This is a genomic window from Agromyces sp. ISL-38 (genome assembly GCF_018613935.1).
GTDB lineage: Bacteria > Actinomycetota > Actinomycetes > Actinomycetales > Microbacteriaceae > Agromyces.
Window position 1 is genome coordinate 344,284 of sequence record NZ_JAGGPF010000010.1, and the last position, 113,537, is coordinate 457,820.

109 protein-coding genes, 6 tRNA genes and 2 pseudogenes (2 of these 117 only partly in view) are annotated in these 113,537 nt (G+C 69.0%); 70 read left to right on the plus strand and 47 right to left on the minus strand.

What is annotated here, in order from left to right:
* A protein-coding gene (gene nadE / locus J7E25_RS11815; protein ID WP_214870330.1) for an ammonia-dependent NAD(+) synthetase crosses the window boundary here: on the plus strand, positions 1-139 show its 3' end. The gene continues 683 nt to the left of window position 1, outside the view; 139 of the gene's 822 nt are visible here — the last part of the coding sequence; its start codon lies beyond the left edge, outside the window; its stop codon occupies positions 137-139.
* A 33-nt stretch (positions 140-172) separates the two neighbouring features.
* Here nadE and J7E25_RS11820 read toward each other — a convergent pair whose 3' ends face one another.
* From J7E25_RS11820 to J7E25_RS11830, 3 genes are all read right to left on the minus strand, one after another.
* Positions 173-817, minus strand: coding sequence for a hypothetical protein (locus J7E25_RS11820; RefSeq protein ID WP_214870331.1), 645 nt, complete (start codon positions 815-817; stop codon positions 173-175).
* A gap of 74 nt (positions 818-891) precedes the next feature.
* Positions 892-1,146: a hypothetical protein gene (locus J7E25_RS11825; RefSeq protein ID WP_214870332.1), complete on the minus strand. Its 255-nt coding sequence runs from the start codon at positions 1,144-1,146 to the stop codon at positions 892-894.
* Positions 1,147-1,280: 134 nt separating this feature from the next.
* A complete protein-coding gene (locus tag J7E25_RS11830) occupies positions 1,281-2,288 on the minus strand; it encodes an aldo/keto reductase (RefSeq protein ID WP_214870333.1) in 1,008 nt (335 codons plus the stop codon).
* A 17-nt stretch (positions 2,289-2,305) separates the two neighbouring features.
* Here J7E25_RS11830 and msrA point away from each other — a divergent pair.
* The 3 genes and pseudogenes from msrA to J7E25_RS11845 all read left to right on the plus strand — a co-directional run bounded on the left by msrA (position 2,306) and on the right by J7E25_RS11845 (position 4,161).
* Positions 2,306-2,831: pseudogene (gene msrA / locus J7E25_RS11835) on the plus strand (peptide-methionine (S)-S-oxide reductase MsrA).
* A gap of 183 nt (positions 2,832-3,014) precedes the next feature.
* Positions 3,015-3,575 (plus strand): single-stranded DNA-binding protein, encoded by a 561-nt coding sequence (ssb, locus tag J7E25_RS11840; protein ID WP_214870334.1) that lies wholly within the window; start codon positions 3,015-3,017, stop codon positions 3,573-3,575.
* Positions 3,576-3,663: 88 nt separating this feature from the next.
* Entirely contained in the window at positions 3,664-4,161 is a 498-nt protein-coding gene (locus J7E25_RS11845; protein WP_214870335.1) for a hypothetical protein, read from the plus strand.
* A gap of 146 nt (positions 4,162-4,307) precedes the next feature.
* Here the strand turns inward: J7E25_RS11845 and J7E25_RS11850 are convergent, their stop codons facing one another.
* The 4 genes from J7E25_RS11850 to J7E25_RS11865 form a co-directional block, all read right to left on the minus strand.
* Positions 4,308-4,580: a hypothetical protein gene (locus tag J7E25_RS11850; RefSeq protein ID WP_214870336.1), complete on the minus strand. Its 273-nt coding sequence runs from the start codon at positions 4,578-4,580 to the stop codon at positions 4,308-4,310.
* A gap of 446 nt (positions 4,581-5,026) precedes the next feature.
* Entirely contained in the window at positions 5,027-5,365 is a 339-nt protein-coding gene (locus J7E25_RS11855) for a hypothetical protein (RefSeq protein ID WP_214870337.1), read from the minus strand.
* A gap of 111 nt (positions 5,366-5,476) precedes the next feature.
* The gene (locus J7E25_RS11860) at positions 5,477-5,869 is read right to left on the minus strand and encodes a hypothetical protein (RefSeq protein ID WP_214870338.1); all 393 of its coding nucleotides are present in this window, start codon (positions 5,867-5,869) and stop codon (positions 5,477-5,479) included.
* Entirely contained in the window at positions 5,869-6,225 is a 357-nt protein-coding gene (locus J7E25_RS11865) for a hypothetical protein (RefSeq protein ID WP_214870339.1), read from the minus strand. Before J7E25_RS11865 ends, J7E25_RS11860 begins: the two co-directional genes overlap by 1 nt.
* 192 nt (positions 6,226-6,417) lie before the next feature.
* Here J7E25_RS11865 and J7E25_RS11870 point away from each other — a divergent pair, with 192 nt between their 5' ends.
* Together J7E25_RS11870 and J7E25_RS11875 are read left to right on the plus strand one after the other, a co-directional pair.
* Positions 6,418-7,146: a hypothetical protein gene (locus J7E25_RS11870; RefSeq protein ID WP_214870340.1), complete on the plus strand. Its 729-nt coding sequence runs from the start codon at positions 6,418-6,420 to the stop codon at positions 7,144-7,146.
* Positions 7,139-7,282 (plus strand): hypothetical protein, encoded by a 144-nt coding sequence (locus tag J7E25_RS11875; protein ID WP_214870341.1) that lies wholly within the window; start codon positions 7,139-7,141, stop codon positions 7,280-7,282. Before J7E25_RS11870 ends, J7E25_RS11875 begins: the two co-directional genes overlap by 8 nt.
* Here J7E25_RS11875 and J7E25_RS11880 read toward each other — a convergent pair.
* The 7 genes from J7E25_RS11880 to J7E25_RS11910 form a co-directional block, all read right to left on the minus strand.
* Positions 7,279-7,704, minus strand: a complete 426-nt coding sequence (locus tag J7E25_RS11880; protein WP_214870342.1) for a hypothetical protein — start codon at positions 7,702-7,704, stop codon at positions 7,279-7,281. The genes J7E25_RS11875 and J7E25_RS11880 overlap by 4 nt on opposite strands.
* A gap of 25 nt (positions 7,705-7,729) precedes the next feature.
* Positions 7,730-8,155: a hypothetical protein gene (locus J7E25_RS11885; RefSeq protein ID WP_214870343.1), complete on the minus strand. Its 426-nt coding sequence runs from the start codon at positions 8,153-8,155 to the stop codon at positions 7,730-7,732.
* 153 nt (positions 8,156-8,308) lie between these two features.
* A complete protein-coding gene (locus tag J7E25_RS11890) occupies positions 8,309-8,647 on the minus strand; it encodes a hypothetical protein (RefSeq protein WP_214870344.1) in 339 nt (112 codons plus the stop codon).
* 90 nt (positions 8,648-8,737) lie between these two features.
* Entirely contained in the window at positions 8,738-9,421 is a 684-nt protein-coding gene (locus J7E25_RS11895; RefSeq protein ID WP_214870345.1) for a hypothetical protein, read from the minus strand.
* A 344-nt stretch (positions 9,422-9,765) separates the two neighbouring features.
* Complete coding sequence (locus tag J7E25_RS11900) at positions 9,766-9,984, minus strand: hypothetical protein (RefSeq protein WP_214870346.1); 219 nt, start codon at positions 9,982-9,984, stop codon at positions 9,766-9,768.
* Between the two features lie 96 nt (positions 9,985-10,080).
* A complete protein-coding gene (locus J7E25_RS11905; protein ID WP_214870347.1) occupies positions 10,081-10,971 on the minus strand; it encodes a P22 phage major capsid protein family protein in 891 nt (296 codons plus the stop codon).
* Positions 10,972-11,589: 618 nt separating this feature from the next.
* Positions 11,590-13,164 carry a recombinase family protein gene (locus J7E25_RS11910; protein ID WP_214870348.1) on the minus strand — a complete coding sequence of 525 codons (1,575 nt, stop codon included), beginning with the start codon at positions 13,162-13,164 and terminating at the stop codon, positions 11,590-11,592.
* A gap of 22 nt (positions 13,165-13,186) precedes the next feature.
* Between J7E25_RS11910 and ettA the strand changes: the two genes are divergently transcribed.
* The gene (gene ettA / locus J7E25_RS11915; protein ID WP_214870349.1) at positions 13,187-14,869 is read left to right on the plus strand and encodes an energy-dependent translational throttle protein EttA; all 1,683 of its coding nucleotides are present in this window, start codon (positions 13,187-13,189) and stop codon (positions 14,867-14,869) included.
* Between the two features lies 1 nt (position 14,870).
* Positions 14,871-15,347 (plus strand): thioesterase family protein, encoded by a 477-nt coding sequence (locus J7E25_RS11920; RefSeq protein ID WP_214870350.1) that lies wholly within the window; start codon positions 14,871-14,873, stop codon positions 15,345-15,347.
* A gap of 3 nt (positions 15,348-15,350) precedes the next feature.
* Here the strand turns inward: J7E25_RS11920 and J7E25_RS11925 are convergent, their stop codons facing one another.
* From J7E25_RS11925 to J7E25_RS11935, 3 genes are all read right to left on the minus strand, one after another.
* Complete coding sequence (locus J7E25_RS11925; RefSeq protein ID WP_214870351.1) at positions 15,351-15,881, minus strand: hypothetical protein; 531 nt, start codon at positions 15,879-15,881, stop codon at positions 15,351-15,353.
* Between the two features lie 2 nt (positions 15,882-15,883).
* Entirely contained in the window at positions 15,884-16,381 is a 498-nt protein-coding gene (locus J7E25_RS11930) for a Rieske (2Fe-2S) protein (RefSeq protein WP_214870352.1), read from the minus strand.
* A 101-nt stretch (positions 16,382-16,482) separates the two neighbouring features.
* Complete coding sequence (locus J7E25_RS11935) at positions 16,483-17,364, minus strand: acyl-CoA thioesterase II (protein WP_214870353.1); 882 nt, start codon at positions 17,362-17,364, stop codon at positions 16,483-16,485.
* 93 nt (positions 17,365-17,457) lie between these two features.
* On the opposite strand from J7E25_RS11935, the gene J7E25_RS11940 reads away from it, so the two are divergent.
* Positions 17,458-18,138 carry a hypothetical protein gene (locus J7E25_RS11940; protein ID WP_214870354.1) on the plus strand — a complete coding sequence of 227 codons (681 nt, stop codon included), beginning with the start codon at positions 17,458-17,460 and terminating at the stop codon, positions 18,136-18,138.
* Here J7E25_RS11940 and J7E25_RS11945 read toward each other — a convergent pair.
* The 5 genes from J7E25_RS11945 to pepN (J7E25_RS11965) form a co-directional block, all read right to left on the minus strand.
* Positions 18,135-19,865: an FAD-binding dehydrogenase gene (locus J7E25_RS11945; RefSeq protein ID WP_308164533.1), complete on the minus strand. Its 1,731-nt coding sequence runs from the start codon at positions 19,863-19,865 to the stop codon at positions 18,135-18,137. The genes J7E25_RS11940 and J7E25_RS11945 overlap by 4 nt on opposite strands.
* A gap of 45 nt (positions 19,866-19,910) precedes the next feature.
* Positions 19,911-20,381 (minus strand): globin, encoded by a 471-nt coding sequence (locus J7E25_RS11950; RefSeq protein ID WP_214870355.1) that lies wholly within the window; start codon positions 20,379-20,381, stop codon positions 19,911-19,913.
* Positions 20,378-21,484, minus strand: coding sequence for a mechanosensitive ion channel family protein (locus tag J7E25_RS11955; RefSeq protein ID WP_214870356.1), 1,107 nt, complete (start codon positions 21,482-21,484; stop codon positions 20,378-20,380). Before J7E25_RS11955 ends, J7E25_RS11950 begins: the two co-directional genes overlap by 4 nt.
* 11 nt (positions 21,485-21,495) lie before the next feature.
* Positions 21,496-24,075, minus strand: coding sequence for an aminopeptidase N (gene pepN, locus J7E25_RS11960; RefSeq protein ID WP_214870357.1), 2,580 nt, complete (start codon positions 24,073-24,075; stop codon positions 21,496-21,498).
* Positions 24,076-24,248: 173 nt separating this feature from the next.
* Entirely contained in the window at positions 24,249-26,792 is a 2,544-nt protein-coding gene (pepN, locus tag J7E25_RS11965) for an aminopeptidase N (protein WP_214870358.1), read from the minus strand.
* A gap of 128 nt (positions 26,793-26,920) precedes the next feature.
* Here pepN (J7E25_RS11965) and J7E25_RS11970 point away from each other — a divergent pair, with 128 nt between their 5' ends.
* From J7E25_RS11970 to J7E25_RS12005, 8 genes are all read left to right on the plus strand, one after another.
* Positions 26,921-27,907: a DUF2332 domain-containing protein gene (locus J7E25_RS11970; protein WP_214870359.1), complete on the plus strand. Its 987-nt coding sequence runs from the start codon at positions 26,921-26,923 to the stop codon at positions 27,905-27,907.
* Between the two features lie 9 nt (positions 27,908-27,916).
* Positions 27,917-28,432, plus strand: a complete 516-nt coding sequence (locus J7E25_RS11975) for a ribose-5-phosphate isomerase (protein WP_214870360.1) — start codon at positions 27,917-27,919, stop codon at positions 28,430-28,432.
* A 9-nt stretch (positions 28,433-28,441) separates the two neighbouring features.
* Positions 28,442-29,446 (plus strand): Fpg/Nei family DNA glycosylase, encoded by a 1,005-nt coding sequence (locus tag J7E25_RS11980; protein ID WP_214870361.1) that lies wholly within the window; start codon positions 28,442-28,444, stop codon positions 29,444-29,446.
* A 10-nt stretch (positions 29,447-29,456) separates the two neighbouring features.
* A complete protein-coding gene (locus J7E25_RS11985) occupies positions 29,457-30,101 on the plus strand; it encodes an FMN-binding negative transcriptional regulator (protein ID WP_214870362.1) in 645 nt (214 codons plus the stop codon).
* Positions 30,098-31,603: an amidohydrolase gene (locus J7E25_RS11990; RefSeq protein ID WP_214870363.1), complete on the plus strand. Its 1,506-nt coding sequence runs from the start codon at positions 30,098-30,100 to the stop codon at positions 31,601-31,603. Before J7E25_RS11985 ends, J7E25_RS11990 begins: the two co-directional genes overlap by 4 nt.
* Positions 31,604-31,687: 84 nt before the next feature.
* The gene (locus J7E25_RS11995) at positions 31,688-33,232 is read left to right on the plus strand and encodes a multicopper oxidase family protein (RefSeq protein WP_214870364.1); all 1,545 of its coding nucleotides are present in this window, start codon (positions 31,688-31,690) and stop codon (positions 33,230-33,232) included.
* Positions 33,222-34,613, plus strand: coding sequence for a sensor domain-containing protein (locus J7E25_RS12000; RefSeq protein ID WP_251039000.1), 1,392 nt, complete (start codon positions 33,222-33,224; stop codon positions 34,611-34,613). Before J7E25_RS11995 ends, J7E25_RS12000 begins: the two co-directional genes overlap by 11 nt.
* Positions 34,614-34,689: 76 nt before the next feature.
* On the plus strand, positions 34,690-35,352 hold the full coding sequence (locus tag J7E25_RS12005) for a response regulator transcription factor (RefSeq protein ID WP_214870365.1): 663 nt from the start codon (positions 34,690-34,692) through the stop codon (positions 35,350-35,352).
* 7 nt (positions 35,353-35,359) lie between these two features.
* On the opposite strand, the gene J7E25_RS12010 is transcribed toward J7E25_RS12005, so the two are convergent.
* Together J7E25_RS12010 and J7E25_RS12015 are read right to left on the minus strand one after the other, a co-directional pair.
* Positions 35,360-36,061 (minus strand): hypothetical protein, encoded by a 702-nt coding sequence (locus J7E25_RS12010; protein ID WP_214870366.1) that lies wholly within the window; start codon positions 36,059-36,061, stop codon positions 35,360-35,362.
* Positions 36,062-36,103: 42 nt separating this feature from the next.
* On the minus strand, positions 36,104-36,601 hold the full coding sequence (locus tag J7E25_RS12015) for a Dps family protein (protein ID WP_214870367.1): 498 nt from the start codon (positions 36,599-36,601) through the stop codon (positions 36,104-36,106).
* Between the two features lie 150 nt (positions 36,602-36,751).
* Here J7E25_RS12015 and J7E25_RS12020 point away from each other — a divergent pair, with 150 nt between their 5' ends.
* Positions 36,752-37,411, plus strand: coding sequence for a cation transporter (locus tag J7E25_RS12020; protein ID WP_214870618.1), 660 nt, complete (start codon positions 36,752-36,754; stop codon positions 37,409-37,411).
* 29 nt (positions 37,412-37,440) lie between these two features.
* On the opposite strand, the gene J7E25_RS12025 is transcribed toward J7E25_RS12020, so the two are convergent.
* Both J7E25_RS12025 and J7E25_RS12030 read right to left on the minus strand, forming a co-directional pair.
* Positions 37,441-37,514 (minus strand) — tRNA-Gly (locus tag J7E25_RS12025).
* A 76-nt stretch (positions 37,515-37,590) separates the two neighbouring features.
* Complete coding sequence (locus tag J7E25_RS12030; RefSeq protein WP_214870368.1) at positions 37,591-41,355, minus strand: SCO7613 C-terminal domain-containing membrane protein; 3,765 nt, start codon at positions 41,353-41,355, stop codon at positions 37,591-37,593.
* Between the two features lie 203 nt (positions 41,356-41,558).
* Here J7E25_RS12030 and J7E25_RS12035 point away from each other — a divergent pair.
* The 8 genes and pseudogenes from J7E25_RS12035 to clpX all read left to right on the plus strand — a co-directional run bounded on the left by J7E25_RS12035 (position 41,559) and on the right by clpX (position 46,815).
* Positions 41,559-41,632, plus strand: a tRNA-Pro gene (locus J7E25_RS12035).
* A gap of 48 nt (positions 41,633-41,680) precedes the next feature.
* Positions 41,681-43,105, plus strand: a complete 1,425-nt coding sequence (tig, locus tag J7E25_RS12040) for a trigger factor (RefSeq protein WP_214870369.1) — start codon at positions 41,681-41,683, stop codon at positions 43,103-43,105.
* Between the two features lie 72 nt (positions 43,106-43,177).
* On the plus strand, positions 43,178-43,660 hold the full coding sequence (locus tag J7E25_RS12045; RefSeq protein WP_214870370.1) for a tetratricopeptide repeat protein: 483 nt from the start codon (positions 43,178-43,180) through the stop codon (positions 43,658-43,660).
* Between the two features lie 73 nt (positions 43,661-43,733).
* Positions 43,734-44,321: an ATP-dependent Clp protease proteolytic subunit gene (locus J7E25_RS12050; RefSeq protein ID WP_129521121.1), complete on the plus strand. Its 588-nt coding sequence runs from the start codon at positions 43,734-43,736 to the stop codon at positions 44,319-44,321.
* 26 nt (positions 44,322-44,347) lie between these two features.
* Positions 44,348-45,016 carry an ATP-dependent Clp protease proteolytic subunit gene (locus tag J7E25_RS12055; protein WP_214870371.1) on the plus strand — a complete coding sequence of 223 codons (669 nt, stop codon included), beginning with the start codon at positions 44,348-44,350 and terminating at the stop codon, positions 45,014-45,016.
* A 178-nt stretch (positions 45,017-45,194) separates the two neighbouring features.
* Positions 45,195-45,293, plus strand: a pseudogene (locus J7E25_RS17920) (hypothetical protein); the annotation flags it as partial.
* Positions 45,289-45,423, plus strand: a complete 135-nt coding sequence (locus J7E25_RS18215; protein WP_285289855.1) for a hypothetical protein — start codon at positions 45,289-45,291, stop codon at positions 45,421-45,423. The pseudogene J7E25_RS17920 and the gene J7E25_RS18215, both read left to right, overlap by 5 nt.
* A 114-nt stretch (positions 45,424-45,537) precedes the next feature.
* Positions 45,538-46,815 (plus strand): ATP-dependent Clp protease ATP-binding subunit ClpX, encoded by a 1,278-nt coding sequence (clpX, locus tag J7E25_RS12060; protein WP_214870372.1) that lies wholly within the window; start codon positions 45,538-45,540, stop codon positions 46,813-46,815.
* Positions 46,816-46,857: 42 nt separating this feature from the next.
* On the opposite strand, the gene J7E25_RS12065 is transcribed toward clpX, so the two are convergent.
* Together J7E25_RS12065 and sepH are read right to left on the minus strand one after the other, a co-directional pair.
* Positions 46,858-47,142 (minus strand): hypothetical protein, encoded by a 285-nt coding sequence (locus J7E25_RS12065; RefSeq protein ID WP_214870373.1) that lies wholly within the window; start codon positions 47,140-47,142, stop codon positions 46,858-46,860.
* Between the two features lie 166 nt (positions 47,143-47,308).
* A complete protein-coding gene (gene sepH, locus J7E25_RS12070; RefSeq protein WP_214870374.1) occupies positions 47,309-48,382 on the minus strand; it encodes a septation protein SepH in 1,074 nt (357 codons plus the stop codon).
* 195 nt (positions 48,383-48,577) lie between these two features.
* Here sepH and J7E25_RS12075 point away from each other — a divergent pair, with 195 nt between their 5' ends.
* On the plus strand, positions 48,578-48,871 hold the full coding sequence (locus tag J7E25_RS12075; RefSeq protein WP_214870375.1) for a DUF4193 domain-containing protein: 294 nt from the start codon (positions 48,578-48,580) through the stop codon (positions 48,869-48,871).
* On the opposite strand, the gene J7E25_RS12080 is transcribed toward J7E25_RS12075, so the two are convergent.
* On the minus strand, positions 48,868-49,332 hold the full coding sequence (locus J7E25_RS12080; RefSeq protein ID WP_214870376.1) for a DUF3093 domain-containing protein: 465 nt from the start codon (positions 49,330-49,332) through the stop codon (positions 48,868-48,870). The genes J7E25_RS12075 and J7E25_RS12080 overlap by 4 nt on opposite strands.
* 38 nt (positions 49,333-49,370) lie before the next feature.
* Between J7E25_RS12080 and dut the strand changes: the two genes are divergently transcribed.
* The 4 genes from dut (at position 49,371) to acnA (ending at position 54,231) form a co-directional block, all read left to right on the plus strand.
* Complete coding sequence (gene dut / locus J7E25_RS12085; RefSeq protein ID WP_214870377.1) at positions 49,371-49,829, plus strand: dUTP diphosphatase; 459 nt, start codon at positions 49,371-49,373, stop codon at positions 49,827-49,829.
* Positions 49,826-50,455 (plus strand): DUF3710 domain-containing protein, encoded by a 630-nt coding sequence (locus tag J7E25_RS12090; protein WP_214870378.1) that lies wholly within the window; start codon positions 49,826-49,828, stop codon positions 50,453-50,455. Before dut ends, J7E25_RS12090 begins: the two co-directional genes overlap by 4 nt.
* Before the next feature lie 8 nt (positions 50,456-50,463).
* A complete protein-coding gene (locus J7E25_RS12095) occupies positions 50,464-51,264 on the plus strand; it encodes a DUF3159 domain-containing protein (RefSeq protein ID WP_214870379.1) in 801 nt (266 codons plus the stop codon).
* A 156-nt stretch (positions 51,265-51,420) separates the two neighbouring features.
* Positions 51,421-54,231 (plus strand): aconitate hydratase AcnA, encoded by a 2,811-nt coding sequence (acnA, locus tag J7E25_RS12100; protein ID WP_308164564.1) that lies wholly within the window; start codon positions 51,421-51,423, stop codon positions 54,229-54,231.
* Between the two features lie 57 nt (positions 54,232-54,288).
* Here acnA and J7E25_RS12105 read toward each other — a convergent pair whose 3' ends face one another.
* The gene (locus J7E25_RS12105; RefSeq protein ID WP_214870381.1) at positions 54,289-55,473 is read right to left on the minus strand and encodes a pyridoxal phosphate-dependent aminotransferase; all 1,185 of its coding nucleotides are present in this window, start codon (positions 55,471-55,473) and stop codon (positions 54,289-54,291) included.
* A 156-nt stretch (positions 55,474-55,629) separates the two neighbouring features.
* On the opposite strand from J7E25_RS12105, the gene dxs reads away from it, so the two are divergent.
* A complete protein-coding gene (dxs, locus tag J7E25_RS12110; RefSeq protein WP_214870382.1) occupies positions 55,630-57,576 on the plus strand; it encodes a 1-deoxy-D-xylulose-5-phosphate synthase in 1,947 nt (648 codons plus the stop codon).
* A 100-nt stretch (positions 57,577-57,676) separates the two neighbouring features.
* Here the strand turns inward: dxs and J7E25_RS12115 are convergent, their stop codons facing one another.
* From J7E25_RS12115 to J7E25_RS12130, 4 genes are all read right to left on the minus strand, one after another.
* Positions 57,677-59,815 carry a 3-hydroxyacyl-CoA dehydrogenase NAD-binding domain-containing protein gene (locus J7E25_RS12115; protein ID WP_214870383.1) on the minus strand — a complete coding sequence of 713 codons (2,139 nt, stop codon included), beginning with the start codon at positions 59,813-59,815 and terminating at the stop codon, positions 57,677-57,679.
* Positions 59,812-61,023, minus strand: coding sequence for a thiolase family protein (locus tag J7E25_RS12120; protein WP_214870384.1), 1,212 nt, complete (start codon positions 61,021-61,023; stop codon positions 59,812-59,814). The genes J7E25_RS12115 and J7E25_RS12120 overlap by 4 nt, the downstream gene beginning before the upstream one ends.
* Before the next feature lie 75 nt (positions 61,024-61,098).
* Entirely contained in the window at positions 61,099-62,295 is a 1,197-nt protein-coding gene (locus J7E25_RS12125) for an HRDC domain-containing protein (protein ID WP_214870385.1), read from the minus strand.
* Positions 62,288-62,878 carry a DUF3000 domain-containing protein gene (locus J7E25_RS12130; RefSeq protein WP_214870386.1) on the minus strand — a complete coding sequence of 197 codons (591 nt, stop codon included), beginning with the start codon at positions 62,876-62,878 and terminating at the stop codon, positions 62,288-62,290. Before J7E25_RS12130 ends, J7E25_RS12125 begins: the two co-directional genes overlap by 8 nt.
* A 118-nt stretch (positions 62,879-62,996) precedes the next feature.
* Between J7E25_RS12130 and J7E25_RS12135 the strand changes: the two genes are divergently transcribed.
* On the plus strand, positions 62,997-64,184 hold the full coding sequence (locus tag J7E25_RS12135; protein ID WP_214870387.1) for a S9 family peptidase: 1,188 nt from the start codon (positions 62,997-62,999) through the stop codon (positions 64,182-64,184).
* A 3-nt stretch (positions 64,185-64,187) separates the two neighbouring features.
* On the opposite strand, the gene J7E25_RS12140 is transcribed toward J7E25_RS12135, so the two are convergent.
* Together J7E25_RS12140 and J7E25_RS12145 are read right to left on the minus strand one after the other, a co-directional pair.
* Positions 64,188-64,625 carry a SufE family protein gene (locus J7E25_RS12140; protein WP_214870388.1) on the minus strand — a complete coding sequence of 146 codons (438 nt, stop codon included), beginning with the start codon at positions 64,623-64,625 and terminating at the stop codon, positions 64,188-64,190.
* 47 nt (positions 64,626-64,672) lie between these two features.
* Positions 64,673-65,572 carry a sulfurtransferase gene (locus J7E25_RS12145; RefSeq protein ID WP_214870389.1) on the minus strand — a complete coding sequence of 300 codons (900 nt, stop codon included), beginning with the start codon at positions 65,570-65,572 and terminating at the stop codon, positions 64,673-64,675.
* 141 nt (positions 65,573-65,713) lie between these two features.
* On the opposite strand from J7E25_RS12145, the gene zapE reads away from it, so the two are divergent.
* From zapE to J7E25_RS18355, 3 genes are all read left to right on the plus strand, one after another.
* Positions 65,714-66,766 carry a cell division protein ZapE gene (gene zapE, locus J7E25_RS12150; protein WP_214870390.1) on the plus strand — a complete coding sequence of 351 codons (1,053 nt, stop codon included), beginning with the start codon at positions 65,714-65,716 and terminating at the stop codon, positions 66,764-66,766.
* Positions 66,767-66,928: 162 nt separating this feature from the next.
* Positions 66,929-68,191 carry an ammonium transporter gene (locus tag J7E25_RS12155; protein ID WP_214870391.1) on the plus strand — a complete coding sequence of 421 codons (1,263 nt, stop codon included), beginning with the start codon at positions 66,929-66,931 and terminating at the stop codon, positions 68,189-68,191.
* 52 nt (positions 68,192-68,243) lie between these two features.
* Positions 68,244-68,792 (plus strand): type II toxin-antitoxin system PemK/MazF family toxin, encoded by a 549-nt coding sequence (locus J7E25_RS18355; RefSeq protein ID WP_308164537.1) that lies wholly within the window; start codon positions 68,244-68,246, stop codon positions 68,790-68,792.
* A 25-nt stretch (positions 68,793-68,817) separates the two neighbouring features.
* Here the strand turns inward: J7E25_RS18355 and J7E25_RS12165 are convergent, their stop codons facing one another.
* Positions 68,818-69,177, minus strand: a complete 360-nt coding sequence (locus J7E25_RS12165) for a VOC family protein (protein ID WP_214870392.1) — start codon at positions 69,175-69,177, stop codon at positions 68,818-68,820.
* A gap of 132 nt (positions 69,178-69,309) precedes the next feature.
* Positions 69,310-69,382 (minus strand) — tRNA-Val (locus tag J7E25_RS12170).
* Between the two features lie 227 nt (positions 69,383-69,609).
* Here J7E25_RS12170 and J7E25_RS12175 point away from each other — a divergent pair.
* The 3 genes from J7E25_RS12175 (at position 69,610) to J7E25_RS12185 (ending at position 69,910) form a co-directional block, all read left to right on the plus strand.
* Positions 69,610-69,681, plus strand: a tRNA-Gly gene (locus J7E25_RS12175).
* A gap of 57 nt (positions 69,682-69,738) precedes the next feature.
* A tRNA-Cys gene (locus tag J7E25_RS12180) sits at positions 69,739-69,812 on the plus strand.
* Positions 69,813-69,835: 23 nt separating this feature from the next.
* Positions 69,836-69,910: transfer RNA gene (locus J7E25_RS12185), tRNA-Val, on the plus strand.
* A 41-nt stretch (positions 69,911-69,951) separates the two neighbouring features.
* Here J7E25_RS12185 and J7E25_RS12190 read toward each other — a convergent pair.
* Entirely contained in the window at positions 69,952-70,551 is a 600-nt protein-coding gene (locus J7E25_RS12190; protein ID WP_214870393.1) for a hypothetical protein, read from the minus strand.
* Between the two features lie 168 nt (positions 70,552-70,719).
* Here J7E25_RS12190 and thrS point away from each other — a divergent pair, with 168 nt between their 5' ends.
* From thrS to pdxT, 4 genes are all read left to right on the plus strand, one after another.
* Positions 70,720-72,660, plus strand: a complete 1,941-nt coding sequence (thrS, locus tag J7E25_RS12195) for a threonine--tRNA ligase (protein WP_251039043.1) — start codon at positions 70,720-70,722, stop codon at positions 72,658-72,660.
* A gap of 1 nt (position 72,661) precedes the next feature.
* Positions 72,662-73,225, plus strand: a complete 564-nt coding sequence (locus J7E25_RS12200; RefSeq protein WP_214870395.1) for an HIT domain-containing protein — start codon at positions 72,662-72,664, stop codon at positions 73,223-73,225.
* 100 nt (positions 73,226-73,325) lie between these two features.
* On the plus strand, positions 73,326-74,243 hold the full coding sequence (gene pdxS, locus J7E25_RS12205; RefSeq protein WP_214870396.1) for a pyridoxal 5'-phosphate synthase lyase subunit PdxS: 918 nt from the start codon (positions 73,326-73,328) through the stop codon (positions 74,241-74,243).
* Entirely contained in the window at positions 74,240-74,890 is a 651-nt protein-coding gene (pdxT, locus tag J7E25_RS12210; protein WP_214870397.1) for a pyridoxal 5'-phosphate synthase glutaminase subunit PdxT, read from the plus strand. Before pdxS ends, pdxT begins: the two co-directional genes overlap by 4 nt.
* Here the strand turns inward: pdxT and J7E25_RS12215 are convergent.
* A complete protein-coding gene (locus tag J7E25_RS12215) occupies positions 74,877-75,305 on the minus strand; it encodes a VOC family protein (protein WP_214870398.1) in 429 nt (142 codons plus the stop codon). The genes pdxT and J7E25_RS12215 overlap by 14 nt on opposite strands.
* Positions 75,306-75,328: 23 nt before the next feature.
* On the opposite strand from J7E25_RS12215, the gene J7E25_RS12220 reads away from it, so the two are divergent.
* The 9 genes from J7E25_RS12220 (at position 75,329) to J7E25_RS12260 (ending at position 84,578) form a co-directional block, all read left to right on the plus strand.
* A complete protein-coding gene (locus tag J7E25_RS12220) occupies positions 75,329-75,862 on the plus strand; it encodes a DUF1697 domain-containing protein (protein WP_214870399.1) in 534 nt (177 codons plus the stop codon).
* Between the two features lie 81 nt (positions 75,863-75,943).
* Entirely contained in the window at positions 75,944-76,702 is a 759-nt protein-coding gene (locus J7E25_RS12225; RefSeq protein WP_214870400.1) for a YebC/PmpR family DNA-binding transcriptional regulator, read from the plus strand.
* A 9-nt stretch (positions 76,703-76,711) separates the two neighbouring features.
* Positions 76,712-77,320 (plus strand): crossover junction endodeoxyribonuclease RuvC, encoded by a 609-nt coding sequence (gene ruvC, locus J7E25_RS12230; RefSeq protein ID WP_214870401.1) that lies wholly within the window; start codon positions 76,712-76,714, stop codon positions 77,318-77,320.
* Positions 77,317-77,934, plus strand: a complete 618-nt coding sequence (gene ruvA, locus J7E25_RS12235) for a Holliday junction branch migration protein RuvA (protein ID WP_214870402.1) — start codon at positions 77,317-77,319, stop codon at positions 77,932-77,934. Before ruvC ends, ruvA begins: the two co-directional genes overlap by 4 nt.
* On the plus strand, positions 77,931-78,962 hold the full coding sequence (gene ruvB / locus J7E25_RS12240; RefSeq protein WP_214870403.1) for a Holliday junction branch migration DNA helicase RuvB: 1,032 nt from the start codon (positions 77,931-77,933) through the stop codon (positions 78,960-78,962). Before ruvA ends, ruvB begins: the two co-directional genes overlap by 4 nt.
* A 70-nt stretch (positions 78,963-79,032) precedes the next feature.
* A complete protein-coding gene (yajC, locus tag J7E25_RS12245) occupies positions 79,033-79,413 on the plus strand; it encodes a preprotein translocase subunit YajC (RefSeq protein WP_214870404.1) in 381 nt (126 codons plus the stop codon).
* Positions 79,414-79,476: 63 nt separating this feature from the next.
* On the plus strand, positions 79,477-81,222 hold the full coding sequence (gene secD / locus J7E25_RS12250; protein ID WP_215004901.1) for a protein translocase subunit SecD: 1,746 nt from the start codon (positions 79,477-79,479) through the stop codon (positions 81,220-81,222).
* The gene (secF, locus tag J7E25_RS12255) at positions 81,222-82,241 is read left to right on the plus strand and encodes a protein translocase subunit SecF (RefSeq protein ID WP_214870405.1); all 1,020 of its coding nucleotides are present in this window, start codon (positions 81,222-81,224) and stop codon (positions 82,239-82,241) included. The genes secD and secF overlap by 1 nt, the downstream gene beginning before the upstream one ends.
* A 78-nt stretch (positions 82,242-82,319) precedes the next feature.
* On the plus strand, positions 82,320-84,578 hold the full coding sequence (locus J7E25_RS12260; protein WP_214870406.1) for a bifunctional (p)ppGpp synthetase/guanosine-3',5'-bis(diphosphate) 3'-pyrophosphohydrolase: 2,259 nt from the start codon (positions 82,320-82,322) through the stop codon (positions 84,576-84,578).
* Here J7E25_RS12260 and J7E25_RS12265 read toward each other — a convergent pair.
* From J7E25_RS12265 to J7E25_RS12275, 3 genes are all read right to left on the minus strand, one after another.
* Positions 84,557-85,141 carry a hypothetical protein gene (locus J7E25_RS12265; RefSeq protein ID WP_214870407.1) on the minus strand — a complete coding sequence of 195 codons (585 nt, stop codon included), beginning with the start codon at positions 85,139-85,141 and terminating at the stop codon, positions 84,557-84,559. The two genes, J7E25_RS12260 and J7E25_RS12265, sit on opposite strands and share 22 nt — an antisense overlap.
* Before the next feature lie 165 nt (positions 85,142-85,306).
* A complete protein-coding gene (locus J7E25_RS12270; RefSeq protein WP_214870408.1) occupies positions 85,307-86,539 on the minus strand; it encodes a DUF349 domain-containing protein in 1,233 nt (410 codons plus the stop codon).
* 87 nt (positions 86,540-86,626) lie between these two features.
* Positions 86,627-87,406, minus strand: a complete 780-nt coding sequence (locus J7E25_RS12275; RefSeq protein WP_214870409.1) for a peptidylprolyl isomerase — start codon at positions 87,404-87,406, stop codon at positions 86,627-86,629.
* Between the two features lie 150 nt (positions 87,407-87,556).
* Between J7E25_RS12275 and J7E25_RS12280 the strand changes: the two genes are divergently transcribed.
* The 10 genes from J7E25_RS12280 to aroB all read left to right on the plus strand — a co-directional run bounded on the left by J7E25_RS12280 (position 87,557) and on the right by aroB (position 98,562).
* Complete coding sequence (locus tag J7E25_RS12280; protein ID WP_214870410.1) at positions 87,557-88,945, plus strand: replication-associated recombination protein A; 1,389 nt, start codon at positions 87,557-87,559, stop codon at positions 88,943-88,945.
* A 207-nt stretch (positions 88,946-89,152) separates the two neighbouring features.
* Positions 89,153-89,776 carry a 30S ribosomal protein S4 gene (rpsD, locus tag J7E25_RS12285; protein WP_214870411.1) on the plus strand — a complete coding sequence of 208 codons (624 nt, stop codon included), beginning with the start codon at positions 89,153-89,155 and terminating at the stop codon, positions 89,774-89,776.
* Between the two features lie 140 nt (positions 89,777-89,916).
* Positions 89,917-90,120 (plus strand): hypothetical protein, encoded by a 204-nt coding sequence (locus J7E25_RS12290; protein WP_214870412.1) that lies wholly within the window; start codon positions 89,917-89,919, stop codon positions 90,118-90,120.
* A 53-nt stretch (positions 90,121-90,173) separates the two neighbouring features.
* Positions 90,174-92,831, plus strand: a complete 2,658-nt coding sequence (gene alaS / locus J7E25_RS12295) for an alanine--tRNA ligase (RefSeq protein WP_214870413.1) — start codon at positions 90,174-90,176, stop codon at positions 92,829-92,831.
* A 5-nt stretch (positions 92,832-92,836) separates the two neighbouring features.
* On the plus strand, positions 92,837-93,313 hold the full coding sequence (ruvX, locus tag J7E25_RS12300) for a Holliday junction resolvase RuvX (protein WP_214870414.1): 477 nt from the start codon (positions 92,837-92,839) through the stop codon (positions 93,311-93,313).
* A 47-nt stretch (positions 93,314-93,360) separates the two neighbouring features.
* A complete protein-coding gene (gene mltG, locus J7E25_RS12305) occupies positions 93,361-94,902 on the plus strand; it encodes an endolytic transglycosylase MltG (protein WP_214870415.1) in 1,542 nt (513 codons plus the stop codon).
* 3 nt (positions 94,903-94,905) lie between these two features.
* Positions 94,906-95,724, plus strand: a complete 819-nt coding sequence (locus J7E25_RS12310) for a shikimate dehydrogenase (protein WP_214870416.1) — start codon at positions 94,906-94,908, stop codon at positions 95,722-95,724.
* A gap of 24 nt (positions 95,725-95,748) precedes the next feature.
* Positions 95,749-96,969, plus strand: coding sequence for a chorismate synthase (gene aroC, locus J7E25_RS12315; RefSeq protein ID WP_214870417.1), 1,221 nt, complete (start codon positions 95,749-95,751; stop codon positions 96,967-96,969).
* The gene (locus J7E25_RS12320; protein ID WP_308164539.1) at positions 96,962-97,480 is read left to right on the plus strand and encodes a shikimate kinase; all 519 of its coding nucleotides are present in this window, start codon (positions 96,962-96,964) and stop codon (positions 97,478-97,480) included. Before aroC ends, J7E25_RS12320 begins: the two co-directional genes overlap by 8 nt.
* A complete protein-coding gene (aroB, locus tag J7E25_RS12325) occupies positions 97,477-98,562 on the plus strand; it encodes a 3-dehydroquinate synthase (protein WP_251039002.1) in 1,086 nt (361 codons plus the stop codon). Before J7E25_RS12320 ends, aroB begins: the two co-directional genes overlap by 4 nt.
* 58 nt (positions 98,563-98,620) lie before the next feature.
* On the opposite strand, the gene J7E25_RS12330 is transcribed toward aroB, so the two are convergent.
* Positions 98,621-100,873 carry an esterase-like activity of phytase family protein gene (locus J7E25_RS12330; protein WP_214870418.1) on the minus strand — a complete coding sequence of 751 codons (2,253 nt, stop codon included), beginning with the start codon at positions 100,871-100,873 and terminating at the stop codon, positions 98,621-98,623.
* Positions 100,874-101,017: 144 nt separating this feature from the next.
* Between J7E25_RS12330 and J7E25_RS12335 the strand changes: the two genes are divergently transcribed.
* The 3 genes from J7E25_RS12335 to nusB all read left to right on the plus strand — a co-directional run bounded on the left by J7E25_RS12335 (position 101,018) and on the right by nusB (position 102,573).
* On the plus strand, positions 101,018-101,458 hold the full coding sequence (locus tag J7E25_RS12335; protein ID WP_129521071.1) for a type II 3-dehydroquinate dehydratase: 441 nt from the start codon (positions 101,018-101,020) through the stop codon (positions 101,456-101,458).
* 138 nt (positions 101,459-101,596) lie between these two features.
* Positions 101,597-102,160, plus strand: coding sequence for an elongation factor P (gene efp / locus J7E25_RS12340; RefSeq protein WP_129521070.1), 564 nt, complete (start codon positions 101,597-101,599; stop codon positions 102,158-102,160).
* Positions 102,160-102,573 carry a transcription antitermination factor NusB gene (gene nusB / locus J7E25_RS12345; protein ID WP_214870419.1) on the plus strand — a complete coding sequence of 138 codons (414 nt, stop codon included), beginning with the start codon at positions 102,160-102,162 and terminating at the stop codon, positions 102,571-102,573. The genes efp and nusB overlap by 1 nt, the downstream gene beginning before the upstream one ends.
* A gap of 55 nt (positions 102,574-102,628) precedes the next feature.
* On the opposite strand, the gene J7E25_RS12350 is transcribed toward nusB, so the two are convergent.
* Positions 102,629-103,507: an AraC family transcriptional regulator gene (locus J7E25_RS12350; protein ID WP_214870420.1), complete on the minus strand. Its 879-nt coding sequence runs from the start codon at positions 103,505-103,507 to the stop codon at positions 102,629-102,631.
* Positions 103,508-103,621: 114 nt separating this feature from the next.
* Here J7E25_RS12350 and J7E25_RS12355 point away from each other — a divergent pair, with 114 nt between their 5' ends.
* The 5 genes from J7E25_RS12355 to J7E25_RS12375 all read left to right on the plus strand — a co-directional run bounded on the left by J7E25_RS12355 (position 103,622) and on the right by J7E25_RS12375 (position 110,258).
* Positions 103,622-104,944 (plus strand): cellulase-like family protein, encoded by a 1,323-nt coding sequence (locus J7E25_RS12355; protein ID WP_214870421.1) that lies wholly within the window; start codon positions 103,622-103,624, stop codon positions 104,942-104,944.
* Between the two features lie 37 nt (positions 104,945-104,981).
* The gene (locus J7E25_RS12360; protein ID WP_251039003.1) at positions 104,982-106,313 is read left to right on the plus strand and encodes an ABC transporter substrate-binding protein; all 1,332 of its coding nucleotides are present in this window, start codon (positions 104,982-104,984) and stop codon (positions 106,311-106,313) included.
* A 95-nt stretch (positions 106,314-106,408) separates the two neighbouring features.
* A complete protein-coding gene (locus J7E25_RS12365) occupies positions 106,409-107,260 on the plus strand; it encodes a sugar ABC transporter permease (protein ID WP_308164541.1) in 852 nt (283 codons plus the stop codon).
* Between the two features lie 2 nt (positions 107,261-107,262).
* On the plus strand, positions 107,263-108,156 hold the full coding sequence (locus J7E25_RS12370; protein WP_214870422.1) for a carbohydrate ABC transporter permease: 894 nt from the start codon (positions 107,263-107,265) through the stop codon (positions 108,154-108,156).
* Complete coding sequence (locus J7E25_RS12375) at positions 108,153-110,258, plus strand: alpha-galactosidase (RefSeq protein WP_214870423.1); 2,106 nt, start codon at positions 108,153-108,155, stop codon at positions 110,256-110,258. The genes J7E25_RS12370 and J7E25_RS12375 overlap by 4 nt, the downstream gene beginning before the upstream one ends.
* A 42-nt stretch (positions 110,259-110,300) precedes the next feature.
* Here J7E25_RS12375 and J7E25_RS12380 read toward each other — a convergent pair whose 3' ends face one another.
* Positions 110,301-113,225 (minus strand): DUF5107 domain-containing protein, encoded by a 2,925-nt coding sequence (locus J7E25_RS12380; protein ID WP_214870424.1) that lies wholly within the window; start codon positions 113,223-113,225, stop codon positions 110,301-110,303.
* A 149-nt stretch (positions 113,226-113,374) separates the two neighbouring features.
* A protein-coding gene (locus tag J7E25_RS12385; protein WP_214870425.1) for a DUF4380 domain-containing protein crosses the window boundary here: on the minus strand, positions 113,375-113,537 show its 3' end. The gene runs 812 nt beyond the window's last position; only the last 163 of its 975 coding nucleotides appear in the window; its start codon lies off the right edge, out of view; it ends in the stop codon at positions 113,375-113,377.

Below are 113,537 nucleotides of genomic sequence, written 5' to 3' on the forward strand. Positions count from 1 at the left end.
CACGTATCAGGAGATCGATGCGTTCCTCGAGGGACGCGAGATCGACCCCGACGTGGCCGAGCTCATCGAGGCGAGGTACCTGCAGACGCGCCACAAGCGCGCGGTTCCCGTGTCGATGTTCGACGACTGGTGGATCTGAGGCAGACGACCCTTCGGTCTCGCCGCGCTCTCGTCAGCGCGGCGACTCGGTCTCGAGTGTGCGTGTGGGCGCCGTCGCCGAACTCGCCTTCTCGGCGACGCTCACGGGCGCGCGATAGCGATCGTGGTGCTGCTCGGCGACCCAGGCATCCTGCTGCTCGATGGCGGCCTGCTCGGGCTCGGGCCGCTGTGAACGCCAGCGGGTGAGGTCGTTCTGGAATTGGCGGCGTGTGCGAGACGGATGCCGTTGCCATTCGATGAGTCGGTCGCGGAACTCCACGACTGCCGGATCGAGCTGGTAGCCGAACGTCGCGGAGGCGCGCTTCAACTCGTGGAGCTGGTGCGCCGCCCAGTTCGCCGCGACATCCGAGCCGCGAAGCGGCAGCAGTCGCACCAGGATGTCGGCTTGGCCGACGCTCCGGTCGGCGAGCACTTGCTCTTGGGGTGTCAGCGAATTCCACACCGAGGCCTCGGTCGCGGCATCGACGAGCGCCGAGATCGCAGCGGTCTTGACCTCGCGGTCACGCTGGGCGACGACGCGCCTGATCGCGATGCTCGCGATCCAGGCGGCGAGGAGTCCGGCGGCAACAACCGCGATGAACAGCACCACCGCCGCGAAGACCGTCGGACGGGCCGCGCTCGAGTCGAGCCAGGAGAGAATGTCGTTCCACCACTGCATGGCCGTAGGTTATCCCGCGCTCGGCGTGGGCGCCTCGAGCCGCCGCGGCGTGCCCCGTTTCGAGTGCACCGCCGTCACCGGAAGCACTCGGCGGCGTCGAGCGGAGACCAGAATTCGCCGAGATCCATCGAGCGGATGCCGCCGGGCAGCAGGCGTCTCGCGCGGTATCGCTCGACACCACCGCCCGAATCTCGGCGCTCTATGTGCCCGAGCACCGTTCCGGCCGGCTTGGCGACGCGCCAGAGCTCGGGGCCGGCAGGTGAGATCAGGAGTCCGGGCAGGTCGATGGGGAACGGCTCGCGGGGTGGCGCGAGGGTGATGACGGACATGTCGCTCCTCTCGTCGCAGCCGGCCCTGCGGGTGTGCCACGAGAGTATGGGTCCCCACCGACATCCGCTCGCCACCTTTCGTGACCGAGCCGCTCACGCCGAAGCGCAGCGTCGCCGGTGAGGTGCAGGCCCGTTCAGCCGATCGCCGTGCCGTGCACGGCGTGAGGCTCGATGCGGGCGATCTCCTCTTCGGTGAGCGGCGGGGAGTCGAGGGCCGCGACGTTCTGCTCGAGCTGGGCGACGCTCGAGGCGCCGATGATCGCGCTCGCGACGAGCGGCTGCCGGAGCACCCACGAGAGGGCGAGTTGAGCGAGGGTCTGCCCCCGCTCGCGCGCGACGCCGTCGAGCGCTCGAGCGGCCTCGAGGTACTCCGGGCTGATGCGGTCGGCCGAGAGAAATCGGCTCGTCGCCGCCCGTGAGCCGGAGGGCACGTCGCCCGCGAGGTACCGATCGGTGAGGAGCCCCTGCGCGAGCGGTGAGAACACGATGCTGGCCGCACCGACCTCCTCGAGTGCCGGGAAGAGGCCGTCTTCGACGTGCCGGTCGAACATCGAGTAGCGCGGCTGGTGGATGAGCAGCGGAACCCCTTCGGCCTGGAGGGCCGCCGCCGCCGCACGGGTCTGGTCGGGGGAGTAGTTCGAGATGCCGACGTAGAGGGCCTTGCCCTGGCGCACCGCGGTCGCGAGCGCGCCCATGGTCTCCTCGATGGGCGTCTCGGGATCGGGACGGTGCGAGTAGAAGATGTCGACGTACTCGAGCCCGAGCCGGCCGAGGCTCTGGTCGAGCGACGAGAGCAGGTACTTGCGCGATCCGAAGTCGCCGTAGGGCCCCGGCCACATGTCGTACCCGGCCTTCGACGAGATGATGAGCTCGTCGCGGTAGGGCGCGAGGTCGCTCGCGAGGATGCGCCCGAAGTTCTCCTCGGCGCTTCCGGCGGGCGGCCCGTAGTTGTTCGCGAGGTCGAAATGCGTGATGCCGAGATCGAAGGCCCGCTGCACGATGGCGCGCTGCGTGTCGAGCGGGCGGTCGTGGCCGAAGTTGTGCCACAACCCGAGTGAGAGTGCCGGCAGCTTCAGGCCGCTTCGTCCGACGCGGTTGTACCGCATCCGTTCATACCGTTCGGGGGTGGCGACATAGCTCATCCCGATACTCTAGAGCGATGGAAAGCTACGTTCTCGCCGGCGGTTGCTTCTGGTGTCTCGACGCCGTCTACCGCACGCTTCGGGGCGTCCATGATGTGGTGTCGGGCTACACGGGCGGGCAGACCCGGCACCCCGACTACGAGGCTGTCTGCACCGGCACGACCGGCCACGCCGAGGCAGTGCGGGTCGAGTTCGACCCCGGCCGTCATCCCGCGCGACGTGATCCTCGACGTGTTCTTCTCGCTGCACGACCCGACCCAGTTGAACCGCCAGGGGGCCGACGTGGGCACCCAGTATCGTTCGGCGATGTTCCCGGCCAACGACGAGCAGCGCGAGCTCTTCGAGCAGGCTCGCACGCGGGCGGCCGAGTGGTGGCCGGGCGAGATCGTCACGACGATCGAGCCGCTCGGCGACTTCCACGACGCCGAGGAGTACCACCAGGACTTCTTCGCCAAGAGTCCCGGCCAAGGCTACTGCCTCGCCGTGGCGCTGCCGAAGATCAACAAGATCCGTCGCTCCTACGCCGAATACGTACTGGCGTAGCCGCACTTCTCCTCGACAGCGGTCTCGACTGGCCGACTCTGCACAAGAGCTTTCCATGGCGCCCGGATGCCACGGCACACGCGTGATGCTGGTGCGACGCGGGTCCGGGGCGTCGTCCGGCACGAGGGCGCCCCGGATGCCGCGAGCCGCCGATTCGCGGCGGTGTCGAACCGAGGAGTGCACATGACCGACAACATCACCGTCACCGGAGTCGTGGGAAGCGACCCGAAGCACCACGTCACGAGCCAAGGGCTCGCGATCACGTCCTTCCGCCTCGCGTCCACCCGGCGCTACTTCGACCGCAGCAAGGGCACGTGGGAAGACGGCGAGACCAACTGGTACACGGTCTCGGCATTCCGCCAGCTCGCCTTCAACGCGAGCACGTCGATCGTTCGCGGCGAGCGCGTGGTCGTGCACGGGCGCTTGCGGCTGCGCGCATGGGAGACGGGCGAGAAGTCCGGAACCGCCGTCGAGATCGAAGCCGACGCGATCGGTCACGACCTCACATGGGGTGTGTCGACGTTCACCAAGGTGAGACTGGCGCGTACCACGGGCGGCAGCGGCGACGAGCCGGTCGCCGCGGAGGCGGGCGAGGCAGCCGGATGGCCCGATGTCGCCGAGGCCACGTCGGCCGCCGGCGCCGCCGTGGGCGATGAGCCCGAGGCCGCGGCCGACGACGCATCCGACGGCCTTGACGGATTCGAACCCGGCGGTGACCGGGAGCGCGTCGGAGCCGTCGCCTGATCGGGCCCGGCGCGGCCGCCCGGGCAGTGTCGAACGCACCGAATAGACTCTGCTGGGGCGGTCGCCACCACCGCCGGACAGGGGAACGATGGCTCGGCGAATCCGTTCAGCGGCGGCCCTGGCGTTCGCCGGGGTCGCGATCATCATCGGCGTGGCCGGGTGCACCGGGGGTGCCCCCGATCCGACCGTCCCGCCGACGACGACGGCGGCGGTGCCGCTGTCGACGGACCGCCCCGAGCCGACGAGCCTGCCTCCGTCGCTGCGGCCCGAGCTGTCGGCATCCGAGAACCTCGCCTACTTCGACACCGTGGGCATCGCCGTTGCCACGGCGAATCCCGCAGCGGGAGGCCGTGACTTCATCGACGCCCTGGTCGCCGCCGGGTTCGACAAGTCGCAGATGCAGGTGACCGCCGACCGAACCACCGTCGACCTCCAGGCCGACTCGGTGCAGTTCTCGGTGCTCTTCCAAGGCGAATGCCTCGTCGGCCAGTACGGGCCGAAATCGGGCGGCTACCACGGCGCGGTGCGCCCGCCGCTCGGCACCGGCACCTGTCTCGTAGGCCAGACGCGCCCCATAGACTGGTAGGCGATATGGCGGATTACAATCCGCCACGCTAGTTACTAACTGTCGGTCGTCGAGTCGAATTCTCATGGAGTGCACCCGGCAGGCAAGGCCGGGCGGGGCCTTGCGTGAACGCGGTCGCCGACCTCGCGCGACCGAGAGCCAGCGCGCTACGGGTCGACGCCCTCGGCGAGCGCCGCGAACGCGCCGTCGAGCTCGCCGAGCTGGAGCACGAGTACCCGCCGCTCTGAACCGCGGACCGCGACGACGTCGTAGAGCTTCGGGCCCGCGACGAGGACGGCCGTCACGTCGCGCCGGGTGAAGACGCGCACACGGCGGATGCCCGGTTCGGCGAGCTCCTCCCAACCGTCGAAAGCGTCCGGCGCGGCGGCGGCGAGGTCGAGCGGCGGAGCGGCGGCGAGCTCGGCGAGCGGGTCCATCATGGCGGCATCCTTCCGACGGGCAGCCGCTCAGGATACACGCGCCGTTCGGCGGCGGGCAGCCGTCGCGAAGGGCGTCTTTCGTGAAGCGTTACTCGTGGTCTGAAGGGCGATCGCGACGTGTTTAACTGGTGCCCGGTCGGCGTTACGGAGACGCCGAGGAGAGGCAGGAATGCACGTATACGAGGACGAGCTCGGCGAGTTCGACGGGAGCTTCGAGGTCACGCCGGACGGGTGGACGGTGTTCGCCGATGGGAGCCGCGTCCGGGGCTGGACTCCGGCGGAGTGAGGAGCGGCCGGAGACGAGGTAAGCGCCTCCGGTCGCCCGGCTCCATCGTAGGGCGGCGCGCTGAGCGCCCCTCAGGCGAAACGAAAGAAGCCCCCTCCCGTGATATCGGGAGGGGGCTTCCTAACGCCTGAACAAATCGCACACGGCGGCGCGTCGAGGGTCAGGCGGCCTCGCGGGCGAGTGTGGGCTCGCCCTGCCAGCGTCGGAGGGCCTCGTCGAGCTCAGCGCGCGCGGCCTTCATCGCCGAGACGGACTCTTCGAGTCGGAGCTCGGCGGCGACGACCGCGACGCGGAGGGCGAGGCGGCGGGGATCTACTGCAGTGTGTCCAGTCGGGTCCTTGCTCAGACCGTCTAGCGCCGGGTCGGTCGAGCGGTAGCTCCCGAGCTGCGGGGCCTCCCATTGCAGCGGGTGGGCGTCGTGCAGCCGGGACGCGAGGGCGAGGGCCTCTCCGGCGACGTCTTCGACGATTGTCGGGAGTGGGCGGGCGGGTGCTGGCATGGTGGCTTCCTTCGAGGGTAGGGCTGGGAATTCTTGTGCGATTTGTTGACGGGCTTTCACGCCCTCGGCGGGTTCCCGGAGGGATGAACCGGGAGCGAGGCGCTCAGGGCGTCAGAAGGGCGCGGGCTCGTCGAGGTCGTCCTCCGGAGCGGGCACCGCGGGAGAGAGGATCGCCGCGAAGTCGATCCGCCGGACGCCGAGCGGGTGGCCGCCGTGCTCGGGGAGGCCCCACAGCGACAACCACAGCGAGCCGCGGGAGAGCTCGCGCGGGACCTGACGAGCGAGCGTGCGATAGACCGCGGCGGCGACCTTCGCGGGCTCGACGTCGAGGTTGTCGGCGTGCTCGTGCGCGGCGTCGATCGCGGCGTCGATCAGAGAGTCGACCGAGGCACGGCGAGGCATGGCGACCGAGATCGGCCCGAGACGCTCCGCGCCGACGGAGACGAAGACCTCGACCGCAGCGGCCTTCGCGGCGGGCTGTGCCGCGATACGCGCCGGGCGCATCAGCGGGCGCTCCATCGGATTTTGGCGGCTTCGCGGGCGCGCTGCGTGTTCGTCTTCGCTCCGGCCGTCGGGGCGACGAGGCGGGCGAGAATCGTCGCCGCAGCCGAGCGGGCGAGGCGGGCCTCGACGACGAGCGGCGAGACGACGAGTTGACCCTGAGAGCCGGTCGAGGTCACGCCGCGCTCGCGGGCAGCGGCGTCGAGGGCGTCGGCCGAGGCGATCAGCTCGGCGGCCTGCTCCAGCGCCGCGAAGTCTGCGCCTGAGAGGTCGGGGCGCTGATCGATCACGGTCGAGAAGGCGTCGCGGGCTCCGGCGGACCAGTGTTCGGGGAGGGGGAGGGCGTCAGATTCAGACATGAGACAGGGTCCTTTCGGGGTGGTTGGGGCCGTGGTGGCCTTCGGGGGAAACTGGAGCGATGCCCGCATGCATCGGCTGTTGCTAAGCCGCACCGATGGGCAAACGGAGGGGGGAGGGGGAGAGGTACCCCACGGCCTACCCGCCGAGAGCGGCGAAGCCCCCTACTCTGAGATCATCAAGTGAGGAGCAGCATGGAAACGGTGAGCGCTTGGACCGCCGACGACTGGGCCGCCCTCTGGACGGGCTGCGGCGTTGCAGTTACGGCGATCGCGGCGATCCTCGCTCTCGTGCAGCTCCGGACGTACACGCGCGAGAGCCTCGATCGGGCTCGCCCCTTCGTGATCGTTGACTTCGTCTTCGTCGGCGATTTGCTTCAATTCCATATCTGGAACTCCTCGCCGAGCGCGGCATCGCGGGTGCGCATCAAGAGCGATAAGCCGATCCGAAGCTCCGATGACAGCGGATTCCGTAACGCTGGGCTGGAGGAGTTACTCGCAGGGCGGGTGATTCCTCACCTGCCGCCGGGCCGCATGATCGCGTGGACGTTCGACATGTCGGTCCATGCCTTCCACCCGGAGGTACTTGACGACTACCTCGTGACCGTGACTTACGAGGACCCGAGGCTGAAGAGGCGGCGCGCCGCATGGCGGCTCTGGGAGCCGAAGGTCCCTGTCGAGTACAGCGAGGAGTACGCACTGAGCATCCGGCACTACAACGAGGCTTCCGTACCGCGCGACGACGCGACGCGTATCGTCGAGGTCCTCCGCGAGATTAGGACCGCCGTGCAGCCGAAGCGGCCTAGCTTCAGAGTGCCTCGGTCGGATGGTCTGCAAGGCACAGCCGAGGGGATCAAGCTCGACGCCGAGCTCAGCGCTCGCGAGCGCGAGGCGTCCGTCGAAGCGCCGGGTCTGAATGATTGAGCTCACCGAGGACGATCGGTTCGCGTTCCTCGCACGTCAGTATCCGGCCGCGACGCCGGGCGAGCGGGCCGAGCTCCGTGTCCGCGAGTGGCTCGGGGACTGGGAGCTCGACGCCGCCGTCCGGGACGGCTTCTAAGCCTTCGGGCAGCCGCCCGCGCACCGGGCGAGCACCGGGCGCGGGCAGCGCGCCGGAAGCCACGCGCCGCAGCCGCGCGAGCACGGAACGACGTAGCCCGCGACGAGCGGCGGGCGCTTCGTCGGCGCGACCGGTTCGGCGGAAGCGAAGCGGGCCGCGTACTCCTCACGGGCGACCTCTGCCTCGGCGTGCTCCTTCGCGAGCATCGCGAGCGTGAGCTCGACGGCTCGCTCGTGGATGTGTGCGCCGCGCTCGTCGGCCGTCATCCGAAGCCACGCCGCGAGGCCGTGAGGATGCCGGACGGCTTGCGGCGTCGCTGAGGCGAGCTCGTCCGCCGCGAAGCGGGACAGCGCCCGGCGCTTCTGATCGAGACGGCGACGCTGACGGCTGGAGAGCTCGGCGAGAGTGGTCGGGACAGGCATAGCGGATGATCCTTTCGAGGACGGGTCAGAGGAGGGACAGGACGTCCGGGACGGGCTCGGCGTCGCGGTACGCGGAGGGCGTCCGGATCGAGCCGACGAAGCCCGCGGGACGTCCCAGCGCCGCACGCCGGACAGCGGCGATCTCACGCCGAGTCAGGTAGACGCCGGAGCTCTCGGAGAGGCCGATCGTGTGATCGCCCTGTGTCTCCTGAGCGATCCCGCGAGGGTTCTCGAATTCGCGCCGAGCTGCCTTCAGAGCGACGAGCCGGGCGACCTTCGGGGCGTCGGTCTGCCAGCGGTCAGAGACGGATGCCGGGGCCTCCGTAAGGACGAGGGTCGTCGCGTCTTCGAGTGCGTCCTCGGCGCGAGCGAGCTCGGGACCTTCGAGGGCCCCTTCCGGGACGCCGAGGCGGCGCTCCAGCGCCGAGACGGGGAGCGGGAGTGTCGTCATGTGGATGCCCTCCGAGCCTCGCGCTCGGCGGCGCGGCGAGCGGCGCGGGACGAAGGGGCGGCCGGGACGCCGGACGCCGTCGGGACGCCGGACGGGACGCTCGGCCGAAGGTGGTCGGCTCCAGCCGAGCGCAGCATCTGACGCTTGCGGTTGTTAGGCACGAGTCGCGGCTCCGTTCTGGCGGGCGGCCTGCGCGGCACGCTGACCGGAGCGGAGGAGCGCGAGCGCCGCCGTCGGCGTGATCCGGTGACGCGAGGCGAGGGCGTCGACTCTCGCGCGGGCCTCGCCGTCGAGGTCGGCGAGCTCCGCGGGGAGCGGGCCCGACGGGAGCGCCGAGCGAGTGCGGATGCCGTCTACGAGACGATCGAGAGCACGAGCTTCGGCGACCGTCGCGAGCTGGCCGTTACGGGCCGCCGGGTCGAGGGTGGAGTCCTCGCGGATGGTCGACTCGACGACGTCGAGGATGCGGGCGCGGTTACGGAGAGTGGTCATTTCTATGTGCCTTTCGAGGGTGGAGGGTCGTGCAGGAAAGGGGGACGCCGGGCGTCAGCGACTCCGCCAAGAGGCCGACGCCCGACGAGCTCAGGGCGTCGCCGAGGGGACGCGGTAACGGCGGACGCCGCGACGGACCGCGACCGGCCAGCCGAGTGCGTCGGCGGCGGCGTAGAGAGTGCGGGGGCCGACAGTCAGGCCCGCGGCCAGCGCGGCGGCGTGCAGCTCGGGACGGGCGATCGGGCCCGGCGGAAGGGACAGGAGGAAGGCGTCGAGCTCCGCGGAGGACGCGGTCGCGCCGGACGCGGGCGCGGGGATCACGGAGCGAAAGCGGCGCAGGGCCTCGCGCCGGACGGCCTCGACGCCGCGGACGGAACGAGCGGTCGCCGCGAGGGACCCCCGAGCTAGGACGAGCTGAGCGCGGGAGATCGGGAGGCTAGCCTCGGCGGCCTCGATCCGGGAGGCGATGACCGAGCGAGCTCGGGCGCGATCGGCGTCCCGGTCCCGGTAGGGCAGCGCGAGGAGCGCGGCCTCGTCGGCGGCGATCGCGAGCATGACTGGATCAGTGTCGAGGTAGTAGCGGAGCCCGGCGGCGGCCTCCGCGAAGATGCCCTCGATCACGTCGCCCGCGCGGTAGGAGTCGATGTGTACGCCGCGGAGGCGATAGCCGTGACCGCGGCCGGGCGAAAAGGTCAGGCCCGACGCGGCGAGGTCGTCGGCGATCGCTGCGGGCAGGATCGCGCCGACGCGGTAGGCGGGATTGGAAGCGTTCACGACGTCAGTCGACAGAGGGATAGGCGGCGGTGCGCTGAGAGGGGCGGAGGCCCAGGATGTGAGGAGCACTGGCGGATGCTGCTTTCTGAGGGGTGCAGGAAGGCCGGAAAGGTCGGGGGCGAGGGAGCGATTCCGGCGGAAAGGGGCTGAAAGGGGGGTGCAGGAAGGGACCGGGAAGCTTCCTGCACCCCCCTTCCTGCACCCCCATAGCGGCGAGAAGAGCCGCGGAATGACGGGGCAGAACAGGGCAGGGGGTGCAGGAAGAGCGAAAAGGGTCGGTAGCTATAGAGGACTGGTAAGTCGACTCGGCGGGTTCGTCACTCCGTCACTGCGTCACTGCGACGTCAGTCGAGGAGGGCGTCGAGGTAGCCGGGTGCCTTCGGGTCGCCGGGATCGTAGGCGTCGGCCTGCGAGTCGGCGAGGAGGAGCTCGACCGCGAGGGCATGGAGGGCGGCGTGCGCCGCTCGGGCGCGTGCCTGTCGGCAACGGGCCGAGCACGTCACCGCGTGGGCGTTAACTGCCGTGAAGGCACCGCCACAGTGGCGGCATTCGAGGTTGTGCACGGGGCTCCTTGTGTGTGACCGACAGACGAAATGTGAAAGAGAGGCGGGCCGCTTCTCGCCCGGAGAAGGGGAGAAGCGGCCCGCAGGTTGCGACGGTTACGCCGCGGTGTCGACCCGCACAGCGTTGCCGTGCGGGACGAGCGTCACGGTCCCGTCCTCGTTGTCCTTTGCCTGAGGCATCGGGACGACGGCGACGAGCGCCTCGACGATCGAGCGGTCCGAGCCGGTCGCGACGTCGAACGCTTGCAGGTGGGTCAGCGCGAAGGGCGAGTCGCCTTCGGCGCGGATGCTCGCCCCGTAAGGCGCACCGGCCGGAGGCTCGGGCGCGCGGACCACGAGGCTGAACGCCTCGCGGACGAAGGCGATCACGTTATCGGCCGGGACACGGCTCGACTCGTGAATCTCGATCCCGCGCACGGTCGAGCCGTTCGCGTCCCACGTACCGACCGGGCCGTCGAGGAGATCGGCATAGACCGAGCTACCGACGACCGCGACGATCTTCGACTCAGCGCTGACGCCGCGGTCGCGGAGGGTCTTCCGGATCGCGGTGAAGAGCTTCGCCGGAGTGGCCGCAGCATAGGTGAGGGCGGTCGCCGGGGTCGCGAGGAGCGCTGCGGCGGCTTCGGCCTCAACCTTGCGAGTGATCGAACGAGCCTGCGGGTCGAGGACCTGCGAGCCGAAGTCGATCAGGTTGAGCTCAGTGTCCGCGACCGAGAGGGCCACGTTTGAGTAGGCCAGCGTGTCGAGGGTGACCGGGACGGACTGCTCCGAGATCGTGTCGACGGCGAGCGCCGTGGTCGTGTCGTTCGCGGCGCGCTCGCGCGACGGCACAGCGCCGGGGACGCGGACGCGGATCGTCTCGCCAGTGCCGCCGCCGAAGTCGGCGGCAACGTCAGAGCTGAAGAGCTTCGAGATTCCGAGATCGCCGCCGACGAGCTTCGCGGCGGTGGAGGCGATCTCGTCAGCGGTGAGGATGGTGTTTGGCATGGTGGATGACTCCTAAGTCAGGGGTTGGGTTGGGTTGGAGGAGCCGCGCTGCGGGGCGTCGCGATCGCTGGGGCCTGCCCGGCGGCGTCTCGCCTAGTTGTGGCGCTGGGTGCGCCGAAGGGTGCTCGTCGAGGACCTGCCTCGGCGTGCGAGCCGTCGTCGGCGGGCGGGTGCCCGAGACGCCGGAAGCTGGAAGGGGGCGCTGACTGCGACGGGGTAACCAGTCCCGGAGCCAGCGCCCGCGCCGCACGCCGACGAGAGGAGCGGCGGGCGGCGATCGTCGCGCGGGTGAAAGGAATCCGGAAGGAAAGCTCCGCGCGACGAGGTCTGTTCTAGGTCTGCCTGTTCGTCACAGACCTAGGGGGGTGCATAGGAGTAGGCGGCCGCGGGGTGGCGACAAACTGGCCCGTTTCGCGTCGAATCGCCCTCATTCGATTTGATCCGTTGTCTAAGAGTCCGCACTCGACGGATTCATGCGGAAACTGGCGCAAGATCGACGGAATCGTGCGTGCATTCCGGGCGTGTCGCAAAGCGCGGACGCACGGGATATGCCAAAGGCCGCCCGCGGCGCGTCGTGTAAACGCGGCCGGGGCGGCCTTCGGGGCCCGCTCCGACGTCCTAGGCGTTCAGCCGGGCCTCGTCGCGGGCGATGTCGGCTAGAGCCTCCGCTTCCGGCGTGGCGGCCGGATGGAGGACGAAACGCTCGGGGTCCTTCGCCCGGTAGACGTCGATCCGCCGGTAGGCGTCCGCGAGGTAGCCGCGCTGGAGCTCGACCGACTCCGTCTCGATGAAGAGCTGGCCCCATGTCTTGCCGAGATCGACACGCCTTGAGACGGGCTCCTGTGCGACCGCGCGGAGCTCTTCGAGGCGGGCGACATGGACGGCCCGCTCTGCGACGAGGGCGGGGACGTCGGCCGAGGGTTCCGCGAAGGCCCGGCCGATCGACTCGACCTTCTCGACGAGGCGGGCGATCTGCTCGACGACCTCGGGGGCTCCGCGGTCCTCGACGATCTCGACGGCCGGGCGGTCGCCGAAGGTTGCGAGGTAGTCCTCGACGACGAGGGCCTCCAGATTGTCGGCTCGCATCTTCGCGCCGGGGCAGTCGATCCCCTTCGAGGGCGCGGCACAGCGATAGTAGGCATAGTGGCGGACCTTCGTCACGTACATTTTCTGTCCGCAGAGGCCGCAGAAGGCCCAGCCTGAGAGGAGGCGGGCGGCTCGGCGCTTGCGAGGCTGCCCACGGCCCATGCTCGACGCGAAGCGGCTCCGGATCGTGAGCATCGTCGCGAGGTCGAGGATCGGCTCGTAGGCCTGAAGAGGGAAGCCCGTCGCCGGGTCGAGGAGGACCTCGCCCTCGCGCTTGGCTGTCCCGTTCGCGCTCCGGTTCGTGCGGACAGTGACGCGGCCGAGAAGGTGCTCGGAGGTCCAGAGCTGGGACACTCTGGACGAACTCCACGTCCCGGCGTCGAGTCCCGTCGGGTCCTCGCCCCTCAGGATCGCGAGACGGGCCGCCGAGCGGGGCATCGGGACGCGGCGGGCCGTGAGCTCCTTCGCGAGCGACGTCGTCGACTCGCCGCGGACAAGGCGGGACGCAACGTCGCAAATCAGATCGGCCTCGACCTCGTCCGGGACGAAGCGCCGTCCGGGACGGCCGTCGGCGAACGGGGCCGACCGGTAGCCAAAGGGGGCGGGGCCATTGCCGGGGTTCCGGCCCTCAGCGCGCATGCGAGCAATGGCCGCCGTCCGGCGCGCGACCATGCGATCGCGCTCCTTCTGTGCTACGTCGGCCGCGAAGGCGACGCGAATCTCCCAGCCCTCCTGATCGGAGCGGATTCCCTCGCGGGCGGCGTAGAAAAGCGGCGGGGGCGTCTGCCCCTTGCGGGCGGCCTCCTGACGGGCGTAAATCGCCTTGATTACCTCGGCCGAGTCGGCGATCCCCATACGGCTCCAGCGGTCGTAGGCGTAGACCGCGAGGACGTCTGCCTCGGCGTCGCGGAGCATGTCGAGCGCGGCGCGGGCGTTCTCTCGCTGCCTGCCCCCGCCCTTGCCGTTATCCTCGAAGGTGGCGACGATCTCCCAGCCCTCGCGATCGGCGAGCATATAGAGATCGGCGTTCTGCCCCGCGATCGACGTCGAGACGTCCGAGTCCCGCGAGAGTCGGACATACAACACAGCGCGAGGCTTCGAAGTCATAGCAGGGAGTTTAGTAACTAACGTGGCTGAATACATTTACTCGATGGTGCGCGCCCGCAAAGCGGTCGGCGACAAGGTCATTCTCGACGACGTGACGATGGCGTTCCTGCCCGGAGCGAAGATCGGCGTCCTCGGCCCGAACGGGGCCGGCAAGTCCACGATCCTGAAGATCATGGCGGGCCTCGACCAGCCGTCCAACGGCGAGGCGAAGCTCACCCCCGGCTACTCGGTGGGCATCCTCATGCAGGAGCCCGTGCTCGACGAGACGAAGACGGTGCTCGAGAACGTGCAGGAGGGCGTCGCTCCAATCAAGGCGAAGCTCGACCGGTTCAACGAGATCTCGCTCGCGATGGCCGACCCCGACGCCGACTTCGACGCGCTGCTCGCCGAGATGGGGATCCTCCAGGAGGCCATCGACCACGCCGACGCGTGGGATCTCGACTCGCAGCTCGAGCAGGCGATGGACGCGCTCCGCTGCCCCCCGGGCGACGAGCTCGTCGCCGTGCTCTCCGGCGGCGAGAAGCGCCGCGTCGCGCTCTGCCAGCTCCTGTTGCAGAAGCCCGACCTCCTGCTCCTCGACGAGCCCACCAACCACCTCGACGCCGAGAGCGTGCTCTGGCTCGAGCAGCACCTCGCGAAGTACTCCGGCGCCGTGCTCGCCGTCACCCACGACCGGTACTTCCTCGACCACGTGGCCGAGTGGATCTGCGAGGTCGACCGCGGTCGCCTCTACCCCTACGAGGGCAACTACTCCACCTACCTCGAGAAGAAGCACGAGCGCCTCGAGGTCCAGGGCAAGAAAGACGCGAAGCTCGCCAAGCGACTCGCCAACGAACTCGACTGGGTGCGCTCCAACGCCAAGGGCCGCCAGGCCAAGTCCAAGGCACGCCTCGCACGATACGAGGAGATGGCGGCCGAGGCCGATCGCACGAAGAAGCTCGACTTCGAAGAGATCCAGATTCCGCCGGGCCCGCGTCTGGGCGACATCGTGCTCGAAGCGAAGAACCTCGAGAAGGGCTTCGGTGAGCGAGTGCTCATCGACAACCTGAGCTTCACCCTGCCGCGCAACGGCATCGTCGGCATCATCGGCCCAAACGGTGTCGGCAAGACCACGCTCTTCAAGACGATCGTCGGTCTCGAGCCACTCGACGACGGCAAGCTCAAAGTCGGCGAGACCGTGAAGATCTCGTACGTCGATCAGAGCCGCGGCGGCATCGATCCGAAGAAGACCCTGTGGGAGGTCGTCTCCGACGGCCTCGACTACATCCAGGTCGGCAAGACCGAGGTGCCGTCGCGCGCCTACGTGTCGACGTTCGGCTTCAAGGGCCCCGACCAGCAGAAGCCGGCCGGCGTGCTCTCGGGCGGCGAGCGCAACCGGTTGAACCTCGCCCTCACCCTGAAGCAGGGCGGCAACCTGCTGCTCCTCGACGAGCCCACGAACGACCTCGACGTCGAAACGCTGTCGAGCCTCGAGAATGCACTGCTCGAGTTCCCCGGCTGCGCCGTGGTCATCACCCACGACCGGTGGTTCCTCGACCGCATCGCGACGCACATCCTCTCCTACGAGGGCACCGACGACGACCCGTCGAACTGGTACTGGTTCGAGGGCAACTTCGAGTCGTACGAGGCGAACAAGATCGAGCGTCTCGGGCCCGACGCGGCGAAGCCGCACCGGTCGGCGTACCGCAAGCTCACCAGGGACTGACATGCGCCTGCACGTGCCCACGCCACTGCGGTGGTCCGATCTCGACGCGTACGGGCACGTGAACAATGCGCGCATGCTGAGCCTCCTCGAGGAGGCCCGCATCCAGGCCTTCTGGATCAGCGACGACACGTCGGAACACGCCGTCGGCGCGAGCACCGCCGTGCTCGACGCGACGCCGGGCGCGAACACGATCACGCTCATCGCCCGGCAGGAGGTCGAATACCTCGCGCCGATTCCGTACCAGCGCCAACCGGTCGACATCGAGCTCTGGATCGGCCACATGGGTGGTGCGAGCCTCGACGTCTGCTACGAGGTGTACTCGCCTGACGGCAACTCGCCCCGGGTGCTCTACACGAGGGCCGTCACGACGATCGTGCTCGTCGACGCCGCCACCGAACGCCCGCGCCGCATCGACGACCGTGAGCGCGCGGCGTGGCAGCCCTACCTCGGCGAACCGATCGCGTTCCGCCGGCGCTGAGCGTCACCGCTCGAGCGGCTCGTCACTGAACGACCCCTCCCAGACGGCCCGGCTTCCGGCGTCGCCGATCCTCACGAGCGTCCACGTCGAGCCGACCGCCACCGCGATCGCTGCAACCGTGAGCAGAGCGCCGATCGCGATCCGGAGGCCTCTGCCCAGCACCACACGCTCCGGTTGCGTCGTGCGCCGGGCGACGACCAGCTCGACCACCGCCCACGCGGCGATCACCCCGGCGAGCACGAGCAGTGTGATGAGCCACGGCACGATGTCCTCACCCTGCGCCGTGTGCTCCTGGATCAGCGGCGCCGGCGGCACTCGCTGCTCGAGCCACTTGCCCGCCTCGATCGTGAAGAGGCCGAAGGGGAGGAGCAGTGCCGCAGCCAGGAGCATCGGAAGCCAGAGCACGCGTCGCGCCGCCGGCCACGCCGCGATGAGCACGAGGGCGAGCCCGACGAGCGGCGTCGCAACGATGACGACATGCACGAGGAGCACGTGCAGCGGCAAGCCCGCGAAGGTGTAATCGAAGTCATCCATGATCAAGACGCCGCCACGATCTTGTCGCCGACGACGGCGACAGGGATGGGCGCGAGCGGTTCCAGAGCGGGGCCGCGGATCACCTCGCCCGTCGCCGCGTCGAACTTCGAACCGTGGCATGGGCAATGGAACTCGGGCCCTGCCGCGGCCACCACGCACTTCTGGTGTGTGCAGATCGCGCTGAACGCGACGACCTGGCCTGCCGTCGGCTGCGCGAGGAGCGCCGGCTCGCCGTCGATGCTCGCATCGATGCTGCCGCCGACGGGCACGTCGGCGAGTGCCGCAATGTCGCCGTCGGCAGGCGGTGCGTCGGGCGCAGCAGTCGGCTCCTCGGGCGCCTCGTCGGTGACCGAGGGCGGGGGAGTCGGTGTCGTCGTCGCGTTGGGGCCGCGGCCGGAGTCATCCGTCGAACATGCAGCGAGTGCGAGTGCGCCCCCGATCGCGCCGACCGACCCGATGGCCAGCGCTGTGCGTCTCGTGACATCGATGGGATCGGTCATCGCAAGAGCTCCTTCGCCGGAGTCGCTCGCATCGTATGCGCGCCCGATGCACCAATTGTGGACTATTCCAGCGTCGACGTGCGGAATCCCACAGGATTCATTCAGTCGAGTGCATCGAATCCCGGCACGCGCACCATGCCCTCTTGGGCGACGCTCGCGACCAGGATGCCCTGCTGCGTGTAGATGCGGCCGAGGGAGAGCCCGCGCCCGCCACTGGCCGAGGGCGATTCCTGCACGAACAGCAGCCACTCGTCGACGCGCGCGTCGCGGTGCCACCACATCGCGTGGTCGAGGCTCGCGACCTTGAGCCCCGGAGTCGCCCACGGCACGCCGTGCGCACGCAGCACGGGCTCGAGGATCGAGTAGTCGCTCGCGTAGGCGAGCGCGGCGCGATGCTGCTTCGGATCGTCGGAGAGACGACCGAACGCCTTCATCCACACGGCCTGCCGCGGCATCCGCTCGCCCTCGACCGAGAGATAGATCGGCGACGGGATGTGCCGCACGTCGAACGCGCGATCGTTCGACCAGTAGCGCGCGGCATCGTGATCGATGCCGCCGAGCACGTCGGCCGTCGACGGCAGGCTCTCGGGGTCGGGAATGTCGTTTGGCATGTCGACCTGATGCTCGATGCCCTCGTCGCCGTCTTGGAACGAGGCGATGAGCGAGAGGATGGGCACGCCGTGCTGGAAGGCCTGCGTGCGACGAGTTGAGAAGGACCGCCCATCGTGGATGCGATCGACCGAGAAGGTGATCGGATGCTGCACATCGCCGGGTCGCAGGAAGTACCCGTGCATCGAGTGGATCGCCCGGTCGGTGGGCACCGTGTGCATGGCGGCGACGAGCGACTGCGCGAGCACCTGTCCGCCGAAGACACGCCCGAGCGGCATCCATTGCGATGGACCGGTGAAGATGTCTTCGGTGGTGCGAGCGCCCGTGTCGGTGAGGTGCAGGGTGCTCAGCAGGCCGTCGATGGGGCTGGTCATCGTTCCTCCGTGTCGGTTGGCAGGGGCCGCCCGATCGCCGGCGGAGCGCGGGCCGCCGGGGGCGGCGGCGCACCTTGGTAGTTTAGACAGGAGATGGTTCAACAACTCACGCTCGCGGACAGCCTTTCACTCGGCGACCTGCACACCTATCTTCAACGCGCAGGCCGCGTCGAAGACGGTTCAGTGCGCCTCATCGCCGGTTCCGGCATCCTCGCGGTGTACACCGCGATCCTCTATCCGCGCGGGATCCTCGACGAGAGTCCCACGGTGCTCGGCCTGCGCACCTTCGCGCTCGCCGACGACGAGGAGTTCGACTCGGTCGTGCCGATGCGCTCCCTCGTCGACCGCATCGTGCGTGCGCGTGCCGAGATCGGCGAAGACGACGAGTCGCGTCCGGTGTCGATGTCGCGACCGCCCGAGGTGAACACGGTCACGTGGGCGGGCATCTCCCCGCCACGAGGCGGCTGGCGGCCTCTTGGCGAGACGGATGCCGCGAAACTCGAGGCGGCGGCCCGCCGCGGCATCGACGAGGTCGCCCAGGCGATCCCTGCGGGCACGGGAGAGCAGCTCGTGCAGCGCGTGCGCTCCGAGGTCTGGGGGCGCGGCGTCGAGGGGCTCGAGTACGTGCCGACCGGCGCGGCCTTCGCCGCGTACAGCCTGGGGTTCCTCGGCGATGACACGATCAAGCTCTTCGAGACGGGCCCGTGGACCCGGCTCTCCTCGCGACGCGGCCATGTGCTCGTTCGGCGCAAGCCGTGGACGCTGAAGGCCTAGGCGCTCGCAATCGACCGCCCGGCGGCCCGGCCCGTGAAGAGGCATCCGCCGAGGAAGGTGCCCTCGAGCGCGCGATACCCGTGCACGCCGCCGCCGCCGAACCCGGCGGCCTCGCCGACCGCGTAGAGGCCGGGCACGGGCGCGCCGTCGGCGCCGAGGGCACGCGATTCGAGGTCGGTCTGGATGCCGCCGAGGCTCTTGCGCGTCAGCAGGTGGAGCTTCACGGCGATCAGCGGACCGGCTTTGGGGTCGAGGATCTTGTGCGGCGTCGCCACGCGGATGAGCTTGTCGCCGCGGTATTTGCGGGCGCCGCGAACGGCGATGAGCTGGAGGTCCTTCGAGAACTCGTTGTCGAGCTCACGGTCGCGTGCGACGATCTCGCGCTCGATGTTCGCGGTGTCGAGCTCGGTGGTGGGGGAGAGTACGCGCATGCCCTCGAGGAGCTCGGGCAGGGTCTCGGCGACGACGAAGTCGACGCCGTGCTGCTTGAACGCCTCGACGGGTGCCGGGGCTCCCGGTCGCACGCGTTGCGCGAGCAGGCGCACATCTTTTCCCGTCAGGTCGGGGTTCTGCTCGCTGCCGGAGAGCGCGAACTCCTTCTCGATGATCTTCTGCGTGAGCACGAACCACGAATGCGCGTGCCCGGTGGCGAGGATGTGCTCGAGCGTGCCGAGCGTGTCGAAGCCGGGGAAGAGCGGCACCGGCATCCGCTTGCCGTTCGCGTCGAACCAGAGCGATGACGGGCCGGGCAGGATGCGGATGCCGTGCAGCGGCCACACGGGCTGCCAGTTCGTGATGCCCTCCGTGTAGTGCCACATGCGGTCGCCATTGACGAGTCGCGCGCCGGCGGTTTCGGTGATCGACAGCATACGGCCGTCGACGTGCGCGGGCACCCCCGAGAGCATCGCAGCGGGCGGCTCGCCCATGCGCTTCGGCCAGAACTGGCGCACGAGCTCATGGTTGCCGCCGATGCCGCCCGACGCGACCACGACGGCCGGCGCGCGCAGCTCGAAGTCGCCGGTGACCTCGCGGTTGCTCGGCTCACCACGCTCGGCAGGGTCGTCCGCGAGCACCGCGCCGCGAACGCCCACGACCGCGCCGCTCTCGACGATGAGCTCGTCGACTCGGTGGCGGTGGCGGATCTCGACGAGACCGGCCGCCTCGCCGGCCTTCACGCGCGCGATGAACGGCGCGAGCACGCCGGGGCCTGTTCCCCAGGTGATGTGGAAGCGCGGCACGGAGTTGCCGTGCCCGATCGCGTTGTACCCGCCGCGCTCGGCCCAGCCAACGACGGGGAAGAACCGCACCCCCTTCTCGTGCAGCCAGGCGCGCTTCTCGCCGGCGGCGAACTCGAGATAGGCCTGCGCCCAGCGGCGCCCCCACTCGTCTTCGTCGCGGTCGAAGCCCGCGGTGCCGTCCCAGTCCTGTCGCGCGAGCTCGATCGAGTCGTGCACGCCCATGCGGCGCTGCTCGGGCGAGTCCACGAGGAAGAGACCGCCGAACGACCACCACGCCTGGCCGCCGAGCGTGGCCTCAGGCTCCTGGTCGACGATCACGACGTGCTTGCCCGCGTCGACGAGCTCGGCGGCCGCGACGAGTCCCGACAGGCCCGCCCCGACGATGATCGCGTCGGGTTGTGCGCTGCGGCGGCCGGGGCCGCGTGCGGGCTTCCCGTCCTCCGCCGGTTCAGCATCGGGCACGGATGCAGGGGAGGGGGTGGCGGCCACATGGACTCCTTCGTCTCGGGTGGTGCAGCGGATGTCTGGGCGGCGTCAGTCGTCGAAGGTGTTCACCATAGCGAGGGCGGCGCGCTGCAGGTAGTCCCAGAGCGTGGCTTCGGCGAGCGGCGGAAGATCGAGCGTGTCGACGGCGGCTCGCATGTGAGCGAGCCAACGGTCGCGTGCCTCGGGGTTGACCTTGAAGGGCTGGTGGCGCATCCGGAGACGCGGATGCCCTCGCTGCTCGCTGTAGGTGCCGGGCCCGCCCCAGTACTGCTCGAGGAACATCAGCAGGCGTTCGGCCGCGGGACCGAGGTCGTCGTCGGGATACATCGGCCGCAGCACCGGGTCATCGGCCACCCCCCGGTAGAACTCGGTGACGAGCCGCTCGAAGGTCGACCGGCCGCCGACGGACTCGTAGAACGACTGGCCGACGGCGGCGCCGTGCTCGCTGCCGCGCAGCGGAACAGCCGCGGGCTGCGCGGGACCCGAGCCGGGTGCGACGTTCTGTGGTTGGTCGGTCATCGTGCGCCTCCGGTCGGCGGGGTCGGCGGGTTCTGCGGCCTCGGAGCCCGAAGTGCCTTCGGCTGTCGCCCCTTGACAGGGCCGGCGTCATCGGGCCCCGGAACGACGGCGCTCGGCGCGGTCTTCGGGGGTTTCGCACCCTTCACGCGGGTGGCGCCGTCGAACCCGGTGAGCACGACGCTGTTGAGGCCCGGAAGCTTCACGTCCATCGCATCGAGCGTACGCTTCAGACGCATCCGCAGCTCCCTCGCGACATCGTCCTTCGCGGACGAGCGCACCTTCATGACGATGCGGATCACCATCGCCTCGTCGGTGATCGACTCGAGCCCCCACACCTCGGGCTTCTCGAGCACGCGCGAGCGCCACTTTCCCGTCTGCGCGAGTTCGGTGGCCGTGCGGAGCATCTCGGACTCGACCGCGTCGACGTCGACGTCGTAGGGCACCGCGAGATCGAGGATGACGCGTGCCCAGCCCTGCGACATGTTGCCGACCCGCAGGATCTCGCCGTTGCGCACGAACCAGAGCGTGCCGTTCACGTCGCGCACCTTCGTGATGCGGATCTGCACCTCCTCGACGATGCCGGTGGCGGGGCCGAGGTCGACGATGTCGCCGACGCCGAGCTGGTCCTCGACGACCATGAACAGGCCGTTCAGCACGTCCTTCACGATGTTCTGTGCGCCGAAGCCGAGGCCGGCGCCGATCGCGGCCGACAGCAGCGCGAACGAACCGAGGATGTCGGTGTCGATGACCCCCACGATCATGAGCGTGCCGACGATGAAGAGCGTGACGTTCACGACATTGCGAAGGAGGGTGCCGAGCGTGCGGGTGCGCTGCACCAGCCGTACCGCCGCGAGCGGCGACGCCTGCAGCGCCTGGGTGTCGGTGACGTCCTGCTTCTTCTTCACCCCGGAGACGATACGGGTGACGACCCGATCGATGACGAAGTGGAACACCCAGCGGATGAGGAACGCGATGACGACGATCACGGCGACCGAGACGAGCTTGCCGACGATGATGCCCCAGTTGTCTGCCCAGAACTGCGCGAGGGTCGTCCAGAAGTCGACGCTCAGCGGCGTATCGGGGACTTCCTCTGCGGAGAACATGGTGTGAAAGTCTACTGAGCGTCGCCCGAGAGGTTGCTGGCATCGCGTGCCTGCGCCGCGAGCGCCCGCTCGAGCTCCGACAGCTGCTCGGAGACGAGTCGGTGCAACGGTGCCGGTTCGGGGTTGGCGTCGAGCCAGGCACGCGTGACCGCGGCCACCTCGGGCGAGACGAGCGGCGCCGGGTAGAGGCGAGAGACGACGAGCGAGGCCATGGTGAAGCTCCGGCTCGCCCACACCGACTGCAGCACGGCGAAGTACTCGTGCACGGTCGAGGCGAGCAGCTCTGGCGACGGAGTGCGGCGCCACCCATCGGCGATCGCGCGGGCGAGGTCGTTCGACAGGCTCGTGTCGGTGACCACTCGCCGCCAGGCGGTGTCCTTCACGGCCTGGTCGGGCCGTGCGGCGAGTGCGGTCTCGGCGAGCTGGCGGCCCTTCGCGGTGTCGTCGCGGGCGAGCGCGTCGTCGATCTCGTCGTCGGATGCCGCGCCGAGGGCCGCGCGAGCGATCACGAGCTCCCATCGCAGGTCGAGGTCGATCTCGAGGCCGTCGAGCTTGATCGAACCGTCGAGCAGGCTCCCGAGCACGTCGGCGTGCGCCGGAGTCGCGGCGATGCGGGTGAACGCCTTCACGAACTGCAGTTGCGCGTCGGAGCCGGCGCCGGCGAGCTCGGCGAGCGCCCACACGGCGTCGCCGGTCTCGGCGGCGATCTGCTCGCGGTGCTCCTCGGCGAGATACCGGCCGACGGCGAGCTCGAGGCGGGTGAGTGCGAGGCTACGAGCCGCCGACTGGGTCTCGTGCCCGATGCTGCCGAGCACGAGCCGAACGAAGTCGCTCGCCGCGACCTCGGCGTCACGCACCGCGTCCCAAGCGGATCCGAGCACGACCGCTCGGGCGACGGGGTCGGTCATCTCGGCGAGGTGCGTGGTCGCAGCGCCGAGCGAGCGCGCATCGAGGCGCACCTTGGCGTAGGTGAGATCGTCGTCGTTCACGAGCAGCACCTCGGGGAGCGGGAGCCCCACGAGGCCGGGCACCTCGGTGATCGCGCCGTCGACGTCGAGTTCGACGCGGTGCGTGCGCGCGAGTCCGGCGTCGCCGAGCGAGTAGCAGCCGATCGCGAGGCGGTGAGGGCGCAGCGTCGGATGCGGCGGGCTCGCCGTCTGCTCGACATGTGCGGCGGTGATCGTGCCCGCGGCATCCGTCTCGACCACCGTTCTCAGGGTGTTCACGCCCGCCGTCTCGAGCCACAGCTCCGACCAGCGGCCGAGGTCGCGACCGCTGGCACGCTCGAGTTCGCCGAGCAGGTCGCGCAAGTTGGCATTGCCGCCGGCGTGCGCCGTGAGGTAGGCGCCGACGCCCCGCTGGAAGGCGTCGAGGCCGACCCACGCGACGAGCTGCTTCAGCACCGACGCACCCTTGTCGTAGGTGATCGCGTCGAAGTTCACCTCGACGTCGGCGAGATCGTCGATCTGGGCGACGATGGGGTGGGTCGACGGCAGCTGGTCCTGCTCGGCCGCATGCGTCTTCTCGTCGCTCGCGAACGTGGCCCAGACGCCCGTGAACTCGGTGACCTGCGAGGTCGCGAGCGTCGACGCCCACGTGGCGAACGACTCGTTGAGCCACAGGTCGTTCCACCACCGCATCGTCACCGAGTTGCCGAACCACATGTGCGAGAGCTCGTGCAGCACGACGATGGAGCGCTGCTCGCGACGCGCATCCGACACTCGCGAACGGAACAGGTAGGACTCATTGAAGGTGACTGCGCCGACGTTCTCCATCGCGCCCCAGTTGTATTCGGGCACGAAGATCTGGTCGTACTTGCCGTAGGGGTAGGACACGCCGAAGGCGTGCTCGTAGAAGGCGAGGCCGGCTTGCACGGTCTCGAACATCACGTCGGGCTCGGCGTACGCGGCGAGCGAGGCACGCGTGAAGAGGCCGAGCGGGATGGCGCGGCCGTCGGCGCTTCGCGCGTCGGCGTGCCAGGCGCGGTACGGGCCGGCGATGATCGCGACGATGTAGCTCGAGATCACCGGGCCCGCCTCGAACGACCAGACGGCGGTCGGCGGCGTGCCCGCGTCTGGCGCCGCGGCCGCGGGCGTCGGCGTGGGCGCGTTGCTCAGCACCTGCCAGTGCGCGGGCGCCGCGATCGTGAAGCGGAACGACGCCTTCAGGTCGGGCTGGTCGAAGACCGCGAAGACCCGGTTCGCCTCAGCGACCGCGAACTCGGTGTAGAGGTAGGTCTCGCCGTCGACGGGGTCGACGAACCGGTGAAGGCCCTCGCCGGTGTTCGTGTAGCGGGCGTCGGCCACTACGCGCAGCTCGTTCTCGGCGTCGAGACCATCGAGCCGGATGCGGGTGCCGTCGCTCACCGAGCCCGGTTCGAGCGGGCGACCGTTGAGCACCACTTCGTGCACGGCGGTGCTGCATGCCTCGATGAACGTCGAAGCTCCGGGCGTCGCCTCGAAGCGCACGACCGTCTCGCTGCGGAACGTCTCGCCGGTGCTCGTGAGGTCGAGCAGTACCTCGTAGCTCGGGGCCCGGACGATCGAGGCGCGCTGCTCGGCTTCGGTGCGCGTGAGGTTGGCAGCGGGCATCGGCGAGTAGCCTCCATCGATCGGGTCGAACCGCCAGCCTACTGAGTCGGTTCGCGAGCCTCCTGACTCAGTTCGCGGCGGCGCCCGGTGCCGGAAGGCCGCGGGAATGGTTTCGGGGCGGCGGCGGATGGTACCGAGGTGCCACCCGCCGCCGCCCCGAAGTACGGCGGTGACTACTGCGCGTCGCGCTCCTGCGCGGCCAGCGCCCGCTCGACGCCGGCGAGGTTCTCGATCACGAGGCGGCGCAGCGCCGGCGTGTCGGGGTGCGAGTCGAGCCACGCGTGCGACGCATCGGCGAGCGAGCGATTGGCGAGGGTCGACGGGTAGAGGCCATCGACGAGCTTCTCGGCGATCGCGTAGCTGCGCGACTCCCACACCTCCTCGAGCATTGCGAAGTACCGCTCGACGAACGGCTCGAGCAGCGCCGGGTCTGCGGCCCGGAGGAAGCCCAGCGCGGTCGTGCGCACGATCGTGTTCGGTGCGGTGTCGACGTCGATCAGGGAGGACCAGGCGCGCTGCTTTCCCGCGAGGGTGGGGGTGGCCGCCCGGGCGTGCGCGGCCGACTGCTGTCCGGTCGCCGTGTTGTCCTCCGCGAGGCGCGCATCGATCTCGGCGTCGCCCGCGCGACCGGCGGCCACGAGCGCGATGAGCAGCTCCCAGCCGAGGTCGGTGTCGATGTCGAGCCCGTCGAGCGCGAAGGAGCCGTCGAAGAGGGACTGCAACACGTCGACGTTCGAGCCGGACTCCGCGATCGAGGCGAAGTACTTCACGAACTGGAACTGCGCGTCGCTGCCCGGGGCGGCACCCCGTGCGAGATCCCAGAACGTGTCGGCGAGGGTGCGCAGCGCTTCCGTGCGGCGTTCGGGCGCGGTGTACGAACTCGCTGCGAGCACCGCCTGCCCGAGCACGATGCGCAGCGTCGTCGACTCGGTCTCGGTCGCGATGTTTCCGAGCACGAGGCGCAGGTACTCGGTCGCGCTCGTCTCGGCGTCGCGAGTGGCATCCCACACCGAGCTCCAGACGAGGGCGCGGGCCAGCGGGTTCTCGATGCCCGAGAGATGCTCGGTCGCCGCCGCACGTGACACCTCGTCGAGGCGGATCTTCGCGTAGGCGAGGTCGTCGTCGTTCAGGAGCACGAGCGCGGGGCGGGCGAGCCTGACGAGCTCGGCGACGTCGGTTCGCTCGCCGTCGACGTCGAGCTCCACGCGGTGCTCGCGGACGAGCTTGTCGCCCTCGAGGTTGTAGAAGCCGATCGCGAGGCGGTGCGGGCGGATGGTGGGGTAGTCGGCCGCGGCGGACTGCAGCACCGTGAACGCGGTGATCGTGCCCGAGGCATCCGTCTCGATCTCAGGACGCAGCGTGTTGACGCCGGCGGTCTCGAGCCAGAGCTCCGACCACCCTGAGAGATCGCGGCCACTCGCCGTCTCGAGTTCGGCGAGCAGGTCGGCGAGCGTGGTATTTCCCCACTGGTGCTTCTTGAAGTAGGCCGAGACTCCCGCGAAGAACGCATCGATGCCCACCCATGCCACGAGCTGCTTGAGGACGGAGCCGCCCTTGGCGTACGTGATGCCGTCGAAGTTGACCAGCACGTCTTCGAGGTCGTTGATGGTCGCGACCACCGGGTGCGTCGAGGGCAGCTGGTCTTGACGGTACGCCCAGCTCTTCTCCATGGAGTTGAACGTCGTCCAGGCCTCGTGCCATTCGGTGGCCTCGGCCGTGGCGATCGTCGACGCCCATTCGGCGAACGACTCGTTCAGCCAGAGGTCGTTCCACCACTTCATCGTGACGAGGTCGCCGAACCACATGTGGGCGAGCTCGTGCAGGATCGTGACGACGCGGCGTTCCCTGATCGCGTCGGTCACCTTCGAACGGAACACGTAGGCCTCGGTGAAGGTCACCGCGCCGGCGTTCTCCATCGCACCCGCGTTGTACTCGGGCACGAAGAGCTGGTCGTACTTCTCGAACGGGTAGGCGAGGTCGAACTTCGACTCGAAGTACTCGAAGCCCTGCTTCGTCTTCTCGAAGATGTAGTCGGCGTCGAGGTACTGCGAGAGGCTCTTGCGGCTGAAGACGCCGAGCGGGATGACGCGGCCGTCACGGCTCGTGAGCTCGTCGCGCACGACGGCGTACGGGCCCGCGACGAGGGCGGTGATGTAGCTCGAGATTCGCGACGTGGGCGGGAAGGCCCAGGTCTTCGAATCGGCACCGGCGTCGACGGGCTCGGGCGTCGGCGAGTTCGACACGACCTCCCAGTGCGCTGGGGCCGTCAGGGTGAACCGGAACGACGCCTTCAGGTCGGGCTGCTCGAACACTGCGAACATGCGCCGCGAGTCGGGCACCTCGAACTGCGTGTAGAGGTAGACCTCCTGGTCGACCGGGTCGACGAAGCGGTGCAGGCCCTCGCCCGTGTTCATGTAGTTGCCGTCGGCGACGACCACGAGCTCGTTCTCGGTCGCGAGGTTCGGCAACTGGATGCGCGCGCCGTCGCTGACCTCGGCGGGGTCGAGCGAGGTGCCGTTCAGCGTCACCGAGTGCACGGATGCCGTGATCGCGTTGATGAACGTCGAGGCGCCCTCGGTGGCGGAGAATCGCACAGTCGTGCGGCTGCGGAACACCTCCGGCCCGGTGGTCACATCGAGCACGACGTCGTAGTCGTGTACCGAGACGAGCGCGGCGCGCTCCTCGGCTTCGATTCGGGTGAGGTTCTCTCCGGGCACGTGGGCTCCTTCGCGGTCATCGACGCGGCTCGTGGCCGCAGGCAACGTCCATCAGCCTAGCCCGCAGGCGGGCGGCGCAGCAGGCCCTGCGCGTTGACCTCATCGCGCCCTGGACCTACCGTGACGGTATGCACACGAGCGTCGATCCCAAAGCCCCGACGACGGATCGCTACCGCGCGTTCGCCGAGGTCGAGTCCCGGGGAATGTCGGCGACCTATGAGGCGTGGGCGCTCGGGATCGCGGATGACCCGGCCACGCTGCGGCTCATCGACGAGCTGCCGCCGGAGAAACGCCAACCGAACCTCGTGTTCTCGGCGGCACGGTTCCAGGGTGCTCCGGCCGGGCCCTACGACCTGTTCCGGCGGTGGCTGCGTGCCCACTGGGTGGAGGTGCGGGCGACCGCGCTCACCCACGCGACCCAGACGAACGAAGCCGCGCGCTGCGCGCTCCATCTCCCGGTGCTCGCAGGGCTCGAGGGTCCGCTCGCCCTGCTCGAGGTGGGCACCTCGGCGGGACTCTGCCTCTATCCCGACCGCTACAGCTACCGGTACACGGGCCATCAGCAGCTCGACCCCGTCGACGGACCGAGTGAGGTCGTGCTCGACTGCGAGGCATCCGGTGCGGTCCCGGTTCCCGAGCGGCTTCCCGACGTCGTGTGGCGGGCGGGAATCGACCTGAATCCGCTCGACGTGCGGCGCCCCGATGACCTCGCATGGCTCGACGCGCTCATCTGGCCCGAACACGACGAACGGAGGACCCGGCTGCAGGCGGCTGCGCGCATCGCCGCCGACGACCCGCCCCACATCGTCGCGGGCGACCTCAACGAGCGCCTCGCCGGCCTCGCGGCCGAAGCACCTTCCGACGCGACCCTCGTCGTCTTCCACACCGCGGTCATCGCTTACCTCGATGAAGCCGCGCGCGCGGAGTTCGTCGGCACCGTGCGCGGGCTGCCCGGTCATTGGCTTTCAGTGGAAGGTCGCTCGATCGTGCCCGGCATCGCAGTGCGTGAAGACACGGCGAGCGACGGAACCGAGTTCGTGCTCGCGCTCGACGGCGAACAGCTCGCGTGGGCGCAACCGCATGGGCGCGCGCTTCACTGGGTCGCGAATCCCTAGACTTGGCGCATGCGCATCCATATCGCGACCGACCACGCCGGCCTCGAATTCAGCCGCACCCTCGTCGATCACCTGACCAACGGCGGTCACGAGGTCGTCGATCACGGCCCCACCGAGTACGACCCCCTCGACGACTACCCGGCGTTCTGCATCAACGCAGCGCAGGCGGTCGCTCGCGACCAGGCTGCCGGCGTGCACACGCTCGGGATCGTCTTCGGCGGGTCGGGGAACGGCGAGCAGATCGCCGCGAACAAGGTGCACGGCATCCGTGCGGCGCTCGTCTGGAGCATGGACACCGCGATTCTCGCCCGCCAGCACAATGATGCGAACGTGATCTCGATCGGCGCTCGCCAGCACACCGTCGAGGAGGCGATCCGGTACATCGACGCCTTCATCGCCGAGCCGTTCTCGGGCGACGAACGCCACGCGCGCCGCATCGCGCAGCTCGCCGAATACGAGGAGACCGGCGACATCGCGGGCAAGGGCGTCGACGTCGCGACGGGCTCGACCACCGCATCGGAGTAGAAGACCGCCATGCCCGAGGGCCACTCCGTCCACCGCATCACCCGGCAGTTCGAGCGTAACTTCGTGGGCCGCGTCGTGCGGGCCTCGAGTCCGCAGGGCAGGTTCGCGGCGGGGGCGGCTGAGCTCGACGGGCGACGGATGACGGATGCCCGCGCCGTCGGCAAGCAGATGTTCCTCGGCTTCGAGGGAGACCGCTGGCTGCGGGTGCACCTCGGCATGTACGGCGCGTGGGACTTCGCCGGCGACATCCTCATGGATGCGACCATCGCGTCGGCGAACGGCCGCATGGGGCACACAGGGCAGAAGGGCACGTTCCTCGAGAGCCCGAACCCCGACGCGGTCGTGTTCGACACGGCGGGGGAGAACTCGGTCACGTCGATCGGCGCGCCGCGGCGCACCCGCCTGCGCATGTCGGAGTCCGAGAAGGAGGGCAACGAGCTCACGACCTTCCCGCCCGAGCCCGTGGGGCAGGTGCGCGTGCGCCTCCTCACCGACACCGTGAGCGCCGACCTGCGAGGGCCCACGGCGTGCGAGGTGCTCGATCCCGCACGGGTCGAGGCCGTCGTGGCGAGGCTCGGGCCCGATCCCCTCATCGACGAGGGAAAGGCCGCGGAAGACCGGTTCGCGGCATCCGTCACGAAGAAGCCGACGCCCATCGCGCTGCTGCTCATGGACCAGAACGTCATCGCGGGCATCGGCAACGTCTACCGGGCCGAACTCCTGTTCCGCGCGCGGCAGAACCCGCACACGCCGGGCAGGCTCGTGCCCGAGGAGCACGTGCGACACTTGTGGCGCGACTGGGCGAAGCTGCTCCGCATCGGCGTGGAGACCGGCCAGATGATGACGATGGACGACCTCGAGGGCGAGGCCTACCGCGCGGCCATGGCGAATCGTGCCGACCGGCACTGGGTGTACAAGCGCGAGGGGCTGCCCTGCCGGGTGTGCGGCACCAACATCGTGCTCGAGGAGCTGGGCGCCCGCAAACTCTACTGGTGCCCGTACTGCCAGGCCTGATTGGAACCCCATGCGACAGAACCCGAGCTTCACCATGACGAGCGAGGAAGCCGTCAAGCGCCTGATCCGCGAGCACCCGTGGATGACGATCGTCAGCATGACGGATGCCGCGGGCCTCGTCGCGTCCCACTACCCGGTGCTCCTCGACGAGACCGCCGAGGGCATCGTGCTGCTCACCCACGTGGGCCGGCCCGACGAGGTCGTGCACGAACTCGGCCGCCACGAGACCCTGGTCATCGTGCAGGGCCCGCACGGCTACATCTCGCCCGGCTGGTACGACGCGAATCCCGCCGTGCCCACGTGGAACTTCGTGACGGCGCACCTCTACGGCACTCCCGAGCTCCTGAGTGCCGACGAGAACCTGCGCGTGCTCGAAGCGCTCGTCGACCACTTCGAGGATCCGATGCCCGAACCGCGCCGCATGCGGGGCACCGCCGAGAACTCGGCCTATGCCGATCGCATCGCCACGGGTACCGTTGGCCTGCGCATTCCCGTCACGCGATTCGTCGCAAAGAACAAGATGAGCCAGAACAAGCCCGCCGAGACCGTCGACCGCATCATCGCCGAGCTCGAGGGAGATGGCCCCTACGCGAGCCTCGCGCTCGCCGCAGAGATGCGCCGCACCCATGAGACGCTTCGGGCGGCCCGTGCATGAGCGGCGTTACGCCGCTCCTCCTCGCCGGAGCCCGCCTGCCCGGCGCCCACGACGCGGTCGACCTGCACCTCGCGGGCGGCACGATCACCGCGATCACCCCCGCGGGTGTCCAGCCATCAAAGGCCTCAGCGCACGGCGTCCAGGGCGCCCGACGCATCGAGCTCGACGGTCGATTCGTCGTGCCGGGCCTCCACGACCGGCACGTGCACTTCTCGCAATGGGCGATGGTGTCGCGCCGGCTCGATCTCGCCGAGGCCCGCTCGGCCTCGGCGGCGGCGGCGCTCGTCGCGGCATCCGTCGCCCGCGGCGACACCGAGGTGATCGGCTTCGGCTATCGCGACGCGCTCTGGACGGATGCCCCGAGCCGCGCGGCGCTCGACGCCGTCGCCGGCGACGTGCCCGTCGTGCTCGTCTCCGCCGACCTGCACTCCTGCTGGCTGAACACGGCGGCGCTGCGTCGCCACGGAGTCGAACACGTCGCCGATGCGAGCGGACTGCTCCGCGAGGATGACGCCTTCCGGATGCTGCGCGAGATCGACGACGTGGCCGACGATGTGCTCGACGGCTGGGTCGAGGATGCAGCACGGCGGGCCGCCGCTCGCGGCGTCGTCGGCATCGTCGACCTCGAGATGCGCTGGAACCGCGACGACTGGGCGCGCCGCGCCGCCAACGGCTCGTCGGCGTTGCGCGTCGCATTCGGCATCTACACCCAGCACCTCGACCGCGCCATCGCCGAGGGGCTGCACACCGGCGATGCCGTGCCGGGAACCGGCGGTCTCGTCACCGTCGGCGGCCACAAGATCATCACCGACGGCTCGCTGAACACCCGAACGGCCTGGTGCTTCGACCCCTACCCGGGTCGCGGCCCCGACGAGCACCCCTACGGGCTCTCGACCGTGCCCTACGACGAGCTCGTGCCGCTCATGCGCACGGCTCACAAGGCGGGTATCACCCCCACCGTGCACGCCATCGGCGACCACGCCAATGCGGTGGTGCTCGACGCCTTCGAGGAGATCGGATGCCGCGGCTCCATCGAGCACGCACAACTCCTCCGGCGCGAAGACGTCGCACGCTTCGCCGCGCTCGGCATCGTCGCGAGCGTGCAGCCCGAGCACGCCATGGACGACCGTGACGTCGCCGAACGGTACTGGGCCGGCCGCACCGACCGGGCGTTCATGCTCGCCGACCTCGCCGACGCGGGCGTCGAGCTCGCCCTCGGCTCCGACGCGCCCGTGGCGCCGCTCGACCCTTGGATCGCGATGTCCGCCGCCGTCGCGCGCAGCCGCGACGGGCGCGAGCCGTGGCACCCCGAGCAGGCGATCGACGTGCGCGTCGCGCTCGCGGCGTCGACGGGCGGGCACGGCGCCACGGTGAGGGCCGGGTCGGTCGCGGATCTCGCGGTGATCGAGCTCGATCCCTTCGCGGCATCCGCCGACGACCTCAGACGGATGCCGGTGGCGGCGACCCTGCTCGCGGGCCGCTTCACGCACGACTCGCTCTGACCGGCGAGGGCGGGGGAAAACCCCCGACCCGATCCGGGCGCACACCGGCTGGGGCGTCGAGCGCCCGCTCGCGAGGCTGGATGCATGCCAGTTGCACCCCGTTTCTCACCTGCACGCCTCCGCCGCCCGCGAGCGACGCTGAGCGCCCTCGCGGCCATTGCGGCCGGCGGCCTCGTGGCCGTCTCCTTCGCCGGTTGCGGCCTCGTCGGCCCTTCGCCGGTGTCCACCGTCGGCGACGTCGAGTTCGACACCCCGCTCACGATTCCGCCGCTCGCCGAGTCGAGCGTCGACGCTGACGGCACCCGGGTCTTCTCGCTCGACGCGCAGGCCGGCTCCACCGAGTTCGAGCCGGGGGAGCCGAGCAACACCTGGGGCTTCAATGGCAGCTACCTGGGTCCGACGATCGTCGCGAAGTGGGGCGAGCACGTGCGCGTCGACATGACGAACAGCCTCGACGAGCCGACGACCGTGCACTGGCACGGCATGCACCTTCCCGCCGAGATGGACGGCGGCCCGCACCAGATGGTGGAGCCCGGCGCCTCGTGGTCGCCCGAGTGGGACATCGACCAGCAGGCGGCGACCCTCTGGTACCACCCGCACCCGCACGGCGACACCGAGGATCACGTCGCCAAGGGTCTCGCCGGCATGTTCCTCGTGCAGGACGACGCCGAAGCTGCACTCGATCTCCCGCGCGAGTACGGCGTCGATGACGTGCCCGTCATCGTGCAGGATGCCGGATTCTCCGCCGAGGGAGAGCAGGAGGGCCGCGGCCACGGGTTCGCGGGCGCCCTCGGTGACGAGCTCATCGTGAACGGCACGCGCGGCCCGTTCCTCGACGTCGACGACGAGCTCGTGCGATTGCGTCTCCTCAACGCCTCCACGGCGCGCAGCTATGCGTTCGGCTGGTCCGATGGGCGGCCGATCGAGCTCATCGCCACCGACGGCGGGCTGCTCGAGGCATCCGTCGAACTCGACCAGGTCATGCTCTCACCCGGTGAGCGCGCCGAGGTGCTCGTGCGGATGGTGCCCGGCGAACGGGTCGTATTGCAGTCGAAGATGACTCCCGAAATCGCCGGCATGCAGTCCATGATCGCGGCGAGCAACGGCGGCACCGACTCATTCGACGTGCTCGAACTGCGGGCCGCCGCCTCGCTCGACCCTGCACGCGCCGTGCCCGAGCTACTCAACACCATTCCTCCCGTCGACGAGAGCGCGGTGGCGACCACCCGCACGTTCGACCTTCACGGGTTCGAGATCAACGACGACGAGATGGAGATGGGGCGCATCGACGAGACCGTCACGGTCGACACGACCGAGCGATGGATCGTGACGAACACGAGCTCCATGCCCCACAGCTTCCACGTGCACGACGTGCAGTTCCGCATCGCCTCGATCGACGGCGCTGCACCGCCGCCTGAGCTCGCCGGCTGGAAGGACACGTTCTTCGCGAAGCCCGAGACCGAGTTCGAACTCATCCTGCGCTTCGAGGACTACGCCGACCCCGACACGCCGTACATGTACCACTGCCACCTGCTGTGGCACGAAGATCAGGGCATGATGGGGCAATTCGCCGTCGCGGAGCCCGGCCAACAGGCGACAATGACGGAGGAGACGCACCATGAGCACTGAGACGAGCACCATGACCCTCGAGCGAACGGATGCCGCGCCGCGGCGCCCCGGCTACGGCGCCCTGTGGGCGAGCGTGCCGCGCGAGTTCGCGTTCCTCATCCTCACGATGCCGATCGCGGTCCTCAGCATCGTCGTGCTCGCGACCACGTTCTTCACCGGACTCGGCCTGATCTTCGTCGTCTTCGGCATCTTCATCGTCGTCGCGTCCCTCTTCATCGCTCGCGGCTTCGGTACTCTCGAACTCGTGCGCCTGCGGTGGGCCGGCCGGCCGGAAGTGCGGCGCCCGGCATGGGATCACGCCGATCGCAACCAGGGATTCTGGCGCACGATGTTCGCGCCCTTCATCGACGGGCACTACTGGCTCTACCTGCTTCACGGCATGGTCATCAATCCGATCGTCAGCGTCATCACGTGGAGCATCACGGTCGCCTGGACCTCGGTCGCGCTCGCCGGAACCACGGGCTGGATCTGGCAGCGCTACATTCCCGATGGCGAGGGGCGCAACTTCTGGCTGCACGACCGCGTGCTCGACTTCCTCGTGCCGGGCAACACGTTCGACATCGACCCGCAAGTCGGCGAATCGGTGTTCGAGGTCATCCTCGGCGTGCTGTTCCTCATCATGTTGCCCTTCGTGTTCCGCGGCCTCACGGTGCTCCACGACCTCATCGCCCGCGGCGTGCTCGGCGCCTGGCGCTCCGAGGCGCTCGAGCGCGAGGTGCGGCAGCTCTCCGCGTCACGCGGTGCGGCCGTGCAGGCGGAGGACACCTCGCTCCGCCGTCTCGAGCGTGACATCCACGACGGACCGCAGCAACGGCTCGTGCGCCTGCAGATGGATCTCGCCGCGATCGAGCGCAAGCTCGAGGGTGACCCCGATTCGGCTCGCACACTGCTCCTCGAGGCGCGCGACCAGGCGCGTGAGGCACTCGACGAGCTGCGGGCGCTCTCGCGCGGGTTCGCCCCGCCGATCCTGCAGGACCGCGGGCTCGCCGCCGGCCTCGAGTCGCTGGCGTCGCGCAGCCCGGTCCCAGTGACCCGTGAGATCGAGGTGCCGACGGATGCCGCCCTGCCGGCCGTCATCGAACGCAACGCGTACTTCATCGCCGCCGAGCTGCTGACGAACGCGGCGAAGCACTCCGGGGCCACCGGCATCCGCTTGCGCGCGTCGATGCGCGACACGGGCGAATCCGGACACTGGCTCGACCTGTGGGTGATCGACAACGGCCGCGGCGGCGCTGCGCCGGCTTCCGGTCACGGGCTCGCGGGGCTCGAGGAGCGCGTGCACGGCCTGCGTGGGATGCTCGTCATCGATAGCCCGCTGGCTGGGCCGACCACGATCGGTGCGCACATCCCGTTCGTGCCGGTCGCGGCATCCGCCGACTGAATCGACGACCGGCGACCGAAGAACGACGACGGGCCGCGGGCGGCCTCGTGTGGTGCCCCGCCGCTAATGTGGGGGCATGACCGACTCCGCCCGCGGCCCGTTGCGCGTCGTGCTAGCCGAGGACTCGGTGCTCTTGCGTGAGGGACTCGTGCGACTCTTCGACGAGGCCGGCTTCGAGACCGCCGCGGCCTACGGCGACGCCGACGAACTGCTGGCCCAGCTCGATGAGACCCGGCCCGATGTCGCGGTGCTCGACGTGAGGATGCCGCCGACGTTCCGCGACGAGGGCGTGCGTGCGGCAATCGAACTGCGCCGGCGCAAGCCGCGGCTCGGCGTGCTGCTGCTCAGCCAATACGTCGAGGGCACCTATGCGCACGAGTTGCTCTCCTCTGGCGAGGGCGGCATGGGCTACCTGCTGAAAGATCGCATCGCCTCGCTCGACGAGCTGAAGGACGCCGTCGAGCGGGTGAGCGAGGGCGGCACGGTGCTCGACCCGCAAGTGGTGCGCGAGCTGCTGTCACGGCGCAGCGACCCGCTCGCGTCACTGACACCGCGCGAGCGGGAGGTGCTCGAGCTCATGGCCGAGGGCCGCACGAACGCGGGCATCGCGAAGCAGCTCTTCATCGGCGTCGGCGCCGTGGAGAAGAACGTGACCTCGATCTTCCAGAAGCTCGCGCTCGAGGACTCGGGCACCGATCACCGCCGCGTGCTGGCCGTGATCACCTGGCTGCAGCGCTGAACGAAGCTCAACCGCCGGCGCTGCGGCGCAGCGGCACATGGTCGCGCATCACGTGCAGGTAGCTGCGGTATCCCCACGACATCCAGAGCACGAACGCGGCGAGCGCGATGACGACGCCCAGGGCGATCGACCAGCCCACCGAGCCGGCGAGCGCGTACGTCATGGCGCCCGCGAAGAGCCCGATGAGAGCTGCGTTCACGACCAGCATCAGCATCATGGAGCTCGCGAAGACCTGTGACCGGTCGCGGTCGGCGAACGCGTAGTACGTCTTGCCCGCCCCTCGGTCGTCGTCGGTCGTGCCCGTCATGAAGTACGGCTCGAGCCCGGGATCGAGGTCGAGGTAGGCGCCGCGAAGGCGATTCATGGCGAGGACGTAGACCAAGTCCTCGGTCGCCGTGTTGAACACGCGCAGCTGCGTGATCACCCCGAGCAGCACGAGCAGCAACAGTACTCCGAGCGCGGCGACGCCGAACCAGCCGCGGAACTCGGTGGCATTGCCGAGCACGCCGAGCGTGACGAGCCCTGCTGAGACGAGCGTGAGGAAGATCGCGATGCGCGTCAGCACCTCGCTCTGCGTGGTCGACCGCGACGCCAGGAGACTCCAGTGCTCAGTCGCAAGCATCTGCGCCCGAAGCGATTTCTGCGCATCGGTCAGCGGTGCGGCGTCACCGTCGGGAGACGACGCGGGCCCGGATGCATCCGCCGTCATACCGGCAGTCTGCACCCGGGCCCGTCAGGCCGCCAGCGCGGACTACTTCACGGAGATGTGTGAGAAGAGGAACCAGCGGTCCTTGTCGAGTCCGCGGCGGATCTCGATCGCGACATCCTGGCTCACAGGGTCGAGCTTCTCGAGGCCCTCGATCGCGTCGCCCACCTTCTCGGCCGCCAGGTCGATCTGCGCCACGACATCGGCGATCGCCTCGTCGTAGGGCTGGAATCCGAGCTTCGGGTTCGCCGCACCGCTCTTGCTGGCCACAGTGGCGAGGCGCCCGTCGATCGGGAGGCCGAGGGCGACCACTCGCTCGGCGGCGAGGTCGGCCCACTCCTGGGCATGCGCCACGACCTCGTCGAGGAGCTCGTGCACGGCGATGAAGTTCACGCCACGCACGTGCCAGTGCGCCTGCTTGCCGTTCACGGCGAGGGCGACGAGCTCGTGCACGACGGGCGTGAGGAACTGGGCGACGCCTGCGGCGACGTCGGCGTTGGATCCGGTCTTCGACGTCTTCGGTGCGTCCTTGGTGTCGGTCATCGATTTCCACCTTCCCTGGAGTATGTCCTGGTCAACGCTACGCCGCCCCCTGCATATTTCAAGGAAGGAGAGCCTCCGCTCACCGGTGCTGGAATGCACGTGCGGATTCGCCGCGAGGGACGATCGAGGTAGCGTCGAGGTGTGCTTCAGATGACGGATGCCTCGCGCCGGGTGGTGCTCCAACAGCGCATCCGCGCGGTGGTCGCCTTCACCATCGCCTACAACGTGATCGAGGCGATCATCGCCCTCGCCGCCGGCGCAGCCGCGACGTCCGCCGCCCTCATCGGATTCGGACTCGACTCGATCGTCGAGGTGCTCTCCGCGGCCGCGGTGGCGTGGCAGTTCGCGGCTCCCGATCCCGAGCGGCGCGAGCGCACGGCTCTTCGCATCATCGCGGTCTCGTTCTTCGCCCTCGCCGCGTGGGTCTCGGTCGATGCGGTGCTCTCGCTCGCCGGCGTGCGCGAGCCCGCGCCGAGCCCGGTGGGCATCGCGCTCGCGGCGGTGAGCCTCGGGGTCATGCCCGTGGTCAGCTGGATCGAGCGCCGCGCCGGCCGCGAACTCGGTTCGGCCTCGGCGGTCGCCGACTCGAAGCAGACACTCATCTGCAGTTATCTCTCCGCGGCGCTGCTCGCGGGCCTGCTGCTCAACGCGCTGCTCGGCTGGGCGTGGGCCGACGCGATCGCGGCGCTCGTGATCGCCGGCTTCGCGGTGCGCGAGGGCGTTGAGGCGTGGCGTGGCGATGCGTGCGCGGAGCCCGTGGCGGTACTCACCGGCGAGCGCGAGGCGCACGAGCATGATCACGATGACTGAGCGTTGTTGCCGTGTGTTGTTGCCGTATATGGAGGGGATGACGGGAATCGAACCCGCGTAATCAGTTTGGAAGACTGAGGCTCTACCATTGAGCTACATCCCCGCGCACCCGCTCGCGGGCACTGGATCATCGTAGTACACGATGCATTCCCTACAGTGACGCGCTGCCGCATCCGCCCTTATCGCAGTGACGCGATCGAGCGGATGGTGCCGCGCGCGAGTCGCAACTGACGCTCGTAGGTCGCGGCGAGCACGACGAAGAGCACGCCTGCGATGCCGAGCCACAGCCACCACCACATAGCCTCGTAGAGCGCGGTGATCCACGGCCAGAGCTGCACGATCGCGTGCACGAGCAGCACGCCGCCGCCGAGGAGCAACGGGGCTTGGAGACGACGCATTGCCCCGGCGAGGACCACGAGGGCGGCGACGATGCCGAGCGTGACGTTTCGCCAGAGCTCGGGGTCGGTGAAGTCGGCGATGAGCGGCGGGATCAGCAGCACCGCGAGGCCGATCCCGAGCGCCGGCCAGCTGCCGAGCTCGGGGGAGCGGCGCATCCGGAACCACCCCGCGCCGATGAGTGCGACACCCACCGAGGCCGTGACGAGGTCGAACGGATCGACCTCGCCGGGCACGAGCACCGCGAGTCCGCCGAGCGCGAGCACGCCGATCGTCGCCCAGCTGAAGACGGGCCCGGCGACGGGCCGGGCGGTCGTCGCAGTGGCCGCGATATGCGCGAGCGCGAACAGCGGGAAGAGCACCGCAGCACGCAGCGTCGGCTGCTCGCCGGAGACGATCGCAACCACCGTGGGCACGGCTGCCAGGGCGACGGATGCCGCGAGCAGCGACTCCGCGAGCCACGTAGGCCGTGACTCGACCCGCGCCCATGTGACCGCGATCACGACGCCCGCCGCAAGCGCCACGAGCGGCCAGAACTCGACGAACAACACACTGTCGTCGGCGCCGGTCGCGATCGCCGAGCCGCGCACGAGCGCCGCGCCGGTGACCGCGGTCCAGCCGGCAACCACGCCGAGGAGTCGTACGGGCACGCCTCGACCCGACTCGGGCAGGAACGCGGCGGCGATCGCCACGACGATGCCGATCGACACGAGCACGAGGGTGCGCAGCTCGGCGTCTGCGCTCGAGCCCACGCTCGGCAGCACCGCGATCGCGGCAGCCGTGCCGAAGAGCGCGGTGCGGCCGGAAGCGCGTGTGTCGTCGGTGGCTCGCCGCCACGTGATCAGCCCGCCCGCCACGCCGAGCGCGGCCGCGAGGGGGAGCGTGTAGGCCTCGACGTTGTCGACGCCCTCACCGGCGAGCCGCGCCCACACCGTTGCGACACCGAGCGCGAGGCTCAACCAGGCGAGGTGCCGGCTCGGCTGCTCGCCGCCGACGGGGTCGCCGTAGAGCGCCGCCATCACGATCGGCACCGGCGTGAGGAGCAGCAGCACGAGCCACAGCTCATCGTTCGCGGACGTTCCCGCTGCGGCCATCAGCACGGCGGTGACGCCCGCGAGCGCGACCGCGGCGCTCCAGGCGAGCCGCAGGTTGCGCACGTGTGCCGGCGGAGCCGAATGCGCGAGCGCGGCGGAGAGCAGCGTCGCGCCGGCGACGCCGACTCCGACGAACTCGGGGCCGAGCACCTCGTCGACGGCGGCCGCCGAGGCGAGGGAGAGGGCGAGCGGCGTCGCGGCGGCGAACGCGATGCGCATCGCCGAGGAGGTGCCGATGCGCACCCACAGGATGCCCGCGACGACGAACACGAGGGCGGGGAGCCAGCGCAGGTCGAGTCCCGGCTCGAATGCGAGCGCGGCGAGCGCCACGACGGATGTCCCGAACAGCGGCGCGACGACGGCCAGCTGATCGCGCGGGCTGCCGCGCCGCACGAGCGCCGCACCGGCGAGCAGCACGGCGCCGCCCGTCGCGAGCCACATCCACGGCGACGTCCACGGGGCGACGAGCTCGGCATCGGCAGCGGCGAGCCACAGCGGGATCGAGAACAGGGCGGCCGCCAGCAACGCCGCCGCGACGGCGAGATGCGCCGCACCGGCGCGAGTCGCGGCATCCGCGGTCCAGACCCGGCGTGCGAACACCCTGCCCGCGATGGTGATCGCGATGACGGCGGCGATCACCCACGGCCAGATCGCGGTGTTCGCATAGCCGGCCCACCAGGCGAGCGCGCCACCGCTGCCACCGACGATGAGCAACGTCACGAGGAGGCCGGGCACGGTGAAGCGCCGCAGCATGACGGCGAGCGCGAGTGCCCCGGCGGCGAGGGCGAGGAGGACCGCGGCCGAGACCGTGCCCGGTGCGATGGCGCCGGCGACGAGCACGCCGGCGAGTGCCGAGCCGATCGGCACCGCTGCCAACAGACGTGCACGGCCGACGAGCCAGGTCACGACGAGCGCGCTGGCAGCGATGACGAACGGCACGAGCATGGTGCCCAATTGGAACTCGGTTGCGATGAAATCGATGGGGGCATCGGCGTCGAGCTGCCATGGCTGAAGACTTGCGGTGTACCGCGCGAAGATCGCACCGATGCCGAGGAACGCCCCCGGAATCGCCGCGGCGACCGTCACGGCGGCGGCGGCGACGCACGCCCGGAACGCGTCCCGTGAGATCGGCGGAACCAAGCGGGTGCCTACGGCGATCACGGACGCGACGGCGCCGGCCGCCGCCGGAGCGAGCCAGATCGCGAGTTCCCACTCGAGTTCGGCGAAGACCGAAACGGCCGCGGCCAGGGCGAGACCCACCCCGCACGCGGGAGCCGCGATTCGCGCCCACACGGGCGACGTCCCGGCACCACGGGTGCGCAACGCGACGAGCGCGAGCAACCAAGCCGTTGCGATCGCGAGGAACGTCCACAGCTCGTTCCACCCAACTTCGGGCAGCGCCCAGGCGGCCGACACCAAGCCGAGCCCGCCGCCGGCGAATCCCGCCGAGAGCACGATCACTCGCTCGGTCGAGCGCGGCATGACCAACGCGGCCGTGCCGAGCAGCGACGCGGCGAGCGATCCGAGCCAGACGCCGGTGGCGAACTCGGACTCCGGCGCCGCTTCGAACGCGAGCAGGAAGACGCCCGCCGGCGCGAACCCCGCCGCGGCGAACCCGGCGACGCGGATGCCGCTGACGACGCGCACCCCCAAGAGCAGCAGCCCGACTACGAGCAGGGCGCCGCCCGTGTACCCGGCAGCGCCGATGGTGTCGGTGCCGAACAGCCCATTGGCCCGCACGATCCACACGTCGAGCAGCAATAGCACGATGGCGACGGATGCCACGCCCTCGGCAGTGCCCGGCAGGCGACGCGCCCGTAGCAGCCACGCGACCCCGAGCACGAGCACGCTCGCCGCCGCGATGATGACCGATCGCGTCTCGAGGCTTCCTTCGCGATACGCGAAGAAGAGGAACACGATCGCCGTGATCGAGAGGAGCACGACGCCGAGAGTGAGCAGCAGGACCTGCACGCCGGAGCGGCCCGAACGCGCGTCACCTCGACCGGGAACGGATGCCGCGGGCGGCTGCGGCACCGTCGGCGCAGGCGGTGCCGCGGCCGCTGCCTGCGCTGAGGCTGCTGCAGGCACCGGGGCTGCTGGGGGAGCCGGCGCAGCCGCCGGGACCACCGCGGGCGCGGACGTTGCCGCCGTTGCCGCCGCAGGCGCCCACGTTGCACCCACGCCGGCACTCGCCGCCTCGGCCCGCTCCGCTTGGACCGCGCGCATCCGCGTGATGAGGTGCTGGCGCCGACCCTCGTCTTCGTACACGCGAGTGCCCGCCGCGAGGAGCTCCGCAGCCTCGGGCACGGCGAGGTCGACCCCGCACGTGTCGCAGCGCGCAGACGAGAGCGGCGAGAAGCATGCCGGGCAGAGTGTCGTGTCGATGAGGTGTGCGGGATCTGCCGGCCAGCGGCGAAGATCGCGCATCGAAGCAGCGGGTGGGCGGTCGCTCATGGGCACACTCTGCCACGGGGGAGTTCCCACATCGTGGAACATCCACACTCGAATCGGTGCAAGTTCAGTGCCCAACGGGTGTTGAGGACCGGTGCACGCAACAGCGGGCCCGTCGGCTGTGCAGTAGACTTTCGTGGGTCCACCCGACTGACGCGTGCTTCGGCATGCCTGCGTGGGTGAATCGACGAGTTGAGTCGGCGACTCGGGGCGTAGCTCAGCTTGGTAGAGCGCCCGCTTTGGGAGCGGGAGGTCGCAGGTTCGAATCCTGTCGCCCCGACGAGTGCAGTACTCGACACGAACTTCCACACAACAGGAGATCTTCCACATGCCGACCACTTCGGTTGAGAAGCTGAGCCCGACGCGCGCCAAGCTCACCATCTCGGTGACGCCCGAGGAGCTGAAGCCCAGCATCACCCACGCTTACAGCCACATCGCCGAGCAGATCAACGTGCCCGGCTTCCGCAAGGGCAAGGTGCCGCCGCCCATCGTCGACCAGCGTGTCGGCAAGGCCGCGGTGCTCGAGCACGCGGTCAACGAGGGCCTCGACGGCTTCTACCGCGCGGCCGTCGCCGAGCACGAGTTGCGCCCCCTCGGCCGTCCCGAGGCCGACATCGTCGAGTGGCCGAACGAGAAGGACTTCTCGGGCGACCTGCTGCTCGCGATCGAGGTCGACGTGCGACCCGAGATCGAGCTGCCCGACTACGAGGGCCTCGAGCTCACGGTCGATTCGGTCGAGGTCGGCGACGACGAGGTCAACGAAGAGCTCGAGCGTCTCCGCAGCCGCTTCGGCACTCTCATCACCGTCGACCGCCCGGCCAAGTCGGGCGACTTCGTCACCCTCGATCTCGTCGCCATGATCGCCGACGTCGAGGTCGACACCGCGAGCGGCATCTCCTACGAGCTCGGCTCTGGCGAACTGCTCGAGGGCATCGACGAGGCACTCGACACGCTCTCCGCGGGCGAGACCACCACCTTCGACTCGAAGCTCCTGGGCGGCGACCACGAGGGCGAGACCGCCGAGATCACCGTCACCGTCACCGCTGTCAAGGAGCGCGAGCTTCCCGAGGCCGACGACGACTTCGCACAGATCGCGAGCGAGTTCGACACGCTCGACGAGCTCAAGGCGAGCCTGCGCGAGCAGGTCGCCGGCTCCAAGTCGTTCGGCCAGGGCAACCAGGCCCGCGACCTCCTCGTCGAGAAGCTCCTCGAGCTCGTCGACGTGCCGATCGCGCAGGCCGTCATCGACGACGAGGTGCAGCGTCACCTCGAGAGCGAGAACCGCCTCGAAGACGACGAGCACCGCGCCGAGGTCGCCGAGTCGAGCGCGAAGGCGTTCCGCACCCAGATCGTCCTCGACACCATCGCCGAGGCCGAGAAGGTGCAGGTCAGCCAAGACGAGCTCACCCAGTACCTCGTGCAGGGCGCTGCCCAGTACGGCATGGACCCGAACGAGTTCGTGCAGGCACTCAGCCAGAACGGCCAGATCCCGGCCATGGTCGGCGAGGTCGCCCGCAACAAGGCGCTCGCGATCGCGCTCGGCAAGGCGAAGGTGACGGATGCCGCAGGCAACCCCGTCGACCTCTCCGAGTTCACGGCCGTGGCCGACGAGGCCGGGGCGACGGATACCGCAGCCGACGCGGAGGCGCCCGCCGAGAGCGCTGACGAGGCCGCTGCGGCCGAGGCCGAGCCCGCCGAGGAGCCGAAGAAGCCGGCCCGCAAGCGCGCCGCCAAGAAGGTCGACGCCGAGTAGTCAGCACACACCACCGTGAAACGGGGTCGGGCCATGCGCCCGGCCCCGTTTTGCGTCGCAGGGGAGGACACCGTGAACGATTGGCAGCACCGCGTCGACGCCGTCTGGGAGCACGCCTCCACACTCGGCGACGATGAAGTCATCCGGCGCATCGACGGGCTCGCCGCCGAACGGCCGGCCGACGACCCGGTCGCACTGTTCGAACGAGCCGGAGCCCGCGACTCCGCCGGCCTCGAGGCCCAAGCCGAACTGCTCTACCGCTCAGCACTCGCGGGCGGCCTGAGCGGCACTGAACGCGTGCAGGCGCACGTGCAGCTCGCGTCGACGATCCGAAACCTCGGGCGTCCGCTCGAGTCGATCGCCCTGCTCGACGAGATCGAGCCCCACGCGGGCGAGCTGCGCGACGCGGTGGTCGCATTCCGCGCGCTCGCGCTCGTCGACGCGGGCGACGCCCGGCGCGCGGCATCCGACACCCTCGCAGCCCTCGCACCGCACCTGCAGCGCTACGGCGTGTCGCTCGCCGCGTACGCCGCGGAGCTCGCGGCATCCGCCTAGGGCGAACAGCCCGATCCGCGTGCGTTGCACCGGATAGATTCGAGTGAACGCGACAACGGAAACGGAGCAACACATGGCCGAACCGACACTGGCTCCCAGTGTTTTCGATCGACTGCTGAGGGACCGCATCATCTGGCTGGGTTCCGAAGTGCGTGACGACAACGCCAACGAGATCGCGGCGAAGCTGCTGCTCCTCGCCGCAGAAGACGCCAAGAAGGACATCTTCCTCTACGTCAACTCGCCCGGTGGTTCGATCACCGCCGGCATGGCGATCTACGACACGATGCAGTTCGTGCCGAACGACATCGTCACCGTCGGCATCGGCATGGCCGCCTCGATGGGGCAGCTGCTGCTCACCGCCGGCACCAAGGGCAAGCGCTACATCACCCCCAACGCCCGAGTGCTGCTGCACCAGCCGCACGGCGGCTTCGGCGGCACCGCGAGCGACATCCAGACCCAGGCGCAGCTGATCCTCGACATGAAAAAGCGGCTCGCCGAGATCACGGCTGAGCAGACCGGCAAGAGCGTCGCGCAGATCAACGCCGACGGCGACCGCGACCGCTGGTTCAACGCGCGTGAGGCCCTCGAGTACGGTTTCGTCGACCACATCCGCGAGTCGGCACTCGACGTGGCCGGCGGCGGCGGCACCGACCAGGCGTAGGCACCGAGAGAAGAGAGAACGAGCGAATGAACATCCCTGCTTTCGGCGGCACCGCATTCAGCGGCGTCCAAGCCCCGGGCTCGCGCTACATCCTGCCGAGCTTCGAGGAGCGCACGGCCTACGGCTACAAGCGTCAAGACCCCTACGCCAAGCTCTTCGAGGACCGCATCATCTTCCTCGGCGTGCAGGTCGACGACGCGTCGGCCGACGACATCATGGCCCAGCTCCTCGTGCTCGAGTCGATGGACCCCGACCGCGACATCATCCTCTACATCAACTCGCCCGGTGGCTCCTTCACCGCGATGACGGCGATCTACGACACGATGCAGTACATCCGTCCGCAGATCCAGACGGTCGTGCTCGGCCAGGCGGCTTCGGCGGCGGCGGTCATCGCGGCGGCCGGCACCCCGGGCAAGCGACTTGCGCTGCCGAACGCCCGCGTGCTCATCCACCAGCCCGCGATGGGCGAGGCAGGTCACGGCCAGGCGTCCGACATCGAGATCCAGGCCGCCGAGATCATGCGCATGCGCTCGTGGCTCGAAGAGACGCTCTCGCGCCACTCGAACCACACGCAGGAGCAGGTCAACAGCGACATCGACCGCGACAAGATCCTCTCGGCGAGCGAGGCGCTCGATTACGGCCTCATCGACCAGGTGCTCACCTCGCGCAAGAGCCTCCCGGCGCTGGCGAAGTAAACCTCCCAGCGTGACGAACGCGGCGGATGACTGGCTCCATGACAGCCGGGCCATCCGCCGCGTTTCGCTGTACTCGGATGCCCCGGTCGATCCATCGGCGTGGCCGGCCACGGTCCCGGCCGTCGCCCAGCTGATCGGCGAGGGCGGCTTGGAGTTCGCGCCGGGACTCACGTTCCTCGTGGGGGAGAACGGCAGCGGCAAGTCAACGCTCCTCGAGGGCGTCGCGATGGCCTACGGGCTTCCGCGCGACGCACTCGCCGATCCTCGCCTCCGTGCCCGGCGCGACGATCCTCGAACTGGGCGAGTGGGGCATCCGCCGAGTCGAGTGGAACGAACTCGAGCTCGTCTCACATTGGCGCGCGTATCTCGACGATCCACGGCGCTATCTGCGTCATCTGCTCGACTGACCAGCGTGGTTCGCGCCCGGCGAAACACGGTTCGTGTCGAATCCGCGGGCGCTACCCACCATGTGCCCGATCTCGGGCTAGGCTCGGAACAGACTCGTCGAGAGGGAGGCTGCGATGGCACGCATCGGGGAGAGCGCCGACCTGCTCAAGTGCTCCTTCTGCGGAAAGAGCCAGAAGCAGGTCCAGCAGCTCATCGCCGGTCCAGGCGTCTACATCTGCGACGAGTGCGTCGAGCTCTGCAACGAGATCATCGAGGAGCGACTCGCCGAGGCCGGCGAGACCGAGTCCGGTGAGTTCGAGCTGCCGAAGCCGAAAGAGATCTTCGGATTCCTCGAGGAGTACGTCATCGGCCAGGAGGCCGCCAAGCGCGCCCTCGCCGTCGCCGTCTACAACCACTACAAGCGCGTGCGTGCCCGCACCACGCTCACCTCGGCCGACCACCAGCGCGACGACGTCGAGATCGCGAAGTCCAACATCCTCCTCATCGGGCCCACGGGTTGCGGCAAGACCTACCTCGCACAGACCCTCGCCAAACAGCTCAATGTCCCGTTCGCGGTCGCCGATGCCACGGCGCTCACCGAGGCCGGCTACGTCGGTGAAGACGTCGAGAACATCCTCCTGAAGCTCATCCAGGCCGCCGACTACGACATCAAGCGAGCCGAGACGGGCATCATCTACATCGACGAGGTCGACAAGATCGCCCGCAAGGCCGAGAACCCCTCGATCACGAGAGACGTCTCGGGCGAGGGCGTGCAGCAGGCGCTACTGAAGATCCTCGAGGGCACCGTCGCCTCCGTGCCGCCGCAGGGTGGTCGCAAGCACCCCCACCAGGAGTTCATCCAGATCGACACGACGAACGTGCTGTTCATCGTCGCAGGCGCGTTCGCGGGGCTCGAAGACATCATTTCCTCGCGCGCCGGCAAGCGCGGCATCGGCTTCGGCGCTCCCTTGCACAACAAGGAAGACGAGGCCGACATCTTCAGCGAGGTCCTCCCCGAAGACCTGCACAAGTTCGGCCTCATCCCCGAGTTCATCGGCCGCCTCCCGGTCGTGGCCACGGTCGCGCCGCTCGACCGCGACGCGCTCATGGAGATCCTCACGGTGCCGAAGAACGCACTGATCCGGCAGTACCAGCGCATGTTCGAGCTCGACGGCGTCGAGCTCGACTTCGAGGAGCCTGCGCTTCAGGCCATCGCCGATCTCGCGGTGCTGCGTCAGACCGGTGCCCGAGGGCTCCGCGCCATCATGGAAGAGGTGCTCGGGCCGATCATGTTCGAGGTGCCCTCCTCCACGGGCGTCGCCCGTGTGGTCGTGACGAAGGCGGCCGTGCTCGACAACGCGGCGCCCACGATCGTGCCTCACAAGCCGCGCCGCGCCGAGAAGTCCGCGTAACGACGCGAGCTCGGTCTCGAACTCGATGCGAGCGCGACGCGACTAGTCGTAGACCCGCAGAACATGCCAGCGAGCGCCGTCATATGCGACGTCGAAGACGTGCGTCTCGCCGTCGGCGGCACTCGCCTGGAAGCGCCAGCCCGAGATCTCGAGCGGCACTCGGCCCGGCGAGACGTCGTGCGCCGAGAACGGACTCCACCAATCGCACGGGCCCACGAGCGCCGTTGGCATGTCGGTCACGCGAAAGCGGCGGGAGCGCCAGACGAGCCGCTCGGGTTCGCCGGCCTCGCTGGTCCAGATCTGGACGATCTCCTGCACGCGCGGCATGCGCACACCTCCACCGACATTCGAAGATATGTTCGATGATAACACCGCACCGACGATGTGCGATGGAGACGCTGCGGCTGCCGGCGCGCTCGGCAGCGGAGGACGGCGCGCTGAGCACGAGTGACCCCGCAGCGAAGCTACGCGAAGTGAGGAGAAGAGCTGCCGGTCAGGCCAGGTCGTCGTCGGTGCGTGCGCCGAAGACGATCTCGTCCCAGCTCGGCATCGACGCGCGGCCCTTCTTCGAGCCGCGAGTGCCCACGGGGCCGGTGCCCGACTTGCCGCCCCAGAGCGTGCGCGCAGCAGTGCCGGGCTTGTCCTCGGGCTTCGGCTCGGCAGGCGCAGGGCTCTGGGAATCGGGCGGCATCGGGGGCGCGAACGGCGACGGCGTCGGAAGCTGCTCGCTCGCTGCTTCGCGTTCGCCGCGGCGGCGCCGCAGTGCCTCGAGCAGGTCGGCGGTCTCGCCGAGGGTCTGCTGCGGCTCATCGGCTCGCTTGATCGCGGCACGAGCTGCGGCCGGGCTCGACGTCGATTGCGCGTTACGCGCATACGGCAATGGCTCGAGGTGCGGCGCGGTGTCGAACTCGCCCTGCTCGGTCTCCTCGAAGGTGAACGCGCCGCTGTCGAAACGCGACTCGTCGGCGTCGGGCCCGACGGCCCGAAGGCGGGGAATGAGCCCGCCCTTCAACTCACCCTGCTGGGAGAGCGTGACCGCCTCGGTGTTCAGCGGCTGCAGTGTCTGCTTCCGCGGCTCGAAGCTCCAGCGTGCGTCGTGGTCGATCGTGTCTGCGGTGAACTCGAGCTTGACGATCCAGCCGCGCTCGTCGTCTTTCCAGCTCGCCCAGCGTTCGCCGTGAGCGCCGAGCTTGGCGAGTCGTTCACGGATGACGCCACCGAACGATGCTGGCTCGTCGGCCGTGTCGACCTCGGCCACGACGTGCACGGGGACCGCGAGCGCCGATGTGACGACGTGTTCGCGCTCGGCGAGCACGGGGCCCTCGAACCTGCGAATGTACTCCACAGAGGCGCCAGTGACCTGTGCGACCTCTTCTGCGGAGAGTCCGGAGCGGATGTGGGACTGCACCTCGCGTGGCGAGGGCTTGGGCCCGGTGTGCTGTTCGGGCTGCGCCTGGCGGATCCGCGACTGCAGTACTTCGTCGATTTCGATCCGGAAGCGTGCGCCATCGTCGGATGCGGCGAGCAACGCGCCGTTCTCGACTCCGATTACCTTCAGTTCCTGCATCGCGGAAGCCCTTCCGTGCCCTCGTCTCCGCCCAAGGATGCCACGTATCAAGCGGTCCCGGCGGGAATAGCGCGGGCGCGCCGGAAGTTGCACGTGAGCGCCGGCCGGAATGGTCGACCGAATGGTTTGCTTACGCTGACGATTTGATGCAGACTATGGCCGCCGAATCTTCGGCAATAGAGGAAATGGACGGGAATGGCAACGGATTACGACGCACCGCGGAAGACCGAAGACGACTCTGAGTCGATCGAGGCTCTCAAGGAGCGCGTCCCCGACAAGATGTCGGGAGTGGTGGATGTCGATGACGCCGACAACCCCGGAGGATTCGACCTTGCCGGTGCCGACCTCTCCGACGTCGAACTCGACGTCGTGGTGCTCCCACCGCAGGCCGATGAGTTCACGTGTATGAACTGCTTCCTCGTGAAGCACCGCTCGCAGATCGACCATCAGACGAAGCTCGGGCCGATCTGCATGGAGTGCGCCTCTTAGGCGCCGCGCTCCGTAGGCTCAGGCCGTCGCGATCCATTGATCGCGGCGGCCAGTTCTGTCGGATGGCGCGTCGACAGGAGCCAGTACGGCGCCGGGTCGGCGGGGTCGGTGATCGGCACGCGCACGACGGGCTGCACCCAGCCGCGGATGACGAGGAAGGCGCGGGCATCGAGGCCGGTGCCGCGCTCGACGCGCGCCGCGGCATCCGTGGCGCCGACGGCGGTTCCCGTGTAGTCGAGTGAGATCTCGGCGCGACCCGCGCGCAACCGGCCGTCGTGCACCTCGATGACGGGCGCAGTGAACGACAGCGCGCCCACGGTGGCGAGGTAGAGCACGATGCCGGTCGCCACGCCTGCGGGCAGCGAGACCGGCGCCAGCACGAGGATGCTGGCGGGCACGAGCAGCAGGCTCACGGCGTAGATCCACGGCGTCGGCCAGAGTTTCTCGTGGTAGTCGGGCATGGGACTATTCGATCAGACTTCTGCACTACCCTCGAACAGTGACCGATTCCGTCGATGTTCTGATCACGGCCGACCGCCTACCGTCGTACGCCCATCCGGGCGATGCGGGCGCCGATCTCCACGCTGCCGAGTCCCTCGTACTCGCGCCCGGAGAACGTGCCACGGTCGGCACGGGCGTCGCCGTGGCACTGCCCGACGGCTACGTCGCGTTCGTCGTTCCGCGCTCCGGACTCGCGTTCAAGCACGGCATCACGATCGTGAACGCGCCGGGCACGGTCGACGCCGGGTACCGGGGCGAGATCAAGGTCGCCTTGTTGAACACGGATTCGAACGAGCCGTATTCGATCGACGTGGGCGATCGCATCGCCCAGCTCGTGGTGATGCCGGTGAGCCGGGCGAGATTCGTCGAGGTCGAGCGTCTGCCGGGAAGTCTTCGCGGCGAAGGGGGATTCGGCTCGACGGGATTCGGGGAGCACAAGTCAGGAGTGAACGCGTGAGCGACATCGAGAACATCGACGACACCCCCGTCGACCAGCCCAAGTCGGCCCCCGACGACCGCGAGGCCGCCGGCCCGTTCGACGAGGCCGAGGCGAACCCGGTTCGTCCCTATGTCGACCTCGGCGGCGTCAAGGTGCTGCCCCGCGAGGGCCTGCAATTGCGCCTCGAGGTCGAGGAGGGCACGAAGCGCGTGGTCGCCATCGGGCTCGACTACGCCAATTCCACGCTGCAGGTGCAGCCGTTCGCTGCGCCGCGCTCGAGCGGGCTCTGGCACGAGATCCGGGCGCAGATCGCCGACCAGATCGCCCGTCAGGGTGGCACGACGACCGTTCGTGAAGGCACCTTCGGACCCGAGCTGCTCGCGCAGATCCCCGTCGCGGCAGGCGAGGGCCAATCGGGTCACATGCGCCTCGCGCGGTTCATCGGCGTCGACGGCCCGCGGTGGTTCCTCCGCGGGGTGATCGCAGGCGAGGCGGCCGTCGAGCCTGCAGCCGCCGCGCAAGTCGAAGACCTCTTCCGCTCGATCGTCGTGGTGCGCGGCAACACGCCCATGCCGCCGCGCGACCTCATTCCGCTTCGCATGCCCGCGTCGTCCGCCGGCAGTCCCACCCCTCCCACCGCCTAGGCGCTGCGATGACGGATGCCGGCGCCGAGCGCGACCCCCGATCCGACGAGCGAGCGGATGCCGCGGCATCCGCGGGCGAGCCGAACGCGAGCCCGAACGGCGACGGCGCGACCGTCGCCGGAGACGGTGCGGGGGAGTTCGGGCGCCAGCTCGCCGCGGCCGCCGAGCGATCCGGACTCGGCCTCGCGCGCGGCGAGACGCTCACCGGCCGCGACCTGCTCGGCGCGCTCGGCGGCCTCCGCGGGCTCGCCGAGGCGATCCTGCCCGGGCTCGTCTTCCTCGTCGTCTACACGTTCACGCGCGAGCTCGTGCCCTCGCTCGCCGCGTCGCTCGGCCTCGCGGTCGTGTTCACGATCGTGCGGCTCGCCCGCCGCAGCTCGCCGACCCAGGCTATCGCCGGGCTCATCGGCGTCGCGGCATCCGCGGCCCTCGCGCTCTGGACCGGTCGCGCGGAAGACAATTACGTACTCGGCTTCTACACCAACGCCGCCTACGGCCTCGCCCTGCTCATCTCGCTCCTCGTGGGGTGGCCGCTGCTCGGGCTCATCGTCGGATTCCTCATGGGCGACGGCACCGCGTGGCGGTCAGACCGTCGCAAGCTCCGCGCCATGCAGCTGCTCACCCTCATCTGGCTCGGCCTGTTCGTGGCACGCCTCGTCGTGCAGGTGCCCTTCTACTTCGCGGGCAACGTCGAGGCGCTCGGCGCCACCCGCCTCTTGATGGGCGTGCCCCTCTATGCGCTCGTGCTGGTGTTCTCGTGGCTCGTCGTGCGGGTCGTGTACCCGTCGGCGCCGCGCCAGCGTGAGTGATAGAGTTATCTCGACGTCAAGATAAATCCGCACCCGTGCGGAGCCTGTCCCGGGCTACGGCGCTTAGGTTACCCTTGCTGGAACAGCCCCATGTCTGACGGAGAAGATGGAGTGCCGCTCGCGTGTTCGGGCCGCATCCGCGAAGGAGAGGACATCGTGTCTGCAGTGAACAGTTTCGGGGCGAAGGACACGCTCCACGTCGGTGAGAAGTCCTACGAGATCTACCGTCTCGACACCGTGCCGGGCCACGAGAAGCTCCCGTTCAGCCTCAAGGTGCTCCTCGAGAACCTGCTCCGCACCGAAGACGGTGCGAACGTCACGAAAGACCAGATCGAGGCGCTCGGCTCGTGGGTTCCCACCGCGGAGCCCGACACCGAGATCCAGTTCACGCCCGCGCGCGTGGTCATGCAGGACTTCACCGGCGTTCCCTGCATCGTCGACCTCGCCACGATGCGCGAGGCGGTCGAAGCGCTCGGCGGCGACCCCAAGAAGATCAACCCGCTCGCGCCGGCCGAGATGGTCATCGACCACTCGGTCATCGCCGACCTCTTCGGCACCGAGAACGCGCTCGAGCGCAACGTCGAGATCGAGTACGAGCGCAACGGCGAGCGGTACCAGTTCCTGCGCTGGGGCCAGACCGCGTTCGACGACTTCAAGGTCGTGCCGCCCGGCACCGGCATCGTGCACCAGGTGAACATCGAGCACCTCGCGAAGGTCACGTTCACCCGTGAGGTGGGCGGGGTGCTCCGCGCCTACCCCGACACGTGCGTCGGCACCGACTCGCACACGACGATGGTCAACGGCCTCGGCGTGCTCGGCTGGGGCGTCGGTGGCATCGAGGCCGAGGCCGCCATGCTCGGCCAGCCCGTCTCGATGCTCATCCCCAAGGTGGTCGGCTTCAAGCTCTCGGGCGCGATCCCCACCGGCGTCACCGCCACCGACGTCGTGCTCACGATCACCGACATGCTGCGCAAGCACGGTGTCGTCGGCAAGTTCGTCGAGTTCTACGGCTCGGGCGTAGCATCCGTGCCGCTCGCCAACCGCGCCACCATCGGCAACATGAGCCCCGAGTTCGGCTCGACCGCTGCGATGTTCCCCATCGACGACGTCACGCTCGACTACCTGCGCCTCACGGGCCGCAGCGACGAGCAGGTCGCCCTCGTCGAGGCGTACTCCAAGGTGCAGAAGCTCTGGCACGACGCCGACAGCGAGCCCACGTTCAGCGAGTACATGGAGCTCGACCTCAGCACCGTGGTGCCCTCGATCGCCGGCCCGAAGCGTCCCCAAGACCGCATCGAGCTGAGCTCCTCCAAGGCGGCGTTCGAGAAGGACCTGCTGAACTACGCGACCGTCGATCACGACCTCGTCGACCTCGAGGGTGCAGAGTCGTTCCCTGCATCCGACCCGCCCGGCAACACGCCAGAAGACGAGCACAGCCACCACGAGCACCACCACCGCAGCCACGCGCCGGCCACGGCGTCGAACCCGACGCCGGTGAGGCTCCCCGACGGGCAGGCGTTCACGCTCGACCACGGCGCGGTCGCCATCGCGGCGATCACCTCGTGCACGAACACGTCGAACCCCTCGGTCATGCTCGCGGCGGGCCTCCTCGCGCGCAACGCGGCGAAGAAGGGCCTGAAGTCCAAGCCGTGGGTGAAGACCACCCTCGCGCCCGGCTCGAAGGTCGTCACCGACTACTACGAGAAGGCCGGCCTCACGAGCTACCTCGAAGACCTGGGCTTCTACACCGTCGGCTACGGCTGCACCACGTGCATCGGCAACTCCGGACCCCTGATCGACGAGATCTCCGTCGCCGTCAACGAGAAGGACCTCGCGGTCTCGGCGGTGCTCTCGGGCAACCGCAACTTCGAAGGGCGTATCAACCCCGACGTGAAGATGAACTACCTCGCGAGCCCGCCGCTCGTGATCGCCTACGCCCTCGCCGGGTCGATGAACTTCGACTTCGAGGTCGACGCGCTCGGCACCGACCTCGACGGCAACGACGTGTTCCTGAAAGACATCTGGCCTGATGCGGCCGAGGTGCAGCAGACGATCGACAGCTCGATCAACAAGGACATGTTCACGCACCAGTACGCGAGCGTGTTCGAGGGCGACGAGCGCTGGCGCAACCTCGAGACCCCGACGGGAGCCACCTTCGAGTGGAACGCGGAGTCCACCTACGTGCGCAAGCCCCCGTACTTCGACGGCATGACCATGGAGACCACGCCGGTCACCGACATCGTCGGTGCTCGCGTGCTCGCGAAGCTCGGCGACTCGGTCACCACCGACCACATCAGCCCCGCTGGCTCCATCAAGGCCGACAGCCCGGGCGGCCGCTACCTCACCGACCACGGCGTCGACCGCAAGGACTTCAACTCCTACGGCTCGCGCCGCGGCAACCACGAGGTGATGATCCGCGGCACCTTCGCGAACATCCGCCTGAAGAACCAGCTGCTCGACGGCGTCGAGGGCGGCTTCACACGGGACTTCACCCAAGCGGATGCCCCGCAGTCGTTCATCTACGACGCGAGCCAGAACTACCAGGCTGAAGGCACGCCGCTCGTCATCTTCGGCGGCAAGGAGTACGGCTCCGGTTCGTCGCGTGACTGGGCGGCGAAGGGCACGAGCCTCCTCGGCGTCAAGGCCGTCATCACCGAGAGCTTCGAGCGCATCCACCGCTCGAACCTGATCGGCATGGGCGTCGTGCCGCTGCAGTTCCCGGCCGGCCAGTCGGCCGATTCGCTCGGCCTCGACGGCACCGAGGTGGTCTCCATCACGGGTCTCGAGGAGCTGAACGAGGGCGTCACGCCCCGCACGGTTCACGTGGTCGCCTCGCCGACCGGGCACTCCCCGGCGGGCAAGCAGGCGATCGAGTTCGACGCGGTCGTCCGCATCGACACGCCCGGTGAGGCCGACTACTACCGCAACGGCGGCATCCTGCAGTACGTGCTGCGCAGCCTCGTCTGACGCGGCCGACGACGTGGCGGGGTCGGACTCCTCGGAGTCCGGCCCCGCCGTCGTCGTTCAGGGCATCGTCCACGAAGTGACTCCGAGGTCGGCGAGCGCCATGGCGAATCGGTCGCCGAACAGCTCGAGGCGCGGCACGGGTTCGCGACTGAAGACGAGACGCAGATGCCGGTCGGCGACCGGTCCGCCCCATCCGGTCATGGGCGTCGCGGCGACGCGACGGCGGAGGAGTGCGTGCGACAGCGCGCCGGGTTCGACCCCGAGCGCGCGTGAATCGAGGATCTGCGACCAGCCGCCTGCTGCAGTGAGCATGGGCAAGCCTCGCAGCTGCTCGCAGACCGTGTCGCGTCGGCGCTGCCACTCGGCGAGACATCCGGCAAGACCGTCGTCGTCAGCGGTGAGCGCTGCGAGCGCACCCGCCTGCGCGATACCACCGACAACGACGCCGTTGTAGATGTGCACCACCGAGAGGTCGGACATGACCGCCTCGGGGGCGACCAGCCATCCGATCCGCCATCCGATCATGCGCTGCTCGAGCGAGACGGTGCCGACCACGATGGTCCGTTCGCGCATGCCCGGGTACGACGCAGGATGGATCACCGCGCCGTGGTCGAAGACGATTCCCTCCATCAGAGCCCAGTAGATGAGCCACAGATCGTGCTCGACGCAGAGTCGGGTGATCTCCCGCCACTCGGCGTCCGTGAGCAGGTATCCCGACGGGAACGATGGATTCTGCAACATGATCGCCCGCGTGGCGGGTCCGACGGACGCCGCGAGTTCTTCGAGGTCGAGTCGCCAGGCGCCCTCCAGGGCACGCATGGGCACCGCCCGTGGCCGAGCCCCGGCGAGGAGGACGCGGTTCAGGATCCCCGCGTAGGTGGGATCGGTGATGATGACTTCGTCCCCGGGGTCAGTCACGGCCAGCAGTGCGTCGAGCAGGCCATCCCCATCGCTCGACGTGATCACGACCTCGCTCTCGGGATCGTATTCGACACCCGATCGCGCTCGCACGCGATCCGCGACGGCGCGACGGAGGTCGTGGCGTCCGGTGAACGGCAGATACGAGTTCGCCGACGGGTCGCCTACCGCGGCCTTCGTCGCCTCGATGGCCTCTCGCGGCGGGGGCGAGTCGGTGTCGAGGTTCTCGAGTCGGAGGACGTCGGGATCGTCGCCCGCCGCTGCCGCGACCCGGTCGCTGCTGAATCCCGCGACGTCGGCGAGTCGCGCTGGGCGGACCGTCATGACAGCCTCCCGTCGGCCCGCATCACTGTCGGACCACCACGTCATTCTCCTCCCTGGTTCGGGCACCGCACCAGAGTCGAGTGAGCGATCAAACGGCGTCGCGTAGAATCGATGGATGCCCCTTCCTGCTGGGGCTTGGTGAAAGGTGCTTCCCGGATGACCCTGCTCGAGACCATCTCCGGACCGCGCGACCTCGATGCGCTGAGTACCGAAGAGCTTGAGCAACTCGCACGCGAGATCCGCGAGTATCTCGTGGCATCCGTGTCGAAGACGGGTGGTCACCTCGGCCCGAACCTGGGCGTCGTCGAGCTCACGATCGCCATCCACCGGGTCTTCGACTCACCGCGCGATGCGATCGTCTTCGACACCGGCCACCAGTCGTACGTGCACAAGCTCCTCACGGGGCGCAGAGACCTCTCGACCCTTCGCCAGACCGGGGGCCTCGCCGGCTATCCGCAGCGTTCCGAGTCCGAGCATGACATCGTCGAGAGCTCGCACGCGTCGAGTTCCCTCTCCTGGGCCGACGGCATCTCGAAGGCGTTCGAGATGACCGGGCAGCACGACCGCCACGTCATCGCCGTGGTCGGCGACGGCGCCCTCACCGGCGGCATGACGTGGGAGGCGCTCAACAACATCTCCGACGACAACACGCGCAAGCTCATCGTCATCGTCAACGACAACGGACGCTCCTACGCTCCGACCATCGGTGGCATGGCACGGTTCCTCAACACCGTGCGCACGAAGCAGACGTACCGCAACCTGCACCTGTCGAGCCGTCGTGCGTTCGATCGCCTCGGCGAGCCCGCGCGCGCCTTCTACCGCGGTGTGCGCGGCGGCCTGCACGGGTTCCTCAGCCGCTTCACCGGCAACGAGGCGCTCTACTCGAACCTCGACATCAAGTACATCGGCCCGATCGACGGCCACGACGAGCACGCAATGGAAGCCGCACTGCGCCAGGCACGTGAGTACGGCGCCCCCGTGATCGTGCACGCGATCACCGACAAGGGCCGCGGCTACGAGCCGGCCCTCCGCGACGCCGCAGACCAGTTCCACGCCGTCGGCCAGATCGATCCCGAGACCGGTGAGTCCCTCGAACCGGCGTCGTCGCCGGCATGGACCAACGTCTTCGCCGATGAGCTCGTGAACCTGGCCGAGCACAACGAACGGCTCGTCGGCATCACCGCGGCGATGCTGCGACCCACCGGGTTGCACCGCATGGCGGAGCGATTCCCGACCCGCGTCTTCGACGTCGGCATCGCCGAGCAGCACGCCGCCACGTCGGCGGCCGGGCTCGCCTTCGGCGGGCTGCATCCCGTCGTCGCCGTCTATGCGACCTTCATCAACCGTGCGTTCGACCAGGTGCTGATGGATGTCGCGCTGCACAAGGCGGGGGTGACGTTCGTGCTCGACCGCGCCGGCGTCACCGGTCCCGACGGGCCGAGCCACCACGGAGTGTGGGACCTCTCGATCCTGCAGGTCGTTCCCGGCATTCGCATCGCTGCCCCCCGAGACTCCGTGCGCCTTGCGGAAGAGCTCGGCGAGGCGGTGGCCGTCAACGACGGGCCGACCGTGTTGCGATTCCCGAAGGGCACCGTGGGCGTCGACTACGACGCGTTGCGCCGCACCGACGACGGTGTCGACGTGCTCGCCGAATCGGGCCGCAACGACGTGCTCATCGTCACGGTCGGACCGATGGCCGGCATCGGCCTCGCGGTCGCCGAACGCCTCGAGGCGCAGGGCATCGGCGCGACCGTCATCGACCCGCGCTGGGTGGTGCCCGTGCCGCGGAGCCTCATCGATCTCGCCGCCGAGCATCGCATCGTGGTGAGCCTCGAAGACGGCATCCGCGTGGGCGGCATCGGCACCCGCATCCGTCAAGACCTGCGCCAGGCAGGGGTCGACACCGCGGTGACCGAGGTCGGGTTGCCCGACGAGTTCCTCGACCACGGATCGCGCGCCGACATCCTCGAACGCGTCGGCCTCACGCCGCAGCACATCGCGCGCGACGTCACCGCGATGGTGCTCGGCTCGAAGCTCCCGCACGCCCGGGGCGTGTCGACCGACACCGGATCCACCACCGTGCGCGCGGGCGGCGAACGCTGAGCCCCCGGAGTCTCGCGGTCGTGGTCACGGCCTGAGCGCGAGCATCCGCGCAGATGGAAGCGGCCCCCGACATCTGTCGAGGGCCGCTTCGTCGTCTCGGCTACGCGCCGACACCCTTGATCGGCGGGTGGTGGAACGTGTCTCCGAAGACCCGTTCGCTCGCGCCCACGCGGTCGAGATAGGGCGTCACGCCGCCCATCTGGAAGGGGAAGCCCGCGCCGAGGAGCATGCAGAGGTCGATGTCCTCGGGCGCCTCGACGACGCCGTCTTCGAGCATGCGGTGCACTTCGTCGGCGAGACCGTCTTGCAGGCGCGTCAGGATCTCGTCGGCCGTCAACGGGTTCTTGCCGCCAGACACGAGCTTGAGCGCGCCCTTGTCGAAGCCCTTGACCTTGCCCTTGTCGTCTTTGTCGAGGAGCTTGCCGTGGTCGGCGAGCTTGTGCAGGTTCTCGCTGCGGTAGAACCGATCGGGGAACGCCGCGTGGTGGGTGTCGAGCACGTGCGCGCCGACCTTGAGTCCCACGAGGTCGAGCAGCTGCGACGGAGGCATCGGCAGGCCGAGGGGCGCGATGGCCTCATCGACGACCTCGAACGACGTGCCGTTGTCGACGGCGTGCATCGCCTCGCCGAGCAGCTTCGCGAGCACGCGATTGACGACGAAACCGGGCGTATCGGCGGTGATCACGGCGTTCTTCTTCAGGTTCTTCGCCGTGACCATCGCGGTCGACAGCGTCGCATCATCGGTGTGCGGGGTCTTCACGACCTCGATGAGCGGCATGACCGCGACCGGCGTGAAGAAATGGAATCCGACGACCCGCTCGGGGTGCTTCAGCTTGGCCCCGATCTGCTCGACCGAGAGCGACGACGTGTTCGTGGCGAGCACGGCCTCGGGGGAGACGAACTGCTCCACCTCGGCGAACACGTTCTGCTTGATCTCGAGCTCTTCGAAGACCGCCTCGATCACCCAGTCGCAGTCCGCGAAATCGGCCTTGTCGGTGGTGCCGGTGACGAGCGCCTTCAAGCGGTTCGCCTCATCGGGGGAGATCCGGCCCTTGCCGAGGAGGGCGTCGATCTCGTCGGCGATGTGGGCGACGCCCTTGTCGACGCGCTCCTGGTCGAGGTCGGTGATGACGACCGGAACCCGGAGACGACGCACGAACAGCAGGGCGAGCTGGCTCGCCATGTATCCGGCACCGAGCACGCCGACCTTCGTGACCTTCTTCGCGAGCGCCGTGTCGGGCGCGCCGGCGGGCCGCTTCACCCGCTTCTGCACGAGATTGAAGGCATAGACGGATGCCTGGAGCTGGTCGCCTGCGATGAGCTCGGCGAGCGCCTCGTCTTCACGCGCGAATCCCTCGGCCTTCGTGCCGCTCTTCGCAGCCTTCAGCAGGTCGAGCGCGGCGTACGGCGATTTCGGCACCGACCCGATGCGACTCTTCAGCATCTTCGAGGCGATGCCTATGGCGACATCCCACTTCACGAGCCGCTCGACCTTGCCTGGCTCATTCGGGCGCTTCACCTTGATGCGCCCTGACACGACCCCGTCTGCCCACCTGATCGAGTCTTCCAGGAAGCTCACCGACGGGAACAGTGCGTCGGCGATGCCGAGTTCGAGCACATCCGACGCCTTCAGCATGCGGTTCTGCTTCAGCGGGTTCTCGATGACGACCTTCAGCGCGTTCTCGATGCCGATGAGGTTCGGCAGGAGGAAGGCGCCGCCCCAACCCGGGATGAGCCCGAGGAACACCTCGGGAAGTGCCACGGCGGGAACCGAGGCGTCCACCGTGCGGTAGTCGGCGTTCAGCGCGATCTCGAGGCCGCCACCGAGCGCGAGGCCGTTGATGAAGGCGAACGACGGCACGCCGAGTTCGGAGGCCTTGCCGAGCGCATAGTGCCCGAGCTGTCCCATCTTGCGCGCGGTCTCGGCGTCGGGGATCTCGGCGACCTTGGTGAGGTCGGCGCCCGCGGCGAGGATGAACGGCTTGCCGGTCACCGCGACCGCGTGGATCTCACCCGCCGACGCGCGTGCCTTCAGGGCGTCGAGCGTCTTCGCGTACTCGAGCAGCGTGACCGGGCCGAGGGTGTTCGGCCGGGTGTGGTCGCGTCCGTTGTCGAGGGTGACGAGGGCGAGGGTCTTGCCGTCGGAGAGTGGGATGTCGCGCACGAACGAACGGGTGACGACCTCGTCGTCGGAGAGGGCGGCGAGCGAATCGAAGTCGATGGTCGTGTAGTCGGTCATCCGCGGGCCTTCTTCGCCTTCTTGTTGAAGTTCGGGTTCTCCCAGATCATGGTGCCGCCCTGGCCGAGGCCGACGCACATGCTCGTGATGCCGTAGCGCACATCGGGACGCTCGGTGAACTGGCTCGCGAGCTGGTTCATGAGGCGCACGCCGGAGGAGGCGAGCGGGTGACCGACGGCGATCGCACCGCCCCACGGGTTGACCCGTGGATCGTCGTCGGCGATGCCGTAGTGATCGAGGAACGAGAGCACCTGCACGGCGAACGCCTCGTTCATCTCGAAGAGGTCGATGTCGTCGATCGAGAGGCCCGCCTTGCGCAGCGCCTTCTCGGTCGCAGGGATCGGGCCGATGCCCATGATCTCGGGGTCGACGCCGGCGAAGGCGAAGCTCACGAGCTTCATCTTCGGGGCCAGTCCGAGCTCCTTCGCCGCGGCGCCGGAGGCGAGGATCGCCGCCGTCGCGCCGTCGTTCAGGCCGGAGGCGTTGCCCGCGGTGATGCGGCCGTGCGGACGGAACGGCGTCTTCAGCGCGGCGAGGCCCTCGAGGGTCGTCTCGGGGCGCATCATCTCGTCGCGCGTGGCGAGGCCCCAGCCCTCATCGGTGCGGATCGCGATCGGCACGAGGTCCTGTTGGATCTTTCCGGCGGCGTAGGCGGCAGCCGTCTTCTGCTGGCTCGCCATCGCATACCGGTCGCTTCGCTCCTTCGTGAGCTGCGGGAACCGGTCGTGGATGCGCTCGGCGGTCGCACCCATCACGAGGGCGTCCTCGCCCACGAGGCGCTCGCTCAGGAAGCGCGGATTCGGGTCGACGCCCGAGCCCATGGGGTGGTGGCCCATGTGCTCGACGCCGCCCGCGATGGCGAGGTCGTACATGCCGAATCCGATCGAGCCCGACATCATCGCGGTGGCCGTCATGGCGCCGGCGCACATGCGGTCGATCGAGAAGCCCGGCACGGTCTTCGGGAGCCCTGCGAGCAGCGCTGCCGTGCGACCGAGGGTCAGGCCCTGGTCGCCGGTCTGCGTCGTCGCCGCGATCGCGACATCGTCGATGCGATCCTTCGGCACGTTCGGGTTGCGCTCGAGGAGCGCGACGATCGCCTTCACGACGAGGTCATCGGCTCGGGTGTTCCAGTACATTCCCTTGTCGCCGGCCTTGCCGAACGGGGTACGGACCCCGTCGACGAACACGACTTCAGCTTGATCAGCCACGCTGCAGCTCACTTTCGATCAGGATGACTCGATCCTACGAAGCGCGTTGTGGGCCGTTGAATCGCTTGACGGAACCTACGAAGCGCTCGTCGCGGCGTCCTCGACGGTTTGTGCCGCCTCGACAAAGGCATCGGCGATTGTCTGTGAGGTTGCCTCAACCTGCCACGGTCGGGCGCCCAGCTTGGCGAGCGCCTCGCCGACGGTCTGGGCGGTCACCTCGGCAGGCGGATTCCACGCGACGCGTCGCAAGTGGTCGGGAGTGAGCAGGTTCTCAACCGGCATCTCGACTTGCTCGGCGAGGTCGAGGACTCCCGCACGTGCGATGCGAAGCCGTGCGTCAGCCTCGGGGTTGCGCGCCGCCCAGGCGCGCGGCGGAGGTGGGGAGTCGCTCGGCACGCGCACGGCCGGCAGGTCGGTGGTCGAGAGGCCACGCTCGACGGCCGCCCACCAGCGATCGAGCTCGGAGCGGCTCGCTCGCCCATTGAACTCGCGGAGATCGGCGAGGGCACGTCGCGACGTGGGCATCACGCGGACTGCGGCCAGCAGGGAGGCATCCGGAACCAGGCGGCCGGGAGCCACATCGAGCTCGGAGGCGAGCGCATCGCGTGTCAGCCACAGCTCGCGCGCGACCGCCAGGTTGCGGGGGTTGCGCATCGCGTGGATGCCCGAGAGGCGCCGCCACGGCTCGGCAGCTGCAGGCTTCGCCTCTTTGTGCAGCACTGCGTCGAACTCCTGAGCGGCGATGTCGGCCTTGCCGGTCTCATTGAGACGTTCGCCGAGCTTCTCCCGGATGTCGATGAGCAGCTCGACGTCGAGCGCCGCGTAGCGGAGCCACGACTCGGGCAACGGGCGGGTCGACCAGTCGGATGCCGAATGCTCTTTCGCGAGCCGGATGTCGAGGAGCTCCTCGACGACCGAGGCGAGCCCGACGCGCGGCATCCCGAGCAGTCTCGCGGCGAGCTCGGTGTCGAAGATGCGCTCGGGATCGAGGCCCACCTCACGAAGGCACGCGAGGTCTTGGCTCGCCGCGTGCAGCACCCATTCCTCGGAGTGGATGGCACCCTGGAGGGCCGAGAAGTCGGGGATCTGCGGCGGATCGAAGAGGAAGGTGCCGGATCCGCGGCGGTACATCTGAATGAGGTAGGCGCGCTGCGAATAGCGGAAACCGCTCGCGCGCTCTGCGTCGACCGCGATCGGACCTTCACCGCCGGCGAGACGCGCAACGGCGTCGTCGAACTCGGCGGGAGACTCGATCACCCGGAATTCATCCACGGTTGGACCTCCGACGGGGTAGGGCGGTCACCCCTTCCGATCTGGGTGGCAGTCCTGCCAACATGCACAACAATTCGCTCCAGCCTTCCACATGTGCGCCCGCTGACGAATCGAGGGGGGTCCAGGAGGCTCGCAACTCGATCTGCGCACCGTCGCCCTGGCGCGCGAGTTCGCCGAATCCCGTGGAGAGGATCTTCGTCGCGGTGCCGGATGCCGCGATGTATCGTGCGCCGCGCGCATCGAGTGCATCGACGAGCCACGACCACGCGACATCCGCGAGGAACGGGTCGAGCCCGATGTCGGTCTCGAGGGGCGCCTGCGCGAAGCACACGACCCGGAACCGGCCGCCCCACGCCTCGGGCTCACTGGGATCGTAGAGGAGCACGAAGCGTCCGGTGCCGAGTTCGGAGTCGTCGCCGTGGCGGCTCGGCATGACATCCGCCGACAGCGCCACGGCGTACGGGGCGAGGGAGCCCGGCGCCGGAATCTCGGTGACCACGAGCTCAGGCCGCAGCGAGGCCGCACGCAGCGAGTCGAGTGCGGCCGCGAACTCGGGCGGCGGAGCGATCGCAGAGTCGGGCACGAGTGCAGACTAGAGTCTCGACTGGGGCGGATGCCGACGGCACGCCGCACCGCATCCACACGATGACCGCTTCGCTCTGGGAGGGCAACGGATGAGTCGGCGCGAGAGCACAGGACGGATGATCGGGATCGCAGCGGGGGCTTCGGCACTCCTCATCGCCGCGGTCGCTGCGCTGACCGCGGCAGTCACCGTGCGTTTCGCGCGCAAGGTCGTGATTCCGATCTCCACTCGGGAGGAAGACGTGCGCGTCGTCGGGGTCGACCTCGCGAGCGGCGAGATCACGCTCGCGGCATCCGACGAGGCCCGCATGGGCGGACGGTACGGCTTCTGGTTCGACCGCGACGCCGGTCACGCCCGGCTCGGCGACGTCATCGACGAAGGCCACCGCACTGTGCGTCGCCGCATCGAGTCCGTCGACTTCGGGCGCCTCGAGCGCACGTCGCGTGGGCGCATGAACGCGTCGTACCATCTCGGTCCGTGGGAGCTCGGCCACCCGTACGAGAACGTGGTCGTCGAGACGTCGCTCGGCCCGGCGCCCGCGTGGCTGGTGCCCGCGGAGTCGCCGTCGGGCCGGTGGGTGATCCAGGTGCACGGCCGGGGCGCGAAGCGTCATGAGGCCCTGCGCGCGGTCGAGCCCGCGCGGGAAGCGGGGTGGAACTCCCTGCTCATCTCCTACCGGAACGACGGCGAAGCGCCAGAGAGCGAGGATCGTCGCTATGGGCTCGGTGGAACGGAGTGGGCCGACGTCGTCGCTGCGGTGCAGTTCGCGATCGACCACGGGGCAGAGCGCGTGGTGCTCATGGGGTGGTCTATGGGGGGATCGATCGTGTTGCAGGCGGTGCTCCGCGCCGCTTCGGTGCGAGAGCGACTCGTCGGCATCATGCTCGACTCGCCGGCGATCGACTGGGTGGACATCCTCAGGTTCCAGGGGCGGGCCGAGGGGCTGCCGAACGGAATGGCCGATGCCGTGGCGCGCCTCCTCGGCGGACCGTTCAGCGGTGGCCTCACGGGGATCGCGGCTCCCATCACGTTCGCCGACCTCGACCCCGTAGCGCGCGCCGAGGAGTTCGCGGTGCCGATCCTCCTCATGCACAGCGTCGACGACGGATTCGTGCCGATCGACGGGTCCCGACGATTCGCCGCCGCGCGTCCCGATCTCATCGAGTTCGAGGTCTTCGAGGGTGCGCGACACACGAAGCTCTGGAATCACGACCCCGAGCGATGGACGAACCTCATCGAGGGCTGGCTCGCGCGGCGTTCCGAGGGCGTCGAACGGCTCGGCGACGAAGCAGAGATCGTCGGCTGAGGATCAGGCCGCGAGGCGCCGGCGCAACTGCCGCTTGGTGCGCGCGAGCATGCCCGTCATGCCGCGAACCCGCAGCGGGGAGACGGCCTCGCCGAGTCCGAGCGACTGCGGGTAGTCGTCGGGGATCGCGAACACCTCGTCGACCGTGAGACCGTCGAGTCCCTGCGCGAGGATCGAGGCGAAACCGCGGGTCGTCGGCGATTCGGCCGGCGCCGTGGCATAGAGGTGCACGAGCCCTTCGTCGACCTCCAGGAAGATGTACACCGGCGACTGGCACTCCTCGACACGCTCGAGCAGGTCGGGGTGGTCGGCGTATCGCGCCGGCAACGCGGGGAGCTCGTTCGAGAACTCGAGCAGCAGTTGCAGGCGATCGCGCACGTCGAGCGCGAGGAAGTCCTCGCGGGTCTCGGCGAGTCGGGAGGGCAGGGTCGTGGCATCCATCGCTTCTATTCTCCCATTCCCGGCTGCGACCCCGCCCATAGCGCCGGTCAGCGGCCCGGAACCTCGCCGCGATCGGCGCCCGTGACGATCGGCACGCGCACGGCGCTGCCCCACTCGGTCCACGATCCGTCGTAGTTGCGCACCTTCTCGAAGCCGAGCAGGTGCGTGAGCACGAACCACGTGTGGCTCGATCGCTCGCCGATGCGGCAGTACGCGATCACGTCGTCGCCGTCGGTGAGCCCGACCTCGGTGCGGTAGATGGCATCGAGCTCGTCACGCGTCTTGAACGTGCCGTCGCCGGCGGCCGCACGAGCCCAGGGCACGGATGCCGCGGTGGGGATGTGCCCGGCGCGAAGCGCGCTCTCCTCAGGGTAGGCGGGGGCGGTCGTGCGCTCCCCGTTGTACTCCTCGGGCGAGCGCACGTCGATGAGCGGGTTTCCGAAGTGCGCGAGCACGTCGTCCTTGAATGCGCGGATGGCGGAGTCATCGCGCTTCACGACGGGGTACTCGACGGGCGTCACCTGGGGGACGTCGGTCGTGATCTCGCGGCCCTCGGCGATCCACAGGTCGCGACCGCCGTCGAGAAGGCGCACGTCTTCATGGCCGAACAGCGTGAACACCCAGAGTGCGTACGCGGCCCACCAGTTGTTCTTGTCGCCGTAGATGACGACGGTCGAGTCTCGCGAGATGCCCTTCGAGCCGAGCAGCGCCGCGAACTGCTCGTCGTCGACGTAGTCGCGGACGACGGGGTCGTTGAGGTCGGTGTGCCAGTCGATCTTGACGGCGCCCGGGATGTGCCCGGTCTCGTAGAGGAGCACGTCTTCATCGGATTCGACCACGACGAGACCGGGTTGACCGAGGTGTTCGGCGAGCCACTGGGTGGTGACGAGACGCTCGGGGTGGGCGTACTCGGCGAACTTAGCTGCGGAGTCGAACTCGGCGGACATGGGACCTCCTGGGATCGTCCGATCGGACGGGCTGGGCGGGGGAGCGGACTAGGCTGTTGACCTGTCCACCTCGAATCTACGCGGCGCGGCGGTCGAAGTCAGTACCCCCGTCATCCGGTGCAATACGGGAGCCTCTCAAGCATGACCTCGGCATCGACTCACGTCCTCATCCGCCTCATCGAGCGGAATCCGTCGATCTCCGGTGCGGAGATCGCCTCCGAGCTGGTGCCGCCGCCGCAGTTCGAGCACGCGTCGTTCGAGTCCTATCGACCCGACCCCGACTTCCCCTCCCAACAGGAGGCGCTCGATCGGCTCGGCGAGTTCGCCGCGGCGTGGCGCGCGCAGCGTCCCGGCGGGTTCTTCTCGCGGAACCGCAAGCCCAAGTCCGAACTGCCCGGCGTCTATCTCGATGGCGGGTTCGGCGTCGGCAAGACGCACCTGCTCGCCGCGCTCTGGCACATCGCGCCAGGACCCAAGTACTTCGGCACCTTCATCGAGTACACGGCGCTCGTCGGCGCGCTCGGCTACGCGGCCGCGCTGAAACTGCTGAGCGGCGCACGGCTGATCTGCATCGACGAGTTCGAGCTCGACGACCCGGGCGACACCATGCTGATGACCCGGTTCCTCGGCGAGCTGATGGCCGGCGGCACGCGAGTCGCGGCGACGTCGAACACGCCCCCGAATGCCCTCGGTGAGGGTCGCTTCGCAGCAGCCGACTTCCTGCGAGAGATCCATGCCCTCTCCGCGAACTTCGAGACGCACCGCATCGACGGCCTCGACTACCGGCGCCGCGACACCGAGGGACACGCGGAAGCCCTTCCCGACACGGCCGACGTCACCCGCACCGCCGAGGCCCTGGCATCACGCGGGCACCTGGTGTCGCTCGACGGGTTCGACGAGCTCATCGCCCATCTCGCCACGGTGCATCCGGCGAAGTACATCAAGCTCATCGATGGCGTCGAGATCATCGCGCTCGACGGCGTGCGCGAGTTGAACGACCAGAACGCCGCCCTGCGCCTCGTTGCGTTCATCGACCGCGTCTACGACGCCGAGGTCCCCGTCGTCGCGAGCGGCATCCCCCTCGACGAGGTCTTCGACGACGAGATGATGGCCGGCGGCTATCGCAAGAAGTACTTGCGCGCGATGTCGCGCATGATCGCGCTGACGACGGGCGAATTGCCGCCACACGCGTGAATCGCGCGTCGATTCACATCGAACGCCCCGCGATCCGAAACATGCTGTTTACATTTTGCTCGTTTACGTAACGACCCGGAAACGGAACACGGTCCGAACCGAAACCTCCGCTGGTGAAACTGGGGCCCACAGGATCCCCCTGATTTCCGAGAGAGGTTCGAGATGGATCAAGGCAATACTGCGTTTCTTCTGATAATGGCGGCCTTGGTGCTGCTCATGACTCCGGGACTCGCGTTCTTCTACGGCGGCCTCGTCAAGGCCAAGAGCGTCATCAGCATGATGATGATGAGCTTCGGTGCCATCGGCCTCATCGGAGTGCTCTGGGTGCTGTACGGCTACGCGATCGCCTTCCCAGGGTCCGAGGGCGTCGTAGCGCCGTGGACCATCGACTGGTCGGCGCTCGGCTTGAACAGCCTTCTGGAAACTGCCGAAGATGCTGCCTACCCGCCGCTCGCATTCGTAGCATTCCAGGCGACCTTCGCGATCATCACGGTCGCGCTGATCTCGGGTGCGATCGCCGACCGTGCGAAGTTCGGCGCGTGGATGATCTTCGCCGGAGTCTGGGCGACGATCGTGTACTTCCCCGTCGCGAGCTGGGTGTTCAACTTCGGCCTTGCAGATGACGGAAGCTTCGCGTATGGCGGCTGGATCACCTACGGCATGCAGGAGTTCTTCGGCGTCGGTGCACTTGACTTCGCCGGTGGCACGGCGGTGCACATCAACGCCGGTGCCGCGGCGCTCGCCCTTGCGCTCGTCCTCGGCAAGCGCGTCGGCTTCTCGAAGGGCGCGCACGTGCCTCACAACCCGCCGTTCGTGCTGCTCGGCGCCGGTCTTCTCTGGTTCGGATGGTTCGGCTTCAACTCGGGCTCCGAGCTCGCTGCCGACGGCGCCGCGGCGCTCGCGTGGGTCAACACACTCGCGGCTCCTGCCGCAGCGCTCCTCGCGTGGCTCGTCGTCGAGAAGATCCGCGACGGAAAGCCCACCTCCGTCGGTGCCGCCTCGGGTGCGGTCGCGGGTCTCGTTGCGATCACCCCGGCCTGTGCATTCCTCACCCCGTTCTGGGCGATCGTTCTCGGCATCGTTGCGGGTGCGGTCTGCGCCCTGGCCATTGACCTCAAGTTCAAGCTCGGGTTCGACGACTCGCTCGACGTCGTGGGCATCCACCTCGTCGGCGGTGTCATCGGTACCCTCTACCTGGGCTTCTTCGCCAACGGCACCGGCCTCATCTACAGCGGCAGCTTCACGCAGCTGCTGGTACAGGCGATCGCGGCCTTCTCGGTCATGATCTACTCGTTCGTGCTGGCCTTCGCCATCGGCTGGATCATCCAGAAGACCATCGGCTTCCGGGTGAAGAACGAGGACGAGCTCGCGGGCATCGACCTCGTGGTGCACGGCGAAGAGGGCTACAAGCTCGAGACCGTCTGATCGACCGCTTGGTCCGTCGGGGGACCCGAGGGCGGTGAGGTAGTGTGCCGGTGTGTCGAACACCAGCCGCCTCTTCACCGCCCTCGGGCGTGTCATCAGCTCGTTTTCCCGAGGCGGTCAGCGGCACACTGCGACGGATGTCGCGAGCGTCGCGCCCGTCGCGATCGCGGAGCTCTCTCCGGGCCAGTCGGGCACGTTCGCCACGGTCGAGGTCGACCCGCGCCGGCTCCGCGGGGTGCGGCTCGCCTACGCACCGTCACGCGACGGCGATCCTGACCCCGGCGAGATCGTCTGGACGTGGGTGCCGTTCGAGGAACGCGACGGTCGCGGCAAGGATCGCCCGGTCGTGATCGTCTCGGCGGCGACTCCCGGCCCGGGATTCCTCGCCGTGCAGCTCACGAGCAAGCCGCACGACGGCGACCCCGACTTCGTCCCGCTCGGCGACGGAGCGTGGGATCTCGCGGGGCGACCGAGCTGGGCCCGCATCGACCGCGTCTTCCGGGTGCACGCCGACGGCATGCGGCGCGAGGCGGCGTCGCTCGACGCCGTTCGCTATCAACTCCTGGCCGACGTGCTGCGGCGACGCTACGGCTGGACCTGACGCTCTCGCCCACTGCCGCGCCCGGTCAGTGACGAGGCGGGCGATGCAGTCCGAACGGCGAGCCCTGGTCGTCGCGGCAGAGCCGGAACTCGCCGTAGATCGCGGCGGATTCCTCGCCATCGGCGTCTGCAACCGGCTCCGCAGTGCCGCCGAGGCGTTCGACTGCAGCGACGGCGGCGTCGAGGTCGTCGACCCGGAAGAAGACGTACGGTGCGGCTCCTTCATCGCCGCCGTGGACGCCCGCCGGCACACCGACTCCGCCGATGAGATAGCCGTCGCCTCCCGGGCCGGGTTTGAACGACCACCCGAAGAGCTTCCCGTAGAACGATCGGGCGGTCACAGCATCCGTCGCCCCGAATTCGATGAACGACACTTCGCCGGCCATGATGCCTCCTCGCGTCGATGCGATCCTGTGCGTCACGGTAGACGCCTGGAGCGTATGCCACAACGGGATTGCCCGGGCGGCGCGAGTTGCGCGTGAAACTGAAGAACGCCCCCAGTGGAGTGGGGGCGTACGTGGGCGATGCCGGGCTCGAACCGACGACCTCTTCCGTGTGAAGGAAGCGCGCTACCAGCTGCGCCAATCGCCCAAATGCTGCGGTTCCAGAACTCGTCGTGACCGCGGATTCGATACTAGCCGACGTGGCGGGCGGAATGCACATCGGGTGCGACCGGGGGACGTGTGACCATCGACACGCCCGGGAAATGGGCCCGGAATCTGCGACTGACCGGGAGGAACGGGCCACACGGCTGCCTCGGTTTGTGAATCGATCAGGGAATCCGTTAGAGTCTCTCTGCACGCAGAAATGCGGGCAATGCGGATGTGGCGCAGTGGTAGCGCATCACCTTGCCAAGGTGAGGGTCGCGAGTTCGAATCTCGTCATCCGCTCTGATCAGGATCGGGCGAAAGCCCGATTCCTGTTCTTTTGGTGGTGAACCCATGCACGGTGGATTGGCCGAGAGGCGAGGCAGCGGCCTGCAAAGCCGTATACACGGGTTCGAATCCCGTATCCACCTCCAAGCTGAGAATCTGTTCTCGACTTGGGCGATTGGCGCAGCGGTAGCGCGCTTCCCTGACACGGAAGAGGTCACTGGTTCGATCCCAGTATCGCCCACCACGAAGCCCCGGCTGTATGCCGGGGCTTTCTTGTTCCCGGGGCTATGACGACGCGATCTCGAGTACCAACGGCGGATGGCTGATGCGGGTGCTGAACCACGACCACGACTCGCCGGCCGTCTGCTCGATCGACGCGTTGACCTCCTGACTCGCGGGCACGTCCCGGAGGATGACCGTGATGACACGCCGGCCGCTGAAGCTGATCGATCCCGGTGCATCGACACTGCCGCTGCCCGCGTATCCGGCAGGTGAGAAGGTGGCCCGCGCCGGTGCATCCACCGCGAAGGTGAACACATAGGTGCCGGTGCCCGCGATGCCGTACGCACCGGGGTGGAAGTGCACGGAGACGACGGGGTTCCGGTTCGGCGACTCGCGACGGTCGAACCCGGCGTAGGGGGTGGCTGCGTCGGTCTGCACGATGGTCGGCCTGATGAGCGTGAGGTTGGTGCGCCCGCGGCCCACGGTGACGGTGGGGGAGAGCACTTGGATCGGCGCCCAGAAGATCGGGCCGTAGCCGAGCTCGCCCGCCCGGTGCTTCGTTGCCCAGTCCTCAGGACTGAGGTCGGTCTCGAAAGCGGCGATGTCCACGACCTGCCGGTCGAACTCGTCGCGTTCTCCTGTTGACGGTTCGGAGGTATGCATGAGGGAAACTCTAGAATCGGGCGGGCCGCGGTGCATCAGGGCGGGCACCGAGCCGGGCCGGGGCCGGCGCGGCGCCGCACTACAGTTGAAGGGTTCGTTTCGACTCACAGGGAGTGGTACACAGTGGCCGACGGCTTCGAGCTCTTCACCGATCGATCGGTTGTCGCGATGCGCGTCAACGGCGAGCTCAAAGACCTCGCGACGACGGTGACCGAGACCGATGTCGTAGAACCCGTCACGATCGACTCGCCCGACGGCCTCGACATCCTCCGCCACTCCACTGCCCACGTTCTGGCGCAAGCGGTGCAGGCGGTCAATCCCGACGCGAAGCTCGGCATCGGCCCGCCCGTCACCGACGGCTTCTACTACGACTTCGACGTCGCCGAGGCCTTCACGCCCGACGACCTCAAGGCTCTCGACAAGGAGATGGCCCGCATCATCCGCGCCGGCCAGCGGTTCATGCGCCGAGTGGTGACGGATGACGCGGCCCGCGAGGAGCTTGCGAGCGAGCCCTACAAGCTCGAGCTCATCGGGCTGAAAGGCGCGGCAGGACACGGCGAGTCGAGCGGCGACGACCACGAGTCGGTCGAGGTCGGCGCCGGCGAGCTCACGATCTACGACAACGTCGACCCGAAGAGCGGCGAGACCGTCTGGAAAGACCTCTGCCGGGGCCCGCACCTGCCGAACACCCGCATGATCGGCAACGGCTGGTCGCTCACTCGCATCGCCGCCGCCTACTGGCGCGGCTCCGAGAAGAACCCGCAGCTGCAGCGCATCTACGGCACCGCTTGGCCGACGAAAGACGAGCTGCGCGCCTACCAGCACCGGCTCGAGGAGGCGGCGAAGCGCGACCACCGCAAGCTCGGGCGCGAACTCGATCTGTTCAGCTTCCCCGAGGAGATCGGCTCCGGGCTCTCGGTGTGGCATCCGCGCGGCGGCATCGTGCGCATGGAGATGGAGCAGCATGCGCGCCGTCGTCACATCGCCGACGGCTACACCTACGTCTACACTCCGCACATCTCGAAGGAGGATCTCTTCCTCCAGTCGAACCACCTCGTCACGTACAAGGAGGGCATGTTCCCGCCCATCCGCATGGACGAGGAGCGCGACGCCGACGGCAACATCACGAAGCAGGGACAGGACTACTACCTGAAGCCCATGAACTGCCCGATGCACATCCTCATCTACAAGGAGCGCGGCCGCAGCTACCGCGACCTGCCGATGCGGCTTGCCGAGAACGGCACCGTGTACCGCAACGAGCTCTCCGGCGCCCTGCACGGGCTCACCCGGGTGCGCGGCTTCACGCAAGACGATTCGCACCTCTTCGTCACCCCTGAGCAGCTCGAAGAGGAAGCCACCAAGGTCATCGCATTCGTCATCTCGATGCTGCGCGACTTCGGCCTCGACGATTTCGAGCTCGAGCTCTCGATGCGCGATGACGAGAAAGACAAATGGATCGGCTCTGAGGAGTTCTGGGACTACTCCACGAACGCGCTCCGCAACGTCGCCCGCGCGAGTGGGCTCAAGCTCACTGAGATGCCCGGTGAGGCAGCGTTCTACGGGCCGAAGATCGACCTGAAGACGCGCGATGCGATCGGTCGCACGTGGCAGCTCTCGACCGTGCAGGTCGATCCCAACCTGCCCGAGCGCTTCGGCCTCGAGTTCACCGATCGCGACGGTCAGCGCAAACGCCCCATCATGATCCACCGCGCGCTGTTCGGCTCGATAGAGCGGTTCTTCGCCATCCTCCTCGAGCACTACGCCGGAGCGTTCCCGGTATGGCTCGCACCGGTGCAGGTCGTCGGCATCCCGGTCGCCGACGAGTACGCCGACTACCTCGGCGACATCATCGAGCAGTTGAGGCGGGCCGGCGTGCGCGCCGAACTCGACACGAGCGACGACCGCATGCAGAAGAAGATCCGCACCCACACCCAGCAGAAGGTTCCGTTCCAGCTCATCGCCGGTGAGAACGACCGCACGGGCAAGACCGTGAGCTTCCGGTTCCGCGACGGCAGCCAGGAGAACGGCGTCGCGATCGACGAGGCGATCCGGCGCATCCGTGCGGTCATCGACGAGCGCCGCCAAGTGGTCACGAAAGACGATCTCTGACGTGAGCGCATACCAGGCAGACGAATTCGAGGGCGTGCCGACGGATGCCGCGGCCGATCTCGCCGGCGTGCCCGATGCGTTCCAGCGCCTCTGGACGCCGCACCGGCTCGTCTACATCCAGCATGGGCAGCAGCCCGACGAGCACGCCTGTCCGTTCTGCCGCGCGCCCGAGATGAGCGACGAGCAATCGCTCATCGTCGCTCGAGGCGAGCACGCCTACGTCCTGCTGAACCTCTACCCGTACAACAGCGGCCACCTGCTCGTGTGCCCGTACCGCCACGTCGCGACGTACGACGAGGCGACGCCCCAGGAGATCGCCGAGATCGGCGAGCTCACGCAGATCGCGATGCGCGTCGTGAAGCAGGTCTCGCACTGCGACGGGTTCAACATCGGCATGAACCAGGGCCGCATCGCCGGAGCCGGCATCGCCGAGCACCTGCACCAGCACCTCGTGCCGCGCTGGGCGCTCGACTCGAACTTCTTCCCGATCATCGCCGGCACGAAGGCGCTGCCGCGCCTGCTCGGCGAGGTTCGGCAGGAGATCGCCGAGGCCTGGCCGGCCTGAACCCCGCGCGAGCGCCGTGTGGACGCCACGTCCAGCGAACGCTCCCGCGCACTCCACCGCGGCGGAGACCGCATCCATTCCGAAGACTAGGATTGACCCCATGACCGAGAGCTCTGTTCCCGCGCCCGTCGGCACGTCACTGACCGGCTCGAGCCGTGTCAAGCGCGGCCTCGCCGAGATGCTGAAGGGCGGCGTCATCATGGACGTCGTCACCGCCGAGCAGGCGCGCATCGCCGAAGACGCGGGCGCCGTCGCAGTGATGGCCCTCGAGCGCGTTCCCGCCGACATCCGCGCCCAGGGCGGCGTGGCCCGCATGAGCGACCCCGACCTCATCGAGGCGATCATCGCCGAGGTCTCCATCCCCGTCATGGCGAAGGCTCGTATCGGCCACTTCGTCGAGGCGCAGGTGCTGCAGGCGCTCGACGTCGACTACATCGACGAGTCCGAGGTGCTCTCGCCCGCCGACTACGTCAACCACATCGACAAGTGGGCGTTCAACACCCCGTTCGTGTGCGGCGCGACGAACCTCGGCGAGGCGCTCCGTCGCATCAACGAGGGCGCCGCGATGATCCGCTCCAAGGGCGAGGCAGGCACCGGCGATGTCTCCGAGGCGACCAAGCACATCCGCAAGATCACGGGCGAGATCAACCAGCTGAAGTCGATGTCGCGCGACGAGATCTACGTCGCGGCGAAGGAGCTCCAGGCTCCCTACGACCTGGTGCTCGAGGTCGCCGAGACCGGCAAGCTCCCCGTCGTGCTCTTCACGGCCGGCGGCGTGGCGACGCCGGCGGATGCCGCGATGATGATGCAGCTCGGCGCCGACGGCGTGTTCGTCGGATCCGGCATCTTCAAGTCCGGCAACCCCGAGGCGCGCGCAGCGGCAGTGGTGAAGGCGACGACGTTCTACGACGACCCCTCGGTGATCGCCGATGTGTCGCGTGGCCTCGGCGAGGCGATGGTCGGCATCAACGTCGTCGACCTCGCTGCACCGCACCGCCTCGCAGAGCGCGGCTGGTGACGAGCAACCTCCGCAGCGAATCGATCGCGCCCGACGATGCGGTCCACGCAGGACCGCGCGTCGGCGTGCTCGCCCTGCAGGGCGACTTCCGCGAGCACGCACACGTGCTCGCACGACTCGGCGCGCACGTATCGCTCGTGCGACGCCCCGAGGAACTCGACGCCGTCGACGGCCTCGTGATCCCGGGCGGTGAGTCGAGCGTCATGGACAAGCTGTCGCGCACGTTCGGACTCGCGGAGCCGCTGAAGGAGGCCATCGCGGGCGGGATGCCGGTTTACGGCACCTGTGCGGGCCTCATCATGCTCGCCGACACGCTGCTCGACGCGATCGCCGGCCAGCAGAGCCTCGGCGGGCTCGACGTCGTCGTGCGCCGCAACGCCTTCGGTTCGCAGAACCAATCGTTCGAGACCGACCTCGACGTCCCTGCGCTCGGCGAGACGCCGGTGCACGCCGTGTTCATTCGCGGCCCGGTCGTCGAGTCGGTCGGACCGGCAGCGACGCCGCTCGCATCGCTCGCGGATGGGCGCGTCGTGGCGGTCGAGCAGGGCAACCTCCTCGGCACGAGCTTCCACCCCGAGATCACGGGGGAGTACCGCTTCCACGAGTACTTCCTGGCGAAGGTCGCCGCTCGGGTCACTCCTCGATGAGTGCGTAGGCCGAGTGCTCCAGCTCGCCGTCGGGGAGTTGCGCGAGCACGATCTCGTTGCCGGAGTTGTCGAGCACATGGGCGAAGCTCGCCCCACCGCTGCTGATGATGGGTTTCACCACTCGCACGGCGAGATGCTCGAAATGGCGCAGCTCCGCCGCGAGATCGTCGGTGTAGAAGACGAGCGCCGGTTCTCCAGCGGTCTGGGCCCCGACGCGCTCGACGCTTGCCGGCGACGTCGCCTCGATCAGCCACAGCCCCGATCCGCGTTCGCCTGCGGGGCCGACGTGCACGGTGCGCAGGCCGGGAGCGACCTCGCCGTCGAAGAGCGTGCCGAAATCGAACGCCGCTCGGTAGAAGTCCCTGGCCTCGTCGAGATCGTTGACGAGGATGGTCGTGCGTCCGATGCTCAGCATGGATCGGAGCCTACACTCGCCCAATGACGCACTACATCGCCCTGCTCCGTGGCGTGAACGTCGGGGGCATCACCGTGAAGTCCGCCGAGCTGCGGAGCCTCTTCGAGGACCTCGGCTTCGACGAGGTGCGCACGGTGCTTGCGAGCGGCAACGTCGTGTTCGCGGCGACGACTCGGCCCGCGGCATCCGGATCCCTCAAACGACGCATCGAGCAGGCGCTCCGCGACCGCTTCGGTTACGACGCGTGGATCGTGCTGGTCACCGCCGAACAGGTCGAGCGGGTGATCGACGCCTTCCCGTTCGACGCATCCGATGCCGCCCGCCAGCCGTGGGTCGTGTTCGGCTCGGATGAGGGGGTGCTCGATGAGCTCGTCGCGTCGGCGAGGGAGCCCGACCCCGACGTCGACCCCATCGCCCGTGGTGACGGCGTCATCTACTGGAACCCCGCCAAGGGCACCACCACCCAGACCCCGTTTGCGAAGCTGCTCGCCAAGCCCAGCTTCAAGCCGACGACGACGAACCGCAACCTCCGGACCCTGCGGAAGCTGCTCGCCTGACCGGCCGCGACACCGGCGCTGACTTAGAATGGCTGGGCACGGCACGCGATGCCGCGCGCGAGGATTCGATTCAGGAGACGCATGTCCGGGCATTCCAAGTGGGCGACGACCAAGCACAAGAAGGCGATCATCGACTCGCGCCGTGCGAAGTCGTTCGCGAAGCTCATCAAGAACATCGAGGTCGCTGCGAAGATGGGCGGCGCCGACCTCTCGGGCAACCCCACCCTGGTCGACGCCGTGCAGAAGGCGAAGAAGACCTCGGTGCCGAACGACAACATCGACCGGGCCATCAAGCGCGGCGCCGGCCTCACCGGTGAGTCGATCGAGTACATCACGATCATGTACGAGGGCTACGGCCCCAACGGCGTCGCCCTCCTCATCGAGTGCCTCACCGACAACAGGAATCGCGCTGCTGCCGAGGTGCGCACGCTCATGTCGCGCAACGGCGGCACGATGGCCGATCCCGGCTCGGTCGCCTACAACTTCGCCCGCAAGGGCGTCATCGTCGTCGCCAAGACCGACGGCCTCACCGAAGACGATGTGCTCGGCGCGGTGCTCGACGCCGGCGCCGAAGAGGTCACCGACGAGGGTGAGACCTTCGAGGTCATCACCGAGGCATCCGACATGGTCGCCGCACGCACGGCGCTGCAGGAGGCCGGCATCGACTACGACTCGGCGGATGCCGCATTCGTGCCCGCGCTGAAGGTCGAGATCGACGCCGAGACGGCCCGCAAGGTGTTCCGCCTCATCGACGCGCTCGAAGACAGCGACGACGTGCAGAACATCTACAGCAACTTCGACCTGACCCCCGAGGTGCAGGCCGAACTCGAGGCGGAGTAGCGTATCGCCGTGCGCGTGCTCGGCATCGACCCCGGCCTGACGCGATGCGGCGTCGGCGTGGTCGACGTGGAGCCGAATCGCACCGCACGGCTCGTCGACGTCGTGGTGCTCCGCTCGCCTCCCGACCTGCCGATCGAGCAGCGCCTCGCGCGCATCGCCGACGGCATCGAGGCGATCATCGAGGAGCACCGGCCGCACGCGGTCGCCCTCGAGCGGGTCTTCGCCCGCAGTGACGTCTCGACGATCATGGGCACCGCGCAGATCTCGGGGGTCGCGATGCTCATCGCGGCGCGGCGGGCGCTTCCGGTCGCCCTGCACACTCCCAGCGAGGTGAAGGCCGCGATCACCGGATACGGCCGGGCCGACAAGAAGCAGGTGGGGGCGATGGTCGCCCGCATCCTCGGGCTCGACGAGGTGCCGAAGCCGGCGGATGCCGCCGACGCGCTCGCGCTCGCGATCTGCCACGCCTGGCGCACCGGCGGTGTCGCTGGCGCCGCCGTGCGCGACGGTCGCGCCGGGCTCACTGAGGACGCAGGCCTCACTCCGGCCCAGCGTGCATGGATCGCCGCCGAGCGCTCCGCCGCCGTGTCGGGGGCGGCCCGTAGGCTGAAGGAGTGATCTCCTCTCTTCGCGGCCGCGTGCTCACCGCAGCCGGCAGTTCGGTCGTGATCGAGGTCGGCGGCGTTGGGTTCCACGTCAACACCACTCCCGCACTCGCGCTCGCGAGCCGTGAGGGCCACGAGCTCGCAGTGCACACGACGCTCGTCGTCCGAGAAGACTCGCTGACCTTGTTCGGTTTCGCCTCGCGGCCCGAGCTCGACGTGTTCGACCTGCTCATCGGCGTCACGGGAGTCGGCCCGAAATCGGCGCTCGGAGTGCTCTCGGCCCTCTCGCCCGACCAGGTCGCCCTCGCCGTGCAGCACGACGACGACGCCGTCTTCCGCAAGGTGAGCGGCATCGGCCCGAAGACGGCAAAGCTCATCACCGTGTCGCTCGCCGGCAAGCTCGTCGCGACGGCCGCGCCTGCTGCGTCCACGGTCGTCACGGGCGGCGTCGCCGAGAGCGTGCTCGCGGCCCTCACCGGACTCGGCTGGTCGGAGCGGGTCGCGGCCGAGGCGGTCGAAGAGACGATCGGCGCGGCATCCGACACCGAAGCGGCATCCGTGCCCACGCTCTTGCGGTTGACGCTCTCGCGGCTCGGGCCGGCCCAGCACTCGGGCAGGACTCGATGAGCGACGCCGACCTCGACCTCACCGACCCCGCGCTCTCCTCAGAGGCCGAGCTCGCGTTCGAAGGTGCACTCCGCCCGAAGAGCCTCGAGGAGTTCGTCGGCCAGACCCGCGTGCGCGGGCAGTTGCAGCTGCTCCTCACCGCGGCCACGATGCAGCAGCGCACGCCCGACCACATCCTGCTCGCCGGCCCGCCCGGGCTCGGAAAGACGACGCTCGCAATGATCGTCGCGTACGAGGGCGGGCGACCGCTGCGCATGTCGAGCGGGCCCGCGATCCAGCACGCGGGCGACCTCGCCGCGATCCTCAGCTCGCTCGTGCCGGGGGAGGTGCTCTTCATCGACGAGGTCCACCGCATGGCGCGATCGGCCGAAGAGATGCTCTATCTCGCGATGGAAGACTTCCGCATCGACATCATGGTCGGCAAGGGAGCGGGGGCGACGTCGGTGCCACTCGACCTCGCGCCGTTCACGCTCGTCGGCGCCACGACCCGCTCCGGACTCCTCCCGAATCCGCTGCGCGACCGGTTCGGCTTCACGGCGCACCTCGAGTTCTACGACGAGTCCGAGCTCGAGCAGGTGCTCGTGCGCGCGGCGACGATGCTGGGGCTCAACGTCGATCGCGAAGCGCTCGCCGAGATCGCGGGGCGCTGCCGGGGCACTCCTCGCATCGCGAACAGGCTGTTGCGGCGGGTGCGCGACTACGCCCTCGTGCACGGCGGCCGCGCCGACATCGGTGCGGTGCGTGCCGCGCTCGATCTCTACGACGTCGACCCGCTCGGCCTCGACCGACTCGACCGCGCCGTCATGGAGACCATCCTCACGAGGTTCGGGGGCGGGCCGGTGGGCCTCAACACGCTCGCCGTCTCGGTGGGCGAGGAGTCGGAGACCATCGAGGCGGTGGTCGAACCGTTCCTCGTACGCATCGGCCTCATCACGCGCACCCCCCGCGGGCGGATGGCGACACCTTCGGCATGGCGGCACTTCGGGCTCCCCGAGGTCGGAGCCACCCTCGCCATCGATGACCTATAATCCTTTGAGGCGAAGCCCTCGCCGCCAATGACTTCGTGCGGTCGCCGCACACCGGAAGGTTCCTCCCCTCATGCCCTTCGATCCCTTCACTCTCATCATGCTCGCCGTCCTGGCGGTGCTGATCTTCTTCATGTTCCGCAACTCGCGCAAGCGTCAGGCCGACGCTCGCAACCTGCAGGAGAAGGTGCAGCCGGGAGCGAAGGTGATGACCAACTTCGGCGTGTTCGGCACCATCCTCTCAATCGACGAAGACGAGAACCAGGTGCTGCTCGAGACTTCGCCCGGCACGGTGCTCACGGTGCACCGCCAGACCGTCGCACGCGTGGTGGAGCCCAACACCGTCATCGCCGACGACGAGTCGCCGGCGCTCGAAGGCGGTGAGCCCGCGTTCGGCGAGCGCGTCGACGACGCGACCGACGAGACGCCCGACACCAAGAAGTCGGACGACTAAGCTCCCTACCCCGAGGCTCGGCTCGCGCGTCGTCGCGCGGGCTCCTGCAGAGAAAGCAGAAACGTGGCTGCACCATCGAAGCGGTCATCCCGCCCGACGCCCGTCCGCAAGGCCTGGCGTTCACTCACGTGGCTGGGTGTCATCATCGCCCTGCTCTTCGGCATCAACGCGGCCGGAGTGATCTGGGCCAACGGTTCATGGTCCCCGAAGCTCGCGCTCGACCTCGAGGGCGGCACCCAGATCATCCTCGCGCCCAAGGTCGAGAGCGGTGAGACCGTCTCGCAGGAGCAGCTCGACCAGGCCGTCTCGATCATCCGCCAACGCGTCGACGCCTCCGGCGTCGCCGAGGCCGAGATCAACACCGAGGGCTCGAACGTCGTCGTACGCATCCCCGGAGAGCTCGACGACCAGACCCGGGCCCGCATCGAGTCATCGGCGAAGCTCGAGCTTCGCGCGGTCCTCCTCGCGGGTGCCGCCACGAGCGAGTCGATCGATCCGAGTGCCAGCCCCGAGCCGACCGACGGCGCGGCCGAGGAGCTCGAGTCGACCCCGACGACGGAGCCGACCGACGGGAGCGACCTCGCGTGGATCACTCCCGCGCTGCAAGACGAGTTCGACACCTTCGATTGCGCGACGATGGATGACGCATCCACGAACGCCGCGCCGACCGACGAGCCGCTCGTGACGTGCGACGTCGAACGCAGCGTGAAGTACCTCCTCGGTCCGGTCGAGGCGAGCGGCGAGAACATCGTCGACGCGACGAACGGCACCGTGCAGACCCAGACGGGCGCCTCGACCGGCCAGTGGGCGGTCAACATCGTCTTCGACGCCAAGGGCACCGACGACTTCGCCAAGGTCAGCACCCGTCTCTTCGGCCTCCAGGGTGAGGGTGCATCGCCGCGCGACCAGTTCGCGTTCGTGCTCGACGGCGCCGTGCTCACGGCACCGCAGATGAACGGCGCGATCACCGACGGCCGACCGCAGATCACCGGCAGCTTCACACAGGCGTCGTCGAAGTCGCTCGCCGACCAGCTGAAGTTCGGCGCGTTGCCGATCAGCTTCACGGTGCAGTCGTCCGACACCATCTCGGCCACGCTCGGCACCTCGCAACTGCAGAGCGGCCTCGTCGCGGGCCTCATCGGCCTGATCCTGGTCGTCATCTACACGCTCTTCCAATACCGCCTGCTCGGCACTGTGACGATCGCATCGCTCATCATCGCGGGGGTCATCACCTATCTCATGATCACGATCCTGTCGTGGCGTGAGGGCTATCGACTCTCGCTCGCCGGCATCGCGGGCCTCATCGTCGCGATCGGATTCACCGCCGACTCGTTCATCGTCTACTTCGAACGCGTGAGAGACGAGCTTCGCGACGGCAGGCCCATCGTGGGCGCCGTCGAGGCCGGCTGGAAGCGCGCGTTCCGCACGGTGCTCGCGTCGAAGGGCGTGAACCTCCTCGCGGCGGTCGTGCTCTTCATCCTCGCGGTCGGCAACGTGAAGGGCTTCGCCTACACGCTCGGACTCACGACGATCATCGACGTCCTCGTCGTGATCCTCTTCACGCACCCGATGCTGCAATTGCTTGCGCAGACGAGGTTCTTCTCGAGCGGCCACCCGTTGTCCGGACTCGACCCGAACGCGCTCGGCGCTGTCTACCGTGGCCGTGCCGAGTTCCGCAAGCCCGTCGCCGTCGCACCACGAAAGGTGGCGTCGAGCTCGAAAGAGGCGCAGCGCCGCCAGACGATCGCCGAGCGCAAGGCCGCATCCGTCGGTGCCGGCTCTACGTCGAACGACGGGAAGGAGTCCTGATGGCCAGTCGCCTCACGACCTTCGGCAACGATCTCTACACGGGCAAGCGCTCGCTCAACTTCGTCGGCGGACGCAAGAAGTGGTACGCGATCGCCGGCGTGCTGATCATCCTCTCGGTGCTCGTGCCGGTGGTGAGCGGATTCCACTTCGGCATCGAGTTCCGCGGCGGATCGCAGTTCCAGATCTCCGGTGTAGCGCAGGCCGCCGCTGAGCCCGCGATCGAAGCGGTCGCCGAGGTCGTGCCCGACACGGTGGCCAGAGTCACCATCGTCGGCGCCGACGGCGTCCGCGTGCAGACTGACCAGCTCGCGCAAGACGATTCGCGAGCCGTCTCGTCGGCGCTCGCCGAGGCCTACGACGTGCCCGATTCAGAGGTCACGTCCTCCTTCATCGGACCGAGCTGGGGCGCGGATGTCACGAGGCAGGCCGTCGTCGGCCTGATCTCGTTCCTGCTGCTCGCCGCCATCATCATGGCGCTCTACTTCCGAACGTGGAAGATGTCGGTCGCGGCGATCCTCGCGTTGCTCGGCGACCTCGTCGTCACGGTCGGCGTCTATGCCGCGGTCGGCTTCGAGATCACCCCCGCGGCGATGATCGGCATCCTGACGATCCTCAGTTACTCGTTGTACGACACGGTCGTCGTGTTCGACAAGATCCGCGAGAACACGACAGAGGACGGCGCCGAATCGCGTCGCACGTTCGCCGAGTCGGTGAACCTCGCCGTGAACCAGACCCTCGTGCGATCCATCAACACGAGCGTGGTCGCGGCTCTGCCGGTCGCGGCGATCCTGTTCATCGGCGCGGGAGTGCTCGGGGCTGACACGCTCCGCGACATCTCGCTCGCACTGCTCATCGGCATTGTCGTCGGCACCTGGTCGACGGTCTTCATCGCCGCTCCGCTCTACTCGCAATTGCGCGAGGGTGAGGCCGTGATCAGCCGGCACGACCAGAGGGTGTTGAAGGAGCGCGAGCGGGCGACATCCGCGAATGCCGACCTCGAGGCGCTGCCGGCCACATGATGTTCGCGCCAGGCGTCAGCCTGCCGACGGGGACAGCTCTCCGGAACGGCGATAATTGAGTTCTGGAGGTGCTGAGCGATGACGGAGACCGGGGTCAACTCGACGGCATCGCTGCGCCGTCTGGTGCCGCGCATCTTCTCGAAGGCGCAGCCTTCCGGAGCAGTCGACACGCTGTTGCGCACGGTGCGGATGCATCACCCGAAAGCCGACATCTCGCTCGTCGAGCGCGCATACACCGTCGCGGAGCGCGCGCACGAGGGGCAGAAGCGCAAGAGCGGTGAGCCCTACATCACGCATCCGGTCGCGGTCGCGCAGATCCTCGCCGACCTCGGCATCGGATCGAAGACCATCGCCGCGGCCCTCCTGCACGACACCGTCGAAGACACGGCCTACACGCTCGATCAGGTGCGCGCCGACTTCGGTGACGAGATCGCGATGCTCGTCGACGGCGTCACGAAGCTCGACAAGGTCAAGTACGGCGACTCCACGCAGGCGGAGACCGTTCGCAAGATGATCGTCGCGATGTCAAAAGACATTCGCGTGCTCATCATCAAGCTCGCCGACCGGCTGCACAACGCCCGCACCTGGGGATTCGTCCCGGCGGAGTCCGCGGCGCGCAAGGCCACCGAGACGCTCGAGATCTACGCGCCGCTCGCGCATCGGCTCGGTATCCAGGCCATCAAGCTGGAGCTCGAAGACCTCTCGTTCGCGGTGCTCTACCCGAAGCTCTACGCCGAGATCGAGAGCCTCGTGAAGCAGCGCACGCCGCAGCGCGAGGAGTTCGTTCAGAACGTCATCGATCTCGTGAATGACGACCTGAAGAGCGCGAAGATCCGTGGCAAGGTCGTCGGGCGCCCGAAGCAGTACTACTCGATCTACCAGAAGATGATCGTGCGCGGCCGGGACTTCGACGAGATCTACGACCTCGTCGGTATCCGCGTGCTCGTGAATTCGGTTCGTGACTGTTATGCCGTGCTCGGCGCCATCCACGCACGATGGACCCCGCTGCCCGGCCGCTTCAAGGACTACATCGCCACGCCGAAGTTCAACCTGTACCAGTCGCTCCACACGACGGTCATCGGCCCGAAGGGCCGCGCGGTCGAGATCCAGATCCGTACCCATGACATGCACCAGCGCGCCGAGTTCGGCGTCGCGGCGCACTGGAAGTACAAGGAGCGGCTCGCCGCGGGCCGCACCGCCGACAAGCAGACCGGCGAGCAGAGCGAGACCGACATGGCCTGGCTCGCGCATATCTCCGATTGGCAGGCCGAGACCGCCGATCCCGGGGAGTTCCTCGACTCCCTGCGGTTCGAGATCGGTGCCAAGGAGGTCTACGTCTTCACGCCGAAGGGCCGCGTGATCGGCCTTCCTGCGGGCGCCACTCCCGTCGACTTCGCCTACGCCGTGCACACCGAGGTCGGTCACCGCACGATGGGCGCGAAGGTCAACGGCCGGCTCGTGCCGCTCGAGAGCGAGTTGTCGAGCGGTGACGTCGTCGAGGTGTTCACGTCGAAGAACCCCGACTCGGGCCCCAGCAAGGACTGGCTGGGCTTCGTGAAGAGCCCGCGTGCCCGGAACAAGATCCGGCAGTGGTTCACGAAGGAGCGCCGCGACGAGGCGATCGAGCAGGGACGCGATGCCATCGCGCGCGCGATGCGCAAGCAGAACCTGCCGCTGCAGAAGCTCATGAGCCAGGAGTCGTTCGCCGAGGTCGCGGCACAGCTGCACTACGACGACGTCTCGTCGCTGTATGCGGCAGTCGGCGAGGGGCACGTCTCGACCCAGTCGGTGCTCGAGAAGGTCGTCGCGCTCGTGCGCGACGTCGACGAAGGCGATGAGCCCGACCTGCCGATCCCGGTGCGCTCGCGGCCGCTGCCGCGCAGCTCCGACTCGGGTGTGCTCGTGCGCGGGGCTCCCGACATCCTCGTGAAGCTCGCGCGTTGCTGCACTCCGGTTCCGGGTGACGCCATCGTCGGCTTCATCACGAGAGGCTCGGGCGTCTCGGTGCACCAGGCGAACTGCCACAACGTGCAGTCGCTGATGCGCGAGCCCGAGCGCATGATCGACGTGGAGTGGGCGCCGAGCTCGAAGAGCATCTTCCTCGTGCACATCCAGATCGAGGCCCTCGATCGTGCCGGACTGCTCTCGGATGTCACGCGCGTGCTCTCGGAGCACCACGTCAACATCCTCTCGGCCAACGTCTCCACCTCGACCGATCGCCTGGCTCTCAGCCGATTCGTCTTCGAGATGGGCGACACGACGCACCTCGATCGCGTGCTCAACGCCGTGCGCCGCATCGATGCGGTCTACGACGTCTATCGAGTGAGCGACGGCTGAGCCTGCCGCACTGACCCGGCGCGACGTGCGCGGTCGAGTCGCTCGAGTGCGCGAAGCTTGTGCGGCATCCGTCGGGCCTCGTCGAACCGCAGCGCTACCTCGTCGGCAAGGCCGGGGCGGTCGGCGAAGAGCGTCGCGACGACGGATTCGGATGCGTCGTCGGTGAGCGCAGCGTCGCGCAAGAGGTCGAATGCGGTGCGAGCGACGGTCGTGCAGCGGGAGGGACCGAAGTCGACGATGTCGGCCTCGTTGATCGTGACCTCGCGGACGATCGACCGATGATCGCTGATGACCGCGATCCTCGACCGGTGCGGAACGCAGAACTGCGCAATCGCCGGGGGAGTGTGCAGGCCCCCGTACACCCACGCGGCCGACAATCGCTCGATCACGAGCGCCCGGGGTGCGCGAAGCGCCACGACGGCCGCGCGAAGCGCCGGAAGGTCGGGCTCGTCGATCGGGCTCCATCCGTCGTCGATCGCGACGAGCTCGCCGTCGATGCGGGCCGCGCAGAGTTCGGCGAGGGGGAGATCATCGGTGCCGAGCACCATGGGAAGTCGAGCCATGGAGCCCATCGTGCGGCATTCGGGGGCCTGTGGAATGCCGCCGAGCCGGAACTGTGGACAACCGCGAGTCATGGCGTGGCGCCGCGGCAGAGTCAGCGGCGCCGAGCGGCCCGCGGGGGCGCCGCTCGGCGCACGAAGGTCGGACGTGAAGAGTCCGCCTGCGATTCAGCCGCCGACGGCCTTCAGCCACGTGCGACGAGCCTCGAGCGCCTCGCGGGCGCTTGCCGCCGCCTTGGTATCACCCGATGCCTCCGCGGTGGCGAGTTCGTCTTCGAGCTTGGCGATGGCGTCTTGGAGCTGGCCGAGCATTCCCTCGGATCGAGCCTTCTTCTCAGGGTCTTCGCGCTGCCAGTGCTCGTCTTCGAGCGACCGCACGTGCGTCTCGACCTTGCGGAGACGGTCTTCGACGACGCGGACCTGATCGCGGGGGACCTTGCCGATCTCGTCCCACGCTCTCTGGAGGCGGTTCAACGACGAACGAGCCTGCTTCGGGTCGCGCTCGGCGAGGAGCTTCTCGGCCTCGTCGAGCAGCGCGAGCTTCTCGGTGAGGTTCGCCTGGTAGGCCTCGTCCTCTTGGGCGTCGATCTCGGCCTTGGCCTGGAAGAGCACGTCGCCCGCTGCCTTGAACTTCGCCCACAGGGTGTCGTCGAGCTTCTTGCCGGCGCGGCCGGCGAGCTTCCACTCGTCGAGCAGGCTGCGATAGTCGGCGACGCCGTCGGCGCCGCGGGGTGCGAGGGCCTCGGCCCGCTCGATGAGCTGCTGCTTGCGCGAACGGACGTCGCGGTGGGCGGCGTCGAGTTCGGCGAAGAACGCCTTGCGGTGCTGCTCGATCGTCGATCGTGCGGTGCGGAAGCGCTTCCAGAGTTCGTTGGCCTCGTTCTTGGGCAGGCGGGGACCGTCTTGCTGCTGCCTCTGCCACGTCGCGAAGAGCTCGTCGAGCTCCGCGGTCGCCTGCTTCCACTGCGTCTTGGCGGGATCCTGCGCGGCCAGCGCCTCGGCCTGCTCGACGACCCTGGTACGCTCGGCGATCGCCTCGGCCACGGCGGCCTTCGCCTCCGCCTGCTGCTGCTCGGTGAGCTCCTGAGCGGTGCCCGAGAGCGCCTCGAGACGGCGCGCGAGTGCCTCGAGGTCGCCGACGGCATTGGCACCGGCGACCGAGTCGCGGAGCTTCGTCACGGCCTTCGCGACATCCGCGGCCGGAGCGCCCCTACGAACGCGCTGCTCGAGCAGGGTCACCTGCCCGGCGAGATCGGCGTACTTGCGCTCGAAGTACGCCATGGCCTCCTCAGCCGAGCCGTCGGGATACTGACCGACGGCACGCTCGCCATCGTTCGTCCGCACGAAGACGGTGCCCGTCTCGTCGACGCGGCCCCACGGTTGCTGCTCTGATTCGGACACGGCCTCACCTTGTCGTAAGTCGGGTGCCGCCCGGGGGCGGCGTTGACGGCATCAAGCCTATTGCACCGCTCACGGGCGGCGAGGGCCTCACTCGATCGTGAACCCGCTGATCGTGACGGGCACCGCGGGGGCGCCGTCGCTCTGGCCGTCGGCCGTGCCGGCGTCGGTCACTCCCGCGCGAAGCGCATCGAGCCCGCTCGTGACGTGACCGACGACGGTGTAGCCGCCAGCCTCGTCGGGCGAGAGCGTCGTGTCCTCGTAGACGATGAAGAACTGGCTGCCCTGGCTGTAGGCGTTCTGCTGCTGGCGGGCCATCGCGATCGTGCCGGCGGGGTACTGGTTGTCGGCCGGCGCGTTCTCGACCGGGCCGTAGCTGTAGCCGGGACCACCAGAGCCGTCGCCGACCGGGTCACCGCACTGGAGCACCCAGATGTTGTCCTTCGTGAGGCGATGGCAGCCGAGTCCGTTGTAGAAGCCGGCCTGGATCAGGCTGATCTCGCTCGAGGCGGCCTGCGGCGCGGCGGCACCGTCGAGCTCGACCCCGAGGGGGATGCCGTTGAGCGTGAGCGTGCCGGTCCAGGCACGGCCCTCGGCGATGTCGGCGGAGGGCACATCGCCCTGGTTCTCGCCGGGAGGCGCGGACGGCGTGGGCGTCTCGGATGCCACCGGCTCGGGCGTGCCCGGTCCGCCGCTGAAGTAGAACAGCTGCGCGCCCGTCGCGAGGGCGAGCACAACGACGAGCGCGAGACTCGCGATGACGTTGTCGCGAGTGCGGCGGCGCTGCTTTCGGACGTGCACTTCCTGCCGGGCCTGGTAGGTGCGCAGGCGCACTCGTTCTTCACGCGCCTGTCGGTCGTTCGATGCCACGCATGCTCCTTCTCGGGACTCCTGCGTGCCGACTCTACGCAAGCCCCGGTGTGCGCACCAATCGCCGCCCCGTCCCCGCCCTGGGACATCGCCGGTTCGGCGCTCCTGCACGCGGGTTCCATGTCGGATGCCGCGACTACGCTGAGAAGCATGGTGGACTCTGGCCCGGGCCTGCGCTCCGGCGCTACCCCCCTCGCGGTGCGCATGCGGCCGACGAGCCTCGACGAGGTCGCCGGCCAGCGACACCTTCTCACTCCTGGTTCACCGCTCGTGGCACTCGCCAGCGACCGCTCGGGCGAGTCGGGCTCGGTCTCCGTCATCCTCTGGGGGCCGCCCGGCACCGGCAAGACCACGCTCGCGCAGGCGATCGCGCGCTCGTCGGGCCGCAAGTTCGTCGAGCTCTCGGCTGTCAGCGCCGGAGTGCGCGACGTCCGCCAGGTGATGGAGGAGGCGCGGGCGAGCCGCGATCTCTACGGGCTCTCGACAGTGCTCTTCCTCGACGAGATCCACCGCTTCACGAAGGCCCAGCAAGACGCCCTGCTGCCGGGCGTCGAGAACGGCTGGGTCATCCTCGTCGCGGCGACCACCGAGAATCCATCGTTCTCGGTCATCTCGCCGCTCCTGTCGCGTTCGCTCCTGCTCACGCTCGAACTCCTCACCGACGACGACCTCGGCATGCTCGTCGACCGGGCGGTGGTAGATCCGCGCGGGCTCGCGGGCAAGGTCGAGCTCGAGGCCGAGGCACGCGCTGCGATCATCCGGCTCGCCTCGGGCGACGCCCGCCGGGCGCTCACGGCCCTCGAGGCGGCGTCCGTGGCGGCCTCGCAGTCCGCCCCGACGGCCGAAGCCGAATCGGCGGCATCCGACGGCACCGAGACGGATGCCGCAGCGCCCGCGAAGCCCGTGATCACCGCCGACATCGTGGCGCGTGCCGTCGACCGCGCGCTGCTCCGCTACGACCGCAACGGCGACGAGCACTACGACGTGATCAGCGCGTTCATCAAGTCGGTGCGGGGGAGCGATGTCGATGCGTCCCTGCACTACCTCGCCCGCATGATCGAGGCGGGCGAAGATCCGCGGTTCATCGCGCGACGCATCATCGTGCTCGCCTCCGAAGACATCGGCCTCGCCGATCCGAGTGCGCTCGGCGTGGCGGTCGCCGCGGCCGATGCCGTGCAGTACATCGGCATGCCCGAGGGGCGCATCCCCCTCGCGCAGGCGGTCGTGCACCTGGCGACGGCGCCGAAGTCGAACGCCGCGTACCTGGGCATCGACCGAGCGATCGCCGACGTGCGCGAGGGCAAGGCGGGGCGGGTGCCAAAGCACCTCCGTGACGCGCACTATCCCGGCGCCAAGCGGCTCGGGCACGGCAAGGGCTATCGGTATCCTCACGACGACGCCATCGGCGTCGTTGCGCAGGAGTACCTGCCCGACTCGCTCCGCGGCGCGGTGTACTACGAGCCGACCGAGCACGGCAACGAACGTGACGTCTCGGCCCGCCTCGCGAAGATCAGGCGCATCGTGGGCGGCGAACGCTGATGCGCTCGGCGGGGCGTGGGCATCGGGCCTTCGGCGTGATAGCATATCCGTTGGCCTGAAGCCTGATTCTCGCGTGCGGCTGCGCGGTTTCCACGGTGAAGGGGCGAGACCTGTAGCCGGTCTGCCCGTGGCGAACCCCTCTGACAAGACTTCCGGCGCCCAGCGCGCCTGGAACACACCGTTTGAGATTCTTCCGAAAGGACATTCGTGTCGAACCAGTCACGCAGCAAGACCCGCCTCTCCCGCGCGCTCGGCGTCGCCCTGACCCCGAAGGCCGCCCGCTACATGGAGAAGCGTCCTTACGCTCCCGGTGAGCACGGCCGCACCAAGCGCAAGACCGACTCCGACTACGCCGTGCGTCTGCGCGAGAAGCAGCGCCTTCGCGCCCAGTACGGCATCCGCGAGAAGCAGCTCCGCATCGCGTTCAACGAGGCCCGCCGCACCGACGGCCTGACGGGTGAGAACCTCGTCGAGCTGCTCGAGATGCGCCTCGACGCGCTCGTGCTTCGCGCCGGCTTCGCCCGCACCATCACGCAGGCTCGCCAGTTCGTGGTGCACCGCCACATCCTCGTCGACGGGCAGCTCGTCGACCGTCCCTCGTTCCGCGTGAAGCCGGGCCAGCTCGTACACGTCAAGGCACGCAGCGAGGGCACCGAGCCCTTCCAGGTCGCGGCCGCCGGCGGTCACGTCGACCTGCTCCCGAGGACCCCCGGTTACCTCGAGGTCGAGCTCGACAAGCTCCAGGCCCGCCTCCTGCGTCGCCCGAAGCGCGCCGAGGTCCCCGTCACGTGTGACGTGCAGCTCGTCGTCGAGTACTACGCCGCTCGCTGACGCAACGGCATCAGAACAGGGGTCGCGGGGTTTCCCCGCGGCCCCTGTTCCGTCTTCGGCGACGGCATTGCGCGCCACTAGACTGGTTCGAGGCGTGCCGAGCCCACCGCATCGGCGAGAGATCGAGCAGGGAGCATTCCGTGAAGAGCATTCTGTGGTTCACCGCCGGCGTGGCAGCCGGCTTCGTCGTCGCGCACCAGATGAACCAGACCAAACAGGGTCAGGACTTCTTCTCCTCCATCGACGCGAAGGCCCGGGCATTCGGCAACGCCATCGCCGAGGGCTACCACGCCCGCGACGCCGAGCTGCGCGCTGAATCGGGCGACGCGGCGCCGGGTCGCTGAGCGCCCGACCACGTTGAGGCCCGGATGACCCGGGCGTGATCCAGAACGGAACCATGCAGACTGCCGACATCCGCCAGCGTTGGCTGGACTTCTTCGCCGAGCGCGGACACGCCGTCGTGCCCTCGGCCTCGCTCGTCTCCGACGACCCGACGCTGCTGTTCACGGTCGCCGGAATGGTGCCGTTCGTGCCGTACCTCACGGGACTCGTTCCCGCGCCGTACCCGCGCGCCACGAGCGTGCAGAAGTGCATCCGCACGAACGACATCGAGGAAGTCGGCAAGACCCCGCGACACGGCACGTTCTTCCAGATGAGCGGCAACTTCTCCTTCGGCGACTACTTCAAAGAAGGCGCCATCGGCATGGCATGGGAGCTCCTCACCACTCCCGAGGCCGACGGCGGATACGGGTTCGACCCGAACGATCTCTGGGTCACCGTCTACAAAGACGATGACGAGGCGATCGAGCTCTGGAAGCAGATCGCGGGGCTGCCCGAAGAGCGCATCCAGCGCCTCGACAAGGACACGAACTACTGGCACACCGGCCAGCCCGGCCCCGCCGGCCCGTGTTCGGAGATCTTCTTCGATCGCGGCCCGGCCTATGGTGCCGACGGCGGCCCTGCCACCGATGACGACCGCTACGTCGAGATCTGGAACCTCGTGTTCATGCAGTACCTCATCGACGACGTGAAGTCGAAGACCGACTTCCGCATCGTGAGGGAGCTGCCCAAGAAGAACATCGACACCGGCATGGGTCTCGAGCGCGTGGCGTTCATCAAGCAGGGCGTCGAGAACATGTACGAGATCGACCAGGTGCGCCCCGTGCTCGATCGCGCGGCGGAGCTCTCCGGTCGTCGGTACGGAGCCGATCACGACGACGACGTGCGCATGCGCATCATCGCCGACCACATCCGGTCCGCGCTCATGCTCATGAGCGATGGCGTGAGCCCGTCGAACGAGGGGCGCGGCTACATCCTCCGCAGGCTCCTGCGTCGCAGCATCCGTGCCATGCGCCTGCTCGGCGTGGAGGGTCCGACGTTCCGCGAGCTGTTCGCGGCATCGCGCGACGCGATGAAGGCGGCCTATCCCGAGGTCGCGACCGACTACACGCACATCGAGCAGCTGGCGCTCGGCGAAGAGGAGACGTTCCTCCGCACGCTCACCGCGGGCACGGGCATCCTCGATCTCGCCGTCGAGAAGACGAAGCGGGCGGGGAGTGCGGAACTCGCGGGCGACACCGCGTTCCTCCTGCACGACACCTACGGATTCCCGATCGAGCTGACGCTCGAGATGGCCGAGGAAGCCGGCCTCGCGGTCGATCGCGGGGCGTTCGACTCGCTCATGAACGAGCAGCGGAGCCGTGCGAAGGCCGACGCGAAGTCGAAGAAGAAGGTGCTCGCCGACCTCTCGGTGTACGCGGACTTCCGGGCCAAGGGCGAGACGATCTTCACCGGATACACCGACCTGACCACCCAGTCGAACGTGCTCGGGCTCCTCGTCGACGGCCGGCCCGTCTCTCGTGCGAGCACGGGGCAGACCGCCGAGGTGATCCTCGCCGAGACCTCCCTCTATGCCGAGTCCGGCGGTCAGGCGCCCGATCAGGGCCGCATCGTGGGCGACGGCTTCGAGCTCGAGGTGCTCGACGTGCAGAAGCCGATCAAGGGCCTCATCAGCCACACGGTGAAGGTCAGCCACGGTGAGGTCGGCGTCGGGGTGCCCGCGACGACCCTCGTCGATGAGCAGTACCGGCGTGGCGCCACCCAGGCGCACTCCGGCACCCACATCGTGCACGCGGCCCTTCGCCAGGTGCTCGGACCGAACGCGCACCAGTCGGGCTCGTTCAACAAGGCGGGCTACCTGCGACTCGACTACGGCTGGAACTCGGCGCTCTCGTCTGAGACCCGCAGCGAGATCGAGGAGATCTCCAACGCCGCGATCCGCGACAACCTCGAGGTCCGCACCCGGGAGATGCCGCTCGACGAGGCGAGGTCCCTCGGCGCGATGGCGCTCTTCGGCGAGAAGTACGGCGACGTCGTGCGCGTCGTCGACATCGGCGGCCCGTGGTCGCGAGAGCTGTGCGCCGGCACGCATGTGTCGACGAGTGCCGAGATCGGCATGATCAACATCGTCGGCGAGTCATCCGTCGGCGCCTCGAATCGTCGTGTCGAATCGCTCGTCGGGCTCGAGGCGTTCCGCCGGTTCGCCGCCGAGCGAGCGCTCGTCTCCGAGCTCACCACGACCCTGAAGACCCGGCCCGAGCAACTTGTCGATCGCGTCGGCGAGCTCGTCACGAACCTGAAGGCCGCCGAGAAGCGCATCCAGGCCTTCGAGTCGAAGGCGCTGAACGACCGCGTGCCTGCACTCGCGGCGAAGACCGTGCGCACCGGCGACGTGCTCCTCGTGGCGGAGTCGGTCGGGAAGCTCGGCTCAGGTGACGAGCTTCGTTCCCTGGCCCTCTCCGTGCGAGCCCAGCTCGGCGCCGCGGCATCCGTCGTGGCACTCGCCGGCGAGGTGGGCGGCAAGCCCCTCGCGATCGTGGCGACGTCACCCACCGCTCGAGACGCCGGCGCGAACGCCGGTGCGCTCGCGAAGGCGATGGCCGCGGTGCTCGGCGGCGGCGGCGGCGGCAAGCCCGACCTCGCACAGGGCGGCGGCAACGACGTCTCCGCGATCCCCGCAGCACTCGACGCCGCACGACGAGAGCTCGGCCGGTAGGCACTATGCGACTGGGCGTGCGGCTCGGCATCGATGTGGGGCGAGCGCGCATCGGCGTCGCACGTTGCGATGCCGGGGCGCTCCTCGCCGTGCCTGTGGAGACGGTTCCGCGCGCGCCCGATGGCGACGCCGACATCCGCCGCGTGCTCGAGCTCGCGGAGGAATTCGGCGCGTTCGAACTCGTGGTGGGGCATCCGCTCTCATTGTCGGGTGGAGCGACCGCATCGACCGACGATGCGGTCGCCTTCGCCGAGCGTCTGGCCGGGGCCGGTGTATCCGTGCGACTCGTCGACGAACGGCTCTCCACAGTGAGTGCCCAGCAGGCGCTTCGGGCTTCGGGGCGGTCGAGTCGCTCCCAACGTCCAGTTATCGACCAAGTTGCTGCGGTTATCATTCTGCAACACGCCATCGACACGGAGCGGGCGTCGGGCCGGGAGCCCGGCCGGATGCTCACGACAGACGAAGGGTCGTCCCCCCTGTGACCCAGCTCCCTCCTGGCTCGCCGGCCGGCGGATCCGATCGCCCCCCGATGACCCGTCGCGAGGCCCGCGAGGCCGAGCAGCGCAGGGCCGCGCTGCAGGAGCAGGAGCAGGAGCGGGAGAAGGAAGCCGTACGGTCGTCCGCAACGCCGCCGCATGCGCACTACCCGACCGAGCAACGGATGGCACAAGAGGCCGCCGAGCGTCAACAGGCGTCCCACACGCAGTCCGATGACCGACGTACGCCACAATGGCCGGCTGAGCAGCAGGCCGCTCCGCAGTGGCTGGCCGGCCAGCAGGGCGTCCCGCCGGATCAGACCGCGCACGAGGCCCCGTTCCAGTGGCAGCTCGATGCCCCCGACTCGCAGCCGCAGCAGCATGAGGAGGACATTCGTCTGCCATGGAGCGAGGAGCCACAGCCGTGGTCAGGCGACCCCGATGACGACGAGTCCTTTTCGCATCGATTGAGCCGTGCGGAGCGGCGCGCCCTCAAGCACGGGGGGTACCACGACGACGAGAAGCCGCGCAGGAAGGGACCCTGGGGGTGCCTCGTCGGACTCCTCGTCGTCGCCGCACTCGTCGTGGGCGCGTTCTTCGTGCTGCGGGGTCCGATCAACATGCTCATCGAGCGATTCACGCCCGCCGAGGACTACACGGGAGCCGGCACCGGCGAGGTGGTCTTCATGATCCACGACGGTGACACCGGCGCCGATATCGCCGAGAACCTCGTCGACGAGGGAGTCACCGCCTCCTACGACGCCTTCTACGACCTGCTGCTCGAGCAGACGCCCGACCCCGAGTTCCATCCCGGTGCCTACCAGTTGGCCGAGAAGATGAGTGCCCAGTCGGCGCTGGACGCGCTCCTCGACCCGACGAAGAAGCTCGAGAACACCTTCGTCATCCAGGAGGGCATGTGGGCGAGCAACGCCCTCGCCGAAGCGGCCACCGTCTCCGAGATCCCGATCGAGGAGCTGCAGGCCGCGGCCGCCGACCTGCCAGCACTCGGCCTGCCTCCCGAGGCGACGAGCGTCGAGGGATTCCTGTTTCCCGCCACGTACACCGTCGCTCCGGGCATGACGGCCTCCGACCTCGTGAAGATGCTCGTCGATCGCTCATTCCAGGCGCTCGATGCCGCGGGCGTGGCACCCGAGGATCGGTGGCGCACCGTTGTGAAGGCCTCGCTCATCGAGCGTGAGGCAGGGCTCCGCGACGACTACTACAAGGTGTCGCGCGTCATCGAGAACCGGCTGAACCCCGAGCTCTTCGAGAGCGGCCTCCTGCAGTTCGACTCCACCGTGCACTACGGCATCGGCGATGACTCCGTCGTCACGACGACGGATGCCCAGCGCGCCGACCCGGGGAATCCCTACAACACCTATGTGCATCCGGGTCTCCCGCCGGGGCCGATCGGCAACCCCGGCGACCTCGCGATCGACGCGGCGATCCACCCCGCCGCGGGACCCTGGCTGTACTTCGTGACGGTCGACCTCGATAGCGGGGAGACGGTGTTCTCGTCGACGATCGAGGAGCATGAGGCCGCCGTCGTGCGGTTCCGCGCCTGGCTCGACGAGCACCCCGAGTACGGGAACTGACCGATGCGCCGACTCGCGGTGCTCGGTTCGCCGATCGCCCACTCGAAGAGCCCAGGACTGCACCGCGCCGCCTACCGGCTGCTCGGCCTCGACTGGGAGTACACCGCGATCGAGATGCGCGGTGACGGCCTCGCCGCGTTCGTCGAGGGGCTGGATGACTCGTGGCGCGGACTCTCGCTCACGATGCCGCTCAAGCAGGACGTGCTGCCGCTCCTCGACGACGTCGAAGAGCTCGCGGTGCTCGCCGGCGCGGCGAACACCGTGCTCTTCGAGGCCGGAATCAGGCGCGGCTTCAACACCGACGTCGCGGGCATCGTGCGCGCGCTCGGCGAGGCGGGCGTCACCCGAGTTCATCACGGGGTCGTGATCGGCGGCGGCGCCACCGCTGCGTCCGCACTCGTCGCCATGGCCGAACTGGGGGCCGCGCACGTGCAGGTGCTCGTGCGCCGGCCGGGTGCAGCCGCAGAGCTGATCGCGCTCGGCTCGCGGCTCGGCCTCGTCGTCGACGAGGCACGCATCGGCGAGCTCGCGCGGGCGCGCGAGGCGGAGCTCGTCGTGAGCACCGTTCCCGGCGGCACGGACCTCGGCGTCGCGGCATCCGACACCCTCGTGCAGAGCGCAGCACTGCTCGACGTCGCATACGACCCGTGGCCGTCGCCGCTCGCCGCCGGCTGGATCGGAGCGGGCGGCACCGTCGTCCACGGACTCGGGATGCTGCTGCACCAGGCGCTCATCCAGGTGCGGATCTTCGTGCACGGCGACCCGCTCGCGCCGTTGCCCGACGAAGACGCCGTGCTCGCCGTCATGCGCGAATCGCTGTAGCGCGCCTGTGGAAGGATAGAGGACATGCTCCGTTGGCTCACTGCCGGAGAGTCGCACGGCCCTGAGCTCGTCGCGATCCTCGAGGGTCTTCCCGCCGGTATCCCCGTCTCGCTCGACGACATCCGCGCCGACCTCGCGCGCCGCAAGCTCGGCTACGGCCGGGGCGCGCGCATGAAGTTCGAGCAGGACGAGCTCTCCATCTCGGGCGGAGTGCGCCACGGACTCAGCCTCGGCAGCCCCGTCGCGTTGCGCATCGGCAACACCGAGTGGCCCAAGTGGTCCGAGGTGATGAGTCCCGAGCCGGTCGATCCCGAAACGCTCGGCCGCGGCCGCGGCGCCCCGCTCACCCGTCCACGGCCCGGGCATGCCGATCTCGTCGGCATGCAGAAGTACGGCTTCGATGAGGCGCGGCCCGTGCTCGAGCGCGCCAGCGCACGCGAGACGGCCGCCCGCGTCGCGCTCGGCGCCGTCGCACGATCCTTCCTCGCCGAGCTCGGCGTTCGCCTCGTGGCGCACACGATCGCGATCGGCCCCGTGCGGGTTCCCGAGGGTCGGCCGCTGCCGCTGCCCGACGATGTCGACCGGCTCGACGCCGACCCGCTGCGGTGCTTCGACCCCGAGACCTCCGCGGCGATGGTCGCCGAGGTCGATGCGGCCCACAAAGACGGCGACACCCTCGGCGGCGTCGTCGAGGTGCTCGCCTACGGCGTGCCTCCGGGGCTGGGTTCCTACGTGCACTGGGACCGTCGGCTCGACGCGCAACTCGCCGCGGCCCTCATGGGCATCCAGGCGATCAAGGGCGTCGAGGTCGGCGACGGATTCCTCACCACGACGCGTCGCGGCTCGGTGGCCCACGACGAGCTCCACCAGGGCGACGGCCGCATCCTGCGCGGCAGCGACCGTGCCGGAGGCACGGAGGGCGGCATGAGCACCGGCACCGTGCTGCGGGTGCGAGCCGGAATGAAGCCCATCGCGACCGTTCCGCACGCGCTGCCGACGATCGATGTGGCCACGGGCGAGCCCGCTGTCGCACATCACCAGCGCTCCGATGTCGTCGCGGTGCCCGCGGCCGGGGTCGTGGCCGAGGCCATGGTTGCCCTGACCCTCGCGAACGCGATGATCGAGAAGTTCGGCGGCGACTCCGTGGTGGAGACGCGTCGCAACCTCGAGGCCTATCTCGCGGCGATCCCAGAGACGCTCCGCACTGCGGGCGCCTCGGCGACCGCCGCGGCCGATCGTGCCTGACGGGCGCCGCCCGGGCCTGCCGATCGTGCTCATCGGCCCGATGGGCGCCGGCAAGTCGCGCGTGGGGCAACGGCTCGCCACTGCCGTCGACGCCCCCTTCATCGACACCGACGCCCGGATCACCGAGCGCTACGGTCCGATCGACGAGATCTTCGCTCGCGAGGGCGAGGAGTACTTCCGCATCATCGAGCGCGAGATCGTCGCCGACGCGCTGCGGGAGGAGTCCGTGATCTCGCTCGGCGGGGGCGCCGTGCTGCACCCCGAGACGCAGGCCGACCTCGAAGACCTGCCGGTCGTGTGGCTGCAGGTCTCGCCCGAGGCGGTGGCACCGAGGCTCTCGGGCAGCACCCGACCGCTCATCGCCGAAGGCGGCATCGGAGCATGGAAGGCGATCCTCGAGTCGCGCCGGCCCGTGTACGAGGCGCTCGCCGACCTGCGCATCGACACCTCGCGTCGCTCGGTCGCGCGGATCGTCGACGAGATCACCGAGTGGTTCGAAGGAGCACGATGATGGCGAGCGAATCGCGAACGACCATCCACGTCGGAGGCGAAGACGGCTACGACGTCGTGATCGGGCGAGGGGTCCGCGCCGAGCTCCCCGAGGTGCTCGGCACGGCACCGAAGAAGGTGCTGGTGGTGCATCCGTCGACCCTCGGCGCTCGCGCCGCGGCCCTGCGCGAGGAGCTGCAGGGAAAGTACGAGGTGCTGCTCGCCGAAGTGCCCGACGCCGAGGCGGCCAAGCGCGTCGAGGTCGCCGCGTTCTGCTGGCAGGTGCTCGGCCAGGCCGACTTCACGCGCAGCGACGCCGTCATCGGGCTCGGCGGCGGCGCGATCACCGATCTCGCGGGCTTCGTCGCCGCCACGTGGCTCCGCGGCGTGCGGATCGTCCAGGTGCCCACGACCGTGCTCGGCATGGTCGACGCCTCGGTCGGCGGCAAGACCGGCATCAACACGAACGAGGGCAAGAACCTCGTGGGCGTGTTCCACGCGCCCGCGGCGGTGCTCTGCGACTTCGACCTCCTCGACACGCTCCCGAGGAATGAGATCCTCGCCGGATTCGCCGAGATCGTGAAGGCGGGGTTCATCCGCTACCCCGAGATCCTCGACGTGATCGAGGCCGACCCCGAAGCCGCGACCGACCCGGCCGCTCCCGAGTTCCGTCGCGTCGTCGAACTGGCCATCCGCATGAAGGCCGAGGTCGTGAGCGAGGACTTCACCGAGCAGGGCCTGCGCGAGATCCTGAACTACGGCCACACGCTCGGGCACGCGATCGAGCACGCCGAGCGCTACCAGTGGCGCCACGGCGCGGCGGTCGCGGTCGGCATGATGTTCGCCGCCGAGCTCGGCCGGCTGAGCGGACGCCTCTCCGACGAGGTCGTCGATCGGCATCGCCGCGTGCTCGAACTGCTGAGCCTGCCGACGACGTATCCGGCGGGCCGGTGGAACACGCTGCTCGCCACCATGCAGCGCGACAAGAAGGCTCGCGGGGGAGCGCTGCGGTTCATCGTGCTCGACGACATCGCGCGGCCCACGGTGCTGCACGCTCCCGACCAGTCGCTGCTCTTCGCCGCGTACCAGGAGATCGGCTCCTGACGAGCAGCGAGGGTGGGGATGCCACGGCATCACCCACCCTCGCTCCGAGACGCGGTGCTCAGTCGATCGCGGCGACCGCGACGTCGGGATTGTCGCTGAACACTCCGTCGAGGCCGGCCTCCACGAAGACCCGGATCTCGCCGGCGAGGTCGCCGATGCCGGCCGGGTCGGCGCTCGAGCGGAATTCGGCGGGGAGGAAGGCGTTCTCGCGGCGGAAGGTCCAGCCGTGCACGTCGAGCCCCGCGCGATGCGCGTCGCCGATGACCGGGGTCGGCGTGCCGAGCGTGCCATCCGCCGTGCGGGGGATCGCGACGCTCTTCTCGATGCCGATGCCGTCGGCGTAGCCCGCGATCTCAGCCAGGCCGGCAGGGGTCACGAGATCGGCGTACGTTCGCACATCGCCGGCGACGGTGAAGTCGTACGGCCGGCCGCTCGAGCTGATGAGCTGGGCGAGGGCGACTTCCGTCAGGCCGTCGAGCTCCTTGAGGTTCGCGACCTCGAAGCTCTGCACGATGACCGGAGCGTCGGCGTCGTCGACACCGTTCGCCGCGAGCTGGGCGACGAGCGGCTCCTCCAGCGAGAGGCCGATGGAGTCGAAGTAGGTCGCATGCTTCGTCTCGGGGTAGACCCCGATCGGCTCACCCTGGCAGCTCACGGAGTGTCGCGCGAGGTCGATAACCTCGTCGAGCGTCGGCACCTGGTAGAGCCCGTTGAACGCGGTGTTCTGCGGGCGCACCTGGGGGAGCCGCTCGATCGCGCGGAGGGTCTTCAGCTCGGCGAGCGTGAAGTCCTCGGTGAACCAGCCGGTCACCGAAGCGCCGTCGATCGTCTTCGTCGTCTTGCGGGCGGCGAACTCCGTGCGGGACGCGACATCCGTCGTGCCGCTGATCTCGTTCTCGTGGCGGGCGACGAGGACGCCGTCCTTCGTCGCGACCACGTCGGGCTCGATGAAGTCCGCGCACTGCGCGATCGCCGTCTCGTACGCGGCGAGTGTGTGCTCAGGGCGGTACCCGCTCGCGCCGCGGTGGCTCACGATCGTGATGTCCGACGATGGGACCCGCTCCTTCTCGAGATCGATGAGGTCGAATTCGGTGTCGTCGGGAGTACCCGTGATACGCGCGTCATTGCCCGGATAGTTGTTGTCGTTGCCGATGAGGAGGCGCCCGTCGCGCAACCGCACGACCGTCTCGAACGACTGCACCGGCAGGGAGAACACCTCGCCCGTGCCGTAGCCGTCGCCCGCGCCGATGAGGTCGGGGTTGGCGATGCGCAGGGCGTCGAGCACGAGCGACTTCTCGACGTAGCCCTCGTGATCGGTGCGGGACAGGTCGATCTCGTAGACGCGCTTGGTGACCGCCTGGTCACCCTCGAAATCGTCGCGCTCGACGAGGAGCAGCACGTCGCCCCGCACCATGAACGCGTCGCCGACGACGTTCGCGTCCTGGTCCGTCTGGTAGTTCCGGGTGCGGCCGGTGTAGGCGCCGGTGGTCGTGTCGAACTCGAGGATCTCGCGTCGCCGCAGGTCGGGGTCGTCGGTGTACGCGCCCTCAAGGATGGGATAGAGGTATCGACCGCTCCCGGATGCCGCGAGTGCTTCGAACCCGCGGCTCGCTCGCACCCGTGGCGTTTCACCGGACGCGAGATACGGGTTCTGCGGCGACTTGGCGCCGCCCGGCAGCGGGACCGGCTTCTGGAGGAGGGTGCCGTCGGCACCGAAGTGCAGCAGGAACGGCCCGAACTCCTCGCCAACCCAGAATGAGCCGTCCTTCGCCTGCACGAGCGACTCGATGTCGAAGTCCGCCCCAGTGAGCAGACGCTCGGGCGTCGACTCGTTCACGATGGGGAAGTCGAGCACGTGGTTCGCGTCGTTGTAGGAGATGAAGCGCTCGATCGCGATCTCGCCATGGCCGCCGTCGGCGGTCTCCCACGCGGGCCGCACGAGATAGCTGCGCAACAGGAAGTCGGCCGAGTTCGCCTTCGAACCGAAGCCGTTGTCGGGCTGCGCCCAGAACGAGCCGTCGCCGTTGTCGATCGCCGCGGAGAAGCCCGGGACGACCTGCCCGGCGAAGGGGCCGGTGCGGCCATTCGCCGGCGACGCGAGCGCGCCGGACGCCGGCCCTGCTTCGAGGTGGTCCGCCGACAGCGTCGCGCGGGCGACGAGGGTCGGCTCCACCGTCTTGGCGGTCGGGCCCTGCGGCTCGCCGTTGCCGGCAGCGTTCGCGGGAGAGGGGATGAGGATGACGGCCGCGGTGGCGGCCGCCGCGGCCAGGGCGAGGAGGCGCGTCTGCGCGCGAGCTGTGCGATGTGGCATGCACGCAACACAATCGGGCGGAGCGCACGTTGGAGTGGCCGCCGACGATCCCGATGTCGACGAATGGGTGAACAGGAGTCGCGTTCGCCGGGTGACGTGCAACCCCCGTCACCCTCCCGTTCACCGGATGGATAGGCTTGCCGCGTGACTTCCACGATCCTCGTCCTCAACGGACCGAACCTCGGCCGGCTCGGCACGCGCGAGCCCGAGGTGTACGGCAGCGAGACGCTCGCCGACATCGAGGCGTCGCTCGCGGCATCCGTGCCCGACGGTGTGTCGATCGACCTCAGGCAGACCGACGACGAGGCCGAGCTCATCGCCTGGATCCACCATGCGGTCGACGAGCGAGTGCCGGTCGTGCTGAATCCGGCGGCCTTCACTCATTACAGCTACGCGCTCCGGGATGCCGCCGCGCAGCTCAGGCAAGCGGGCGTGCCGCTCGTCGAGGTGCACCTCTCGAACCCGCACACGCGCGAGACCTTCCGACACACGAGCGTCATCTCGGGGGTCGCGACGGGCGTCATCGCGGGCTTCGGATCCGACTCCTACCGGCTCGCCGTCGATTGGATCCTGCGGCACGCGTGAGCCGCGATGCTGCGGCGCGCGTGACCGGGTGCCCTGCATTGGCGCCGTCCGACGGCAGCGACTACACTCGACCGACTGAACTCTGTGTTCCGGCCGACTCCGGCCGAGCAACTTCGCAACTGAACGGATCACATTCGCATGGCAAGCACCGCTGACATCAAGAACGGCGTCGTCCTGAACATCGACGGCCAGCTCTGGAGCGTCATCGAGTTCCAGCACGTCAAGCCCGGCAAGGGCGGTGCGTTCGTCCGGACGAAGCTGAAGAACGTGGTCTCGGGCAAGACCGTCGACCGCACGTACAACGCGGGCACGAAGATCGACGTCGAGAACGTCGACCGTCGCGACTTCACCTACCTCTACAACGACGGCGAAGCCTTCGTGTTCATGGACGCGAGCGACTACGACCAGCTCACGGTGCCCGCCACCGTCGTCGGCGATGCCGCGAACTTCATGCTCGAGAACCAGTCCGTCACGATCGCCCTGAACAACGGCAATCCGCTCTACGTCGAGCTCCCGGCATCCGTCGTGCTCGAGATCACCTACACCGAGCCCGGCCTGCAGGGCGATCGCTCCACGGGCGGCACGAAGCCGGCGACCGTCGAGACCGGCTACGAGATTCAGGTTCCGCTCTTCCTCGAGACCGGCACCAAGGTCAAGGTCGACACTCGAACGGGCGACTACCTCGGCCGCGTGAACGACTAGTGAGCGCTCGCACCAAGGCGCGCAAGCGCGCGCTCGACATGCTGTACTCGGCCGACATGCGGCAGGTGCCGGTCGAGCAGATGCTCGTCGTCGAAGCGGAGAAGGCCGTCAGCGAGCCCGAGCGGGCAGCATCGTGGCTCTACGCGCGCGAGATCGTCGACGGCATCGTCGACCACCGCGCCGAGATCGACGAGCTCATCGAGACCCACTCGCGCGGGTGGACCCTCGACCGGATGCCGGCGGTCGACCGGGCGCTCCTGCGCATCGGGGTCTGGGAGATCCTCTACAACGACGCGGTGCCCGACCCCGTCGCGATCTCCGAGGCCGTGGAAGCCGCAACCGTGCTCTCGACCGACGACTCAGCCGGATTCGTGAACGGCCTGCTCGCGGCGATCTCGCACTCGAAAGGATAGGTCGTCTCCGAAAGAGCTCGGCTCGCGCCTCAGACCGCGGAGCATGTCGCGTGCCTCAGATCAGTTCGCGGCGCGACCGCGTGCGGTACTCGGTCGGGCTCATGCCGTTGACCGACCTGAACTGGCGCGAGAAGTAGAACGCGTCGCTGTAGCCGACGGCGGAGGCGATCTCGGCGACCAGGGCGTCCGTCGTGATGAGCAGCTCGCGGGTGCGCGCGATGCGCAGCCGCTTGACGTACTCGACGACCCCCGTGCCGGCGGAGGCCTTGAAGAGGGCGGCGAAATGCGAGGTGCTCATGCCGGCCAGGCGGGCGAGCGCGGGCACGCTCGTCGGCTCGGCGAGGTGGGCGCGCAAATGGTCTTGCACGAGGTGGATTCGGTCGACCGACCCCGCCCGGCCCCGCAGCCGGTCGGCGGCGAGTTGCGCGAAGAGATTCCACGCGGGGCCGACCGCCGCGTAGAGACTCGCTCGGGTCTCGTCACGCTCGACCTCCGACACCACCTGCCGGGCGAGCGCGACCGCGCCGAACATGTCGCGCACGGGGATGACGGGTTGCCGGTCGGTGCCGAGCACCGCGTCGACGAGCGTCGGCACGTCGACGCCCTCAGCGTGCAGCCACCAGATCGACCACGGATCGTGCTGGTCGGCGCCGTACCGGTGCGGCACGTCGGGCGGGATGAGCACCGCCTCGCCGGCTGAGATCGTGTGGTCCGCTCCGTTCATCGTGAGCCACCCCGCGCCCGCGGTGCAGAGGATGAGGATGGCCTGCCGGATCCCATCCGGCCGGGAGCGGCCGTGCGAGTTCGCATGCGGGAAGTGTCCAGCATCGGTCACGAGCAGGCGACCCGTGAGCGGGTCTTTCAGCGCGGCCTTGATCAGCGGCTGCGGCAGAACACGGAGTCGCTGGCCCGGGAATCCGTCGGGGACGAGCATGGCGACTAGGTTACCCGGAATCGGCGAATCGTCCAGCAGAACCGTTGGATCGCGCATTCAGGCGCCGCAAGCGGCTCCCTAGCATGACCATATGCTCGAGGACGAGTTCGAACTGTGAACGGCTACCGACCGGTCCCCATCCCGGCCCATCTGCCTGACAAGCTGACGATCAGCCTGTGGGATTTCTCCTGGTACGTGCGCACCGGATCCGGTGAACCGTTCGAGGATCTCGACCGCGCCGTCGCGGAGGCGGTCGAGCGCGGCTACAACGCGGTGCGCATCTGCGCGATGCCGTTCCTGCTCTTCGGCTCGGGGCTCGACACGAGCGCGCTGCGCCTCGACCGGCTCGGCGGCGAGTACGCCCAGCGCGTGCGTTGGTACGATGTCGGCGCCGCCACGGTGATCGACGCGCGCGAGCACCTCCTCGCACTGTTCCGTGCGCTCGACGCGCACGGTCTCGTCGTGGTGCTCTCATCGTGGGAGTACCAGCAGTCGTCGTCGTTCGCCGTCGAGCGGGACTGGTTCGACGCACTCATGGCGGTGCCGCCGAGCGAGCGGCCGCTGCGGCTCGCCGACGCGATGGCCGACCTCGTCGACTTCCTCGCGATGGCTGGGCTCGACCACCGCGTCGCGTTCACGGAGCTGCACAACGAGGTGCAGTTCACGCACCTCGTCGACGGCCTGGAGGCGGCGTGGGGAGAGGATGACGGCGACGCCGCCATCCTCGAGCTGAAGCCGTCCCTCACCGCCGCGCTCGACCGGTTCCACGATCGGCACCCCGACCGCCCGGTCACGGTCAACTACGCGCACGTGCCGGTCGGCGCCATGCGCGGCATCCCCGACAACATCGACGTGCTCGTGGCGCATCCGTACATCTACGGCGTGCTCGGCGAGACGACTGCCGCCTTCGACCTGCGCGGGCCTCTCGAGGACTTCCCGCGCGAGCAGGTCGACGCCTTCGGGCTGTTGCGCGAGGGCGCGCCGGCGGCAACAGAATGGACGCTCCCACCCGACTCATCGTGGAAGCTCGAGGCGACCATCGTCGGCAAACCTGAGATCTTCTTCCACGACTGGGTCGATCCCGACGCCTTCGACCGATTCCTCTACGAGCGGTACGAGTCGCACCGCACCGAGATGGACCGCACGCTCGGCGACTGGGTCGCCGTCGCGGCCGATCACGCCCTCGCCCGCGGCATCCCCGTCGTCTTCGGCGAGGGCTGGATCGGCTACACCCCGTTGCACGGCGACTTCGAGGAGGGCCCGGTCGGAGCCGAGTTCTGCCGTCGCGCCGTGCGCGAGTCCCGCCGCGTCGGCGCTTGGGGCACGATCGTGTGCTCCAATGCCGCACCGCACCATCCGATGTGGGCGGATGTCGCGCTCCAGCGCGAGTGCAACGCCCTCTTCACCGCACCATCCGTTCCACCCCTGCACCAGTGATCGCACCCGCACCCCGCACCTCATCGAGGAGGACCCCTTGGCCACTGACAACCGAATCCCAACCCCCAGCTCGCTCGGCCCGTTCGGCTCGCTCGCGGAGGCGTCGCTGACCCGCCGCGGGCTGCTCGCCGGCACCGCTGGAGCCGGAGTGCTCGCCTTCCTCACCTCGTGCATGGCGGGCGGCGGCGGTGGCGGCGCATCCCAGACCGGCCTGGTGCTGCAGTCATCCCTCTCGGACCCCGCGCCCAAGGCGGCTCTCGAGCAGATCGTCAAGGCGTACGGCGGCGGCGACGTCACCCTCAACACCGTCGCGATCGAGCAGTTCCGTGCGCAGCTGTCGACCTACCTCAGCTCGAGCAACCCGCCCGACGTGCTCACCTGGTACGCGGGCTCCGTCGCACGCGACTATGCGAGCAAAGGGTTCCTCCTCGACCTCTCGGACATGTGGGAGGGCGACGGTGCCGCCGCGAGCTACTCGCCCGCGCTGCGCGATCTCTCGTCCGATGACGACGGTCGGCAGATCTTCCTGCCGACGAACTACTACTGGTGGGGCGTCTTCCACCTGAAGTCCGCCTTCCAGGAGTGGGGCGTCTCCGAGCCGACGACCTGGGACGAGTTCATCACCCTGTGCGAGACGCTCAAGTCGAACGGCATCAACCCGCTCTCGAACGGCATCGGCTCGACGCCGTGGATGGCGTCGGGATGGTTCGACATCCTCAACCTGCGCGTGAACGGCGCCGACTTCCACAAGCAGCTGCTCTCCGGCGAGGCGTCGTTCGACAGCACGGAGGTCAAGAACACCATGCGGTACTACGCCGACATCGTGCCGTTCTTCGACCCCAACATGACCTCCTACGCGTGGCAGGACGCGGTGACCCCGCTCGTGCAGAAGAAGAACGGGATGTACCTCACAGGAGCGTTCATCAGCCAGAACCTGGTCGACTCCGATCCCGACGACCTCGACTTCTTCTCGGTGCCCGTCATCGACCCCTCCATCCCGACCGCCGAAGAGGCGCCGACGGACGGCTACTTCGCGAGCGCGAAGACGAGCAATCCCGAGGCGACGAAGGAGTTCCTGGCATACCTCGCCGGCGCGGAGTCGCAGCAGGCGTTCATCGAGGAGGCGCAGTCGTCAAACCTGCCGACCTCGCCCGACGTCGACACCTCCGGCTTCTCGCCGCTCGTGCAGAAGGGACTCAAGATGCTCAGCGAGACCGACCAGATCACGCAGTTCTTCAACCGTGACTCGTCCGACGCGCTTCAGACGACGGCCGACACGGCGCTCACGAAGTTCCTCGCGAACCCCGCCGACGTCGACTCCATCCTCACCGAGTGGCAGGCCGCGGCTGAGCAGGTGTTCAACGGGTGACCATCGCACCGATGGGTCCCGAAACCCTGGTCGTCGAGACCGCTTCCCCGCCCGAACGGCGAGGAGGGGGAGCTCGACGTCGGCGACTTCACCGCGTGCCGAGCGTCGTCTGGTTCTTCCTGCTCATCCCGCTCGCGGTCGAGCTCGCATGGGTGTTCTGGCCGGCGATCAACAGCTTCTGGCTTTCGCTCACGCGGTGGAACGGCATCGGCGACCCCGAGTTCATCGGAATCGGCAATTTCGAGCGACTCCTCTCCGACCCGATCTTCGGCCAGGCGATCCTCAACAACGTCATCTGGGTGATCGGGTTCGGCGGGTTCTCGGTCATCGTCGGGCTCTCGCTCGCCGTCGCGCTCAACAAGCCCCGCCGCGGAGTCGGCTTCTACCGCAGCGCGATCTACCTGCCGATGGTGTTCTCCCTCGCGGTCACGGGCCTCTTCTGGCGGGTCATCTACCAGCCCGACGGCGCCGTCAACGCGTTCCTCGGTTCGATCGGCCTCGGTTCGCTCGAGACGCAATGGCTGGCGAATCCCGACACCGCCCTCTACGCCGTGCTCGTGGCCGCCGTCTGGCGCCAGGTCGGCTACATCATGGTGCTGTACCTCGCGGGGCTCAAGGGTGTCGATCCGACACTCGAGGAGGCCGCCGCAGTCGACGGCGCGAGTCCGTGGCAGCGGTTCTGGCGCATCGTCATGCCGCAGTTGAGCGGGGTGAACAGCGTCGTCTTCGCGGTGACGGTCATCGACTCGTTGCGCACCTTCGACATCGTGTGGGCGATGACCCGTGGCGGGCCGTACAACTCGACGCAGCTGCTCTCGACGTACATGTACCAGACGAGCTTCACCGTGCTCGACCTCGGCTACGGTTCGGCCATCGCCGTCGTCATCTTCGCACTCGCGATCGTCTTCATCATCACGTACCTCGCCCGCGCAGCGAAGGAGGATTGAGGATGTCCACGGCACCCGTGCTTCCGGCCCGGACCGACGGTCGCTCGACCGACGCTTCCATCGCTGGCGTCCGACGCGGACGACGCGGCGGATGGCGCTTCCACGCGATCATGACGCCGCTCTCGCTGCTCTGGATCGCGCCCATGATCTTCGTCGTCTTCGTGGCGGTGCGCTCGTTCGGCGACCTCACGGACCGAGGCCTCGCCGCGCTGCCGCTCTCGATCGACCTGAGCGGATTCGTGACAGTCTTCACGGCGGGGCTCGTCGGCGAGGCGCTCGTCAACAGCGTGATCGTCACGATCGCGACCGTCTTCCTCACGCTGCTGCTCGCGACGTGGGCCGCGTTCGCACTGAGCAGGTTCCACATCCCGTTCCGGCGCACGATCCTTCTCGTCATGCTCGCCGGCAACCTGCTGCCGCCCCAGATCCTCCTCATTCCGGTGGCGCGCATCACCGAGGGGCTCGGCATCTACGACACGCTCGCGGCGCTCGTGATCGTGCAGGTCGGCTTCGGCCTCGGCTTCTACACCTTCGTGCTCCACGGCTTCATGCGTGCGATCCCGCCCGAGATCTTCGAGGCGGCCCGCGTCGACGGTGCGGGGGAGATCCGCACCTACTGGCAGCTCGTGCTGCCCCTGTGTCGTCCGTCGCTCGCGGCGCTCGCCGCGCTCGCCACGACGTGGATCTGGAACGACCTCATCTGGGCGCTCACGGTGCTGCGCACCGAGACCAATTTCCCGATCACGGCGGCGCTGCTCAACATCCAGGGCGGCTACGTGAGCCAGTGGAACGTCGTCGCCTCGGGTGCGATCGTGGCCGCGCTGCCGACGGCGATCGTGTTCTTCGCATTCCAGCGGCACTTCGTCTCGGGCCTCACGCTCGGTTCAGGCAAGTGAGCGCGCAAGCTCGGCTGCGTACCCGCACGACCGAGTACGTGGTGAGCGTGCTGCCCGACGGCTCGGGGCTGGTGCTCGATCACTGGGGCGAGCTGATCGACGGGCCGGTCGAGGCGTGGTCCGAGCCCGATCGCATCGTCTCCTTCGCCACGACAGCGGATGCCGCTCCGCTCGAGTTCGCCTCGGCGGGCCAGCGACACGTGCAGTTCTCCGAGCTGCTCGTCGATCGCGGCGACGGTTGGCTCGGCGCCGCCTGGACGCTCAGGGGTGACCTCGAGACCGTCTCATCCGTTGACGGCTCGCGTCTTACCGCCGAGTTCGCCGACGAGACCGGCACCCTCGTGCTCGTGCTCGAGTACGAGACCTCCACACGGCACGACGTCGTGCGCCGCCGGATGACCGTGCGGAACGAGGGCACGACGCGGATCGAGCTGCCTCGCGCGTTCTCTGCCGGGTGGAACCTGCCACTCGGCCAGGCGCTGCACGTCGACTACCTCGCTGGGCGATGGGCGACCGAGTTCCAGCGGCGCTCGATCGAGCTGCAGTGGGGCACGTTCTCGATCGGCAGCCGGCAAGGCGTGACGGGGCTGCTGTTCAGCCCCGTCGTCACGGTGACGGCCGCGAACGTGCGCACGGGTCATCCCGACCGTGCCTACGGCGTAGCCCTCGAGTGGAGCGGATCGTGGCGCCTCCAGGTCGACTCGACGTCGATCGCGGCGCACACGCGTGTCTCGTGCGGCGTCGACGAGGACACGACGACCGTGACGCTGCTGCCGAGGGAATCATTCACTTCGCCGTGGTCGACGGGCATCATGAGCTCAGAAGGGCCCGAGGGCTTGACGCGCGAATGGCACCGGTACCAGCGCGTCGCGCTCGCACGCGACCTCTCACCCATGACGCGACCCGTCGTCTACAACTCCTGGTACGCGACCGGGTTCGACGTGCGCGAAGACCACCAGCTGGAGCTCGCGCGCATCGCCGCCGGGCTCGGTGTCGAAGCCTTCGTGGTGGATGACGGCTGGTTCGCGGGTCGAACGTCGGATCGTGCGGGGCTCGGCGATTGGACGCCCGATCCGTCGAAGTTCCCGCGCGGGCTCCGGCCGTTCGCCGACGAGATCGTGGCGCTCGGCATGCGGCTCGGGCTCTGGATCGAACCGGAATGCGTCAACCCCGACAGCGAGCTGTACCGCGCGCATCCCGACTGGGTGTATCGCGCAGGGGACCGCCCGCTCGTGACAATTCGCAACCAGCTGGTGCTCGATCTCGGCCGCGCCGAGGTCGTCGAGTGGATCGAGCATCGCCTGCGGGAGCTGCTGCGTTCTGCGCATATCAGCTACCTGAAGTGGGACATGAACCGGCCCGTGAGCGACGGCGGGCGCCCCGGCGACCTGCATGGCAGCGAATGGTCGGTGCAGCACACCCGTGGCTACTACCGGGTGATGCGGATGCTTCGAGACGCGTTCCCGCACGTGACCATCGAGGCGTGTGCGAGCGGCGGTGGCCGCATCGACAACGCCGTGCTCGCGCTCTCCGACGTCGTGTGGACGAGCGACCAGGTAGGGCCGAGGGACCGACTCGTCATCCAGCACGGCTTCCTTGACGCGTACCCCGCCCACGTCATGAGCTCGTGGGTGGCGGATGACCCGGGCCATCGTGACCGCATGCCCGTCTCGCTCGGCTACCGCTTTGCGGTCGCCATGTCGGGCGTGCTCGGCATCGGAGCCGACCTCGGACGGTGGACGGAGGCGGAGCGCGCCGAGGCGACGGGGCTCGTTGCGCGCTATCGCGACATCCGGCCGGTCGTGCAGCGCGGGCAGGTCGTGCGCCACGGCGATCCGCACGGCGACCTCTACGCGATCGAGTACGCAGGGCCGGCGGACGATCCTCGCATCGTGGTGCTCGTGTACGACCGTGACCGAGACCGAACGCGCGACCTCGATCGGCCCCGCGTGCATCCGACGCAGCTCACCCCAGGCGTGCGGTACCGAGTCGAGGGCACTGAGCGGGAGGTCACGCGCGAGTCGGCGCGGTCCCTCGGCATCGAGGTGCCGTTCGAGCTCGCGCCGGACGCCGACCTGCTGGTGCTCCTGCCGATCGGCTGAGGCCGCTGCCCAGGCCGAGGCACGGCCCGCCGGCGACCCCGCTCACTCCCGCGCGAACAGCAGCAGGGCGGGCAGGCTCGTCGCGAAGTAGTCCGTGCTGCCGTCCGCGCGCGTGGCGGCGGGCGGCGGAACGACGGGCCGGGCCTCACCGAGATTCGCAGGCGGGTCGATGCGGGGGAGTCCAGCGGCGGCGCGGGCTCGATCCCAGGCGGCGAGCACGCGACCCTCGCCGCCCTCCCACGGCTGGAAGGCGCGCGACTCGACGATCCCGACGGCCTCGTCGGCGCGGCCGGCGTCGACGAGCAGTTCGGCGTACTCGATCGTCAGGTCGTCGCGGCTGAGCACGAGCTCGCGGTCGGCCTCGAGTCGTTCGAGCCGTTCCCGCGGGTCGTGCTCGAGGCGGGCGGCGAGCTGGTCGAGCTCGTAGAGCAGTCGCCCGTCGTGCGGATCCAGGCGCCGGGCGCGCTCGTACGACGCCCAGGCGAGCTCGTCGTCGCCGAGCACGTTGTACGCCGCGAGTCCGAGGTTGCGCGCCGTGACGGCGTCCTCGTCGCCGAGCTCGATCGCCCGTCGCCACTGTTCGGCCGCCTCCGGCTTGCGGCCTGCGTCGAACAGGAGCATGCCGAGCAGGGCGCGCGGGATCGGATCACCGGGCTCGGCCGCGATCGCCGCGAGGAGTGCGTCGTGGGCGTCGAGTCCGGCCGGGAACGCCCAGCGCCGATCGGCGCGACTCGCGGCCGCGCGCTCGGCGCGCGCCTCGTCGGCGCGGCCCAGCTCGTCGAGCAGCTGCGCCCGTAGGTAGTGTGCGACGGGCCGTACGTTGCCGACGGCGGCGGGCGCCTCCGTCGCCGCTCGGGCGAGGAGCGCGAGCGCGACCTCCACTTCACCTGCAGCCCGCAGGTCGGACGCGACGTCGAGCAGCACGTGCCCGTCACTCGGGAGCACGAGCTCGCCCGCGATCACGCGCAGGGCGACGTCGAGCGGGTCGAGCCCCCGGACCTCGGCGAGCAGCGCATCGGCCTCGTCGGCGCGGCCGACGCGTCGCAACAGCACCACGCGGAGCGCCGCGACACGCAGGTCGTCCGCATCGAGCCGAGCTGCCACCTCGAGATCGGTCAGCGCGCGGTCGACGTCGCCGGCTCGCGCCTCGAGGCGCGCGAGCTCGACGAGCGCGGGTTGCGCCCACTTACGGTCCCACGTGGCTCGGCCGAACGCGGATGCCGCGGCATCGAGCCGTCCACGCCGCAACTCGATGAGCCCGAGCAGGTAGAGCGCCTCGGTGTCGGCGGGGTTGAGGTTTCGCGCGGTGAGGCGCGCGACGGCTGCGCGCGCATGCTCGGCCGCCGTGTCGTAGTCGCCCGCCCGGTGCGCCGCGTCGGCGAGCGCGAGGTGCGAGCCGATGTGGCCCGGGTCGCGTGCGATGGCCTCCCGCCAATACGGCAGGGGAGAGCGTGTGGGGTGCCGGTACTGCCGGAGGTGCACGCCGATGAGGTGCAGTTCCTCAACGCTCCCGACGTCGCGCGGGCGCGGGGGCTCGGTCGCGGTCCACGGCTCGGGTCGCTCACCGACGGGTTCGGGGGAGGTGACGAGCAGCTTGCCGGCACGGTCTTCGACGAGCACGCGCGCCGAGCCCGGGACATCCGCCGCCGTGACGACGAAGGGACGCGCGGGGTCGAGGTCGACGACCCAGCTCGCGAGCTCGTGCCCATCGTCGACGATGCGCACCGCAGCCTCGGGCAGCTCGCGGGTCGCGCTGACGCCGATGCGCAGCGAGCGGGCATCGCCATCGCGCGACACGTGCAGGGCGGTGTCGAGGGTCGCCGCAACGGGGACGCCGATGCGGCTGATGGGATACCAGTACTGGTTGAAGGACTTCGTCTCGCCCGGCATGAGCCAGGAGAAGTCGGGCTGGTTGTCGGTGTAGACGCCGGCCATGAGTTCGACGTAGGGGCCGTCGCCGTCGGTGAGGTGGGCGTCCCACGCGTGGCCGAAGGGCGCGTCGCCCCATGTCCATTGCTTCTTGCCCGGGGAGATGCGCCGCTCGGCCCAGTGCACGAAGCCGGCGTCGGCGGCGTGGTCGTAGCCGCCGAAGAACTCGCCGTCGGAGTCGACGATCATGTACGACGTCGGTACGGGGATGTTGCGGTAGAAGTCGATGCGGTCGGTGCCGGTCCGGTCGGCGGCCCGGACGGGGTAGTCGACGCCGTAGTACGGCCGGTCGGCGGTCGGGAAGGCCGTGAGCGCGCGTCGCGCGTGGTCGGCGACGAACCGCACGTCGGTCGGGAAGAACGACTGGTAGTCATCGTGCACGCGCGCCGCGACGTTCGCCCACCAGAGGAACGTCTGCCGCTCGCTCGTGCGGTTGTGCAGGCGCACGACGAGTTCGACGACCGCCCGATCGGGGTGCAGGCGCACGCCGTGCATGCCCTTCATGCGAGCGAACGGCTCGTGGTCGCTGCACCACACGGTGACAGAGCCGTCCTCGCCGTGCTCGATCGTCCACTCGACCGGCAGGTGCGTGGCCGGCCGGTGGTGCTGCGGCCAGTTGAACTCGACGCCGCCGCTCAGCCACGGCCCCGCGAGGCCCACGAGGGCGGGCTTGATGACGTTGTTGCGGTAGAAGAAGTCGTACTCGGCGGTCTTGTCGTAGCCGACGTGGACGCGTCCGCCGAGCTCGGGCAGCACCATGAGACGCACCCACCGGTTCTCGAGATGCACGGCGGTCCAGCTCACCGGGGCAGCCTCGGACGCGATGCGGTCGATGAACGGGAGGGGGTACACGCGCCCGCTCGAACCCTGGTAGACCCGACGGTCGAGGAACATCGGGTATCGGCTGGGCTCGCCCGGCGCGTAGGTGGCCAGCTCGACGGGCTGCTCCCACACGATCGCGCCGCCTCGGTCGAGCTCGCGCTGCTGCTCCGTAGGGGCATCGGGCAGGGTGAACCGGGCGACGTCGGTGGCTCGCATGCCGTCACCCTACGATCGCCCGCGGAGCCCGGGAATGGGGGGATCGCTGGCAAGGCCTGCACGATTCGATGGTCGCAGCACGTGGATGTCCCAACCACGGCAGCACTCGCCGCTGCCTCGCCTGCACGAACCGCCCGATCGCGGGGCGCCTACCGCGTGGCCGACCGTGTGGTCGACCGAGCGATCCATCGGATGACGAGCTCCGTGCTCCCGCCGGGCTCGAGCGTGACGAGCGGGCCGAGCACCTCGAGCTCCGCGAGCCGAGCGTCGACGCGCATGCCGCTCAGCGACGGCAGCGGACCGGGCAGCGGC

Coding starts and splice junctions, on each gene's coding strand:
- J7E25_RS12350 (WP_214870420.1), bottom strand. CDS start 103,507: ATGCTCGTCCCCGACGGATTCCCGGGCCAGCGACTCCGTGTTCTGCCG.
- J7E25_RS12225 (WP_214870400.1), top strand. CDS start 75,944: ATGTCCGGGCATTCCAAGTGGGCGACGACCAAGCACAAGAAGGCGATC.
- J7E25_RS11850 (WP_214870336.1), bottom strand. CDS start 4,580: ATGATGGACCCGCTCGCCGAGCTCGCCGCCGCTCCGCCGCTCGACCTC.
- J7E25_RS12165 (WP_214870392.1), bottom strand. CDS start 69,177: ATGGCCGGCGAAGTGTCGTTCATCGAATTCGGGGCGACGGATGCTGTG.
- efp (WP_129521070.1), top strand. CDS start 101,597: ATGGCAAGCACCGCTGACATCAAGAACGGCGTCGTCCTGAACATCGAC.
- J7E25_RS12095 (WP_214870379.1), top strand. CDS start 50,464: ATGACGGATGCCGGCGCCGAGCGCGACCCCCGATCCGACGAGCGAGCG.
- J7E25_RS12380 (WP_214870424.1), bottom strand. CDS start 113,225: ATGCGAGCCACCGACGTCGCCCGGTTCACCCTGCCCGATGCCCCTACG.
- J7E25_RS12330 (WP_214870418.1), bottom strand. CDS start 100,873: ATGCCACATCGCACAGCTCGCGCGCAGACGCGCCTCCTCGCCCTGGCC.
- J7E25_RS11890 (WP_214870344.1), bottom strand. CDS start 8,647: ATGACCACTCTCCGTAACCGCGCCCGCATCCTCGACGTCGTCGAGTCG.
- tig (WP_214870369.1), top strand. CDS start 41,681: ATGCCGACCACTTCGGTTGAGAAGCTGAGCCCGACGCGCGCCAAGCTC.
- J7E25_RS11935 (WP_214870353.1), bottom strand. CDS start 17,364: ATGACCAGCCCCATCGACGGCCTGCTGAGCACCCTGCACCTCACCGAC.
- J7E25_RS11860 (WP_214870338.1), bottom strand. CDS start 5,869: ATGCGCCCGGCGCGTATCGCGGCACAGCCCGCCGCGAAGGCCGCTGCG.
- pdxS (WP_214870396.1), top strand. CDS start 73,326: ATGACCGAGAGCTCTGTTCCCGCGCCCGTCGGCACGTCACTGACCGGC.
- J7E25_RS11970 (WP_214870359.1), top strand. CDS start 26,921: ATGCACACGAGCGTCGATCCCAAAGCCCCGACGACGGATCGCTACCGC.
- dxs (WP_214870382.1), top strand. CDS start 55,630: ATGACCCTGCTCGAGACCATCTCCGGACCGCGCGACCTCGATGCGCTG.
- J7E25_RS12215 (WP_214870398.1), bottom strand. CDS start 75,305: ATGCTGAGCATCGGACGCACGACCATCCTCGTCAACGATCTCGACGAG.
- J7E25_RS11875 (WP_214870341.1), top strand. CDS start 7,139: ATGATTGAGCTCACCGAGGACGATCGGTTCGCGTTCCTCGCACGTCAG.
- J7E25_RS12055 (WP_214870371.1), top strand. CDS start 44,348: ATGAACATCCCTGCTTTCGGCGGCACCGCATTCAGCGGCGTCCAAGCC.
- yajC (WP_214870404.1), top strand. CDS start 79,033: ATGCCCTTCGATCCCTTCACTCTCATCATGCTCGCCGTCCTGGCGGTG.
- J7E25_RS11920 (WP_214870350.1), top strand. CDS start 14,871: ATGCGCCTGCACGTGCCCACGCCACTGCGGTGGTCCGATCTCGACGCG.
- J7E25_RS12000 (WP_251039000.1), top strand. CDS start 33,222: ATGAGCACTGAGACGAGCACCATGACCCTCGAGCGAACGGATGCCGCG.
- J7E25_RS12015 (WP_214870367.1), bottom strand. CDS start 36,601: ATGACCGACACCAAGGACGCACCGAAGACGTCGAAGACCGGATCCAAC.
- J7E25_RS12030 (WP_214870368.1), bottom strand. CDS start 41,355: ATGAGCGACCGCCCACCCGCTGCTTCGATGCGCGATCTTCGCCGCTGG.
- J7E25_RS11820 (WP_214870331.1), bottom strand. CDS start 817: ATGCAGTGGTGGAACGACATTCTCTCCTGGCTCGACTCGAGCGCGGCC.
- J7E25_RS11985 (WP_214870362.1), top strand. CDS start 29,457: ATGCGACAGAACCCGAGCTTCACCATGACGAGCGAGGAAGCCGTCAAG.
- J7E25_RS11905 (WP_214870347.1), bottom strand. CDS start 10,971: ATGCCAAACACCATCCTCACCGCTGACGAGATCGCCTCCACCGCCGCG.
- ssb (WP_214870334.1), top strand. CDS start 3,015: ATGACCGACAACATCACCGTCACCGGAGTCGTGGGAAGCGACCCGAAG.
- J7E25_RS12190 (WP_214870393.1), bottom strand. CDS start 70,551: ATGCATACCTCCGAACCGTCAACAGGAGAACGCGACGAGTTCGACCGG.
- J7E25_RS11855 (WP_214870337.1), bottom strand. CDS start 5,365: ATGCCAGCACCCGCCCGCCCACTCCCGACAATCGTCGAAGACGTCGCC.
- J7E25_RS12010 (WP_214870366.1), bottom strand. CDS start 36,061: ATGACGGCGGATGCATCCGGGCCCGCGTCGTCTCCCGACGGTGACGCC.
- J7E25_RS12080 (WP_214870376.1), bottom strand. CDS start 49,332: ATGCCCGACTACCACGAGAAACTCTGGCCGACGCCGTGGATCTACGCC.
- J7E25_RS11870 (WP_214870340.1), top strand. CDS start 6,418: ATGGAAACGGTGAGCGCTTGGACCGCCGACGACTGGGCCGCCCTCTGG.
- J7E25_RS12140 (WP_214870388.1), bottom strand. CDS start 64,625: ATGGATGCCACGACCCTGCCCTCCCGACTCGCCGAGACCCGCGAGGAC.
- J7E25_RS11825 (WP_214870332.1), bottom strand. CDS start 1,146: ATGTCCGTCATCACCCTCGCGCCACCCCGCGAGCCGTTCCCCATCGAC.
- J7E25_RS12135 (WP_214870387.1), top strand. CDS start 62,997: ATGATCGGGATCGCAGCGGGGGCTTCGGCACTCCTCATCGCCGCGGTC.
- J7E25_RS11845 (WP_214870335.1), top strand. CDS start 3,664: ATGGCTCGGCGAATCCGTTCAGCGGCGGCCCTGGCGTTCGCCGGGGTC.
- J7E25_RS11980 (WP_214870361.1), top strand. CDS start 28,442: ATGCCCGAGGGCCACTCCGTCCACCGCATCACCCGGCAGTTCGAGCGT.
- mltG (WP_214870415.1), top strand. CDS start 93,361: ATGACCCGTCGCGAGGCCCGCGAGGCCGAGCAGCGCAGGGCCGCGCTG.
- J7E25_RS11830 (WP_214870333.1), bottom strand. CDS start 2,288: ATGAGCTATGTCGCCACCCCCGAACGGTATGAACGGATGCGGTACAAC.
- J7E25_RS12280 (WP_214870410.1), top strand. CDS start 87,557: ATGGTGGACTCTGGCCCGGGCCTGCGCTCCGGCGCTACCCCCCTCGCG.
- J7E25_RS11975 (WP_214870360.1), top strand. CDS start 27,917: ATGCGCATCCATATCGCGACCGACCACGCCGGCCTCGAATTCAGCCGC.
- J7E25_RS12115 (WP_214870383.1), bottom strand. CDS start 59,815: ATGACCGACTACACGACCATCGACTTCGATTCGCTCGCCGCCCTCTCC.
- J7E25_RS12310 (WP_214870416.1), top strand. CDS start 94,906: ATGCGCCGACTCGCGGTGCTCGGTTCGCCGATCGCCCACTCGAAGAGC.
- J7E25_RS12020 (WP_214870618.1), top strand. CDS start 36,752: ATGACGGATGCCTCGCGCCGGGTGGTGCTCCAACAGCGCATCCGCGCG.
- secF (WP_214870405.1), top strand. CDS start 81,222: ATGGCCAGTCGCCTCACGACCTTCGGCAACGATCTCTACACGGGCAAG.
- J7E25_RS11910 (WP_214870348.1), bottom strand. CDS start 13,164: ATGACTTCGAAGCCTCGCGCTGTGTTGTATGTCCGACTCTCGCGGGAC.
- zapE (WP_214870390.1), top strand. CDS start 65,714: ATGACCTCGGCATCGACTCACGTCCTCATCCGCCTCATCGAGCGGAAT.
- J7E25_RS11950 (WP_214870355.1), bottom strand. CDS start 20,381: ATGACCGACCAACCACAGAACGTCGCACCCGGCTCGGGTCCCGCGCAG.
- J7E25_RS12155 (WP_214870391.1), top strand. CDS start 66,929: ATGGATCAAGGCAATACTGCGTTTCTTCTGATAATGGCGGCCTTGGTG.
- J7E25_RS12260 (WP_214870406.1), top strand. CDS start 82,320: ATGACGGAGACCGGGGTCAACTCGACGGCATCGCTGCGCCGTCTGGTG.
- J7E25_RS11940 (WP_214870354.1), top strand. CDS start 17,458: ATGGTTCAACAACTCACGCTCGCGGACAGCCTTTCACTCGGCGACCTG.
- J7E25_RS12220 (WP_214870399.1), top strand. CDS start 75,329: ATGACGCACTACATCGCCCTGCTCCGTGGCGTGAACGTCGGGGGCATC.
- J7E25_RS12370 (WP_214870422.1), top strand. CDS start 107,263: ATGTCCACGGCACCCGTGCTTCCGGCCCGGACCGACGGTCGCTCGACC.
- J7E25_RS11865 (WP_214870339.1), bottom strand. CDS start 6,225: ATGTCTGAATCTGACGCCCTCCCCCTCCCCGAACACTGGTCCGCCGGA.
- alaS (WP_214870413.1), top strand. CDS start 90,174: ATGCAGACTGCCGACATCCGCCAGCGTTGGCTGGACTTCTTCGCCGAG.
- J7E25_RS12075 (WP_214870375.1), top strand. CDS start 48,578: ATGGCAACGGATTACGACGCACCGCGGAAGACCGAAGACGACTCTGAG.
- J7E25_RS11930 (WP_214870352.1), bottom strand. CDS start 16,381: ATGACCGATCCCATCGATGTCACGAGACGCACAGCGCTGGCCATCGGG.
- J7E25_RS11955 (WP_214870356.1), bottom strand. CDS start 21,484: ATGTTCTCCGCAGAGGAAGTCCCCGATACGCCGCTGAGCGTCGACTTC.
- J7E25_RS11925 (WP_214870351.1), bottom strand. CDS start 15,881: ATGGATGACTTCGATTACACCTTCGCGGGCTTGCCGCTGCACGTGCTC.
- J7E25_RS11990 (WP_214870363.1), top strand. CDS start 30,098: ATGAGCGGCGTTACGCCGCTCCTCCTCGCCGGAGCCCGCCTGCCCGGC.
- J7E25_RS11995 (WP_214870364.1), top strand. CDS start 31,688: ATGCCAGTTGCACCCCGTTTCTCACCTGCACGCCTCCGCCGCCCGCGA.
- J7E25_RS12050 (WP_129521121.1), top strand. CDS start 43,734: ATGGCCGAACCGACACTGGCTCCCAGTGTTTTCGATCGACTGCTGAGG.
- pepN (WP_214870357.1), bottom strand. CDS start 24,075: ATGCCCGCTGCCAACCTCACGCGCACCGAAGCCGAGCAGCGCGCCTCG.
- aroB (WP_251039002.1), top strand. CDS start 97,477: ATGATGGCGAGCGAATCGCGAACGACCATCCACGTCGGAGGCGAAGAC.
- J7E25_RS11885 (WP_214870343.1), bottom strand. CDS start 8,155: ATGACGACACTCCCGCTCCCCGTCTCGGCGCTGGAGCGCCGCCTCGGC.
- clpX (WP_214870372.1), top strand. CDS start 45,538: ATGGCACGCATCGGGGAGAGCGCCGACCTGCTCAAGTGCTCCTTCTGC.
- J7E25_RS12065 (WP_214870373.1), bottom strand. CDS start 47,142: ATGCCGCGCGTGCAGGAGATCGTCCAGATCTGGACCAGCGAGGCCGGC.
- J7E25_RS11880 (WP_214870342.1), bottom strand. CDS start 7,704: ATGCCTGTCCCGACCACTCTCGCCGAGCTCTCCAGCCGTCAGCGTCGC.
- J7E25_RS12145 (WP_214870389.1), bottom strand. CDS start 65,572: ATGTCCGCCGAGTTCGACTCCGCAGCTAAGTTCGCCGAGTACGCCCAC.
- ruvB (WP_214870403.1), top strand. CDS start 77,931: ATGAGCGACGCCGACCTCGACCTCACCGACCCCGCGCTCTCCTCAGAG.
- aroC (WP_214870417.1), top strand. CDS start 95,749: ATGCTCCGTTGGCTCACTGCCGGAGAGTCGCACGGCCCTGAGCTCGTC.
- J7E25_RS12265 (WP_214870407.1), bottom strand. CDS start 85,141: ATGGCTCGACTTCCCATGGTGCTCGGCACCGATGATCTCCCCCTCGCC.
- J7E25_RS12105 (WP_214870381.1), bottom strand. CDS start 55,473: ATGACGGTCCGCCCAGCGCGACTCGCCGACGTCGCGGGATTCAGCAGC.
- sepH (WP_214870374.1), bottom strand. CDS start 48,382: ATGCAGGAACTGAAGGTAATCGGAGTCGAGAACGGCGCGTTGCTCGCC.
- thrS (WP_251039043.1), top strand. CDS start 70,720: ATGCGCGTCAACGGCGAGCTCAAAGACCTCGCGACGACGGTGACCGAG.
- ruvX (WP_214870414.1), top strand. CDS start 92,837: ATGCGACTGGGCGTGCGGCTCGGCATCGATGTGGGGCGAGCGCGCATC.
- J7E25_RS12005 (WP_214870365.1), top strand. CDS start 34,690: ATGACCGACTCCGCCCGCGGCCCGTTGCGCGTCGTGCTAGCCGAGGAC.